Here is a 110,006-nt window from a genome sequence, read left to right on the forward strand (position 1 = left end):
GGAGGCGAACCACACGCCGTCGCCGGTGTCGTGCGCGTCGAGAGTCGCGCACAACCGGTCGAGAGCGCGTTCGGAGGACGCGGCATCCAGATCCGCGAGCCATTCCTTCGCCATACTCAGCTGGAGTACGGCGGCACGCGCGCGGTCGGCATCGGGGCCGTACCGGACGGGCTCGCGTACGTCGACGACGTCCACCGCCGTGAAGCCTGCCGAGGTCAGGACCTCGGCCACGACGTCGGGGTCGGCCAGCGTGAAGGGGTCGTCGGCCGTGGAGTCCGGCACCGATGACGCGTGCCCGCCGGCGAGCGCCGCCCGGATCGCGGTATGCCACTCCTGACGGTCGGCGGCCTGCCAGACCAGCTGCACGAAGCGCGCTCCCGGACGCAGGGCACGCCCGATGTTGGCGAACGCGACCACGGGGTCGGAGAAGAACATCGTGCCGAACCGACTGACGCCCAGAGTGAAGTACTCCGGCGGGAACGGATGGGCCTGGGCGTCGCCCCGCACGAACTCGACGTTGCGAAGCCCTTCCGTCTCGGCCTGACGGCGGGCCCGCGCCAGCATGGGGCCCGACACGTCGATGCCGACCGCGCCGCCGGGCGACGCCGCTCGGGCCGCATCCCGGGTGGTCAGGCCGGTGCCGCAGCCGATGTCGAGGACACGATCACCGGGGCGGACGTCGAGGGCTTCCAGCAGTCGCTCGTGATAGCGAGCCAGCTCCGAGTCGTAGTCGAACAAGGTGACCGTCTCCTCACGCCGGGGGCCGTCGCGGAGTACGCCCCGCACGGTGTCGAGCCGTACACCCGGTTCCCACTCTGGCAGCCACCACGTGGCGCCGGCTCGCGCGTACGGTTCGGGATCGACACCGAGGGCAGCCCTACGGCGATGTCGTACGACGCCAACCGACCCCGGCGCAGTGCGGCGAGGGAGCCGAAGACCTCGGCGACCTGGTCCGGGTGCTCGAGATCGGCCGGGAAGAATCCGTCGAGTCGTGCGGCACGGCGGATCGGCATGACGTCGCCCGGGAACCCAGCGGCCCAGACCGGCACGCCCGGCCGCTGAACCGGCCGCGGCAGGAAGGCCGGGTCGTCGACGGTGTCGTGCTCGCCGCGGTGGCGCACCGGCTCGCCGGACCAGGCGGCGGCCAGGACGGCCGGGGACTCGTCGAGCATCCGCCCGCGTCGCCGGGCGTCGAGCTCCTCGCCGGTCCGGGACAGCTTCGCCGGCGAACCGGTCGCTGCCGAGGCCGACGCCGAGGCCGACGCCGAGGGTGAGGCGGCCGTCGCTGAGCCGATCGAGTGTCGTGCTCTCCCGTGCGGCCTTGGCCGGCCGGCGACGGGGAAGTGCCGACACCATCAGGCCGAGCCGGATCCGCTCGGTCACGGTCGCGATCGCCGCCGGCGCGATCCACGGGTCCGCGACGTGTCGGACCGGCACCCGCCGGCACAGCTGATCCCACACGAAGCAACCGTCCCACCCGGCCTTCTGCGCGTCGGCGGCGAGGCGGGCAAACACCCGCGGATCGGCTAGGTCGTCGAAGAGCGGCCGCCAGAGTGCCGACCGCAGCCGGCGGTGGCGTCCGGCCTGCCAGTGCAGGGAGATCTCGCGTGGCAACAGGGTGGACGCATCCACTCGCCCCTTACTGCCCGCGCGGTCGACATCGGCGTCGAGGTCGCGGCCGGACTCGTACCGCCGCCAACCACTGCCTGACGCAGTCCGGTTGCTCCTCGATCCGGCGTGTCGACGTCACGCCGGATCGACCACCCTGCTCACGATCCACGCATGCTTGCCGACCTGCCGGCCGCGCGTGAATCCGAGGTCCTGGAGGAGTTCGACGGTCGCGCTGAACAGGAAGCGGCCCTGCGCCTCGCGTCCCTCGGTCACCTCCGAGATGGCTTCGACGATGCCCCCTCCGGCTTGGGCGATCTGGTCGAGGGCGCCTTCCAGCGCCACCCGCGCGATGCCCCGTCCGCGGTGCTTCCGGTCGACGTAGACGCAGGTGATCCGCCAGTCCGGCCGCGGCGGTGCGTCCTTGTCGTACGCGCGCCTGTGCTTGATGTGGGGGAGCTCTTCGGGGCTGCCGTACTGGCACCACCCCTGCGCGTGGCCGTCCTCGTCGAGGACGAGCGCGGCGTGGGCGCGGCCGGTCCGCACCCGCTCCTCCTTGGCCTCGCGGTGGCTGATCCCGGGCCGACCGTACTCCGGGTGGTAACCCATGCACCAGCACCCGCCGAAGATCCCGTTGTTGCGCTCGACGAGCTCCGTGAACGCGTCCCAGGTGGCGGCGTCCAGGGGGCGGACCTGGTACGCCGTGGGCTCAGGCATCGGCGGCCGCCGCGGCCAGCAGCCGGGCGAGTTCGACCGGCTTGGTGATCATCGGCCAGTGGCCCGAGTCGATGTCGACGAAGTCCAGCTGCCTGGTGCGGCTGACTTCGGGCACGTCACCGGCGTCGATCCAGTCCTTGGCCTGGGCAGGGGTGAACTCGGGGCACACGAGCAGCATCGGGACGTCGAACCTCCGCGCGTCCTTCAGCCGCACCGTTCCCTTGGCCACCCTCTCGGGTACGGGGATCGCCGCCGAGGCAACGCGGCTGCGCGTCTCCTCGTCGAGGTCGGCGGAGTCCGGTCCTTCGAACGGGCCCCAGCCGGGGAAGGGCATTACGCCGTCCTTGGTCTCGAAGAAGTCGGCGTACGGCTGCCCGTCGGCGGACGGGAAGCCTCCGATGAGGGCGACCTTGGCGACCCGCTCCGGCCGCGCGTCGGCGGCGAGCCAGGCCAGGGTGCAGGCGGCGGAGTGCCCGACCACCATGGGCTTCTCCGGAGCCGTGTCCACGGCGGCGAGCACTGCCGCCACCTGGTCCTCCAGCGCGGCGGACTCGGCTCCGTCACCCTGACCAGGGAGGGTGAGCGCCACGGGGCGGTGGCCGAGTTCCTCGAGCGCGGGCACGACGTCGTCCCAGACGGATCCGTCGAGCCACAGGCCGGCGATGAGCAGGATGTCCATGGATCAGTTCTCTTTCCCGTGAAGCCCGTGAGGTCGGTGCCCTCACGCTACGACCGGTTCCGGACAATCCACTTCCGGTATGTCTCGCGACCACCTAATGTGCTCGGGTGGCGTCCGATCTCAGCCCCACCGCGCGAGCCCTGCGCACCCTCGAGATCCTCCAGTCCCGCACCGCGGGAGTGACGGCCGACGAGCTCGCCGCGTCCCTGGGGGTCACGGAGCGGGCCGCACGCCGGTACATCGGTATCCTCCGCGAGGCGGGCATCCCCGTGCACTCGGCCCGGGGCCCCTACGGCGGGTACCGACTGGGGCGCGGGGCGCGGCTACCGCCGGTCGTCTTCACGGAACCCGAGGCGCTGGGCCTGGTCATGGCGGTCCTCGACGGTCAGCCGGCGGCGGCCGACCCCGATGCCGACGACCTCGTCGGTGCCGCCCTGGGCAAGGTCATCCGGGCGCTGCCCGAGAGCGTCGGCCGGCAGGCGGCCGCCCTGCGCGAGCACGCCTCGGCCGCACCCGACCGTCACGCGTCCCGTCCGGACCCCGCCCTCACGAGCGCGCTCGTCGCGGCCGGCGCGGTGCGACGCCGTGTGCTGGTCACGTACCGCAGTGAGTCCGGCAACGAGTGGGAGGCCGAGGTGGACCCCTGGGCGGTCGTCGTCCGTTACGGCCGCTGGTACCTCCTGTGCCACTCCCACCGCGCGGACGCGATCCGCACCTACCGGATCGACCGGGTCCGCGCGGTCCGGGAGACCGTCCACGGCTTCGAGATGCCCGACGGCCTCGACCCGGTGGCGGTGCTGGAGGAGAACCTGGGCAAGGGCTGGGAGTTCCCCACCCGGGTGGTGTTCGACGCCCCGATGGCCGAGGTGCTGCCGTCGATCCGCCCGCCCATGGGACGGCTCGAACCGTCGGGAGACGGGTGCGTGCTCGTCGGCAGCACGAGGAATCCGACGATGTACGCGCAGGAGTGGCTGGCGCAGTTGCCACTCGCCTTCCGCGTCGAGGGCGGGCCCGAACTGCGCGCGGCGGTGGAAGCACTCGCCACGCGTCTCACCGCGGCCGTGACGGACGGGACCTGAGGGTTCGTCGCGAACAAGCCCTCCGGGAGGCCCGACAACCAAGTGCCGGCCATGACTTGCCCTCCGTCAGTCCCGTCGTGATCAAACATTCAAGAAAGGGATCCCCGCGACCGGCAAAGGGGTCTACCCGCATAGACGTCTTGATGCTGTCATGCTCACGACCGCCCGGAACTCCTGCCGGGCACCCCTCCGGGAGATCCCCCCATGCCCCGAATACCCCGTTCCCTGGTCACCGCCCTCTCCTCCCTCGCCCTCGCCGCCGCCGGACTCACGGTCGCAGCCGGCACCGCGCACGCGCAGAGCTGCAGCCAGGACTACCTCCCCCTGCCCGACCCGAGTTGCCAGCCCGGCGACTTCAACCCGGACGTCACCCAGTCCACCATCGGCTCCACCATCTGCATCTCCGGGTGGACCGCGACCGTCCGGCCGTCCAGCTCATACACCACCGCGCTGAAGAAGACGCAGATCGTCGAGTACGGCTACACGGACACCAGCACCTCGGACTACGAGGAGGACCACTTCGTCCCCCTCGAACTCGGCGGTGCTCCCAAGAGTGCGCTCAACCTCTGGCCCGAGCCGGAGTACGGCACCAGGACCGCCGCCAACAAGGACACCGTCGAGAACAAGCTCAAGAAGGCTGTCTGCGCCGGAACTGTCACCCTCGCCGACGCGCAGGACGCGATCGTCACGGACTGGACGACCGCCCTGTCGGACCTCGGTCTGAGCTGATCCCGTCCGCTCGACGTAGGGGCCGGACTTCTCTTCGGGGAGCAGCCGGCCCCTCTCGGCGCGGCCGACGGCTCGGACGGGACGCCTGGAAGCGGCCCGAGTCGTGCCGGAGCCGTTTCGCACGGGTCGACGACAGGGGTGGGACGGTGGGTGCGGGGTAACCGCGTCTGTACGAAGGCCTTGTCGTGGATGAGTTGTCGTCGACCTTCTCAGGAGGACAGTCGTGCCTGGAATGTTGGAGAAGATCAAGCAGTTCAGCAAGAGCCCGCAGGGACGACGTGCCGCCGAGCAGGTGCGCCGTGCCTCGGCCGATCCGCGTCGCCGAGCCCAGGCCCGGCAACTGCTCGGCAGGCTCCGGGGACGGGGCCACTGAATCGACGTGCGGGCGCCACGAGCCGGACCGCGTCAGCGCACGGTCAGCAGGTCGAGTTGGTCTGGGTGAGCAGGCCGAGTCGCCACGGCAGGTTGTCGTAGTCACCGCCGGCGTTGGGGTCCTTGCCCTGGTACAGGTACTGGAGCTTGCAGGCCGGGATGGTGAGCGTCTGGTCGTGGCCCGCGCGGATCATCTCACCGTGACTGATGTCCCGGGTCCGTGTCGCTGCTGCGCCCACCCCGGTGGCCGGTTCGTCCGTCCCACACACCCTTCACCCGAGGAGTCCCCGATGACCGCCACCTTCCACGTCCTGTCCACCGGTTACGCCGACGAGCGGGTGGCCGGCACCGTCACCCTGCTCGTCGACGGTGCGACGGTCGCGATAGTCGATCCGGGCATGGTGGCGGACCGCCGGCTCATCCTGGATCCGCTCACGCACCACGGACTGAGCCCGGAAGACGTCACCGACGTGATTTTTCAGTCACCACCACCCGGACCACACGCTGAACGCGGCCCTGTTCCCCGAAGCCCGCTTCCACGACCACATGGCCATCTACCGCGACGACATCTGGGAGGACCGCGACGCCGACGGATTCCGGCTCTCGCCGTCGATCGCGCTCATGACGACCCCCGGCCACACCGAGCAGGACGTCAGCACCCTGGTCACGGCCGCCCACGGCCTGGTCGTCCTGACCCATCTGTGGTGGACCGCCGAGGGACCGGCCGACGACCCCTTCGCCCCCGACCGTGAGCAGCTGCGGGCGGCCAGGGAGAAGGTCCTGGCCCTCGGCCCGGCCCTGATCGTGCCCGGACACGGAGCACCCTTCGTGCCCTCCTCGTCCACGCCCCCCTGAACCGGGTTGCGGCGGGGCGAGCTGCCGCTTGACGAGGCCCGCACGGTGCTGGACGACCCTCGGCGAGGTCACGCGCCGGTCGGCTCCGCCGGTGCCGTCTCGGGCGTCTGGTAGTCCTCCGTGATCTCCTTCGGGCCGAACGGCCACACCTTCTCGAAGCGTGCCCAGAGCGCATACGCCACGCAGCCGAGGGCCAGCCACGCCAGTGACCACTCGATGGGGTGGCGGCCCGGCGAGTTCTTGTCCGCGTAGCCGTAGATCACGCACCAGCCGGCGAAGGCGATGATGCTCGGCACCGGGTAGAGCCACATCCGGTACGGCCTCCTCATCGTCGGCCGACGCCTGCGCAGCACGCTCAACGCCAGGATCTGGGCCAGCGCCTGGACGATGACCATCACCGTCGTGAGCAGCTGGATCAGGGTCGCCAGGTCGGTGTGGCGGCCGATCAGGAAGCCGATCGCCGTGATCACGCCCATCGTCGCGAGGCCGAGGGTCGGGAAACGGTGCCGGGGGTGCAGCCGGGCGTAGGGGCGGAAGAAGACCCGGTCGCGGGCCGCGTCGTAGGGCACGCGTGAGCCGCCCAGCAAACCGGTGAACACGGAGGCGAAGGCCGTGATCAGGATGAGGACGGTGACGGTGTCGGCGGCACCCTTGCCCCAGGTCTCCTCCAGCACCGCCGAGGCCACCGAGGTGGAGGCGATGTCCTTGGCGTCCGTCATGCGGTGCCAGTCGATCACGCCCAGCGTGCCGATCTGCAGGAGCAGGTAGATCGTCATGATGCCGAGGATGGAGAAGACGATCGAGCGGGGCAGATTGCGGCCCGGGTCCTTGATCTCGGCGCCCATGTAGGCCGTGGTGTTGTAGCCGAGGTAGTCGTAGATGCCGATGGTCAGGCCGCCCGCGAACCCGATCCAGAAGCTGTTGCTGCCCAGGTCGAAGGCGTGTGCCGGGTAGGTGAAGGCGAGATGGGCGCTGAAGTCGGTCGCCGCGGCCAGGATGACCAGCAGTACCGAGGTGATCATGACCGCCCACATCACGGCCGTGATGCGGGCGATGTGCTCGATGCCCCGCCACAGCAGGATCACGACCAGGGCGATGACGCCCAGGCCGATCAGGTCTCCCGAGGTCCGTCCCAGGTCGGGGGCGAGGTAGCCCAGGTACTGGACGAAGCCGACCACGCCGGTCGACATGATCAGCGGGATGAAGAGCATCGCCGTCCAGACGAACAGGAACGGCATCAGGCGGCCGGTGCGGTACTGGAAGGCCTGGCGCAGATAGACGTAACTGCCCCCGGAGCCTGGCATCGCCGCGCCCAGTTCGGCCCACACCAGCCCGTCGGCGAGCGCGAGGACCGCGCCCGCGACAAATCCGACCACCGCCTGCGGGCCGCCGAACGCGGCGACCATCAGCGGGATCGTGACGAACGGGCCGATGCCGCACATCTGGCTCATGTTGATGGCTGTGGCCTGGAACAGGCCGACGCGGCGGACGAAACCACCGTTGGGTGGCGGGCTACCGGACATGAGGGCTCCTGGGGGTGAGGCGCGAAGGGGGTGAGACGCGGCGTGCGGGCCGGTATCCGGTGTCTGTTGGCCGATAAAGTTAAGGAGCCTTACTTGATGCGTCAAGAGGGGGCTTCTGTGCGTGAGAATGGTGCGATGGCCGCCGGTGACGTCGTAGAGCAGCAAGAGCAGCCCTGGAACCGGCAGCGGCTGCGCAGCACCAACGAGCGGTTGCTGCTGGAGCGGCTGCGCGCGGCCGGCCCCGCGTCCCGGGCGCAGCTCGCCCGGGAGAGCGGTCTGTCCAAGCCGACCGTCTCCAGCGCCCTCGCCGCACTGGAGTCGGCCGGACTCGTCCGCGAGGTGGGCACCCACGTACCCGAGCGCGGCCGTACGGCGGTGCTGTACGCGCCCGATCCGGCGGCCGGTCACGTCCTCGGCATCGACGTCGGCCGCAGCTGGCTGCGGGTCGCCGTGGCCGACCTGGACGGCACCGTCGTCGCCCGCACCGACGTACGCAACCAGGCCCGCAGCTCGGGTGCGATGGCAGACCTGGTGGTGTCCACGGCCCGGCAGGTGGTCGCCGGTTCGGGCATGGCGGCGGACGAGGTGGTGCACGCGGTGGTGGGCACGCCCGGTGTGTACGACGAGGAGCACCGCCGGGTGCGGTACGCGATGCACCTGCCGGGCTGGGGGCGTGCCGGGCTCTTCGACCGGATGCGCGAGGAACTGGGCGTCCCGCTGGAGGTGCACAACGACGCCAACCTCGCCGCGCTCGGCGAGTACACGTACGGCGTCGGGGCGGGCAGCCGGCTGTTCGCGTACATCCTCATCGGTACCGGTCTCGGCATGGGAGTGGTGAGCGACGGGCGGCTGTTCACGGGGGCGCACGGTCTGGCCGGGGAGATCGGATTCCTGCCGTGGCCCGGGCAGCAGAAGCCGGAGCGGCTGGAGGACGCGGTGTCGGGCGTGGCGGTCGTGGAGGCGGCGCGCCGGTTCGGCATGCGGGGACAGCTCACCGCGAAGGCCGTGTTCGACGCGGCCCGGCACGGAGACGACGCCGCGGTCCAAGCGGTTCGGCTGGAGGGCGAGCGCATCGCCCACACGGTGGCCGTGGCGGCGGCCGTGCTCGACCCGGATCTCGTGGTCCTCGGCGGGGGAGTCGGCCACAGCGTGGACCTCCTTCTGAAGCCGGTGCGCGACAACCTCAAAGCCCTGACCCCGCTGCGCCCCAAGCTCGCCCCCAGTCGGCTGGGTGAGGACGCGGTGCTCCTCGGCGCGGTGGCGACAGCGCTCGGTACGGCCCGGGAGGTGGTGTTCGAGCGACGAACGGCCGGGTCTTGACCGGCCCGGGCCGACCTTGCGAGGCCGTCACCCGCAGTCGTCGAGCCCCGCGCCGGACCGCGGCGCAGCATGCAACGGCCTCCCTTGGACAGCCGCCCGGCGTTTCACTCGCCCCCACCGCCCCGCCCGTCTTCTCCCGCCCCATTGTGCTGAGCCAACTGCCCCCCTACTGTTCGACTTTGCCTGAGTCTGTTTGATGCTGATCGCTCAGGCGAGAGGGAGGCCGCAGTGCGAGCGAATCGGACCGATTCGGAGACCGCGAGACCCGGTCGTCGTGGGTGGTGGAGGGCCGTCATCGCGACGGCCGCGACCATCGCCCTGGCCGTGGGTATGGCCGCGCCCGCCACGGCGCGGGAGGCGGGCACGCCGACGTCCACCGCCCCACCCGCCGCCAACGCGCAGGCGCACACGGTGACTCTCGACGGCTACTCGTTCCTCGTCGACGGCAAGCGGACCTACCTCTGGTCCGGCGAGTTCCACTACTTCCGGCTTCCCAGCCCGGACCTGTGGCGGGACATCTTCCAGAAGATGAAGGCCGCCGGCTTCAACTCCACCTCGCTGTACTTCGACTGGGGATACCACTCGCCCAAGCCGGGCGTGTATGACTTCACCGGGGTACGTGACGTCGACAAGCTCCTCGACATGGCCGAGGAAGCCGGGCTCTATGTGATCGCGCGCCCCGCGCCGTACATCAACGCGGAGGTCGACAGCGGCGGCCTGCCCGGCTGGCTGACCACCAAGGCCGAGAACAACCGCAGCGACGACCCGCGGTTCCTCAAGTACGCCGACGAATGGCTGACGCAGATCGACAAAGTCATCGCCCGGCACCAACTCACCAACGGCACCGGGTCGGTCATCGCCTACCAGGTCGAGAACGAGTACTACAACGGCTCCGCCTCCTCCCGCTCCTACATGCAGCACCTCGAGGACAAGGCCCGCGCCGACGGCATCACCGTGCCGCTGACCGGCAACAACAACGGCACCTTCAACTCCGGTGCCGGCGCCCTGGACGTGGACGGCCCCGACTCCTACCCGCAAGGTTTCGACTGCTCGAATCCCTCGAAGTGGAACGGCGTCCCCGACATCAGCTACGACCACCCCGCCGGCAAGCCGCTCTACTCCCCGGAGTTCCAGGGCGGCGCCTTCGACCCCTGGGGCGGTCCGGGTTACGACAAGTGCGCCGAGCTGATCAACGATCAGTTCGCCAACGTGTTCTACAAGCAGAACATCGCGGTCGGTGCGACGGCGCAGAGCTTCTACATGACCTACGGCGGCACCAACTGGGGCTGGCTGAGCATGCCGCAGAACTACACGTCGTACGACTACGGAGCCGCGATCCGTGAGACCCGACAGCTCGATCCGAAGTACGACGAGGACAAGCTGATCGGGTACTTCACCCAGTCGGTGGCCCCGCTGACCAAGACCGACGCGATCAGGACCACGCCACCGGACGACTCCGCGGTCGTCGACACCGCCCGGATGAACCCGGACACCAAGACCCAGTTCCATGTGCTGCGGCACGGCAACTCCACGTCCACGGCGGTAGACAAAACCCACATCTCGCTGGACTTCAACGCCCAGCCGGCCGGGGACACCACCTACACCTGGGACGACCCCGACTCCGCTCTCCAGTACGCCGGTTCGTGGTCGCACGTGGCCAACCAGAGCTACACGGGCGGCGATTACAAGAAGACGGAGTCGTTCTCCAACAAGGCCGGTGACTCACTCACCGTCCCCTTCGACGGCACCGCGATCCGCTGGATCGGCTCGAAGACGAACAACCACGGCAACGCCGACGTCTATCTGGACGGCACCAAGGTGGCGACGGTCGATGACTCCGGCAGCGAGAACCAGGCGGTGGTCTTCCAGAAGACCGGCCTGACGCCCGGGGCGCACACGCTGAAGATCGTCGTCTCCGGGACCCACAGCTCGGGGTCCACTGACAACTACGTGGCCATCGACGCCATCGACGTACCGACGGGTGACGCCGCCGCGCAGCCGACCTACCCGGTCGTCCCCCAGCAGCCGGGCACCGCGATCACACTCGACGGACGCGACTCCCACGTGATCGTGGCGAACTACCGGCTCGGGGACGCGCAGTTGCAGTACACGACCTCGGAGATCATGACCGGCGCGACCATCGGCGACCGGGACCTCGCCGTGCTCTACGGCGACCAGGACAGCGACGGCGAAACCGTCCTGCGCTACTCCTCCAAGCCCACCGTGACCACCAGCGGCGGCACCGTCACGAGCACCTGGGACCCGGCCACCGGTGACCTGCGGCTGAACTACACCCACAAGGGCCTGATCCGGATCAGCGTCAGCGGCGCCGGACAGCGCCCGCTGCTGCTGCTCGTGGGCGACAAGGCCACCGCGAAGACGTTCTGGCGTCAGGACACCGCGACCGGCCCGGTCCTGGTGCGCGGCACGCACCTGCTGCGGACGGCGACCAGCCTGAACGGCGGCCGTACGGTGGCGCTGACCGGTGACAACGCCGACGGCAAGAACATCGAGGTGTTCACCTCCGCGGGCCGCGTCACCTGGAACGGCCGGCCGGTGGACACCAGGACCACCGACACCCGGAGCCTCACCGGCACGATCCCGACGGCCGCCGCGATCCACCTGCCGGCCCTGACGAACTGGAAGCATGCCGAGGAGTCCCCCGAAACGGCTCCCGGCTTCGACGACACCAGCTGGCAGGTGGCCGACAGGACGACCACCAACAGTGTCTCGGGCATCAACAAGCTGCCGGTGCTCTACGCGGACGACTACGGCTTCCACACCGGCAACACCTGGTACCGCGGCCGCTTCCACGCCACCGGCAAGGAAACCGGCATCCACCTGGTCTCGGACTCCGGCGGAGGCGCACAGGCGTTCTCCGCCTGGCTCAACGGCACCTTCCTGGGCAGCTCGACCACGGGCGGCGCCGACTTCACCTTCCCGGCCGGTTCGGTCACGTCCAAGGGCGACAACGTCCTCTCCCTGCTCACCGTGAACATGGGGCACGAGGAGGACTACAACTCCACCAACGGCAACAAGACCGCGCGCGGCCTGACCAGCGCCTCCCTGGTCGGAGCCCCGCTGACCTCCGTCACCTGGCGGCTCCAGGGTGTACGCGGTGGCGAGGACCTGCAGGACACGGTGCGCGGCCCGCTCTCGACGGGCGGCCTGTACGGCGAGCGGGCGGGATGGTCCCTCCCGGGCTACCCGGACGGCAAGTGGAACCGGGTCACCCTGCCGACGACCGACACCCGCCCCGGGGTGTCCTGGTACCGCACCGATGCCACTCTGGACCTGCCCCGCGGCCAGGACACCTCACTGGGCCTGACGTTCACCGACGACCCGTCCCGCAAGTACCGTGCCACGATCTTCGTGAACGGCTGGCAGGTCGGCACCTACGTCAACTACCTCGGCCCGCAGCACACGTTCCCCGTCCCCAACGGAATCCTGAACCCGAACGGCCGCAACAGCATCGCCATCGCCGTGTGGAACCTGGACGGCAGCACCGGGGGCCTCGGCAAGGTCGCGCTCACCGACTACGGCAACTACGCCTCGTCCCTGCGCGTGGCGCAGAACGACAGCCCGCGCTACGACTCCCGGAAGTACGCGATGCCGAAGCGTCCGGGAGCCGAGGTCACCCTGGACGTGCCCGACACCGCCCAGCCGGGAGAGGCGTTCACGGCCCGGACGACCGTGCGGGTGCCGAAGGGCGCACCGCCCGCGTCCCGGCTGACGGCCTCGCTCTCCGTACCCGACGGCTGGAGCGTGAGCGCCACGAGCCCCATGTCCCTCAAGCGCCTGCAGTCGGGCGGATCGGCAACCTTCACGTGGAAGGTCCAGCCACCGACCGGGGATCTGCCCTCCGCCTCCGCACTGACCACCACGGTGCACTACCTGCAGAACGGACGGCAGGCCACGGGTGTCGACGAGCGCGTCATCGGCGGGATACCACCGGCGCCACCGGCCGGGAAGAGCGCTGTGAGCGACCTGCCGTTCCTGTCCTCCACCAACGGATGGGGTCCGGTGGAGCGTGACAGCAGCGTCGGCGAGCAGGCGGCCGGGGACGGCCGTGCGATCAGTATCGGCGGAGTGGGTTACACCAAGGGCCTCGGCACCAACGCGCTCAGCGACATCCAGCTCTACCTCGCCGGAAACTGCTCGCGGTTGACGGCGCAGGTAGGGGTCGACGACGAGACGGGCGGCGCGGGTACGGTCACCTTCTCCGTGATCGCCGACGGTAAAACGCTGGTCACCACGCCGACGATCAGCGGCCGCCAGGCCGCCGTGCCCATCGACGTCGACGTCAGCGGCGCCCAGGTGATCGACCTCAAGGTCGGCGACGGCGGTGACGGCAACGGCAACGACCACGGCGACTGGGCGGTACCCACACTGACGTGCGGCTGACAGCCGTACAGAGGAAGTGGGCCCGGATTCTGCTGCCCGTGCCTCGCGAGGCACGGGCAGCCGGCTGGAGGTATTCGTTCGGGATGCCGTCGACGAAGTCCAGCTCGGCCCGACCCCGGATGAGGAGGTGAGTTCTAGTCGTTGTCGCTCCAGCTCGGGCGGCCCTGCGGAGGTCCGGCGAGGATCAGTTGCTCGATGCAGGCGTACCGTTTGCGTGCACGACGGGTGCTGCGGCGTCCGCTCAGGACGGTGCCCAGCCAGCCACAGGCGAAGCCCACCGGTACCGAGACCAGGGCGGTCGTGGTGAACGGGAACCAGTTCAAGTCGGCTTCCGGGAACGCTGATGCCGGGGAGCCGGACACCAGCCGGGTGCCCGACATCAGGACCAGGACTGCGACCGAACCGCCGATCAGCGTGCTGAGCAGCCCGGACTTGCCGAAGCGTCGCCAGAACAGCGAGTAGACCAGCGCGGGCGCAATGGCGGAGGCACCCATGCAGAAGGACAGGGTGGCCAGCGACTGAAGGCTGCGGTGCTGGGCCAGGGCAGCCAGCAGTACTACCGGTACGCCGACGATCAGCGCGCCGGCCCTCGCCAGGGTCATCTCCCGCAGGGCGGGCATCCCACTGTGCCGGGAGGCGGCGACGTCGTGCGCCAGGGAGTTGGCGCAGGCGAGCGTCATCCCGGCGACGGACGCCAGGAGGGTCAGGAAGATCGCCGTGGTGACGGTGCTGAACACCAGGCTCTCGGGGCGGGAGACGTCGGGTCCGAACACGGCGCGCGCCCCCAGCAGGTAGGCGGTGCTGCCGTGCGGGTCGGCGGCTGTGATCCGCTCGCGGCCGACCAGCGCCGTGGTGCCGAGGCCGATGACGGTGATCACCAGCATGAACAGGGCGACCGAGGACACCGCCCAGGACATCGTGCGCCGTACCTGGCGGGCGTTGCCCGCGGTGTACATCCGCATGGTGACGTGCGGCAGGCAGGCGCCGCCGAGCACGATGGCGATCTGTGTGCTGACCATTCCCTTTCCCTGGAATTCGGCCGTCTGTGTGTCGTACGCCAGTCCTTGTTGTCGCTGACTGCCTTGACGGAAGCGGACCGGTCGGCGGGGCGACGAGCACTACGTCGAATGCCGCAATGGCGTGCCGTCCATCAAGGGGGTGGTACTGCTGGCATATGCCTGACGAGTATCGCGCCGCCTCAGCGTGCCCCGGTGCATTCGGGCGTGGTGAACAGAACGCTTTCGACGCACAAAGATGCGTCAGCTCGTCGTTGACCAGCGATTCGCGGACGGGCCAGGGTGAGGGAGCCATATCGGACTCCGATCGCCCGTTTCCGGCCACCGGAGTGAGTACAGGAGGCTGTGATGCTTCAGACAGACAGCCGTGGACCCAACGAGTTCCGGACAGGCCATGACCTGCCTGCCGTGGCCACGACCGCCGACCCGTCCGCGCTGGAGGTCCGCAGCGAACTGCTCTTCCAGAGCTGCCTCTGGTGCGGCACCGCGGCCTACCGCCGTTCGTTCTGCCGCGCTTGTGGCTCCACCGCCTTCAAGCGGGAGCGCAGCACGGGTGCCGGTGCCCTCGTGCGCCGCATCGGCCAATCGCCACTCCACACCTGGTTCGTCGTGATGGACGAGGGCTTCACCCTGGTCTGTCAGATCGCCGGCACAGAACCTGCCGTGGCCGGAGTGGGGGCGAGGGTACGTGTCGTGCGGGCCGTAGCCCCTCGCGAGCAGGGCCTTCCCCTCGTCGAACTCACCTACCGTGCAATGTCCTTGGAGCGTTGGTGGTGAGCGACGCAGCAGAGCGCGCCGCGCTGCACGGGCTGCGCATCGCCGACTTCTCCCGGGTTCTCGCCGGACCCTATGCCACCATGCTCCTCGCCGACCTCGGCGCCGATGTGGTGAAGGTGGAGCGCCCGGGCATCGGGGACGAGACCCGGTCCTGGCACCCGCCGGCGGACCAGGACGGCACCTCGACGTACTTCTTGAGCGTCAACCGGAACAAACGGTCCGTCGTCCTGGACCTCACCACCCGGGCCGGCCTCGAACAGGCCCGCTCCCTGATCGCCGAATCCGACGTCGTGGTGGAGAACTTCCGTCCCGGCACGATGGAACGGCTGGGACTCGGTCATCGCGAACTCCGTGCCCGGCACCCGGAGCTGATCTATTGCTCGATCAGCGGTTTCGGCAGCGGCGCGGGCGCCGCGATCCCCGGCTACGACCTGCTGGTGCAGGCAGTCGGCGGACTGATGAGCGTGACCGGGACCGCGGACGGCGAACCGGTGAAGGCGGGCGTGGCCCTGGTCGACGTGATCACCGGACTGCACGCCTCGCTCGGCATCCTCGCCGCTCTACGGCACCGGGACGCCACCGGCGAAGGGCAGCTCGTGGAGGTGAACCTGCTCGGCTCGCTGCTGTCGGCCATGGTCAACCAGGCCTCGGCCTTCGCCGTAGCCGGTGTGGTTCCCGGCCGCATGGGCAACGCGCACCCGAGCATCGCCCCGTACGAGACCCTGCCGACCGCGGATCGGCCGATCGCCCTCGCGGTGGGCAACGACCGGCAGTTCGCGGCACTGGCGGAGGTCGTCGGGGATCCCGGTCTCGCTCTCGATGACCGCTTCCGCACCAACGCCGACCGGGTCGCTCATCGCGTCGAACTGCGGGACGTCCTGACCAAGCGGCTCGCCGCTGCGGGCGCAGACCACTGGTCCACCGTCCTGCTGGCGGCCGGGGTGCCCGCCGGACCGGTCAACACCCTCGACGAGGCTTTCGCCTTCGCCCACCGGCTCGGCCTTCCCGGCCTCGTCGACATCCCCCTGGCCGCAGCCGAGGGAGAGGAAACCACCCTCTCCCGCCAGGTCGCGCATCCCATCGGGCTGAGTGGCACCCCGGCTCGGTACCGCCTCGCCCCGCCCCGCCTGGGCCAGCACACCGCACAGATACTCGACCACCCCTTTATCCGAGCCTGAACACAAGGAGCACGACATGAGCGCCAAGCCGCTGAAGGACCCCCTCGAGCTGTTCGACATCGCCTCGGTTCTCACCGACGAGGAGCGCGAGATTCAGGCCACCGTCGCCAGGTTCCTCGCGGACCGGGTCCGCCCGCACATCGGCGAATGGTTCGAGAACGCCCACTTCGCTCGCGAACTCGCCCCGGAACTCGGCAAGTTGGGCGTACTCGGCATGCACCTCGAAGGGTACGGCTGCGCCGGGACGAACGCGGTCAGCTACGGGCTGGCCTGTCTGGAGCTGGAGGCCGCCGACTCCGGCTTCCGCAGCTTCGTCTCCGTGCAGGGCTCGCTGTCGATGTTCTCCATCTGGAAGTGGGGCTCGGAGGAGCAGAAGCAGGAGTGGCTGCCGCGGCTTGCCGCCGGTGAGGCGATCGGCTGCTTCGGCCTGACCGAGCCCGACTTCGGCAGCAACCCCTCCGGGATGCGCACCCGGGCCGTCCGCGACGGCGGTGACTGGATCCTGAACGGCTCCAAGATGTGGATCACCAACGGCGGCATCGCCGATGTGGCCACCGTCTGGGCGCAGACCGAGGAGGGCATCCGCGGCTTCCTCGTACCGCGCGGCACCCCGGGCTTCACCACCCAGGACATCAAGCAGAAGATGTCGCTCCGTGCGTCCATCACCTCGGAGCTGTACTTCGACAACGTACGGCTGCCCGACTCGGCCAGGCTGCCCCTCGCGGAGGGCCTGCGCGGACCGCTGTCCTGCCTGAACGAGGCCCGCTTCGGCATCCTGTTCGGCGCGGTCGGCGCCGCGCGCGACTCCATCCAGGCGGCCATCGAGTACGCCGACTCCCGGGTCCAGTTCGACAAGCCGATCAGCGCCTTCCAGCTCACCCAGAAGAAGCTCGCCGACATGACCGTGGCCGTGGGCAATGCCGCGCTGCTCGCCGTGCACCTGGGCCGCCTGAAGGACCAGCACCGCATCCGTCCCGAGCAGATCAGCGTCGGCAAGCTCAACAACGTCCGTGAGGCGATCGCGATCGCGCGGGAGTGCCGCACCGTCCTCGGCGCCAACGGCATCTCCCTGGAGTACTCGCCGCTGCGCCACGCCAACAACCTGGAGTCCGTCCTCACCTACGAAGGCACCAGCGAGATGCACACGCTGGTCATCGGCCAGGCGATCACCGGCTACCCGGCGTTCCGCTGACCGCCCCGGCCGCAAGGACGACGGATGCCGAGGTCACCGTCGTGTCCATGGGACCCGACTCGGCTCTCGACGCCATCCGCAAGGCCCTGGCGATGGGCGCTGACCGTGGGATCCACATCTGCGACGACCGGCTTCAGGACGCCGATGTGGTGACCACCGCCAGGGCGTGGCGGACGTGGACCTGGTCCTCGCCGGCAACGCGGCGACCGACGGACAGGCCAGTGCGGGTCCCGGCCATCGTCGCGGACCTGCTCGGCCTGCCCCAGCTCACCCACGTACGCGAACTCGACCTGGGCGCGGGGCGGGTGCCGCCGAGCGCGAGACAAGGAGGTGGCCGGGCGTCTCGCCGCGCGACTGGACAGCGGGTTGTTGATCGACGCGGTCGACCTGGACGCCTCCGGGGTGGTCACCCAGATCGTCTTCGGCGGGTCGTAACCGTACGCTCCGAGGTCACCCACGGGGTACCGGTGATCGCCCTGCGGCCGGCGCCTTCGAGCCGGAGGAACATCCCGTGGAGACGGTGGAACACCAGCTCGTCCCGGCGCCGGTCGACCCCGGCGGCATCCGCCCGCGTGACCGCCCGCCACGCCCCGCCCGCGGGCGACCGTCCCGGGCTCACCCCACCAATCGACCCGGAGGCGCCGGTCTTCGGTGTGGCCGACCACGGAGTGGTGGGCGACCTGTTCTCGGTAGCCCCCAACGCACGCCCACATGTGGCCCGCCGTAGCCCTCAGGCCGCCCGGTAGCTGAAGAACCCCTGCCCTGACTTACGGCCCAGCAGCCCCGATTCGACCATGCGGCGCAGCAGCGGGGGCGGGGCGTACAGCGGTTCCCGGTACTCCTCGTACAGTGCTTCACCGATCGCCGCGACGGTGTCGAGCCCGATGAGATCGGCCAGACGCAGCGGGCCCATGGGGTGCGCGCAGCCGGCGGTCATCCCCGTGTCGATGTCCTCCGCCGTCGCCGTACCCGAACTCACCATCCGCACCGCCGCCAACAGGTACGGAACCAGCAGGGAGTTCACCACGAAACCCGCGCGGTCCTGCGCCACGACCGTCTTCTTGCCCAGGATCTCGCCCGTGAAGGCACGCACCCGCAGTTCCGTGGCCTTGGAGGTGTGCAGCGAGGGGATCACCTCGACCAGCGGCATGACGGGAACCGGGTTGAAGAAGTGCAGGCCCACCACCGCCTCCGGCCGGCCGGTCACCGCCGCGAGCCTGGCGATGGGGATGGAGGACGTGTTGCTGGCCAGTACGGCGGCCGGGTTCGTGACCACCTTGTCCAGCTGCCGGAACAGTTCGGCCTTGGCCTGCTCGTCCTCCACGGCGGCCTCGATCACCAGGTCCGCGCTCGACAGGCGGGACAGATCGTCGGTGACCGAGACCCCGGCCAGGGCGAGTGCGCGGTCCTCGGGCGCGATCGCACCGCGCTTCTCCGCCTTGAGCAGGGAGTCCGCCACACCCGCCAGCCCGGCCCGGGCTCTGTCCACGGTCACGTCGCACAACGTGACGCGCAGCCCGGCCCGTGCACAGACCTCGGTGATGCCGCGGCCCATCTGGCCCGCGCCTACGATGCCCACGTGCTTGATCGCTGTCATGTGCTTCTCCGCCTGTCCCTCCGTCGGGCGGCGGTCGACCGACGCCGCCACGGTGTGTGCTTCCGTGTTGAGCGTAGACCGGAATACCCACTCTGACCTGCGAAAACAGTGCGTCATCCGCGCACAAACATGCGCCTGTTCGACGCTGACCGGCCGACCCACGCGGCGCTGCGCGGGCCTCAGCCGGCGGCCGTCGAGGCCGCGGCCTCCCGCAGCCGGCGGATCACGCCGCGCACCGCGGGCGAGGTCTCACCCCTGCGGTAGGCACCGACCAGCCGGGTGGTGAGCGATACGTCCGCCAGCGGACGGTAGGCCACCCCGGGGATGTGCACACGCCGCAGCGAGTCGGGGACCAGGGCCACCGCGAGACCACCGCCCACCAGCGTCAGCGCGGCGACGTAGTCCCGCACCGGGGGAGCGCACAGGGGGCTGAAGCCTCCCCGCTCGGCCACTTCCAGGATCTGGTCGCGGCAGCCGTACTCCTCGTCGAAGTGCGGGGCCACGAAGTTCTCGTCGCGCAGCATGGCCGCGGGAATCGTCTCGTACGCCGCCAGGGGCGCGCCGGCCGGCAGTGCCAGGACGACCTCCTCGCTGAGCAGGCAGGTGGCCGTGACCTCGGGCGGGTACTCCGGGCGCCAGCGCAGGAAGCCGACGTCGATGTCACCGCAGGCCAGTGCCTCAAGTTGGGCCGGTGTCTCCAACTCGCGCACCTGCACCGTCAGATCGGTGCCGGGGGCCGCGCACCGGGTGAGGACATCGGTGAGCACCCCGGAGAACGCGGCCGAGGCGACGTACGCGATCTGGGCGTGCCCCAGCTCCCCGCGACCTGCCCGCCGGCCCACGGCCACGGCTCGGGCGGCCTGTGCGAGGGTCAGCCGCGCTTCTTCGAGGAACAACTGCCCGGCACTGGTCAGCGCCGGGCGGGTGCGTCGCCCCCGGTCGATCAGCCGCACACCCAGGTGTGACTCCAGCGCCCTGACCTGGGCGCTGAGTGCCGACGGTGCGAGGTGCAGACGATCCGCCGCCCGCGCGAAGTGCAGTTCCTCCGCGACGACGACGAACGATTCCAGCCAGCGCAGTTCCACCGGCTCCTCCGTCCTGCTGGGCCTGTACCGACGAGAGCACGGCAATGGGTACGGGTGCGAACACCCTCGGCGGTCTCAGGGAAGCACGACGTAGTTGCTGAATCCGCCGTCGAGATCCGTGGCGCGTCCCGAGATCGCTTCGTTGACCTGGGACAGCGGGAAGGGTTTGGTGACCAGGTAGGACAGGTCCAGGGCGCCGGTGGCCACCATGTCGGCGACCTCCTGGCCCTGCGCGGTGGAGAACCAGTTGGAGCCGATCAGGTGGACCTGCTCGTCCATGAGCCACTTCACGTCCACGGGCAACCGGTCGGCCACGCCCCCGACGTTGACCACCCTGCCGCCCCGGCGGACGCCCTCCATGGAATCCAGCATCGTCTCCACCGGGGCCTTGGCGCCCAGAGCGCTGATGACGAAGTCCGCTCCCTCGCCTCCGGTGCGGGACTTCGCCCACGCACCGGTGGATCCCTCGCCCAGCCGCATGACCTCGATCCGGTCCGGGGCCAGTTCCTTGACGCGCTTGAGGAGTTCCTCGTTGCGGCCGGTGCCGAGGACCCTGGAGACGCCCGACGCCAGCGCGAGCAGGGTGGAGGCGACGCCGAGGGTGCCGGTGATTCCGTCGATCAGCCCGACCTGGCCGGGGCCGGCCACGGCGTACTTGAGGGCTCTGTAGGAGGTGCCGATGTAGCCGAGCTTGCCGGCCTGCTCGAACGTCATGTTGTCGGGGATGTTGACGATCGAGTGCTGCGGCGCCGTCATGTACTCGCAGAACCCGCCGTACGGGTAGAGGTCGAAGATCCGCCGGCCGTCGCGGGAGGTGCTGAAGTAACCGTTCAGGGTGAAGTAGCGGCACCGGCTGAGCTCGCCTCCGCGGCACACCTGACAGCTGCCGCAGGAGCGCAGCGGGCTCACATAGACCCGGTCGCCGGGCTTGGTGTTGAGCACCGCCTCGCCGACCGCCTCGACCACGCCCGCCGGGTCCAGGCCGAAGATCGCGGGCAGCTTCGGCAGCGGCTGGTGCGGGTACCAAGAGGGCCAGTTGTTGATCACGTTGGCCATGTTCGGCACGATTCCGCATGCCTTGACGCGCACCAGCACGTCGGTCGGCCGGGGGGTGGGCACGTCTACGGTGTCCACGGACATCGGCTCACCGAGCTTGTGCAGTCGTGCAGCGAGCATCTTCGCCATTGAAATACTCCGGTATTGATGGGCAGTACGGTGCCGAGAGCTATGAATTCTGGAAAGGGTTCGGGTAATTGTCCTCAAGGTCGATGTCCAGCAGACCCATGATGCGGACGCCGGAGTTGTACCAGGCGATGGACAACGACAGTTCGACCATCTGCCGGTCCGTCAGGTGATCGGCGGCGGCACGCCATGTCTTTTCGGAGACATCGACGTGGAGTGTGGACTCCTTCGCGAGGCGCATGACCGCCTTTTCCGTCGCGTCGAACAGCTCGGACGACTCGAAGTCGGCCACCGCCGCGAGCTGTTCCCCGGTGAGTCCGGCCTTGAGTCCGTGCGACTGGTGGTGTGCGACCTCGTAGGCGGAACGGGTCGCGTACCCCACGGTCAGAATGGCCAGCTCACGCAGCTTGGGGCTGAGGTCGGCGGCCCGCAGTGAGTTGGCGTAGGTCAGGAACCCGTCCAGTTGCTCGGGCGCGCCCGCGAGAGCGAGGAAGATGTTCGCCGTCGGTACTTTGCGTTCGGCTTCGAGCCGGTCGTACAGGGGCTTGTTCGCCTCGTCCGCGTCCTCGCGGCGCAGGTAGGGAACGCGTGCCATGTCGTCTCCTCGGGGGACGGAAGGGTCAGTGGGCGGACTGCTCGAGCAGGTACCGCTCGAGAGTCATGGGCTGCGGCACCTGGGCCGGCGGGATCTGCTTCACTCCCACGAAGGGCGAGGCCTCGAAGTACCACTTCTCCAGCGCGGGAAGCCCCCAGCGCACGTTGGTGCTCAGCGATCCCGCGTCCCAGCGGACCGGCTCCACCTCGGTGTCGATGGTCTGGTAGTGGCTGTTGAAGACCTCCACCCGGTGACCGTCGGGGTCGCGGAGGTAGGTGAAGAGCATCCCGCCCGGCCCGTGCCGTCCCGGACCCCGCTCCACCCCTTCGCCGTAGCCGAGGATGCCCGCCCAGTCGCAGGCGGTGAAGATGTCGCGGCTCTCGGACACGGTGTAGGCGAAGTGGTGCAGGGCGGGCCCGGTGTTCTCCACGATCGCGAGGTCCAGGCACGTGCCCTTGCGGTACATGAACGCGCTCAGCAGCGTGTCGCCGTGTGCCAGGTACTCGGAGTTGCGGAAGCCGAGTTCGCCGTAGAACGCGGTCAGTTCATAGGTGTTCGGCGCGAAGGTCTGGAAGTGGTCCAGACGTTGGGCGTGGGCGCCCTTGTAGTGCTCGAAGTCGATGTGCAGCCTCGGGCGCGTCTCCATGTGCGCGCAGAGTTCCAGCGGTGTACCGACCGGGTCGCTGACGTGCAGGGTGCGGCCCTGGTACGGCATGTCGACCCACTCCGCGGGCAGCCCCCGGTCGCGGAACCATGCGTAGGCGATGTCGAGGTCCTCGTCGAGGAAGACACGGAAACCGATCCTCTGACAGGAACCGGCACCCTCTTCGTCCAGGTCCAGGACGAGGCTGTGGTGGCATGCCTCGGCGAGCCCGCGGAGATAACAGGTGCGCTCGTCCTCGTCGCTGACGACGAGCCCGAGGGCGCTCGCGTAGAAGTTCCGGCTCTCGGCCAGGTCCGCGACCGTGAGCCGGACATGACTGGAGCGGGTGATGTTGAAACTCGGTCGCAGATTGACGGGTGGCAGCATGCTGGACTCCGTGCTCCGGTTCGGCTCTTGATTTCGATGACTGTAATGCTTTGGGCTGTTTTACGGCTTGGCCGCGGAACGGGTGGAATCGGCGAATGTGAAGGCGGACCAGCCGCTGAATTCCGCGGAATCACCGAGGGCCTCCTCGATGCGCAGAACCTCGTTCCACTTCGCCATGCGCTCGGAGCGTGTGAAGGAGCCCACCTTCAGCTGGCCCGCGTCCCATCCGACGCTCAGATGCGCGATGGTGATGTCTTCGCTCTCGCCGGAGCGGGCCGACACGATGGTGGCGAAGCCGGCGTCCTTTCCGGCGCGCAGGGCCTGGTGGGCCTCGGTGACCGTGCCCGCCTGGTTCGGCTTGACGAGGACGGCGTTCGCCGCACCGTTGGTGGCCGCCGCCTCGACGCGCTTGGCGTTGGTGACCAGGTAGTCGTCGCCGATCACCTGACAGCGGTGGCCGAATCGCCGGGTGAACTCCACCATGCCCTCGTGGTCGTCCTCGCCCACCGGGTCCTCGACGGACAGGATCGGGTACTGCTCGATCCAGCCGCCGAGCATGTCGATCAGCGCCGCGGTGTCCAGGGCGCGGTCATCCAGGGCCAGCGCGTAGCGCCCACCGGTGCCGAACTGTGAGGCCGCGATGTCCAGCGAGATACCGACCTGCGTGGCCGGCGTGAAGCCGGCGGTCTCGATGGCGAGGGTCAAGGTCTCCAGCGCCTCCTCGTTGGAGTCGAACGCGGGCCAGAAGCCGCCCTCGTCCGCCACGCCCTGTGCCTTGCCCGCCTTGCGCATCAGGCTGCCGGCCGCCCGGTAGATCTCCGCCGTCCAGTCGAGGGCCTCGCAGAAGCTGCGTGCCGCGGGGCAGACGACCATGAAGTCCTGGACGTCCACGCGACGGTCCGCGTGGGCGCCGCCGCCGAAGATCTGGATCTCCGGCAGGGGGATGCGAACCGGCCGACCGCCCGACAGGTGCCGCCACAGCGGTACGCCCGCCGACGCGGCGGCGGCGTGCAGCACCGCCATGGACGTGGCGACGATGGCGTTGCCGCCCAGGCGGCTGCGGTCGGGGGTGCCGTCGAGGTTCACCAGGAGCCGGTCGACGGCCTCCTGGTCGATCGCGTCGAGGTCCAGGAGGGCGGGCGCGATCTCCTGGTTGACCGAACCGACGGCGCGACGGACGTCGAGTCCGCCGAACCGGGAGCCGCCGTCCCGCAGGTCGAGCGCCTCGCCCTGACCCGTCGAGGCGCCGGCCGGTGCGATGGCCCGACCGACCGCTCCGTCCGCGAGGTGCACCTCGACCTCGACGGTCGGCCGCCCGCGGGAGTCCCACACCCTGCGGCCGTAGAGCTTGGCGATCCGCGCGTCTGTCATTGCGGTGCGACCTTTCGGAGTCGGACGGTCGAGCGGACCGGCCTCTGGCGTCGACACCCGAATCGGTGCGGCGCCGTGCTATCGATAGCGCAATCGTGCGAACTGTGCCTCGTCCTGTCAAGGGGTGAGGGGTGTCCCACTCTCTTGCGTTGTTCGTTTGCCTGTGTCCAGGCCGTTGCGGCGCCAATGCTATCGTTCGCACAACCTGCTGCAGTGGCGGGCCGATCGCGGTCGACAGGAAAGCGAGCCCGACATGACATCCGAGCCCTCGATGGCGCCCATGACCCTGACCACGGTCGTGGCCAGCACGCGTCCCGGACGTGTGGGCAGATCCGTCGCGGACTGGTTCACCTCCCAGGCCGCCGAGTGCGACCAGTTCGCATCACACCTGGTCGACCTGCGCGAACTCGACCTGCCGTTCTACGACGAGCCGCATCCGCCCGCTCTGAGGCAGTACACGAAGAGCCACACCCGTGCCTGGAGCCGGATCGTCGACGCGTCGGACGCGTTCGTGTTCGTCACCCCGGAGTACAACGGAGGTTTTCCGGCCCCCTTGAAGAACGCGTGGGACTACCTCGTGGTGGAGTGGCAGCACAAACCGGCGGCGTTCGTCAGCTACGGCGGTGTCTCTGCGGGCACCCGGGCGGTGCAGATGGCCAAGCAGGTCGTGGCCAACCTCAGGATGCTGCCGATCGGGCCGGCGGTGAGCATCCCCTTCGTCAACGAACAGGTCGACGACGGCGCCTTCCGCCCCGGCAAGATTCACGAGGTGGCGGCCGGGCACGTGCTCGAGGAACTCGCGCGCACCGCCACCGTCATGCGTCGGCTGCGCAGCGGAGCCCACTGACGCGACGCGTGAACATGAAGGTGCCCGGAGCGCTGCGCTCCGGGCACCTTCATGTTCACGCGCAGGGCCGTCGCGGTGCGACCCGCTCAGGCGAACCTGGACGGAACCTTTCCGTCGGGAGGTGCCGTGCTGCCGCGCAGAATCAGTGCTCCAGGGGAGACCGACGTGTACGGGACGTCGTTGTCCGGCTCGTTCTTGAGGCGACGCAGAAGCCACAGTGCGCAGCTGGTCGCCATCTCCTGGATCGGCAGGCCGATCGTGGTGAGCCCGGGGCCCCACCAGGAGAAGCCGGGCTCGTCCCCGAATCCGACCACGGACAGCTCGCCGGGCACCTTCACGCCCTGCGCGGACAGCTCCTCCAGAACGCCCAGGGTGAGCTGGATCGATCCCAGCACGAGTGCGGTGGGAGCGGCCGGCCCTTGCAGCAGCCGACGCACCGCCTCGCGCCCGTGGTGCACGGACGACGGCGGCCCCAGCTCGGCGCGTCCGGCGTCGTCCGCGAGGCCGCCCTCCTCAAGGGCGGCGCGGAAGCCGCCCAGACGCTCCGCACCCGTGGGCAGCTCCTCGGGGCCGCCCAGGTAGGCGATGCGGGTGTGTCCCAGCGCCACCAGGTGGGCCGTGGCCCGGTGCAGCGCCTCGCGGTCGTCCACACCGAACCACTGGGAACCGAGCGAGGGGTGGCGGCGCAGCAACTGCAGGTGCGGTACGGCGCGCAGGAGTTTGACGGACTCGCTGTGCGGACGCGCGGTGGGCACGATGATGACGCCGGCCACGCGGTTCGCGGACAGCTCCCGCAGATGACGCAGCTCCACCATCCGGTCGTCGTCGGTCTCCGAGAGCATCAACTGGTAGCCCTCGGCCGCCATGTTCCTGGAGAGCTCGTGCGCGATGGTCGAGTAGAAGCTGTTGCGGATGTCGGGGATCACCAGCGCGACCACATTGCTGGACGCTCCGCGCATCATCCGCGCCGCCCGGTTGCCGACGTAGCCCATCTCGGAAGCGGTCTGGCGGACCCGGAACTTGGTCTCCTCGCTGATGCGCGCGTCGTCGGCGAGCGCCCGGCCGACCGTCGAGACGGAGATCCCGAGGCGCTCGGCGATGTCCCTGGTCGTGATCACGTGAGCGTCCCCTCCGGCTGACTGGTCCCGCGGTCGTCACTTTCTGTATGCCAACGATAGCACTCATGTTGCGCTGCGTGGTCGGGGAGTGGGGTGGCGAGCTCGGGCAACACCCATTGTGCTAACGTTAGCATTGCTGGATGGGCCGTGCAGCCGCCCATGGCTGCCCAAAGTGCGGAGGTGTCCGTGCGGATCGTCAGGTATGCCGTCGGCGGTGTGCGTCACTACGGAGAACTCGAACCCGGTGACCTCACCATCGCCCGATTCGAGGGCGATCCCTTTACGGGGCTGTCCCGTGCGGGACACGTCGACGAAGTGAGCGACGTCGTCATTCTCCCGCCGGTCGAGAAACCCCGGATCTACGGGTTCGCGTACAACTACGCCTCACACGTCGACGAGACCGACCGTGAGATTCCGGAGGTTCCCGTGTGCTTCATGAAGCCGAGCACGGCGGTGGTGGGGCCGGGGGACGCCATCATTTATCCGACGGATGGCGAACTCATCCATTTCGAGGGCGAGTTGGTCGTGGTCATCGGAAAGGAAGCCCGCCATGTCAAGCCTTCCGAGGCTCATGAGTACATCCTCGGCTATACCTGCGGAAATGACGTCAGCGACCGCATCGTGCAGCGCAAGGAAAGCACATACGGAACGCTGCTGATCGGGAAGGGCCAGGACACCTTCGCTCCCCTCGGGCCGGTCATCGCCACGGAACTCGACCCGTCCGCACTGTCGTTGACGACCCGTGTGAACGGCCGTGTCATGCAGTCGGCCAGCACCGCCGACCTGCTGCTCGCCGTCCCCGACCTCGTCAGCTACCTCAGCCGCTACCTGACGCTGCTGCCCGGAGACGCGATCATGACCGGCACGCCTTCCGGTGTCGGGCCGATCCGTCCCGGAGACGAGGTCGAGGTCGAGATCGAGGGCATCGGCGTTCTGCGCAACCCGGTCGTGGCCGAGAGCCGTTGACCGCAAAGGCCCGCGGAGTGACCGCACAAGGGGGGCTGCCCACCGCCGAGCGGTGGGCAGCCCCCTTTGGCGTGTCAGCGGACCGCGCTGTTGAACTGCGAGGGACGGACGAAGGCGAGGGCGAGGACGCCGACCAGCGGCAGGAGCGTGACCTGCAGGAGTCCGGCCCTGTCCCAGCCGAAGGAGCCCACCAGGGCGGCGAAGAGCAGACCCGAGAACGCCGCCGGTCCGTAGTAGCTGGTGACGAATAGGCCGGAGGCGCGTCCGATCTGCGCCGGACGGACGGCCCGCTGCATCGCACTGTTGCTGTTGGGATAGATGAACCCCAGGCCGAAGGCGCCCATGAGGAAGGCGAACACGCACTGCACGCCGACCCCCGCCTGTGTCTCGTAGATGCACACGCTGATGGCGGAGACGGCCAGCAGGCTCAGGATCAGCAGGTTGCGCTGGTTCACGCGGTCGCCGAGCCAGCCGCCGAACAGGGCTGTCATGCCGCCGAAGCCGAGGAAGCTCATCGCCAGCGCGGCCTGCTCGGAGGAGTAGTGCAGCGCGGTGATGAGGTACGTCGGGTAGAGGCCCAGGAATCCGTAGATGGCCACACCGCTGACGACCGAGTGGACGGCCAGCGCGATGGTGTTGCGGTTGTAGGCGGAGGCCGGCATGTACTCGTAGGTGCTGGTCGAGACGGCCTTGTCGGCGGAGTGTTCGGTCAGACCGGCCTTCACGAGGAACAGGGAGGCGGCCGCGATCAGCAGCCCGGCCGTGCCGAACAGGTAGAAGGGCGAGTGCCAGGTGCCGTGCGTGCCGGTGAGTCCGACACCGATGAGCGGGGCGATGAACACGCCGACGGAGTAGCCCATGCCGATGACACCGAACGCGAGGCCGCGCCGCTGGACGAAGAAGCCTCCCATCGCCGCGAAGATCGCAGCGGACTGCATGCCCTCACCGAAACCCGACACGACCCGGTACAGGGTCATGTCGGCGAAGCCGGTCGCCAGCGGGGTGGCCATCGTGCCCAGGGAGTAGATGACGATGCTGACCAGCAGGACGGTCTTGCGTCGGAAGCGGTCCAGCAGATACCCCGCGGGCAGGCCGGCCAGGGCCATGCCGAGGGTGAAGTTCGTCGCCAGCAGGCCGCCCTGGTCCAGGGAGAACCCGTATTCCGCACGGATGTTGGGCAGCAGCGGCGGGAAGACCTGACGGTCCATCGCGTTGACCATGTAGGAGAGGACCACCAACAGGAAGCCCACGCCGATCATGGCCCGGGAGACGGGGGGCCGGCTGCTTTCCTGTGTGCCCTTGACGGGCACTGCACTGGTGTCGACTTGCGCTGCGTGAGGCATTGCGGCTCCTGATGAGGAATGGGCCACGGCAGGCCGCGGCGGATCCATCGGCGCACGGAGGCGTGCGGCGAGGAAAGAAGCGGTGAGCTGAACACGGACTCGAGTCGGCGACGGCGAAATCGGCGCCGTCTGACGGAATGCGGGCGATCGGCCACCGCGCGGTCGGACACCGCATGCGGAATTCAGCCGGAATGCGCCCGTCGGGGACGTCCGTGGCTATGGCGTCTTCGACAACCGGACCTGGTGCGGATACGTGTCGGCCGCACGGCCGGGGTTGGCTGAAACCATGAAGGGAAGTGCCCGGCGCGTCAAGACGTACGGATGGATTTCCTGGGATTCCACCGCTTTGCTGTGATGAGCGGGCTCGTCGGCTTCGAGTGCGGTGCGCGGGTGAGCCGCCGCACGCCGCGTTCTTGACGATTCGCAGACCCACAGTGCTATCGTTAGCACCACGTGGCTGTGACAAAGTGATTCGACGTGCCCCGGCATCGCGTGACCCAGTTCCGGGGGGCTGTGCCGGCGTCTTCCGACCACGAGTCGGAGAGCGCCGGTGACACCCGACCGAGCCCAGCGACACTCTTCCCCCGCACTCATGGCGGCCGTGGACCATCGGACAAGCCGACGGCCGCCGTCCCGGGTGATGCTCAGACCTGCTGATCGGACGCGACCGGACGTCGAACCCGGCCGTCCACGGCGGCCGTACGACTTCTGCGAGGACGATCTGCCATGACACCACCGAGCCGCCCAGACACCGTGCTGCTCACCGACTACGCCTGGCCCGACGACTCCGTCGAGCGATCCGTCATCGAGGGCGCGGGCCACACGCTGGTGTCCGGCCCCGCGGAACCCGCCTCCGTCGAGACCATCGAGGAACTGGTCGCCGAGCACCGGCCCGCCGGCATCCTCACCTGCTGGGCGCCCGTCTCCTCCCTCGCCGTCGACGCTTCACCCGATCTTCGGATCGTGGCCAGGCTCGGCGTGGGCCTCGACAACATCGCCGTGGACACGGCCACCGAGCGGGGTGTGTGGGTCACCAACGTGCCGGACTACTGCGTCGACGAGGTCTCCGACCACGCCGTCGGCATGGTGCTCGCCTGGACGCGCGGCCTGGCCGTCCTCGACCGGGAGGTCCGTACGGGTCGCTGGGACCCGGCCGGCGCGCGGTTGCGCCGGTTGTCCACGCTGACCTGCGGCATCGTCGGCTTCGGCCGGATCGGACGCGCCACCGCCCGCAAGCTCGCCGCGTTCGGCTGCCGGATCCTCGCCCACGACCCTCATCTTCCGAAGGACGCCCCCGGAGTCGAGCTGGTGGACCTTCAGGAGCTGCTGCGCCGAAGCGACGCGGTGATCCTCCATGTGCCGCTGACGCCCGGCACGCACCACCTCGTCGGCGCGGATCAGCTGGCCTTGATGAAGCCGGGCGGGCTGCTGGTCAACGTCAGCCGCGGCGGCCTGGTGGACACCGACGCGGTCATCAAGGCGCTGGACGGCGGTCAGCTGGACGGAGCCGCCTTCGACGTCCTGGAGAGCGAGCCCCACGTCCCCGCCGGGTTGCTCGACCAGCCCGGTGCGCTGCTCACCCCCCACGTCGCCTTCTCCTCCGACGCCTCGGTCACGGAACTGCGCCGCCGCGCCGCCGAGGAGGTCGTTCGGATCCTGGCGGGCGAGGCCCCGGCACACCCCTGCAACCGCCCCGGCGGCCTGCCCGCCGGACCGGGTGACCGGCGATGAGCCCCACGGCAGCGCCGGAGACCCCGGACCCCGCCCTGTCCGATTTCATGACCGCACACGAGCTCGCACGCCCCGGCGAAGCCGCGCGGTGGACGCCGCTGGCCGGAGGGGTCTCCTCCGACCTGTGGCGGGTGGACCTGCCGGGGCGCTCCCTGTGCGTCAAGCGGGCCCTGGCCCGGCTGCGGGTAGCGGCCGACTGGAAGGCGCCGGTGTCGCGCAACGCCTATGAATGGGCGTGGATGCGGTTCGCGTCCCTGCACCGGCCGGACAGCGTGCCCGAACTGCTGGCGCACGACCCCGAAGCCGGCCTGTTCGCGATGGCGTACCTGCCCGCCGAGCGCTACCCCATGTGGAAGTCCCAACTCCTGGCAGGCGAGGTGGAGCCGGCGACCGCGGCGGCCGTCGGAGAGGTGCTCGGCGCCCTGCACGCGGCGAGCGCGAATGACACGGCCCTCGCCGCGGAGTTCGCCACGGACGCCAACTTCCACGCTCTGCGCATCGAGCCGTACCTTCTGGCCACCGCGGCGGCGCACCCCGGCCTGGCGGACATCCTCCAGCGCCTCGCCGACCGCACGGCCGGTACCCGCCTGGCCCTGGTGCACGGCGACGTCAGCCCCAAGAACATCCTCGTCGGCCCGTCGGGGCCCGTGCTGCTGGACGCCGAGTGCGCCTGGTACGGCGACCCGGCCTTCGATCTGGCCTTCTGCGTCAACCATCTGCTCCTCAAGAGCCTCGTCGTGCCCGGCCGCCGCGCCGAACTCCTGCGGTCCGCCCATGCGCTGGCCGGGCCATACCTGCGGCAGGTCGACTGGGAACCCCGATCCGCCCTGGAGGCGCGGACCGCCTCCCTGCTGCCGGCACTGCTGCTCGCCCGTGTGGACGGCAAGTCCCCGGTGGAGTACCTCACGGACGACCGGCACCGGCTGTTCGTCCGGACGGTGGCGTCGGCCCTGCTGCGGGCGCCCGCAGCCACGGTGGTCGGTGTGCTGGACGCCTGGGCGACCGCCTTGGAAGGTCCGACGCGGCCCGGGATCCAGACCGACAGCGGCCGAACCGCGTGACCGATCGTCCGGTGGATCCGGCAGACCGAAGGACACAGACCATGCGCAGAGTCGTCACCGGCCATGACGAGAACGGCAAGTCGGTCGTCGTCAGCGACGGCCCCGTCCCGCGCAGCCGGGAGTTCACCAGCCTGCCGGGCTGGGTGTCCCGACTGCCGTGGGCCACCGACCCCGGCGAACCGGTCAGCAGGGCGGGAGAGGACCCCACGCCGAAGGTCACCACCTTTCTTCCGGCACCCGGCGGCACCCGGTTCGTCATCCTGACCTTTCCGCCTGAGGCCGCGTTCACCGACCCGGCGTTCGACCCTGTGGCCTACGACCGGGAACAGCGGGCGGACTCGCCCGGTATCGCCGAACTCATCGAGGCCGACGGCATGCACGCGACGCCGACCGTGGACTACGGCATCGTGCTCGGGGGCGAGATCGTCCTCGAACTCGACGACGGAAACTGCACCCAGCTCTCGGCAGGCGACATCGTGATCCAGAACGGCACCCGGCACGCCTGGCGCAACCGCAGCGGACAACCGTCCACGGTGGCGTTCGTCCTCATCGGCGCGGAACCCGAACACTGAGGGCGTGGCCGGAGGGCGTCTTGCGGGCCGAGATCGGCAACCCGGACCGTTCTGGGCCCCGGTCGGCCTGCCGAGCGTGACCTGGAATCCGACGCATCCGGCGGCCACGCTCAGGCGGGCCGACGGAGGGCGCTGGCCAGGCCCTGGCTCACCCGCCCGTTCCGCAGCACTCGCGGAGTGAGGAGGCAGTACGTACGGCGGCTCCTTGTACTCCTCGTCCATCGACGAGGCCACGGCCTGGGCGGTGTCGGTGCCGATGAGGTCGAGCAGGCGCGACGGCCCCGCGAGGTGCGCGCACCCGAGTTCCATGCCCCGGTCGATGTCGTCGGGCAGCGCGGAGCCCGACTCCATCCGTACCGCGCTGAGCAGGTAGGGCACGAGGAGGGCGTTGACGACGAAGCCGGAACGATCTGGGGCCTGGATGGCCTGATTGCCCAGCTGCTCGACGAAGCCGCGGGACCACGGCGCCGCAGCGACCTGCCGGCTTCGTGGCCTGGACCGCCGGGGTCACGGGTGACAAGAAATAGCCCCGCCGCGGACGACAACCGCCCGCCCGGGACGGTCGGGGCTCGGGCGGGCAGATCCGTGGAGGAGGCCAGGCCTCGGACCAGCGGCCACAGCGCCGCGGTCAGGACGAAACCGACGCAGACCGTCACGGTCCGTCAGGGCCGTCCAGGTGCGCGCAGGCCCGCCGCCACGTCGCACCCACGCCCATCGCCAGGATGGCCAGGGACAATTTCGTTCCCCCCGCCCCCCTTTGGCGCGTCATCGCCCGCGGCGTCGTCGGCCTCCCAGCGCAGCAGGTCGCCCGGCTGGCACTCGAGTACCTCGCAGAGCGCGGCGAGGGTCGCGAAGCGTACCGCCTTGGCGCGGCCGTTCTTGAGTACCGCCAGGTTGGCGGGCGTGATCCCCACGCGGTCCGCGAGCTCGCCCACGGACATCTTCCGCTTGGCCAGCATCACATCGATGTCGACGGCGATCGGCATCAGATCACCTCGTCCAACTCGGCCTGCATCTGCGCCGCTTCGACGTCGCGAGCGACGGCCTGGGCGAGCAGCATCCGCAGCACGAGCACGATGAGGGCGACCCCCAGGATGGCCACGTCGATGCCGCCCATGATGACGGTGACGCCCGGGTCGTCCCGCTGGCCCGGCGCATTGACGATGGTGACCGCGAACCACACGAGGGCGGCCGCCACGATCGCGCCGATCACGCCGTCCACGTATCGGAATGCGGCGTGGGAGAACACGGTTCCGCGTCGCACCATCGTCACCAGCCGCCCTACACAGACGGCGGTGACCTGGACCGACACCATGCCCAGGATCGTGATCACGCGCAGTGCGGTCAGGGGGAGCGACCCGTCCTCCGGGTCGTTCCCGCTGACCAACGTCCACACCATCAACGTCTGTACCAGCACGGTGCCGACGAGCACCACCACGAGCACGGCACGCAGCGCACCCACGGTCAGCTTTCCCATGTCCCGCCCTTCCATCGAGTTGCGATGGAAACCTATCGATATTCGATAGGTTGGGCAAGGTCAGGGAGGGCATGCGGATGAGGAAGTGCTGTGCGCCAGGGGGTTGGTGAGCGGGGCCGCGAGGCGATCCCTGCCCAAAGTCCCGTCGGTGGTTGCTTCTTGCTTGCCGGGGTGGGGTGAGGTTGCCGGTTCGGGGCACTCGGGAGGTGACACATCAGCTCACGCCAGGAGGTACGTCATGATCGCGCTCGGCATCATTCTGCTTGTCGTCGGTTTCCTCACCGGCATATCGATCTTGTGGACCCTCGGCATCATCTTGGCCGTAGTGGGTGCCGTTTTCTGGCTGATGGGATCCATGGGGCACGCTGTCGCCGGCCGACGTCACTATTGGTGACCGCAGCCGTCCTCGAACGGCGCCTGACCCAAGGGCTGGTCCCGGCCGAGCGTTTGGTCCCGGGTCAGGTTCCGCGTCACTGCAGGGGGGCTTTGCCGCGACGCCGGGAGACCTGCGCCGGGAGACCTGTGCCACCCGCAGCGACAAGCGGTGGTTGCTGACTGCGGTCGGCGCCACCGCCTCGAACACCTCGGGTCCGCCGCCTCCGACGTCGTACTGGTCGAGAAACACGGGGTCGGCATCCAGAGGCCGGCCGGGAGGACGTACGGGACCTCCGGCAGCACGACCGCGTTCGTCGGCGGCCAGGTTTTCTCGGCCTCGAACGCCACTTCTTCAACGCCTCGTACCACCACGTTCCCCCGACGAGCGGTTGAGCTCATATTGACGTATCGCAATGCCTCGATATGATCTCGGCATGTCGACCTCCGCCGCCGTCCCCACCGCCCTGATCGTTCACGCTCATCCCGAGCCCGACTCGTTCAGCACCGCCCAGATGGCCGCCGCCGCTCAGGCTCTCCGTGGCGCCGGCTACCAAGTCGACGTCCTGGACCTCTACAACGACGCCTGGGCCCCGGTCCTCGCCCGGGAGGAGTTCGCCCCCGTGGACGGCCCGTTCAAGCCGCAGGCCGAGCAGATGCGCGCGGTCCGGGACGGCACACTGGACGAGGGCGTCAAGGACCATCTGGAGCGGCTGCTCGCCGCCGATCTTCTCGTGCTGTCGTTCCCGCTGTGGTGGTTCTCGCTGCCGGCCATCCTCAAGGGGTGGATCGACCGGGTGTTCGTCATGGGCGCCCTCTTCGGCGGGGACCACGGGCTCTTCGGCGACGCCGCGCTCGCCGGCAGGCGGGCGATGCTGCTGTTCACGACCGGCGGCCCCAGTGAGGCGTTCCGGCCTGGTGGCGCCTTCGGCGCGGTGGACGACTTCCTGTTCCACATCCACCGCGGAATGCTGGAGTTCGTCGGCTACCAGGTCCTCGAACCCGTGATCACCTACGGGCCGGCCCACCTGACCGACGAGGAGAGGGCCGCGGCGCTGGAGGCGGTCCAGGAGTCCGTCGCGCTCACCGCGACGGCTTCCCTCTCCGCCGTCCGCTGACGGCACGGCAGGTCCACGCCGACGCCGGCCCCGCTCGGTGCCCGAGCGGGGCCGGCGTCACCGTACCGCCGAGGCGGTGACGCCGTGCCGTACCGCTGCCGGGTCCTGGGCCACCGGAGCGGTCGCGCTGCCCAGGAGTCGCAGTGCCGCCTCCGACGGTGAGCCGGGCTCGGCCGTGTAGGCGATCAGGTGCTGGCCCGAGGTGCCCGGGATGACGAGATTCTCGAAGCTGAGTTCCATCGCGCCGACCAGCGGGTGACGCAGGTGCTTCACTCCGGAGGTGCAGGTGTGCACCGGGTGCCGAGCCCACAGAGACGCGAACTCATCGCTGTTCATGGTGAGTTGGCCGACGAGCTCGGCCAGCGAGCGGTCGTCGGGGTGGCGGCCGGCGACCAGACGCAGGGCTGCCACGGCGAGTTGGGCCTGGTCGTCCCAGTTCGTGTACAACTCCCGGTACTGCTCGTCCAGGAAGAGCATCCGGGTCAGGTTGGGGCGGTCGCCGGGCGTGTCGGGGCTCTCGGCCGCCAGGTGTCCGGCGAGCAGGGCGTGACCCAGGTGGTTCCAGGCGAGGACGTCGTTGCGCCGGTCCATGACGACGGCCGGTACGCCGGTCATGGCCTTCAGCAGCTGCCGGGCGGAGGCGCCGGCGTGAGCCACCCGGGGCGGTGCGGGGCGGGACGACGCGGCGGCGGGACGGGCCAGGTCCTTCAGATGGGCCGTCTCGTCGTCGGTGAGGCGCAGGGTGCGCGCGATCGCCTCCAGCAGACCGTCGGAGGCGTTGGTGGCGCGGCCCTGTTCGAGGCGGGTGTAGTGGGTGATGCTGACGTTGGCCAGCATCGCCAGTTCCTCCCGGCGCAGCCCGGTGACACGGCGGCGGGACGGGTGCGGGGTGATGCCGACTTCCTCGGGGCGCAGCGCGGCGCGGCGCGACTTGAGGAAGTCTCCCAGCTCGGACGTGGCGTCCATTCATGCCTCCAGGCCGGCGGAGTGCGTCAGGCCGTGGCCACTGACTTCCCGTGCTGCCCGCCGGGCCCGAAGTGCCCGTAGCGGTAAGGATGCTCCTGCCATGACTACCCTCGTAACGGTCGGGGAGTGCGTCGGGCTGTGGCCACTGACCTCCCATGATGCCCGCCGGTCCCAACGGCCGGTAGCGGTAAGGGTAGTCGTGTGATGACCACCCTCGTGATGGCTGTGCAGGGCAGGGTTCTGGCTGGGAATCCGGGCGCCGCCGATCCTTTTCCGCAACAGCGCGTGACGTGACCGAGCGTGCCGCGTGCCAGGAACCATGAGGAAAAGGACTCGACGTCATGTCTGTCACTGATTCGGAGGCGGCCGGTACCGCGCCCGGTCCTGCCGTCGACACGGCACCAGCCGAAGCCGTGCTCACCCCCCGGCTCCGGCTGGTGCTGGTACTGCTGCTCGCAACGCAGTTCATGCTGGCCGTGGACTTCGCCATCCTGAACGTGGCGCTGCCGGTGCTCGGCAACGGGCTGGGCTTCTCGCTGGCGCACCTGCAGTGGATCGGCACCTCGTTCGCGCTGTGCGCGGCCGGCTTCACCCTGCTCTTCGGCCGGGTCGCGGACCTGTTCGGCCGCCGCCGGGTGTTCCTCGGCGGCCTCGTGGTCCTGGGCGCGGCCTCCCTCATGGGCGGGCTGGCGCAGAACCCGGAGATGCTGATCACGGCCCGCGTCTTCCAGGGGCTGGCCACCGCCGCCGTGACTCCGGCGGCGCTGTCGCTGATGACGACCTCGTTCCCGGAGGGCCCGCTGCGCCAGAAGGCGCTCGGCCTCAACGGGGCACTGATGTCCAGCGGGTTCACCACCGGCGCCATCCTCGGCGGCGTGCTCACCGACCTGCTGTCGTGGCGATGGGCGTTCTTCATCAACGTGCCCGTCGCCCTCGCGGTACTGATCATCGCCCCGAGGATCATCAAGGAGTCCCGCCTCGACGAGCGCCCCGAGCTGGACCTGCCCGGCGCCGTCAGCGTCACGCTCGGTCTGCTCGCCGTCATCTTCGGGCTCACCCAGGCGGGCGAGAAGGGCTGGGGCTCGCCAGGCGCCCTGTTGTCCCTGGCGGCGGGTGTGGTGCTGCTGGTGATCTTCTACGTCGTCGAGCGCACGGTGTCCGCGCCGCTGGTGCCGCTCAGCGTGCTCGGCAAGCGGTCGGTGGCCTGGGGCAACGTCGCCGGTCTGATCGCCTTCGCCACCTTCACCTCCCTGGTCTTCCCGCTGACCCTCTACCTGCAGGAGGTGCTCGGCTACTCCGCGCTCGTCGCCGGCCTGTCCTTCGGCTTCCTCGGCCTGGGCACGGTGACCGGCGGCGTCACGGCCTCGAGGGTCATCGGGAAAATCGGTACCAAGTGGACGCTGATCGTGGGCGGCGTCCTGCAGACCGTGTTCACCGCGGCCCTGGTCGGCCTCGGCGACGACCGCTCGTGGATGGGGCTGATGCTGGTCGCCAGCTTCCTCGGCGGTGTCGGCAACATGCTCGCCATCGTGGGCTTCATGGTGACCGCCACCTCGGGGCTCGCCGACCACGAGCAGGGCCTGGCCACCGGCCTCGCCACCATGACCCAGCAGGTCGGCATCACGATGGGCACGCCGGTCATGAGCGCCGTCGTCACCGCCGCCATGGCCGGCACCGGAGCCTCGGCCGTCCTCGGCGGTCTGAAGGTCGCGATCGCGGTGAACGCCGCCATCGTGCTCGTCGGCCTCCTCACCAGTGCCGTGTTCCTGCGCAGCGACCGGTCGACCAAGCGGTAACCGACAGGCGGTACGAGCCACCCGGGTGCCGTTCCTCCGTGGGGGAGGGAGCCCCGGGTGCTCGACGCCGTTCGTGCTGAGGTGGTCTTCGCGGCTCGCGCAGCCTCAACGCATCGAATATCGTCGATGCGACCACAGTCGGCTCCGCTTCAGCACCGGAAGGCGCATGACGACATGCCCGTGACAGGCGACCTCACGACCCTGATCGAACCCCTCAAGGCGCTCGCCAACCCCGTGCGGTTCCAGGTGCTGCAGTGGCTGCGTGATCCGGAAGAGCACTTTCCGGTCGATCCGGCTGTCACCGATCCGCGCGCGGTCGGCGTCTGTGTCAGCCACATCCAGGCCAAGACCGGACTCGCGCAGTCCACGGTCTCGGCCTATATGGCGGTGCTCGAACGCGCGGGACTCGTGCGCTCCACGCGGGTCGGGAAGTGGACCCACTACCGGCGGGACGAAGAGCGCATCGCCTTGCTCGTCGAGGAGTTCAAGCGGGAGGTCGGGGAAGGGCCCACCGGAGATCTGCTGTCCCCGTGAGCCCGGGTGCCGGATTCGGCACCCGGGGCGAGGGGCCGTCAGCCGACGGTTCCGGTCACCGCACTGCCGGACTTCGTCACGTGGTACGTCACGGTGGCTCCGCTCCAGAAGTGGAAGGTGAGTGTCGCAGGCGCACCGTCGCGCAGTGCGTTGAGGTAGTCGGGGGTGAGAGTGAGGGCGTTGTTGGAGTAGTCGGGGGAGAAGGCGCCGTTGAACTCCTGGTAGGGGGTCCAGCTGGTGTTGCCGGCGTTGGTGCCGTCGGCGTAGGTCGACTCCATGGTCGCGAGCTGGTCACCGCGGTACTGGGTGGGGATGGTGAGACCGCCGGTGGTGCCGGTGGCGTCGGAGAGCACCGGCCGGTCGTAGGTGATCACTCGGATCGGCCAGGCGAGACCGGCGGAGAACCTGGCCTCGATCGTCGCGTTGGTCCCGTAGGCGCGGTTGCCGGCCAGTCGGGTCAGCGCGGAGGCCGTGAGCGTGAGCTGGTTGCCGGAGACGGTGTAGTCCCGGCCCTGGGCGAGTTGCGTGGTGCCCTGCCAGAGGCCGCGGAACGTCAGGCCGTTGGGGTTGAGGGTGAGCGTCTGGGCCGTGATCGCACTGGACTTCGCCAGGAAGACCTGGTCCGAGGAAGCCGTTCCCGAGCGGGTGGTCCAGCTCGACCTGATCCGGTTGATCAACTCAGGGTCGGTCCACTGCAGCGTGGTGCGGCTCAGGTAGGCGAAGGTTCCGGGGTCCCACAGGGCCGTGGTCACTCCGGCGGCGCGGGCCTCGTAGCCGAACTGCTCGAAGTACTTGAAGGCCTCGCCCCGTTCGACGCGGGAGGGGTGGTTGCTGTCGGGGTAGGCCAGCAGCCCGTACTCACCGAGGTAGACGGGTATTCCCTTGGAGGTGAAAGTGGCGCGGAGCCGGGTGAAGTTGTCGGTCATGTCCTGCTGCGAGGTGGCGTCGAAGCGCGTGCCGCCCGCGACGTTCACGCTGAACGGGTAGTAGCCGTAGTAGTGCACGGTGACCACGAGGTTGGGGTCGTTGAGCGACGTCATCTCGCCGGCCAGGGCGTCCAGGAAGGTCTGCCCGGAATTGGTGTGCAGGGTGGGCAGCACGAGCAGACGCGTCGCGTTGTTGCCACCGGACTGGCGCACGACGGTGTGGAACGCGGTGTTCAGTTCGTCGTTGTACTGGATGCCCTGGGCGTCGGTGGTGTTGTTGAACTGCGGCTCGTTGTTGCTCTCGAAGAGCAGCGTCTGGGAGGAGTCCCTGAACGTGGTGGCGATCTGGGTCCAGGTCGCCTTGAAGCGGGCCAGGACGTTGTCATGGTCGGTGGGCATGGAGGAGATCCACTGCCAGGAGTCGTGATGGATGTTGAGCACGACGTAGAGGCCGTCCGCCTGCGCCCAGTCGACCACCTGCTTGACGCGGTTCATCCAGGTCGCGTCGATCGTGTACGGGGCCGTGGCGGACTGGTGGCCCGACCAGGTGACGGGAATGCGGACGCTGCGGAAGCCCTGGGCCTTGATGGTGTCCAACAGGGGTTTGGTGACCGCGGGGTTGCCCCAGGACGTCTCGTCGGGGATGGCGTCGAGGCTGTTGCCCAGGTTCCAGCTGGGCTGCATCGCGGCCACGGCGCTCATGGGGCTGAGTGCCTTGGCACTGACTGTCGCGGACGCGTCCTTGTGGGCCGGTGCCGCGAAGGCGGCGGTGCTGGTCAGCCCGATCGCGGCGATCAGCGCCACCACGAGGCCGAGCAGCCGGCCGGGGCCGCTTCTGCGGCGGCCGGTGGGGGAGTGCGTTCCCTTCATCTTCGATCCTTCTCTGTCGGTCGAGCGGACGTTCCGCCCGTGGGGGGAAAGGAGCTCAACGCAGGGCGGGCCGTCCTTGGGCGGCGGCCCGAACTGGTTCAGGGGACGAGCGGCTCGTAGTCGAACCAGTCGAAGTGGACCGTGCCGGCCGCCGCGTACAGGCCGATGACCCGTCCGGTGAAGCCGCCGGCCACCTCGGTCGACAGGTAGCGGCCGTCGAGCTCGCCGAGAGAGGTGAAGGCGCCGTCCGGCTCCTCGATGCCGAGCGTGAGGAGGTCGGGACCGGTGCGGGGGCCCTTGTCAGGGGCGTCGGAGACCTGGAGGCGGAGCACCACGGGACCGGCGGGCACGGACCGTGATCCCACGACCGTGCGCAACGGTCCGACCCGGCCGAGGACGCGCACCTCGCCCTCGGCCGCCTCGATCTCGTAGTGATGCTCCTCGTCGAGGCGGACGGCGAGACCACCGCGCCCCTCGGCCGGGTCGATCAGAGCCCGCACCCGGCACGACAGGTGCTCCTGGCGACGGCCGACGAACACGACGTCCGGCTCGTCCAGGGAGTCACCGCGGGCGCGCAGGGTCAAGTGGCCGGACCGCTCCTTGGTGGTGCAGTACTCGGCGGGACGGTCGCGCACGGAGATCCACCGCGGCCGCAGCTCGCTGAGGTCGAAGTCGTCCCGGACCTCCTCGGCGGGGCCAGGGACGAGCGGCCAGGCGGGCACGGGCAGGACGGACGGCACCTCGTCGACGACCGGCCAGTCGTCCACCCACTTCACCGGCGCGAGGAAGGTCTCGCGGCCCAGCACATGCCAGCCGGGGGTGCCGCCCCGCGGCCGGACGCCCAGCAGCACCATCCACCAGGAGCCGTCAGGGCCTTGGACCAGATCCGCGTGCCCGGTGTTCTGGACGGGGTGGTGGGTGCCCCGGTGGGTGAGGACCGGGTTGTCCGGGCACGGTTCGAAAGGGCCGTCGGGTGTGCGGCCGCGTGCGATCGAGACACTGTGACCGCGCTCGGTGCCGCCCTCGGCGATGAGGAGGTACCAGTAGGCGCCGATGCGATACAGGTGCGGGGCCTCGGGGGCCATGGCACCGCGGGTGCCGGCCCAGACCTTGCGCGGCGGTCCGAAGGTCTCCCCGGTGTACGGGTCGATGCGGACCTGTCCGCCGCCGGCGGAGGTGCACCAGCAGGTGCCGTTCTCGTCCCAGGCCAAATCCGGGTCGATACCCGGAACGCCGGGCAGGCGGACGGGATCGGACCAGGGGCCGGCGGGGTCGGTCGCGGTGAACAGCACGTTGCCGCCGCCCTCGGCCACATTGGTGACGATCAGCCAGAAGCGGCCGTCGTGGTGGCGCAGGGTAGGAGCGTAGATGCCGCCGGACGACAAGGTGGCGGCGGTGAGGCTGAGCTGGCTCGGCCGGTCCAGGGCGTTGCCGAGCTGTGTCCAGTGGACCAGGTCGCGGCTGTGGAAGACGGGGATGGCGGGGAAGTACTCGAAGCTGGAGCAGGCCAGGTAGTAGTCGTCGCCGACGCGGCAGACGCTGGGGTCGGGGTGGAAGCCGGGGATGACGGGGTTGGTCACGGCGGCATCCGCCCGCTGTTTCTCTGACACTCGGTCAAGTTCCTTCCGGGTGAGGTGAGTCGGCATGTTCAGGGGGTGTCCGATGCCGCGTGGGCGAGGCGGAGGAGCACCGCGGAGGGGGCCGCGGGCAGCGTGACGGTGAGATCGGCGGTGTCGTGGTGCCAGGAGGCGACGGCCTGGCTCGCGGCGGGGTAGAGCAGATCGACGCGGGCCGCGCGGCCGTGCAGATGAGACAGCGGGAGCGTGGTGGTGGTCTCCGCACCGGGGCGGCGCCAGACCGTGAGATAGGTGGTGTCCGGGGTGTGGAGCGCCAGGCCGAGCCACGGGTCGTCCCAGGCCGGCAGGCCCAGCGGCCACGCGGGAACGGCCTGGGCCAGGTCGGTCCGGATGGCCTTGTACACGGTGACGGCCTCGTGGACCAGGGCACGGGCCTCGGGCGGCAGGTCCGGGAGCGGCCCGGACAGGTGGATGCGGCCGAGGAGGGCGTTGGCCAGGGTGAAGGCCACCTCGTCCGAGGAGTCCTCCGGCTGCGGGTACGCCCATACGGCGCCCTGTTCGGGGGTGACGGCGGTGGGCGCGGAGGCCGCGATGGGGGCGTAGAGCTGGAGGTTCTGCTGGTCGCTGGTGGACTGCAGTTGCAGCCGGGACAGCAGCGCGTAGTCCCAGCGCATGCCGCCGGAGGAGCAGTTCTCCACCACCAGGTGCGGATAGCGGTCCAGGATGCCGTCGAGCCAGTCGAGGTGGGCCCGGTTGTGGCCGAGCAGTCCGGCGCCCGGGGTCTCGCCGGGGTGGGCGCTGGTACCGGAGCCGGGGTCGATGTTGTGGTCGAGCTTGAGGTAGCCGACGCCCCACTCGCCGACCAGGCGGTCCACGACCTGGTCCAGGTGGGCACGGGCGGCGGGGTGGCGCAGGTCCAGGTGGTGGCGGCCGGTCTCGGTGACGCGGACGCCGTCTCGGCGGAAGAACGCCTCGTCGGGCAGGGACTTGGCCATGGGGCTGCGGACGCCGATCACCTCCGGCTCCAGCCACAGACCGGGCACCATGCCGCGCTCCCGGATGCGGTCCAGCACCTCATGGATCCCGCGCTCGCCGGGAAACCGGGACGCGGCCGGCTCCCAGGCTCCTACGCTGTCCCACCAGCCGCCGTTCTCGCCGTCGTACCATCCTGCGTCGATGACGAAGTACTCTGCGCCCGCCTCGGCCGCCGCGTCGATCAGCGGCAGCAGCTTCTCCGTGGTGGGGTCGCCCATCAGGCAGTTCATGTAGTCGTTGAAGATGACCGGGAGCCGCAGGTGGTCGGCGTGCGGGCGGCGGGCGGCCCGGCGATAGCGGGTGAGCGCGGCGAACGCCTCGTCCGGGCCCCCGGCGTCGCTGAACGCGAGCGCGACGGGCACGGTACGGAACTCCGCGCCCGGCTCCAGCGGTTGCCGCCAGCCGTGATGGATGTCGGTCGGGCCGAACAGCGCGAGGTAGGCCAGCGTGTCGCGCTCGCCGCACTCCCAGTGCCAGCCGCCTGAGTTGTGCTCGATCTGCCACAGCCACGTGCGGCCCTTGCGACGGTCGGTCAGACCGCCCATGGGCAGCCGGCCGCAGCTCGACCACACACCCCGCCCGGTCCGGGTGAACTCGCCCTTGCCGTTGTCGTAGACCACGCGGCCGTCGAGGACCGGCGAGGTCACCCGCATCGGCCGGCGCTGCCAGCGGCATTCGGCGACCCAGTCGTTCTCGGCCCACAGCAGGTCGGCGCCGTCGATGGCCTCCGGACCGTCGGCGAGGGGACCGACGACGAGAGAGGAGACGGACTCCAGGTGCAGGGTGGCGTCCCCCTCGTTGCGCAGGACCACCTCACTGCGCAGTACGGGCACTCCCTCCGGCGAGCGGTAGGTCACCTCGGCGACGAGCCCGGTCTCCGGGTCGTGGAGTTCGACGGTGAGCACATGCCAGCCGCCGTCGCGGGTCGCACGGTGCGCGCGGTGACGCAGCCGCCCGCCGATGTACGAGTCGATGAGGCGCCCGCCCGACCATGCGCGGCCGTCCCCCGCCGCCGTCACCTCCACCAGGGGCAGCGGAGGCCACGACCGCCGCTCGGGAGACCCTCCGCCGGGGAGGCCGAGATGGGTGAGACGGGCGATGCCGTCCTCACCGACGACGATCTCGACCTCCAGGGCCCGGTGGCCCCATCGGACGATCGGGGGTGCGCTGGTCATTGCTGCCTTTCCGAAGAGAGAGGGAGGAGGAAGACCGTGCTCAGGCGATACGGAGTACGGCGCTGCCGCCGGCGGCCAGTTCGGCGGCCGTGCCGCTCGTGAGCAGGTCGTGTGCGGGCTCGGGTGACAGCCTCGACCTGTGGGGGCAGCTCCGGCATCTCCGGGCCCACTCCGGTCTCCTCGAGCAGCCGGGCGACCAGTGCGCCGTAGCCGGCGTCGTCGAGGCGGTTCGAGAGGTACCACCCGTGCCCGGTGCCGAAGCGGTGAGGTGAGCAGAGCCTGTTCTTCATCCGACTGTGCTCCCCGCGGCCTGGCGGTGGCGGCAGGGGTGTGCTGCTCGGCCAGTTGCTTCGGGCACGGATGACGACCGGGGCATCCTCAAGCGCGAGATGGAGCTCCCCGGCGCCAGCCGGTAGGGGAGGAAGCCGGGGTCGGTGGCCACGTCCGGGCTGTTCGACACCAAGGGCATGTCCGGCTTGACGGAGATCCTGGGTGAGTGGACGGGCAGTGCCTTCTTCGGGCCCGACGCCGGCTCGGCCCCGGTCTGGTGCTCGCCGGTTCTGCGGGCCGACAGGGGGCGGGCCATCGCGGCGGCTTCGGCCGCGGCGGACGTTGCGCCGACGACGCCTCTCCGGTTCAACTGGTTGGTCATGACGCGGCGCTTCCCCATCGGCGGACCGAAGCGCGTCGAAGCGCTTCACCTGGCGGGGAACGTTAATGACATGTTTTTGGCTGAACAAGAGGGAAGGACGTCAAGAAACTTTCTTCCTGCTTGGCTGTTGACGGCCCCAGAGGCCGATGGCCAGTGTCGAAGCGCTTCGATTCCTTGCGGCCAGGCTGCTCAGGGGTTTCGTGTGGACGTGCGGGTCTTCGCGTGTCGGGGGCGCCAGTTCGCCGCTGTCCTCGTTGATCGCCTGGATCGGTCCGGAGCCGAAGAGTTCGGTCTGCGAACGGTGGGCTGGCGGTGCCCTTCCAGGTGACGCCGTCGATACATGGGCGGTGCCGGTGTACTGCGGAGGGCAGGTCGCCGACCCTCGGCAGATCCGCCCGGCCGTCCATCGGATTCCGGTGCGCACCAATGAACTCCGCACTCTGTCTACGCAGTCAGAACGGACGCGTCAAGGCTTTCAACGGACTCGGCTGTCTCGCTCGACCAAGGGCTCGGCTGAGCGCCTGCGCAAGGTTACGAATCTGTTCCGGGCGCTTGACGGCCGCCGTATGACTGCGTAGACATGGCAGCGCAGTCAGGCGCACACCGGCCACCATCGGCCACACCGGTCACCATCATCTGGAGCCACCATGAGGCGAGGCGCAGGGCGGGGCGGCAGTTCCGGCGCACCGCGCAGTGTGGATGTGGCCCAGCTGGCGGGTGTCTCCCAGAAGACCGTGTCCCGGGTCTACAACGACGAGCCGTACGTCTCCGCCGAAGTGCGCCGACGCGTCCTGCAAGCCGGTGAGGAACTCGGTTACCGGCTGAACAACGCCGCCCGGGCACTGGCCTCCGGGCGTACCCGGTCCATCGGCGTGGTGACGCTCGGTACCGCCCTGTACGGACCCGCCTCACTGATCATGGGGGTCGAACGCGCCGTACGGGACACGGGATACGCCCTTCGCGTGGTCAACACCCTGGAAGGCGACCCTACGGGCGTCGCCGGTGCCGTCGACTCACTTCTGGAACAGGGCGTCGACGGCATCGTCATCTCCGAGCCGATCGACGACGGGCACGGCGACGACCTCTCCGCCCGCGTCGAGGTACCGGTCCTTGTCCTAGGGGCGCCACCCCTGTCCATGCCCAGGACCCTGGCCGCGGGCGTCGGCGCCGACCTGATGGCGCGTACGGCGACCGAGCACCTGCTGGAACTGGGGCACGACACCGTCCACCATCTCGCCGGTCCATGGCGGTGGTACGCCGCCCGTGACCGGCTGGAGGGCTGGCGGTCCACGCTCGCCGCGTACGGCAGGACGATCCCCCGCGTCGTCGAGGGCGACTGGTCGGCCGCCAGTGGCTACGCGGCGGGTCGCGAGCTGGCCGGCGACCACGACATGACCGCGGTGTTCGCCGCCAACGACGACATGGCGATCGGTCTCATCCGCGCGCTGTCGGAAGCCGGCCGACGGGTGCCGGAGGACGTCAGTGTCGTGGGTTTCGACGACATTCCCGTCGCCGCCTATGTGACTCCCCCTCTCACCACGATGCGCCAGCCCTTCGACACCGTGGCACAGGAGGGGCTCAAACGCCTCGTGCACTCCATCGAGAACCCGGACGCGCCACCCCTGTCGGCCGGTGAACCACCGGTCGACCTCGTGATCCGCGCCTCGACCGGGCCCCCGCCGTCGACCCGGACGACCCCGGGCCGAGACCGGGCCCTGGCCTCATCTCCGCGTGGGAGCCGGACCGGCCCACCCCGGGAGGGAGGTGCATCCACGTCGAGCTGATCAACACCGACCGGCCCTAGAAACGGCGTTCCCAGCCGGACAGGCAACCGTGAGGCGAGCCGCCGTACCGGTCCTGTGCCCGTCGGACTCGTTCACCCGCCTCGCACCCCGGGACAGCTCGTCGCACCGACGACGTGACTCGTCCTCCCCTCCGGGCCGTAGCCACTGAGCGACCTCGCTGCCACAGCTCTCCGCTCCACCCGCAACCCTCCCGTCCACGGGTCTTCACCTCCGCAGCAGGTGGGACCCCCGGGCGGTGTCCGCGAAGACGTGCACCCGTGCCATGTCGACCTCCGTGTCCTGGCCGTCGCGTCCGAGCCTCCCGTCTTCCTCGTCACCCTCCTTCCTCGTCACCCCCCATTCCTCATCACCCTCCTTTCGCACGCCCGTGCTCGGCGTGCGATTCCTCAGCCATCGGCGGGAGTTCGTCATGCGCAGATCCCACTCCACCCCCAGCCAGTCCCAGATGAGCCGCCGGCTCCTGCTCACCGCCGCGGGAGCTGTCTCGTTGGGCGCCGCTCTGTCCGCCTGCGGCGGCGGTGACGGCGGCGGTTCCGCCTCCGCGTCCTCGAAGCCGGTCAGCCAGGCCGACATCGACACGGCGATGAAGAAGCCGACCGAGCTGACGTTCTGGACGTGGGTTCCGGACATCGATCAGGAGGTCGCGCTCTTCGAGAAGAAGTACCCGGCGATCAAGGTCAAGATCGTCAACGCGGGTCAGGGCGTGCAGCACTACACGAAGCTGCGCACCGCGATCAAGGCCGGCAGCGGCGCTCCGGACGTGGCACAGATGGAGTACCAGGCCATACCCACGTTCACGATCACGGACAGCCTCCTGGACCTGAACCCGTTCGGCGCGGCCAAGCTGAAGGACACGTTCGTCGACTGGACCTGGGGACAGGTCAGCGGCCCCAAGGGCGAGATCTGGGCGATCCCCCAGGACACCGGTCCGATGGGCATGCTGTACCGGGCGGACATCTTCGAGAAGCACGGCATCGAGCCGCCGAAGACCTGGGACGACTTCGCCGCCGCGGCCCGCAAGCTGCACAAGGCCGACCCGGAGGTCTACCTGACCAACCTGGCCGGCAACGAGGCGGCCGCCTGGCACGGCCTGCTCTGGCAGGCGGGCGCCAAGCCCTACGCGACCTCCGGCAAGGGCAACGTCTCCATCGACGTCGACGACACCATCTCCAAGAAGCTCGCCGCCTACTGGGGCGGCCTGGCCCAGGAAGGTGTCATCGGCGTCGAGCCGGACTTCACCGACGCCTGGTTCTCCGCGCTCAACAAGGGCAAGTACGCCACCTGGATCACCGCCGCCTGGGGGCCGGTCTTCCTCGCCGGCTCGGCCAAGTCCACCGCGGGCAAGTGGCGGGCCGCCCCGCTGCCGCAGTGGGACACGTCGAAGCCGAGCTCGGGCAACTGGGGCGGTTCGACCAGCGCGGTCATCAAGCAGACCAAGAACCCGATCGCCGCCGCGGTGTTCGCGCAGTTCCTCAACAGCGACCCGGCCAGCGCGAAGCTGTTCAACACCAAGCAGTCGTTCTTCCCGGCGACGAAGCCACTGCTCGAGGACCCGTCCTTCACCGGTGCGGCGGCCCCCTTCTACGGCGGACAGAAGGTCAACCAGGCCTTCGCCGACATCGGCAGGACGGTGAGCCCCGACTTCCAGTGGCCGCCGTTCCTCGACCAGGCCGTCACCGACTGGACCGAGACCGTGGGCACGGCACTCACCAGGAAGAAGGACGCCGTCGCCGCGCTCGACGCGTGGCAGTCGCGGCTCACCACCTACGCCAAGGCCCAGGGCTTCACCGTCAAGGCCCCGTGAGGTCCGGCGGGTCCCGCGCCGATGCCCTCCGGCAGCGACCCGGGACCCGCGCCCGGCCCGCCCCTCCCACAAGGCACCCACCCGAAAGGCCCGATGATGACTGCCACGACCGTGGCCTCCACCGAGGAGCCGCGCCGAGCGGGGCCGAAGCGACGCCCACTCGGTGGCCTGCGTCAAGGTGCGGCAGGTCCCCTGTTCGTCGCACCGTTCATGGTGCTGTTCCTGCTGATGTTCCTCGCCCCGCTCGGCTACGCCGCCTACCTCAGCCTGTTCCGGGAACAGCTCATCGGCGGGAACGCGTTCGTCGGGCTGGACAACTACGTGACAGCCCTGAAGGACCCGCTCCTGCGCCAAGGAGTCCTGCGGGTCGCGACGTTCTTCGTGATCCAGGTCCCGCTGATGCTCCTGCTGGCTCTGGCCTTCGCGCTCGCGCTCGACAGCGGCCTGCTGCGGCTCGCGCGGGTGATCCGCCTGGGCATCTTCGTGCCCTACGCCGTCCCGAGCGTCGTCGCCACCCTGATGTGGGGCTACCTCTACGGCCCGGACTTCGGGCCGTTCGCCCAGCTGAGCGACAAACTCGGTCTGCCGGTCCCGCACTTCCTCAGCGACGGATGGATGCTCGGAAGCCTGGCGAACATCGTGACCTGGGAGTTCGTCGGCTACAACATGATCATCCTGTATGCGGCTCTGCGGACCGTCCCCCCGGAGCTGTACGAGGCGGCGGCGATGGACGGCGCCGGCGCCTGGCGGACCGCCTGGTCCATCAAACTCCCCGCCCTGCGCCCCGCGTTGCTGCTCACCCTGCTGTTCTCCGTGATCGGCAGCTTCCAGCTGTTCAACGAGCCGAAGCTGCTGCAACCCGTCGCACCCGACGTCATCGACAACGCGTACACCGCGAACCTCTACGCCTACTCCCTCGCGTTCACCGGTCAGCAGGTCAACTACTCGGCCGCGGTGTCCTTCTTCCTGGGCCTGGTCATCGTGATCTTCTCCTACGCCGTCCTGTTCCTCGCGAACCGCAGGAGGACCTCGTGACGACCACGACTTCCCCTTCCACGTCCCGGCCGGCCCCGCCCGCCACCACGGCCGGCACCCGGCGGACCGCTCGTGGACAGCGCCGGCGGTCGGCCGGTCGCCGCAGCACACCGCTGACCATCGTGATGCTGGCCGTCCTCGCCTACTTCCTGCTGCCGCTGTTCTGGCTCGCCGTCTCCTCGACCAAGAGCACCCAGGACCTCTTCACCACCTTCGGTCTGTGGTTCTCGCACGCCCCTCAACTACTCGAGAACGTCCACGAGACGGTCACCCACGACGACGGCGTCTTCCTGCACTGGTTGCTCAACACGGTCCTGTACTCCGTCGGCAGCGCACTCGGTGCCGCCCTCCTGGCCGCCGCCGCGGGCTACGGATTCGCCAAGTACCGGTTCCGGGGCAACAACGCGGCCTTCGCCCTGGTACTCGGCGCCATCATGATCCCGACCACCGCCCTGGCCATCCCCACCTATCTGCTCTTCGCGAAGGTGGACCTGGTCAACACGCCCTGGGCGATCGTGCTGCCTTCCCTGGTCAGCCCGTTCGGGCTGTACCTCATGCGCATCTACGCCGCGGACGCCGTCCCGGACAGTCTCCTGGAGGCCGCGCGCATCGACGGGGCCGGTGAACTGCGCATCTTCGTCACGATCGCGCTGCGGCTGCTGGCTCCCGGCCTGGTGACCGTCGTGCTCTTCACCCTCGTGGCGACCTGGAACAACTACTTCCTGCCGTTGATCATGCTCAACGACCCGAAGCTGTACCCCGTCACGGTCGGCCTCTCCTCCTGGGCGTCCCAGGCCTTCGGCGGCGGGAGCGGCGCGAACAGCAACATGCTCGCGCTCGTGGTGACCGGCTCCCTCATCTCCGTCATCCCGCTCGTCGTCGCCTTTCTGCTCCTGCAGCGGTACTGGCAGAGCGGTCTGGCCACCGGCGGCGTCAAGCAGTGACGCCCGGCCGACGTCAGTGCCGACGCACCGGCCCGCCCCCATCGACTCCTCGGAGGTTCCCCCATGGCGGTTCTGCCCGCCCGCGTCCTGTTCGGTGCCGCGTACTACCACGAGTACACGCCCGCCTACGACCCTGAACTGCGGCCCAACGAACGCCTGAAGACCGACCTCGACCTCATGGCGCAGGCGAACTTCACCGTGATCCGCGTGGGGGAGTCAGTCTGGTCGACCTGGGAGCCCGAGAACGGCCGCTTCGATCTCGACTGGCTCCAGCCGGTCCTCGACGGCGCCCACGAGCGCGGCATCTCCGTCATCCTCGGCACCCCGACCTACGCCGTTCCACCGTGGCTGGCCCGCCAGTACCCGGAGATCACCGGCGAACGCCGTACCGGCGAGCGCATCGGCTGGGGCGCCCGGCAGGAGGCGGACTTCACCCACCCCGCCTTCCGCTTCCACGCCGAGCGGATCATCCGGAAGATCGTCGCCCGGTACGCGGGCCATCCGGCGGTCATCGGCTGGCAGGTCGACAACGAACCCGGCCTGCACCTCTTCCACAACCACGGCGTCTTCCAGCGGTTCGTCGACCACCTGCGCGACAAGTACGGCGACGTCGAGACCCTCAACCGCGAGTGGGGGCTGGTGTACTGGTCGCACCGCCTGTCGACCTGGGCCGACCTGTGGACCCCGGACGGCAACGAACAGCCTCAATACGACGTCGCCTGGCGGGAGTTCCAGGCCCGCCAGGTCACCGAGTTCATCGGATGGCAGGCGGACATCGTCCGTGAGTACGCCAGGCCCGAGCACTTCGTCACCACGTGCATCTCCTACACCCGCCAGGGGGTGGCGGACGACGAGATGAGCGACCGCCTCGACATCGCCTCCGGCAACCCGTACTACGACATGCAGGACGGCCTGCGGCTGCCCGACCCCACACCCGACGAGCACGAGCAGGTCTGGAAGACCACCGGCGTGTGGTCGATGTACCAGACCGCCGACTGGATGTTCTCCTCCCGCCAGGAGCCCTTCCTCGTCACCGAGACCAACGCCAACTCCATCGGCTTCGCCTGGGACAACCGGCCCGGCTACGACGGCCAGTGGCGCCAGGCCGCATGGGCGCACGTGGCGCGCGGCGCCCGGATGATCGAGTACTGGCAGTGGCAGACCCTGCGGTTCGGCGCCGAGACCTACTGGGGCGGAGTCCTCCCGCACAGCGGCCGGCCCGGCCGCACCTACGCCGAAGTCGCGCAGTTGGGCGCGGAGTTCGCGAAGGCCGGACCGCTCGTCGCCGGACTCGAGCCGGATGCCGACATCACGATGGTCTACTCGATGCCGAGCAAGTGGCTGATGCAGAAGTACCCGCCGTTGTCCAAGCCGGACGGCTCGCCGGATCCTGCCGCCTACCACCGCCTCTTCGACCCCTTCTACCGGGGCGCCTTCGACGCCGGCCGCCAGGTACGGATCGTGCACGCCCGACAGCTGTACGAGCGGATGGCACCGGAAGAGGCCGCCCGCAGCCACCCCGTACTGGTGGTACCAGCGCTGTACATCGCCGCCGACGCCACCCTCGACTGGCTCGCCGCCTACGCGCACGCGGGCGGTCACCTGGTCCTCGGCCCGCGCACCGGCTACGCCGACCACGAGGCCCGGGCCCGTCACGAACCGGCGCCGGGACGGCTCGCAGAGGCCGCGGGGGTCCAGTACGACGAATTCAGCAACCTGGTGGGGACGGTCGCGGTCCGCGCCGTACCCGGTGGCCCGCTCCCGGTGCCCGCTCAGGCGACGGCGACGCACTGGGCCGAGGGCCTCACGGTCGTCGGCGCCGAAGCCCTCGCCTCGTACGAGCACCCGCACTTCGGGCGCTGGCCGGCCGTCACCACGCACCGCCACGGCGCCGGCCGGGTCACCTGCGTGGGCACCGTGCCGGACCGCCACCTCGCCAAAGCGCTGGCCGCCTGGATGGCTCCGGACCCACGGGGCGGGTGGCAGGAACTCCCCGAATCCGTGACAGCGACGACGGGCACGGCTCCCGACGGACGGCGCGTCCACATCGTGCACAACTGGAGCTGGCAGCCCACGCGGGCCCAGACCCCGGTGAATCTGGCCGACGTCCTGAACGGCGACCTCGTACCGGCCGGTGCCGCGGTGGACCTGGGCCCGTGGGACGTACGTGTCCTCGTCTCCGGCGACACCGACGGCGCGCCGGCCTCTGAAGCAACCGACCGATCCTGATCCATCCCCTGAGGAGGGGCCATGCAGAGAAGAAGGCTTGGACGAGCCCTCGGAACCTTCGCGGCGACATCCGCGATACTCGCGATACCCATGGTCAGTGCGCAGGCGTACAACCCGACCGGCGGAATCCTGTACCAACTCGGCAGCGACCCGTGCCTGAAGGGCCGGGGCAACTGCGCCGTCTACCCGAAGTCGGCCCAACTGCCCGGCGGGCGGCTGGTCGCGTCGTTCGAGAAGTCCACCGTCGTGCCGGCGTCGGGCAGCGCCGACGGGCAGACCCTGCCCGTCTACAAGAGCGACGACCACGGCACCAGCTGGCAGCCGCTGTCCGAGGTCAAGGCACCGGCGTACCTCTCCAAGGACCCCAAGTACGCCAAGTACACGAGCAATTGGACCAACCCGTACCTGTACGTACTCCCGCAGAGCGTCGGCGCGCTGAAGGCCGGCACCCTGCTCCTGGCGAGCGTCGTTTCCGGTGACGACTCCTACTACAAGGAGCACAAGGCGGCCGACCCGAGTTGGACGCCGAACAACGACGGCGACCGCGGCGACATGGCCATCGCCCTGTACTCCAGCACCGACCAGGGCAGCAGTTGGAAGGTCGTCAACGTTGTCTCTACCGCCGGCTGGCAGGGCGGCAGTGCGGGAGCGGTCGGGCAGAACATCGCGGCCGCCAACACGTACCAGCAGGTGGACCCGCTCTGGGAGCCGTACCTGATGGTCTACCAGGGCAAGCTGGTCTGCTACTACTCCGACGAGAACGACTACACCGGCTTCGACCCGGTCACCGGCGTCCCGAAGAAGGATCCCGCCAACGACACGGCGACCGACTCGCACGGCCAGATCCTCGTGCACCGCACCTGGGACGGCAGGAACGCCGCATGGAGCGACCCCGTCGTCGACATCTCCGGATCCGTCCAGGACCTGGGCGGTGGCAAGACCGAGATCGGCGGCGGCAGGCCGGGCATGACCAACATCGTCCGCACGACGGACGGCAGGTGGATGCTCACCTTCGAGTACTGGGGCGGCGGCGCCAACACCCGCTACGCCATCGCCGACGATCCGCTCACATTCTTCCGCGGCACCCAGACCGGCATGTCCGTCGGCTCCCTCCCGGTCGTCGCGGGGTCCCACCCGCTCGCGGGCGGCGGCAGCCCGGTCCTGATCCGGCTGCCCGACGGACGCCTGGTCTACAACGCGTCGAACAGCGGCGACGTGTGGGTCAACGAGAGCGGCCGCAGCGACGGCGTGTGGACGGAGTACCAGACCACCTCGCCGGCCGGCTACAGCCGCAACCTCCAGTACGTCGACGGCACCGGCCGCATCGCGATCCTCAACAACCAGGGCACCTCCACGATCGCCTACGCCGAGGTCGACCTCGGGGATTCGGCCGGCACCTACTACCGGCTCGTCAACCGCAGGACCGGCCAGGTGATCGGCACCGGCAACAAGACCAACGACGCGAACCTCGGGAACGGCGACGTGCCCGACGTAGCCCTGGAGGACGCCGGTGCCGCGGCGGACCAGGACACCCAGTACTGGCACGTCGTGACCGAACCGAACGGCGGCACAACCCTGCTGAACAAGTCGGGCGGCCGCGCGGCCGCCATCTGGACCGGCAACGCCACGGCCGGCCAGCGGATCGGCCAATGGGTCGACAACAGCTCGTCGGGCAGCTGGAACCTCGTCAAGACCTCCGACGGCTACTACCGGCTCCAGGCGGTCAAGAACACCACTCTCTATCTGACCGGAGCGTCCGCGGGAGCACCGCTGACCCTCCAGAGCGCCGCCGACGACGGCTCTCAGGACTGGAAGCTGGTCCGTTAGGTCACCGGAGGAACCTGGCCGGGTTCCGGCTCGATCGCCGGAACCCGGCCACGTCCGTTGCACATTCGGGTGCATGCGTGTTCAAGGCGGGGGTAGTCGGATGATCACCGGTCAGCGGGCAGGCTGACACGAGGCCGACACAGTGGGAGGGGCACATCATGGCGACGACGACCGTGCGGACCGCCGGACAGACGGTGACCATGCCGGAGATCACCGACCCGTCCCAGGTGGCTCCCAAGGACGCGCGGGAGTTGTCGAAGCTGTTCTTCGAGCAGCTCGCGGTGCTGGAGGAAGGCACGCCCGAGTACCAGTACGCGCGCAACACGCTGATCGAGATGAACATCTCCCTGGTCCGTTACGCGGCCGGCCGGTTCCGCAGTCGTGGCCAGGAGGAGATGGAGGACATCGTCCAGGTCGGCATGATCGGCCTGATCAAGGCGATCGACCGGTTCGAGCTGTCCCGCGAGGTGGAGTTCACCTCCTTCGCCGTCCCCTACATCGTCGGTGAGATCAAGCGGTTCTTCCGCGACACCTCCTGGGCCGTGCACGTGCCTCGCCGGTTGCAGGAGGCCCGCGTGCAACTGGCCCGCGCAACCGAGGAGTTGAGCAGCCGACTGGGCCGGACGCCGACCACCGGGGAACTGTCCGAGCTGATGAGTCTGCCCGAGGAGGAGATCGTCGAGGCCCGACTGGCCTCGAACGGCTACAAGTCGGCTTCTCTGGACGCGGCGATCGGCGGCAGTGAGGAGGGCGAGAGCGTCCTCGCGGACTTCATCGGCAACCAGGACCCGGCGCTCGGCCTGGTCGAGGATTTCCACGCCCTCGCACCCATGATCGCCGAACTCGACGAACGCGACCGCAAGATCATCCACTGGCGCTTCGTCGAGGAACTCACCCAGGCCCAGATCGCAGAACACCTCGGTGTCTCCCAGATGCACGTCTCCCGCCTGATCACCCGCCTTCTGACCCGCCTACGCGAAGGCATGCTCAGCAGCCACTGAACACAGAGGCGTGGCAGCGCGGGCGCCCCGTTCGTCACCGTGGGGCCGGGCCCGGACCGAGTCAAGGGGTGAGGGGTTCGAGCACCTGATTGTGGGTGTGCTGGTAGATCACAGAGGTCCGGAAGCCGACAACTTCGCGGCGCGCGGTGAACTTGTCCATCAGGAAGCCGTGGAGGTAGTCGATGCTGGGCACGGAGACGTGCACGATCATGTCGTCGCCGCCGGTGACGACGTAGACCGTGCTGACCTCGGGCAGGCCCGCCGCATAGGTCTTGAACGCCTCGATGACCGCCCGGCTGAGGGGCCGGATCTGGAAGTGGATGAGCGCTTGGACATGGCGGTTCAGGGCGGCGGGATCGACGGCGGCGTGGTAGCCGGTGATGACTCCGCGGGCACGTAGGGCGCGGATGCGTTCGAGGCAGGTCGACGGGGCGATGCCGAGCGTGCGGGCGAGGTCGCGGTTGGTCTGCCGCGCATCACGCTGCAGATGCCGGACGATCGCCGAATCAAGTTCGTCCATGCGGCGATTATGGCCGCCGTACCGAATTCCATTCGGCCCAGCGGCGCAACAGCTGTCGGAAGGGCTAGCTTCACGCCATGACAGCCGCACTTGAGGAAGCTCTGGCCCTCCAGGTCCCGGATCCTTCGCACGAGCTGGTACAGGTCGTGCGCGGCCGCCGCAGTGGCCTCGCGATCACCATCGCGGTCCACTCGACCGCGCTCGGCCCGGCCGCCGGCGGGTGCCGGATCGCTCACTACCCCGACCCCGCCGCCGCGGTCGCGGACGCGTTGCGGCTGGCGGAGGCGATGACCGAGAAGAACGCGCTGGCCGGTCTCGACCACGGCGGCGCAAAGTCGGTCGTCGCCCTCCCCGCCGCGACTCCTCCGACAGGCGTGGAGCGCACGGCGTTGCTCCACGACCTCGGCGACGCGATCGACTCGCTCGGCGGCCGCTACACCGCAGGCCCGGACGTGGGAAGCAGCCCGGCCGACATGTCCGTGATCGGCGAACGCACCACGCACGTGTGCTGCCGGCCCGTCGAGGACGGCGGCAGCGGTGACTCCTCCTTCCACACCGCGCGCGGGACCCTCGCGGCACTGGGCGCGGTGGCCGACGAGGCCTTCGGCTCACCGGAGCTCGCCGGCCGGTCCGTCGGGGTGATCGGCCTCGGTGCGGTCGGCGCCCACGTGGCCCGGCTCCTGTCCCGGGCCGGCGCGCGGCTCGTAGTGACGGACATCGACCCGGCCACCCGCAGCCTGGCCGAGGAGATGGGCGCACGCTGGGTGGATCCGGACCACGCACTCACCACGGAGGTCGGCATCCTCGTGCCGGCCGCTCTCGGCGGCCTACTTACCGCGCGCACGGTGCCACTGCTGCGGTGCGCAGCCGTCGCCGGCCCGGCCAACAACCAACTCGACAAACCGGCCACCGCCCGCCTCCTCGCCGCCCGCGGCATCCTCTGGGCACCGGACGTGGTCGTCAGCGCGGGAGGAGTCATCCACGCCACCGGGGTCGAACTGCGCGGAGAATCCGAGGAACAGCTGACCGAGCGTCTGGCCGGCATAGCAGCGACGCTCCGGCAGGTCTTCCACACGGCCCGGACCCACGGGACCACACCCGCCGAGGCGGCCACCGAACTGGCCGGGCAACGCGTTCGCACGGGCTACCGGGGAGAGATGACGACATGACGAACCGCTGGGTCGGAGTGACCATCGACTGCCTCGACGTGGAACGGATCGCGGGCTTCTGGAGCGCACTACTGGACCGCCCCCCAACGCCGTCCCGGCCCGGCTGGGTCTACCTCGGCAACTCCGGCGACCCACAGCCCCGGCTCACCTTCCAGCCCGTGACCGAGCCGAAGCGCACCAAGGTACGCCTGCACCTCGACGTCGCAGTCGACGACATCGACCGCGGCATCGCCCAGGTCGTCGCCCTCGGCGGCCGGTTCACCGGCGAACGGCACGACTACGACGAAGGCGTGGTCGTCGTGATGGCCGATCCCGAAGAGCACGCATTCTGCCTGGTCCAGTACTACTGATCCGCCCCATGCTCCGTCATGCCAACTGCCTCGGCCGACAGGGGACTTGGCCAACGAACGGCGGTGCTCGCGGCGCCTACTGGTACGCCTACTGGTAGCAGGGAGGCGCGCACTGGACGGTGACGGTGCCGTGCTGGTGGTCGGCCGCGGCCGGGATGGCGGGGACCTTGCTGGTTTCCCACGGCATCGGTGCCGCCATGGCGGGCGCGCCGAGGAAGCCCAGGGCGGTCGCTGCCAGGAACACCACGGTGATCGCCCGCTTGCGCACGTTCATTGTTCCCCCATGGTCGTGTCTGTCTGTGTTCCCACCCTCTACGGCGCCGTCATCGTCACGCTCTGGGGTGGTGCCGAGCGGGTGGCGATGACGGAGCAACAGCCGAGCACCAAGAGTGCGATCAGCGCAGCCTTGACGGCACGCCCCATGTCGTTCCCCCCGGTCGTCAACGGTTGCAAGAAGAGTGCCACCCACCTGCACGGGCCGCTATGTTTTCGATCCTCTTCGAAACGTCGTCCCGGTGCCGGCCAGCAGGTTCAGAGCCAGGGGCGTCGCCGTGTGCTCGACGTGCTTGCCGTCGCGCCTGCTGACGATGAGTCCAGCACCGCGCAGGACGCCTATCTGATAGCTCGCACTGGCCGGTGCGAGCCCGAGATCCCGCGCCAGGTCGGTGGTGGTACGAGTGCGATGACCGGCCACGTCGACCAGTACCGCGCTCCTCGTCCGGCCGAGCAAGCGTTCCAGCCGCTCCTCGCCGGCTCGCGCTATGTCGAGCGGCTGCTTCATGACGGGGTAGACAAGGACCGGATCGAGGCCGGGATCAGCAAGGGCGGTGGGTCTGCGCCAGCAGAAATACGACGGCACGAGCATCAGCCCCCGCCCGTCCAGCCGCAGCTCCCGGTCGACGGGATAGTCGACGTCCAGATACGGCGGGTTCCATCGCGCGAAGGGGCGCAGGCCCTCCAACAGGGCGGCGCTGCCTCCGCCGAGCACGGCGCGCGTGCGGACCGCGACGTCGTCGACCACAGCGGAACGGATGTGCCGCCAGTGGGGTTCCAGGAGCGTCCGGAACGAGTCCCGTAGAGCGTCGGAGACCACTTTGAGCGAGGCGACGGCCGGTTCGTGGGGGCCGCGCATCCACCCCGGCACCGGCCTTGTGTCGGCGAATCGCGTCAGTTCCGCGGCTAATCGGTCACGGGGCGTCGCCCGTAGCTCGTCGAGCCCCGCCTCCAGGCACTCGCCCGTGACCGAGGGCGTGAGGAAGTCGGGGATGTAGCCGGAGGCCGGGATGACGGTGCGCAGGGTGTGCAGTGCATGTGAGGCCCGTCGGTCCCGCGACAGCCGCCGACCTGTCTCGCGGCGCCAGTGCCCGAACTCCACGAGCCCCTGAGACGTCTGGAGGCGGCATACCGCGCACATCAACTCCCACAGGGGTTCGGGCTGCTGAGCGATCCGGATGTTCTCCAGATCGCGCCAGCCGAAGTGGATACGAAGCAAGTGGCTCCTTGTGAAGGGAGGTGTGGACCCCATAGATCCTGATGCAGTGGGTCGGGAGGGGAAAGCCGAGAGTTGGGAGAGGATGACCTTCTTGTCGATAAACTTTCGTTTATGAGTCCTGGTGGCGGATCCGGTGGCAAACGAGAACCGAGCTTCCACCAACTCCGACTCCTTCTCGTCCTCGCGCAGGAGCTTCACTTCGGGCGCGCCGCAGCGCGGGTCTACGTCACTCAGCCCGCCTTCAGCCAGCAGATCCGGTCGCTGGAACAGCGGCTCGGAGTCGTACTCGTCGAGCGCGGCGGCGGGAATGTGCGGCTCACCGCGGTCGGCCGGTCCATCGCCGAGGAGGCCGGGGCAGTGGTCGATGCCATGGCCCGGCTGCGCCAGGCGGCCGACCGTCATGCCGGCGCGGCGCGTGGACTCCTGAGGGTCGGCAGCCTCGGGGCCGAGGCGGCCATGCCCTACGCCCAGGCCATCCTCTCCCACCTTCGCGGAACGCATCCGGACCTCGAGATCGAGGTCCGCAATCTGACCTTCGTCGACATGTTCAGCACTCTGCTCACCGGGGAGGTCGACGCCGCCTTCCTTCGCGGTCCCCTGCCCGGCGGGATCCAGTCCGTTCAACTGGCCACCGAGACGCGGGTGGTGTGTCTGTCCGCCGACGACCCGCTCGCCGACCGGGACACCCTGACGCTCGGCGACCTCGCCGACCGTATGGTCGTCGACATGCCACCGGAAGTGCCCCGGTCATGGTGGAACCATCTGACCGTGAATCCCCGCCCCGACGGCACAACGGTCCGCTTCGGCCCTGTCGTCAGGGACACCGAGGCCATGGTCCTCGCCGTCACCCAAGGGAGGGCGATCACCTTCCTGCCCTCCGCGGCCCGCCGCCTGTACCCGCGTGCCGGCATCACCTACGTCGACTGCCCGGAGTTGGGTCTCTCGACGGCCGAACTCGCCTGGCTTCCGGACCACCGCAACGCACCGGCCGTCTCCGCCCTGCGTGAGGCAGCCCGCCGGACAGTCCGGCAGCCCGGAAGCGCGGCTCTCGACGGCGCGCCCGAGGGGTGACGAGAGTGGGTCGCCCGCGGAGACAGTCCAGGACATGAGAGGCGCCACGGCCCGATCCCGGGGAGGTGCCGCGGCGAGTTCGACGATCAGCCGTCCGCCGAGTTCTCTGCATGCCGACGGTTGAGCGTGACACGTAGGCAACTTACCGACGAGCGTGGGGATTTGATTGATCCGAGGTGGCCGTGCGCGTCGAGGGGCTTGACCGCAGTGAGTGGCATCGTTAACTTTCGACAGGTCCGCCACTTGGACAGTGTTCACGATATCGAACGGCACGGGTGACTGGTCGAGCCGTTGAGCGGTGGCCGGGCGAGACTCAGCACCTCCCGTGGAAAAGGCAAGCGGGTAGTCACCATTGACTGTGGGAGCGCTCCCATCGGATCCGTGCGGAGACGGAGCGGGACCAGCAGCCCAGAGGAGGAAACGTGACGCAGAGCCGCAATGAGCCTCTGAGCGGGGAGAAAAGATCGACGAGCCGGAGGACCGTCCTGGCGACCTTGGGTGCCTTGCCCGTCCTCACCGCCGCGCCGTCGGTCGCGCATGCCTCTGATGCGGGGGCCGCGACCGCTGCCGCCACAGCGGTCATCGACCCGTCGGCAACGCGGCAGACGATCCGTGGCTTCGGCGGCATGAGCCACGCGGCCTGGATCGGCGAACTCACGGCGGCCCAGCGGGACACGGCGTTCGGGATCGGAGACGGGAAGCTCGGGTTCTCCCTGCTGAGGATCCCGGTACCCGAGGACCGGGCGGCCTGGAACCGCGATCTGGCGACGGCGAAGCGCGCGGTCGAGCTCGGGGCCTCCGTCATCGCCTCGCCGTGGAATCCTCCCGCCTCCATGGTCGAGACCTTCGTCCGCGGCAGCCAGACCAACGCGCGACGCCTCAGGTACGACATGTACGGCGCCTACGCCCAGCACCTGAACGACTTCACCACCTACCTGCGGAACAACGGAGTGAATCTGTACGGCATATCCGTGCAGAACGAGCCCGATTACGCGCAGGACTGGACGTGGTGGACCCCCACCGAAATGGTTCGCTTCCTGCGGGAGAACGCCGGCTCCATCGGCACCAGGGTCATCGCGCCGGAGTCCTTCCAATACCTGAAGAACATGTCGGACCCGATCCTCAACGACTCGGTGGCGCTCGCCAACGTGGACGTCATCGGAGCCCACCTTTACGGCACGCCGTTCGCGAACTTCCCTTACCCCCTCTTCAAGCAGAAAGGCGCGGGCAAAGAACTCTGGATGACGGAGGTCTACTACCCCAACAGTTCGGATTCGGCGGACCTCTGGCCCCAGGCGCTCGACGTGGGGGAGCACATCCACCGCGCCATGGTGGACGCAGAGTTCCAGGCCTACATCTGGTGGTACATCCGGCGCAGCTACGGCCCCCTGCGCGAGGACGGCAAGATCAGCAAGCGCGGCGCCGCCATGGCGCACTTCGCCAGGTTCGTCCGACCCGGGTATGTGAGGGTCGAGGCGACGGCGAAGCCGGCAACGGACGTCTACGTCTCGGCGTACCGGGGCGGCGGCTCCACGGTCGTCGTCGCCGTCAACAAGGGGGCCGCCGCGGTGAGTCAGCAGTTCACCCTGGCGAACAGCGCCGGGCCCGGTGTCTCGTCCTGGCTGACCGATGCGAGCAGGAATGTCGCGTCCCAGGGGACGACCGCCGTATCGAACGGCTCCTTCACGGTCACGCTCCCCGCTCGAAGCATGATGACGTTCGTGATCCGCTGAACGCGGACTCCCGGTCCCGGCAGCGTTCGATGGACGACCGACTCGCGCGTCACGCAGTACAGGCGGCGGTATCAACCAAGGTGCCGCGCGAAGAAACGCAGCGTGCTGTCCATCTCGAACGCCGGGACCTCACCGTGCTTGCCGGGGTTGGCGTGCAGCGTCTTCTCGGTTGAGGTGAAGGCGTCGAACAGTGCCAGGCTCTGGGCCCGTGGCACTCGCTCATCGTCCCACTGCACGAGGAACTCCACCGGGACGGCAATCCGTGCGGCGGTCTTGGCTGACACCTCAGCACCGGCCAGGCCGAGCACTGCCGCCCGGATCCGAGGCTCGGCGGCAATGAGCGGGACGCCGAGCACGCAGCCCAGCGACACACCCCAGTAGCCAACCGGGCCAACGCCCACATGGCTGAGCTTCTGTACCGCGTTGAGGACTGTCTGCCATTCCGGCACAATCTGGCGGACAGCGAGCGCCTGGAAGCCGGCGATCAGTGGGGCAAGCCCCTCACCGGTGCCGAGCCGGGCCTCGTACTCGGTCGCAATCCGGGTGAACTCCTCATGTTCCGGCCGGTCACCGTGGCTGGGCGCATCGACAGCCACCACGGCGAAACCGCACTCGGCCACGAAACGGCGCGCACGGTCCACGATGTCAGGGGCCTTCTTGTGCTGACCGCCGCCGTGCCCCAATGCGACAAGGGAACGGGTTCCGTCGGCACCCCATGGAGTCCATAGCACGCCAGGGATGTCGCCGAGGAGAAAGTGCTGTTCGAGGACTCCGTCGGACGATGTCTCAGAGGTGAAGCGCATAGCGTTTCGAGCCTTTCGGGATGCCTGCTGCGGGCGCTTCTGTCGTACTCCGCCCAGGGAGCCGTTCTGCCGCTCCTGTTGAAGGAGGCTTGCAGTGACCAGGTTCCTGCACTACGGCGGCCGAGGGATCAGGCTGGGGACGGGCCTGTCGCCTGGCGGGTCTGCTGGACCAGCACGGTAGTGGCGCGTTCCAAGAGTTCACAGAGTGCGGTGTGTTCGGAGGGCGTGAACGCGTCGGAAAGCGCGCGCTCGAGGACGATCACCTCTTGGTAGGCGCGCTCCAGCACTGCCTGACCCTTGTCGGTCAGGGTGGCGATCTGCACCTTGGCGTGTACTGGGGATGCCTCGCGGCGGATGAGTTCCTTGCTCTCCATGTTGGTCAGCACACTGCTCATGCTCTGCTGCGTCACCCCGCAGCGGCGCGCCAGTTGGGCACCGGACAGGTCGCCTTGGCGTGAGAGGAACAGCAGCACGGTGTACTGCGTCATGGTCAGCCCGTAGATGCGCAGCACCGCCTCGTGATGCGCCATCAGTGCCTGCTCCGACCGCCTGATCCGGGTGCAGAGGTCATCCCCCACCGGTGCTTCCACGATGCGCTCCCACTCCGTTAACAACCTCATGTGTTGACTCAGGGACCTTATATACCTAGGGTCCTCGACTATAAGGATACTGAGTCAACACAAGGGGCTGTAACCGTGAAGGGTGTTCTTCTCGACGCCGCAGACCGCTACCGGATCGCTGACATCGACGAACCCACCCCCGGCCCCGGAGAGGTGGCGATCCGCGTCGCCTACGCCGGTATCCAATGGGGCGACACCATGGTCCGGGACGGCTATTTCCCCGTGCCGCGTCCCTTCGTCCCCGGGTTCGAGGCGTCGGGGCACATCATCGCGGTCGGCCAGGGCGTCGAGCCAAGCCGCGTCGGCGAGCCGGTTGCCGCACTGACCATGGGAGGCGCCTATGCCGAGGTGGTCGTAGCCCCAGCCGTGTTCGCGATGGACGTGGGCGACATCTCGCTACGGACGGCCGCAGGGATCGGATGGGGAGGACCGACCGCCTACGACCTGATCAACACCGCCGCACATGTTCGTCCCGGCGAGAGCGTGCTGATCCACGCCGCCGCCGGAGGGGTCGGCACGTTGGCCGCCCAGTTCGCTCGACTGGCCGGAGCCGGCCGGATCGTCGGCGTGGTCGGTAGTGCCGCCAGGGCCGCCTACGCCGCCCAGTTCGGTTACGACCAGATCCTGCTGCGGGACGAATTCCCGGCCGCACTCGGCGACGAGAAGTTCGACTCGATCCTCGACCCGGTCGGCGGACAGACCCGGCAGGCCGGCCTGGCACAGCTGGCCCCGCACGGCCGACTGGCGGCATACGGCAACCTCAGCACCTACGAACCGGTTCTGGTCGGCGCCAACGACCTCCTCACGCGCGGCACATCACTCGTGACGTACAGCAGCATCCTGCTCAGCCAGACCCACCCTGAGCGACTCGCCGACAGCGCCTCTCGCGCACTCGGCCTCGTTGCCGACGGCCGGGTACGTGTGGACATCACCGCCGAATACGACATGGCAGACCTGGCCAGTGCCGTACAGCGGCTCGCACAGGGCGCCACTCTGGGCAAGAGCATCCTTCGCGTCGCCTGACCAGAGATGCCGATCCGCATCCTGAGCGTGGGATGGCGCAGGAGGCTACGCCGATACGAGGCCGGTCCTCATCCCGGCTCAACGAGTTCCGGCTTGGTCGCCCATGGGAGACCGGGGCCAGGTGCTGACCGGGAGGGTGGTTCGGCCGCTGGTGAACGCCGATCCGTCGGCTGGACCAGTCCGCGTATTCTCCGCACATGGTTGATCAACGATCGGTCGACGTGGGCGGGGTCAGTCTGGCCTATCGGATATGGGGTCCTCCGGACGCTCCGCCGCTCGTCCTGTTGCACGCGCTGGGCGAAGATACCCGTGACTGGGAGGTGGTTGTGCCCGCCCTCGCTCGGAGCCGGCGAGTGTATGCCCTCGATCTTCGCGGTCATGGCCGAAGCGACTGGCCGGAGGACTACTCGCTCGAACTCATGCAGGCCGATGTGCTCCAGTTCCTGGACGCGCTGGGACTTGGCACAGTGGATCTGATCGGGCACTCCATGGGCGGGATCGTGGCCTACCTGCTCGCGGAGGACCATCCGCAGCGAGTGAGCCGGCTCGTCCTGGAGGACGTTCCCGTCCCGCGTCCCCGGGAGAAGACCACACCGACCAGGCCGGACGGCGTCCTGACCTTCGACTGGGAGATGGTGTCGGCCGTCAGGCGGCAGATCGACGTGCCCGACCCCAGGTGGCTGGAGCGACTCAGTCAGATCACGGCCAAGACCCTCGTCATCGCCGGCGGCCCACACAGCCACGTTCCGCAGAACGGCGTCGCCGAGCTCGCCAGCCGCATCCCCGGCGGGCGAGTGGTCACCATCCCGGTTGGACACCTGATCCACCACGCAGCGCCGGAGCTGTTCACCGAGGCGGTTTCGGCGTTTCTGCAGGAGGACTGTGACTGAGGAGTGGGCCCGTGCGGCCTTGGCTCATCCTGCGTTCACAGTGACTTGCGCACTGAGGTCCCGTACGCCGCGCTCGCCGAGCTGTACGGGGTCGGCCGCTCCACGTCACTGACTGCGGCGTCGTCGTCCCGGACCAGCCCGGTATGCGCCTGCGCCCGTGAACGGTGCCCCGGTCACGGAAACGCCTGTGACCGGGGCAAGGATCAGCTGTCGCGGAGGGGGCCGAGCGCCGCTAGTTCCGGTACCGGAACACGATCCGGCCGCGCGTCAGGTCGTACGGCGGGAGTTCCACCAGCACCCGGTCTTCCAGCATGATCTTGATGTAGTTCTTGCGGATCTTCCCGCTGATGTGCGCGAGCACCTGGTGGCCGTTCTCTAGCTCCACGGTGAACATGGCGCTGCGCAGGCACTCGATGACCCTGCCCTCGACTTCGATGACGTTCTTGTGCTTCGTCATCGCACCAGCTCCAGGTTGCTGCTCATCGGCTGGGCGCCGATGCTCTCGAACAGCGCCGTGGCCGCTTGGTTGGACTCCTGGACCTCGGCCCAGGCCGCGGCGAACCCGGAGCGGTGCAGCGTCCCCAGAGTGTGGGCCAGCAGTGCCCGCCCGATGCCGCGGCGCTGCACTTCGGACCGGACCGCGAGCAGCCCGATGCGCGGTTGCTTCACCGTCACCACCCGGATGAGACCCAGGTAGCGGTCGGGCGCCGCGGCCACCGCGTACTTCGACGGGTCGACGATGGTGTCGCCTCCGGGGCGGGGGATCACCTCCGCCGGCATGCACTGCCACCCGACGGTCGCCTCGACTTCGTCACGGATCGCGCGGTCCACCGCTCGCAGCAGGACCTCGTCCGCCTGCCCTGCGGGCACGATCGTCACGCCCGCAGGCGGCATGACTGCTTCGAGCCCGGTGACCCGCGGGTCGGTCGGCACGACGTACTCCCACTCGCGGCGCCGGACCGTGAAACCAGCCCGCCGCCAGCCGGCCCCCAGCTCTACGTCGGCTGCGTCGACCAGCGTGTACAGCGGCGTGGGCAGTTCCGCCAGCATCGCCTCGGCGAGCCGGTCGAAGATCGCGTCGTGCCAGGCGTCGATGCTGACGAACAAGCGTCCGTCGGGCCGGTGATGCGCATGCCCGCGGCCGACAACCAGGTCGTCATCCAGTGCATGCCATTGCCTGTCCGCGACGCGCGTGATCATCACCGCGTTCTGGCTCAGGCCAGATGTGAAAGGTGTTGTGTTCATCGGAGTCTCCTCCCAGGAGTGCCTCGATCTCAGGCGCTCCTGGCGACACCGAACGTCAGCCGCCGGACCGTGACGGGTTGAGGGAGCACCCATGGGTAACTGTGTTCACGGGTCTCACCTCCATACGACGACTTCACGGTCCATCAGGACCGTAGCAGCGGGGCGTCGCCTTCCTCCAACCCTTTTCTGCACAACTGGCCCTCGCCGACCAACTCGTCCGCGCCGTCGGCGACATGCTCACCCAAGAGACCCCCGTCCCACCGTCGGATTCCGATGAACTCCAGGGAGAAGAGAATGAACGGGTGACCTCTCCTGCGTTCGATGTGGAGTCCTTCCTCAGCCAGCCGCTGGAGGGCGGAGCCTTTTGGGTCCTGACCGCGCCGTGGGTCAGGCTTTTCGATCACGTCAGGTCAAACCCCCGGGTCGCCATCGTGGTCGACGCCTGCGACACCGCAACGGGTCTTGTCCAACAGGTGATTGCTCGCGGTGATGCCGAACTCGTGCCCTCGACGTACCGCGAGGCCGGCACAAGCTCATCCGCTACCTCGGAGCGGACGAGTCCCGCTGGGACGCACGCTTCGTTCACTACCTGTACGACGACCCCGGGGAGAGGGGAACGACGTGGTTGCGGCTGGTTCCCGACTCCCTCTCCGCACAGGACCTGAGCTATTCCGTCACCGCGTGAACGAGGTCGGCGTCGCCCCCGGCAGCCTTGGTGAGGCCGCTGAACGTCGCCCCTGGACGGGCACGCTCTGTGCGGAGAGCAAGTCAGGTCTGTAACTCCGTCAACGACTGTCGTCGTCTTCGGCCGGATCAGGGAACTCGGCCGCCACGACCGGAAGATGCCCTTCGCCAGCATCGCCAACCAGGTGCTTCTGACAGACCTGCCCCGCACCGTCAACCTGCCGGTTGCGTCGCGTGGCTCGATCAGGCGACGGGCTCCAACCGGACACAGCACCGGCCCGGGCTGGGCGCCAGTTGGGCCTCGTACCCGCTCTCGCCCAGCCCGCCAAGGACGCCGCGCAGCAGATGCAGGTTCATGCCGCAGACCGTCTGCGTGTACTCGCGGGCCAGGGAGTGGAAGGGGCAGTTGCCGAGCACGATGGCGCCTTCCTCGTGCTGCGGCTCGAACCCGTACTGCTCCAGCAGGGCGAAAAGACTTCCGCTGCCCGGCCCGCCCAACAGCGTGCCGAGCTCCTCGGCCCTGCGGTGCAGCACCTCCTGAACCGGCGCACCGGTTGCCGCGGATTCCTCCACGGACTGTGCCAGGAGCCGCCCGGCGAGTTCGTAGCGCCGGTCCGGCAGGCTGACCGCTATCTGTTTCGTCGAACGCCGGTACAGCTTGGCGGGTCGGCCCGCTCCCGGACCGGCCCGCCCGCTGCGCCGCTCGTAGACCACGTCGAGGAGGGACTCATCGGCCAGGCGGTCGAGATGGAACGCCGCGGTCTGCCGCGCCAGACCGAGTGCGGCGGCCGCCTCGTCCCGTCCGACCGGGCCGGGCTGGCGCACCACATGGTCGTACAGCCTCCTGCGCGTCGGCTCGTCCAGAGCGGCGATGGCGGAGACATCGGCGTCGCGTACTTCCTTCGGGTCGTCCACGAACACAGTGTAAAACCAACAGCCATTGACTAAAGAAACGACCGGCGCTTCTATAGGTAATGAGAGTTGTCGATAGAAGGAGAGACCCCTCATGACCTCCGCAACCACCCGCCCCACATCCCCCTCCACCCCGCGGCGTGCGCTGCTCGCCGATCCCGGCTATCAGGCGTTCGTGATCCTGCGCACCGCGTTCACGGTGGCGCCGATCCTGTTCGGGCTGGACAAGTTCGCCAACCTGCTCGTGGACTGGCCCGCCTACCTCGCGCCGTGGATCAACGACCTCGTTCCCGGCAGTGCCCAGGCAGCCATGTACGCCGTGGGCGTGATCGAAGTCGTCGCCGGCATCGCCGTGGGTCTTGCGCCCCGCTTCGGGGCCTGGTTGGTGGCCGGTTGGCTGGCCGGCATCATCGTCAACCTCCTGACGATCCCCGACTACTACGACATCGCCTTGCGCGACTTCGGCCTCCTGCTCGCCGCCGTCGCGCTCGCCCGCCTCGCCGAGCGCTACCACGGCAAGCGACAGCACTGAACCGGCGCGACCCACGCCGATTGCCTCCCGCGGGCGGCGCCTGCCAGGGTCGCCCGCCAAGGCTCGCGGCCGAAGCGCAATGCGGACCGAAAGGACCGGGGCTGTAAGGCGCACCGACGGCCGCCCGTCGCTCTGCGCTGCGCGACTTTCTGGTACGGCTGCGGCGATGGGGCAAATGGCCCGGTAAGACCGACGGGGCGGAGTAGTGGCCGGGGCGACGACCCGTATGGGCCCGGCTCTCTGCGGGAGCTGACGGGCACATCGTCACCGCGTTCGGGCAGCGTGGGCGGTACCGGTCCGGGCGTTCGGCCGCGCGTCACCTTGAGATGCGGGCTTCGATGCCGTCGAGCAGGAAGTCCAGGCCGATCCGGAAGGTGTGGTCGGCGTCCAGGTGGGCGGCGTCGTGCACCACGGTGGCCAGCGCGGGGAACCGGCCGGTGGCGAAGGTCCGCTCCAGATAGGGCCCGAGCGAGGCCTGCCAGCGTTTCTCGTCCATCCCGGTGGCCCGCTCGGCACGCCGTGCGGCGATCTCCCGTCGCACCGCGCCGATCACGTACGCGTTGACCGCGCCGACCACCGGCATGACGGCGTCCACGTCGACGTCGCCCAGTGCGGCCACCACGGTCTCCCCATTGGCCAGCGCGTTCGGCCCGAGCTGGGGTCGGCCACCGAGCAGATCGGCGAGCCATTCGTGCTCGTGAGCGGCGTGCCGAGTGGCTTCGGCAAGGGACCGGAGCATCTCCCGCCAGCTGTCTCCGGCGGGCCGGATCTCGGCGTGTACCGCGTCGACCATCAGGTCGAGCAACTCCTCCTTGCTGTCGATGTAGCTGTACAGCCGCATAGGCCCGACGCTCAGCGCGGTGGCGACCTTGCGCAGCGACACCGCCTCCAGGCCGTCCGCGTCGGCCAACTGAATCGCAGCCCGCACGATCCGCTCCCGGCTCAGTGCGGCCGGTACGGGGCGATTCGGTGGCTCTGGCCTCTCCCACACCAACATGCCGCTGACAATACATCGCATGGAGCGATACAGTGTATCGGCCAATACAGTGTATCGAGGGGACCAATCATGACCATCGCCATCGTCGGAGCCGGCCTCGGCGGCCTGGCTCTTGCCCGGGTGCTGCACGTGAACGGCATCGAGTCCGTCGTGTACGAACGCGAACCGTCACGTGGGGCGCGCGGTCAGGGCGGCATGCTCGACATCCACTCCGGCCAGCGGGCGCTGCGCGAGGCCGGTCTGATCGAGGAGTTCTACGCGATTGCCCGTGGTGAAGGCCAGGACATGCGTCTGCTCGAGCCGGATGGCACCCTGCTGCTCCAGGAGGACACACTCGACGACGCCCCGCTCGATCGACCCGAGGTCGACCGCGCCGATCTGCGCGACCTGCTGCTGGATTCCCTCCCCGAGGACGTGGTGCGATGGGGGCGCGCGTTCACATCCGCCGACGAGGGCGTTCTGCACTTCGCCGACGGCAGCAGTGCGACGTATGACCTGCTGGTCGGTGCGGACGGCGCCCAGTCCCGGGTGCGTCCGCTGCTCACCGACGCCTGCCCGGCGCACATCGGCCAGAACGTCGTCGAGATCGGCATTCCCGACATCGACCGCACCCACCCCGGCCTCGCGGCGATGGTCGGGCGCGGCAACTACTGGGTGCTCGGCAACGGAACATCCCTGGGGGCACAGCGCAACGGCGACGGCCGTGTGCGTATCGGCCTCAGCTTCTACAACACCGCCGAGGACTGGTTCACCACCAGCGGGGTCCCGTTCGACGACCCGGCCGCCGCCCGGGCGCGGCTGATCGAGCTTCTGCCCGGCTGGGACTCACGGGTCACCGCGCTGATCGCGGCCTGCGACGACACGGTTGTGCCGCGGTCGATCAGCGCTCTCCCGATCGGACTGACGTGGCCGTCGAAGCCGGACGTCACGCTGATCGGCGATGCCGCGCACCTGATGCCACCGGTGGGAGAGGGAGCGAACATGGCGTTGCTCGACGGCGCCCTGCTCGGTCTGGCGCTGGCCGCGCACCCGGACGACTTCCCTGCCGCGGTCGAAGAGTACGAACGCGAGATGTTCCAACGCACCAGTGCCGCCGCCCGGATGTCCGCGGACATCCAGGAATTGCTGACGTCGCCCGATGCCGCCCAGAAAATGCTCGCGTTCTTCCAACCCGGCTGAAGGAGTTCACCCACCGGGAGTCAGAGATCAGTACTCCAGTTCGGGTCGGAGAGGGCCGCCGACCGCGTGGAGGTGGCGGATTACCTGGGCGTACGAATTGAAGAGCCCGGTCTCGTGGTAGGCGATGCCGTGCCGGGCGCAGAAGGAGCGTACGAGTTTCTGGGCATGGCGCAGGCCGGGCCGCGGCATGGACGGGAACAGGTGGTGCTCGATCTGGTAGTTCAGTCCGCCGAGCGCGAGGTCGGTGAACCGGTGGCCGCGGATGTTGCGCGAGGTGAGTACTTGCCGACGCAGGAAGTCGATCCGGTCGTCCTTGGCGAAGATGGGCATGCCCTTGTGGTTGGGAGCGAAGGAGCACCCCATGTACAGCCCGAACAGTCCTTGGTGCACGGCGAGGAAGACCACGGCCTGGAGGGGGGACAGGACCAGGAACAGCGCAGCGAGGTAGCCGACGAGATGGGCCGTGAGCAGTCCGGCCTCGGCCAGTTTGGTCGACCGGGAGGTCGTGGTACCCGTGCGCTCCAGCAGTGCCCGTACGCCGGCGACGTGCAGGGCGAGTCCTTCCAGGAGCAGCATCGGGAAGAACAGCCAGGCCTGGTGGCGGGCAAGCCAGGCGTACGCCCCGCTGCGGACCCGGGCCTGGTCCTCGGTGAACGCGATCGCGCCGTCGGCGATGTCGGGGTCACGGTCGACGTGGTTGGGGTGGGAGTGGTGCCGGTTGTGCTTGGAGATCCACCAGCCGTAGCTCAGCCCGATCAGCAGGTCGGCGTGCACGCGGCCGAGGAGGTTGTTGACGCGCTTGGAGCGGGCGATCTGGTGGTGCCCGGCATCGTGCCCGATGAACCCGGTCTGGGTGAACATCACCGCGAGGAAGGCAGCGGTCAGCAGCTGCCACCACGACTGCCCGATCAGGGCGAACGCCGTCCATCCGGCGGCCAGCAGAAGCAGGTTCGCCCCGACCTTGACGGAGTAATAGCCCCGCCGCCGCCGCAGCAGCCCGCTCTGCTTCACCTCACGGGACAGCACGGCGTAGTCGCTGCCCCGGCCGCTGGGCGAGTGTTCCGCCGTCCCTGTATGGTCCGCCGGCTCGGTGCCCCGGTTGACGGTGTCAATGGTCACGGTTTTCCTTTCGAACGCGTGAGGGCCGTCGCCGCCGGCGCGGGGGCAGGGCGCCGGGGCGAGAGAAGCCTGTACGGAAGCAGCGCGAGGCAGGCCCGCGCACGGGTCTGCCTCGGAATCGGGGCCCTCAGAACGCGCGAAACCGGTCGGCCTGCATGCCCTTCGGGCCCTGGCCGCCGGGAATCACTTCGGCGTTCTTTCTTCAACTACAACCACCCGCTACAACGTCCCTGGCGCCGGGCAAGTTCCCGGTCGGGCGGGGAGGGGCCGGCGTCGCCCCGACGGGTCGGTTCGGGGACCCGGAGGGGAGTACGGTTGCGGTACCGAGTGCATTTCGTACGCCGTCATCCGTTGCGGCGTCGCCCTCGGGGAACGGCAAAGGCCGGAGTGCATCGCATCCGGCCGGAAGAGGGCCGCACCCGTATGAGTCTGATGAGCCTCGGAGTACTCGCCTCCTCCCGCAAGGAGAACGAGTTCCGCCTGCCCTTGCACCCCGCCCACCTCGACCGGATCGCCCCGGACATACGGGAGCGCATCTTCCTCGAGCAGGGGTACGGCGAGCGGTTCGGCGTTGCCGACGACGCGCTGCGACCGCTCGTGGCCGGCCTGCGCTCCCGCGAGCGACTCGTCGCCGAGAGCGACATCGTGCTGCTGCCCAAACCGACGCATGACGACATCTCCGCGCTGCACGAGGGTCAGGTGCTGTGGGGATGGCCGCACTGCGTGCAGGACGAGAAGATGACCCAGCTCGGCATCGACCGACGGCTGACCCTGATCGCCTGGGAGGCCATGAACCACTGGACCTCCACGGGCACCTTCAGCGTCCATGTGTTCCACAAGAACAACGAGCTCGCCGGTTACTGCTCGGTGCTGCACGCCCTCCAGCTCGGCGGGCTGACCGGACACTACGGCCGCCGCCTGCGCGCGGTGGTCATCAGCTTCGGCGCCACGGCGCGCGGAGCGGTCACGGGACTGGGCGCCATGGGGGTCACCGACGTCACGGTTCTCACCCAGCGCGCCGCCGCGGCGGTGGCCTCGCCGATGCCCTCGGTCGTGATGGCCCACTTCGAGGAGCAGGAGGACGATCCGTCGCGCCTGCGGGCGGTCACCGCGGCCGGTTCCATGCCGCTGGCGGAGTATCTGGCCGGGTTCGACATCATCGTCAACTGCGTCCTGCAGGACACCGATGCACCGCTCACCTTCGTCACCGACGAGGAACTCGCCTTGTTCCGGCCGGGCACCTTCTTCGTCGACGTCGCCTGCGACGAGGGCATGGGCTTCACCTTTGCCCGCCCGACCACCTTCACGGAGCCCATGCACGAAGTGGGTCCGGGCTGCCACTACTACGCGGTGGACCACAGCCCGTCCCACCTGTGGAACTCCGCCACCTGGGAGATCAGCGAGGCACTCCTTCCCTACCTGCGCAAGGTCATGAGCGGCCCTACGGCATGGGACAGCGACGTCACGATCAGAAAAGCCATCGAGATGCGCGACGGCGTCGTCCAGAACCCGAAGATCCTCTCCTTCCAGCACCGGGCGGCCGCCTACCCCCACCGCCCCGAGACCTCGGTCCTGGCTTCCACTGGGACGACAAGCTCGGCCACCCTGCCAACCTGACTCGGCGCCCGGTTCGACAGCGCCGTCACCTGACTGCTCACCCGTACAGGTGTAGGTGTTCTATGTCGGCAGAAGGGCACGCGGGCCGCACGACCTCCGGTTCCACGTTGGCGAGCGTACGGCCGTCCGCGTCGAGGGAAGCCTTCAGCAGACCCCCATGCGCGCGGTCGCCGATCCAGTGGGTCACGGCTTCCGGCTGGGCGACGGCGAGCCGTCCCGGGACAAGACGGTGACCTCGGTGCCCTCGAGGGCCGACGTTCGACAGGACGAACTCCTGCCCCGCGGCCGGATCCTGGAAGGCGACCGCCACCGGTATCCCGGGCCGCTTGGAGGCGCCGTGCGCCGGGTGCCCCACCGCCACGATCCGCCTGCACCGGCTCGGGCCGGGGAGTGCCATCGGGCCGACCCCGGCCTGTAGTCGTATGACTCGGACCTGATCCGGGCCGACGCACCGGCTGCGGTCCGCCCGTGGCCGGGTCTTGGGGCCAGGCCTTTCGGTGGCACCGCCGCGAACGGCTCCCGTCGAGTCGGCGCGCGTTGGCCGTCGTCACCAACCAGGACGGGATCACATCGCGGCCTCCGGGGCCCGCCCCCCGACGTCGCGGAATCAGCCGGCTCCCGGAGGATGAGTGTGTGTCACACGGCGGCGCAGGCGGTGCCGTTGAGCGTGAAGGCGGAGGGCTTGGCGAAGGTTCCGGTGGAGGTGCCCTGGAACCCGAAGGTCACCCGGCCGCCGGCCGCCAGCTCGCTGTTGTGGCTCACGTTGCTCGCTGTGACCGCTCCTGAGGCCCCGGAGAGGTTCGCGTTCCAGGCGTTGGTGATCCGCTGCCCGGAGGGGAGGGTGAACGCGAGCTTCCAGCCGCTGACGGGGGAGGCGCCGGTGTTGGTGAGGGTGACGTCGGCGGTGAAGCCGCCCTGCCAGGTGCTCGTCCCGTAGGCCACCGAGCAGGCCGTGGTGCCTCCGGGAGTGCCCGGGCCGCCGGGGGTGCCCTTGTTGACGGAGGAGGAGAACGAGGTCACGGCGAGGCCGGCGCCGTTCTGCCAGGGCTCGAAACCGGCCTGAACACTCGTCAGGTACCAGTTGTTCTGGGCGATTCCCCGGGAGACGGCCTGTCGGACGAAGTCCATGACGTCGAAGTTCCAGCTGGTGATCGCCGACGGTGCGACGAAGGAGAGTACGTCGTTCGAGCCGTTGTTGCCGGACCACACCTGCCAGTCGCGCCCGCCCACGTTGGCGTTGCCGACCGGGGAGCCGATGGGCTGGACGGATCCGACCCTGTTGAACCAGATCATGATCTCGGTCCGGTTCACGCCGTCGGTGCGGGGCGTGGGGTCGAGCCAGATGTCGTACGCGGCGTCGTACACCGCGTTGTTGACGTAGCTGAACGAGATGCTCGAGGGCGCGGTCGAGATGGAGCTGAGCTGAGCGGGGAGGTTGGTGCCGGGAGAACAGTTGGTGTAGTGGCAGCCGTTGTAGACGGACGGGTAGGACTTCGGGGCGCCGTTCGTCGGGACGGATCCGTCGGCCTGGGTGATCCTGAATCCCGAGTCGGTCGCGGTGATGCACTGGGTGGCGCTGGTGCCCCAGCGGTTGTTCTGGACCACGTAGCGACCTTGGATGGTCGTCGTACCGAAAGCTTCGCAGAGCGTGGTGTCGGCCTGCGCCACGGGGGCCGTGGTCAGCAGCGCGGCGAGCGAGACGAGCGAGGTGAGCAGCGCGCCGAGCAGGCCACGCGCGCGGCGGGCATGGAGCCGTGAAGGACGCATGCGGATCCTCTTCAGGGTGGGGGAGAGGTATTCGGGACGTGCTCCCACGACCTACTGAATGGGAGCGCTCCCAATTCTGGGTTCGCCAGGACTGTAGGGAGGGTTCAGGTCCATGACAAGGCTGTCGACAGGAACCCGTTGAACCGATTCGGGAGCCTCAGGTCAGACAGGTGGATCGGACAGGGGGATCAGGCAGGGGGAGAGGCGCGGCACGCGGTTCCGGAGCGTTCCCTGGAGGGGGTGCGGGTGCGTCAGGTGGACTCGCGGACCACCAGCTCCGTACGGAGGATGACATGACGCCAGGCCACGGCGCCCTCCTCCATCTCCTCCAGGAGCAGTCGGATCATGGCCCGCCCGACCTCCTCGATCGGCTGACGCACGGTGGTCAGCCGTGGTTCGGTCCGCTGAGCCAGCGGAAAGTCGTCGAAGCCGATCACGGCGACATCCTCGGGCACCCGGCGTCCGGCCGCGCGCAGGGTTTCCAGGGCCCCCGCGGCCGTGGTGTCCGACGCGGCGAGGACGCCGTCGATGTCCGGATGCCGTTCGAGGAGCTCGGCCATGGCGCGGCGCCCGCTCTCCGCCGTGAAGTCGCTTTCGGCGACGCGGGTCCGCTCGACCTTCAGGCCCGCCAGCGCGAGGGCCTCTTCGTAGCCGCGCAGCCGGCACTGGGCGGCGTGCAGGTCGAGCGGCCCGGTGATGGTGGCGATGACCCTGCGGCCCCGCTGCACAAGGTGGGAGACGGCGCTGCGTGCACCGCCGACGTTGTCCATGTCGACGTAACTGACGTACTCGTCGCCGGAGCGGCGCCCCAGCAGCACCGTCGGCAGCCGGGCCTCGGCGAGCATGTCCGGCAGCGGATCGCCGGCGTGCACGGACATCAGCAGGACGCCGTCGACCCGGCCGCCGCGCGCGTACTCGAGGAAGCGCTGCCGTTCGGCGTCCGAACGGACCAGGGTCAGCATCAACTGCATTCCGGTGTCGGTCAGGGCGTCCCCGAGGGAGGTGACGATCTCGGAGAAGAAGGGCTCCGCGAACTGCCGCCAGTCCGGCTCCGTCATGACCAGGGCGACGGCGTCGGCCCGCCGCCCGGCCAGGGAACGGGCCGCGAGATTGGGCACGTAACCGAGTTCGTCGATGGCCTGCTGGACGGCCCGACGCGTCGACTCCTTCACGCCCGCGGCGTTGTTGATGACGCGGGAGACCGTGCCTCGTCCCACCCGCGCGTGGGCGGCGACCTCCTCCAGCGTCGGTGCTTCCGGGCGTCGCCTGCCCATGCCACCTCCCCCAAGAGATCACCGATCTTACCGACCGGAGGGGTTCGCGCACACGACTTCACCAGGGGCGTGGATACGGACGGTCGCCCGGCCGCCAACGCTTGGGAGCGCTCCCGAACCGGCCGAGGTAATGACGGTCGACAACGGAACCGCCGCCTTCTTCCGGGTCGCGCCGCCGTGCGACCCGGAAGAAGGCGCGGGCGCCGACCGCCGTCTCAGCCCCTGTAGACGATCTCGGCCTGGTCGCGCTGGGTGGTGTGCAGCTCCCAGTAGACGGAGGAGACGGCCTCGGGCGTGGCGGCCTTGAGCGCGGGGTCGAGCGAGCTGCCGCCGAGGGCCACGTCGATGGCGATATGGGCGACCTGGATGCCGGTGCCATCCAGCTCCTTGTGCAGGTTGACCACCCAGTTGCGCAGCGCCGCGGCGGCGGCGTTGACATTGCCGACCATCGGGAGCGGGTCGAGAGAGCCGGCGCCGGTGGTGTAAAGCAGGGTGCCCGTGCCGGCCTCACGCATCGCGGGCAGTACGGCCTTTGTGGCAGCCATGGCCCCGTACAGCTGGACCTCGATCTCGCGCTGGATGTGGGAGGGGTCGCTCTCGGCCGGAGTGGCCAGCACGGTGGATTCCATGGCGAGCGGGGAGTACTCCAGGACGTCGATGCCGCCGAACCTGGTGGCGGCGTCCTTGAGGGCCTGGGTGAGTGCGTCATGGTCGAGGACGTCCGCGGGGAAGGCGGCTGCCGTGATTCCCTCGGCGGTGAGCGTGGCGATGAGGCCGTCGAGCTTGGCGCGGTTGCGGGAGATCAGGGCGACGTCGAAACCGTGGGAGCCGAAGGTGCGGGCGATGGCCAAGCCCATCTGGGGGCCGGCTCCGATGATGGCGATGCTGGTCACAGCGATCCTTTCGTAAGGCGCGGTAGGAAGCGGCAAGATTCGGATAGCCCTATCCGAATCTAAAGTGGATAGGGCTCTCCGGCTCGCTGAAGCCAGGCTAGCATCAAAAGTGGATAGGTCAATCCGATTGCCGGGGCGGCAGCCATGAACCCGGGCTTCGGGCTCCCGGCGCCCCAACGACTCCGCGGCCCAGCCCGTCGCGGAGCGACGCCGGGCGGAACCGGGAGCGGATCACCGCTGCCGCAGACAGGTTGTTGGCCCGCGAATTCCCGAACGCCTCCATGGCGCCCGTGGCCCGCGAGGCAGGTGTCGGTATCGCCACCGTGCTCCGCCGCTTCCGCGCCAAGGAAGAGCTGGCAGCCGCCGTCTTCGCGGACCGCATGGACGTCTGCGCCTACGCGATCGCCGTTGCCGTCGAGGACTCGACCCCTGGCACGGTTTCGTCGGCCGAATCGAGGCCACCTGCGTGAAGCAGGCCGACTACGGCCTCGCCGACGTGCTGACACGTCCTTCCCGCCGCCATGACGCCCCGGCCCGACACCGCGGGCGTACCTCTCCCCGTCGTCCTACGGCGTGCCAGGTGCTGTGCCGGCCAGGTAGACGGTGTTGGCCGAGGTGCCCCCCTGCAGGGGGTTGTCGAAGTCGACGACATGGGCTGCCGAGTGTGCGAAGACCTGCCTGAGTGCGGAGGTGAACTCCTCGTCGGGCGGATCGTTCGACCACAGGGCGAACACGCCGCCGGGGTGTAGGTGTGCGGCGAGGGCGTGAAGACCGGCAGGCTGATAGAGCGCAGCGTGCCGGGGATGGAGCACATGGCGCGGTGAGTGGTCGACGTCCAGCAGGACGGCGTGGAAGCGGCGGCCCGGCTCCTTGGGATCCAGACCGCCGGGGTCGGCGGCCAGTGCGAAGAAGTCGCCGTGCACCAGGCGGCAGCGGGCGTCCGACGTCAGTCGGGCCCCGAGGGGCACAAGATGCCGCTGGTGCCAATCGATGACTTCGGCGAGCGCTTCGATCACGGTCAACGAGCGCACCCGGGGGTCGTCCAGCGCCGCCTGGGCGGTGTAGCCGAGCCCGAGTCCGCCGACGGCGACGTCCAGTTCGGGGAGTTCGCTGTCCGGCAGCTGCGCCAGTGCGAGTTCCGTGAGCGCGATCTCGCCGGTGGTGAAGAGGCTGGACATCAGGAACTCGTCGCCGAGTTTCACCTCGTACACGTCGTCTCCCGAGACCGGGTGACGGCGTCGGCGCAGACTGATCTCGCCGATCGGTGTCGGTTGCCAGTCGATCTCCTCGAAGCGCAGGCTCATCCGCTCACCCTTCTGACGTTCGTGGAGGCATGAGTGCCGTAGCAGGTGTAGCAGGTGTAGCAGGCGTAAGGAGCCGGGGGAGTCGGGTCGGCGGCGTATCAGGCGTCGATGACGACCGGGATGATCAGTGGCCTGCGGCGGTGGGTGCGGAACGCCCAGTTGCCCACGGCGCGGGCGATGAGCTGTTCGAGCTGGTGGGCGTCGCCGACGCCCTCCTGGGCGGCGGTGGCCAGCGTCTTCTCGATGACGGGGATCACCGGCTCGAAGGTGCTCTCGTCGTGGACGAAACCGCGGGCCAGGAAGTCGGGGGCCTCGGCCAGCGCACCGGTGTCGGCGTCGACGAGGGCCACGACCGTGATGACACCCTCCTGGGCAAGGGTGACCCGGTCCTTGAGGGACGCTTCGGTGGCGCCGCCGACTTCCATGCCGTCCACGTAGACGTTGCCCGCGGGCACCTTGCCGACGATGGAGGCGCGGCCGTCGACGAGATCGACGACGACACCGTCCTCGGCGATCACCACCCGCTCGGGATCCACGCCGGTCCGGATGGCGAGATCGGCGTTGGCCCGCAGGTGACGGAACTCGCCATGCACGGGCATGACGTTGCGGGGCCGGACGATGTTGTAGCAGTAGACGAGTTCCCCGGCGCTGGCGTGGCCGGAGACGTGCACCTTGGCGTTGCCCTTGTGCACGACGTTGGCGCCCCATCGGGTCAGGCCGTTGATCACCCGGTAGATGGCGTTCTCGTTGCCGGGGATGAGGGAGCTGGCGAGCAGGACGGTGTCGCCCTTGCCGATACGGATCGCGTGGTCACGGTTGGCCATCCGCGACAGGGCGGCCATCGGCTCACCCTGGGACCCCGTGCACACCAGGGTGATCCGGTGGTCCGGCAGCTTCTCCAGTTCCTTGGCGTTCACGACCAGACCGGACGGAACCTTGAGATAGCCGAGATCGCGGGCGATGCCCATGTTGCGGACCATCGAACGGCCCACGAAGGCCACCTTGCGACCGTGCTGGTGGGCTGCGTCCAGGACCTGCTGGATGCGGTGCACATGGCTGGCGAAACTGGAGACGATGACCCGCCGCGGGGCCGTCCGCAGGACCTGCTCGATCGCGGGGTTCAGTTCCCGTTCGGAGGTCGTGAAGCCGGGGACCTCCGCGTTGGTGGAGTCAGTGAGGAACAGGTCCACGCCCTCCTCGCCGAGGCGGGCGAAGGCGCGCAGGTCGGTGATGCGGTCGTCCAGGGGGAACTGGTCCATCTTGAAGTCACCGGTGTGCAGCACCATGCCGGCCCGGGTCCGCAGGGCCACGGCGAGGCCGTCCGGGATGGAGTGGTTGACGGCCACGAACTCGCAGTCGAAGGGACCGAAGCCGCGCCGGTCACCCTCCCGCACGCGCACCGCGCGGGGGCGGATGCCGTGCTCCTTGAGCTTGGCCTCCAGGAAGGCCAGAGTGAGCTTCGAGCCGACGACCGGGATGTCCCTCCGTTCGCGCAGCAGATACGGCACGCCCCCGATGTGGTCCTCGTGGCCGTGAGTGAGCACGACAGCCACGATGTCGTCGAGGCGATCCCGGATCGAGGTGAAATCGGGCAGGATCACATCCACGCCCGGCTGGTTCTCCTCCGGGAACAGCACCCCGCAGTCCACGATCAGTAGCTTGCCGGCATGCTCGAAGACGGTCATGTTCCGGCCGATTTCGCCCAGACCGCCCAGGGCGGTCACCCTCAGTCCGCCGTCGGGCAGTGGCGGGGCGGCTTTGAGTTCTGGGTGCGGATGGCTCATACCCTCACGTTACCGGAGGGTCTCCCGGGGTGATCCACTGCCTGGCCCAAGACGCTGAAGCGGATGCCGCTGGGCGGGCCCTCATCATGGCCGTGATCGTAGTCGCCGCCGACAACCTGGCCACGGGCGTCGTCGTGGGCTCCCATCACCGCCGGCCCTCGAATCCGGCGGGCGTTTCCGCCGGCTGGCGCATCGTCGCCCACGGCGCCGTCGCGATGGAGACGACCGGACCCAGCCCGACCACCGGCGTCTCGGTACTGCCTGTGTCTGCTGTGCACCCGTCAGACGTCGAAGCGGCGGCGGGCGGCCTCGATGTGGCCGAGGTACTGGTGGGTCCAGCCGCACATGCCGTCGACTGTGGCTCGCAGGGCTTGGCCCGGCTCGGTGAGGGTGTACTCGACCCGCGGCGGCACAGTGGGGTGCACCTCCCGCTCGACCAGGCCGTAGCGTTCCAGCATGCGCAGGTTCTGGGTGAGCATCTTGTGGCTGACGCCCTCGACCTCGTTGCGCAACTCGCTGAAGCGCAGGGTGCGCTCTCCGAGAGCCTCGATGATCAGGAACGCCCACTTGTTGGCGACGTCCGAGAAGATCTCTCGCGCCAGAGAGTCCGCGCGCCTCAGGTCCGCGTCTTCGGGCGAGCCCGTGAACTGCTTGGTCACCATCTGGTTCCCCAGTCACTGAAAAGTGCGTTCTTCCAGGTCAATGAGCACTCTCCTACAGTTCCCGAGTAACCACAAGAGAGCGAGCGCGTCTTGGTTCGGCAGCAGCGAACCCGCGTGCTCTCACGTCAGGGAGGCAGGCAGCATGACCACCGTCGACGTCTTCAACCACCACGTGCCGGCCGAGAGCGACTTCGGTTACTCGCAGGCGATCAGGTCCGATGACCTGATCCACGTCTCCGGACAGCTCTCGCTCGACGACGCCGGCAACTTCCTCCATGCGGACGACTTCGCCGCCCAGCTCAGGCAGACCTACGCCAACTTCGACAAGATCCTGAACCACTACGGTGCCACCCGGAACCAGATCATCTCGCAGACCCTGTACGTGGTGAACCTGCGCCAGAACGCTCGGGCGACCGCGGAAGGCAACCTGAGGTACTTCGGCGACCACCGCCCGGTCAGCACAGTCCTCGGCGTCTGTGAACTGACCTTCCCCGGCCAGGCCGTCGAGACCAGCTTCATCATCGACACCAAGCTCACCGCCTGAGCCCGGCCCGGTCCGTTCCGGTCCGGCAGGAGAAGGGTCGGTGTCGGCGACATCAGTGATCCCCTCCTCGTCCGAGAGATGCTTGGGGAACCGCTGCAGCAGGCGGACACGCTCGTCGGCGCTCCGCCGACGTGGGGCGGATCACCCCGGTGCCGGTGCCGGTGCCGGTGCCGGTGGCGGTGGCCGCCTCGGCCAGCGGCCGGTCGACGTACCAAGACCGCGTTCGAGTGCTCCGCCCCGCTCACGGCAACGGCGCCCCACACCCACGCACACGTCAGGATGCAGGCGTCCACGTGAGGCGCTCGGCCAGCGTGGCCGCGAACTCCTCCGCCTGCGCCAACTGGGTGCGCAGATCCTCGACCCGCTGCTGGGCGGCCTGCTCGAAGCCGCGAATCCGGTCCAGCAGTTCCTCGTGCTCCTCGGGCGGCAGTTCCTCGCCCGTGTCGAGGCGGTCGGTGGCCTCCAGCAGGGCGCGCATCTCGTCGAGGGTGAATCCGAGAGGCTTCATACGGCGGACGACCATCAGGCGGGCGACGTCGGACTCGGTGTAGAGGCGGAAGCCGCCTTGGGAGCGGGCGGAGGGGGTGACGAGGCCGGTGTCCTCGTAGTGCCGGATGGTGCGCAGCGAGAGCTCGGTTCGTGTGGCGACCTCGCCGATCTGCATGTGCTCGCCGCTCACGGGGGTGCCTTTCTCGTCTCTCGCCATGGCCGCGCACGGCCACCGATCTCTACCCTAACGTCAGGGTAGAGTTGCCTCGATGTTGGACTTGGCTGCCTTTCGTGCCGTTTTCATGGTGCGGGACGCCATCGCGTGGCCGTCACTCGCGCCGGGCCGATGATGCCTCCGGCGAAGACCGATACCCGCAGGAGAGCGCGTGCGTGTGCCCCTGATGCCCGGCGCCGCTGCCTGCCCGCCGTGACCCTTCATCGCCGCACGGCGCACGATCCGGTGGCGGATCGCTTCACCGCCGCCCCCTGACTTCGGTCCGCCGCTCGCGGACTCGGTGGTCTTCCGGCCCCGGCCTCCCATGCCTCCCCGCACGCCCGCCGTGATGCCGGGTGTACCCGAACACCGCAGGTACTTCTCGTCCTGTCCCCCATCACACCGTCCCCTGCCGCCTGGCTGCGCGGCCTCCGGCGTCCTACCTGGCTGTCCGATCCGAAGGTGCTGCGCACCGAGGTACTGGCCGGGCTGGTGGTCGCCCTCGCCCTGATTCCCCGAGGCGATCTCGTCCTCGGCGCACTCGGGGTGGCGAAACTGATGCGGTTCGTGCCGCGCAGCGTCGTGGTGCGCTTCGTCAATGCGCTCGCGATCCTCATCTTTATGGCGCAGGTGTGACTCCATCAGGCCGACCAGCGCCATGGCGAGCGCGTAGGGCGCGACGGTGGTGAGGGTGTCCAGGGTGAAGGGCACGTCCGGCAGCCCGGGCGCGGGGAGCGAGGAGGGCAGCTCGCCCACCGAACCGCACCCCGCCGACGGACGACACCGCGGTGAGCAGCGCGCGTCGCGAACAGCACGAGAAGCGTTCCGGCCCCGTCGCATCAGGCTCAGCCGCTGGCTCCCTTGATCACCCGAGCCTCGGGACTGCCGGATGGGCCGGGTTTGCCGTCCCCAGGGATATCGCCGCTGACCGGTGTGGGGGTCCAATGGTGAGAGTCAGGCTCTTCCGCACCTGCACCCGCACCGGTGAGAAGAGGCACGCAATGGATCCATGGCTGATCTGGTTGGTCGTCGCGGCCGTGTTGGCGGTGGCGGAGATCGTCACCCTGACCGCTGCGCTCGGAATGCTGAGTGTGTCCGCGCTGGTCACGGCGGGATCCGCCGCGGTCGGGCTGCCTTTGCCCTTCCAGTTCCTGGTGTTCGCCCTCGTCGCCACGGGCACCGTGGTGTTCGTGCGTCCTATCGCACTGCGCCATGTGCTCCGGCCGCAAGTGGAGCGGTTCGGCATCGACGCTCTGGTCGGCAGGCCTGCCTATGTCCTCTCGGAGGTGACGGGCCTCGGCGGCAGGGTCCGTATCGACGGCGAGGAATGGACGGCCCGCGCCTACGACGAGACGTTGGTGATCCCGCCTGGAAAGACCGTCGACGTCATGGAGATCAGCGGCGCCACCGCGCTCGTCTACCCCCGGGACTGAAACCATGGAAACCTCGGCGTTCCTCATTGCCGGCCTGATCTTCGCGCTGATCGCGGTTTTCACCGTGATGCGGGCGGTCCGTATCGTGCCCCAGGCGCGTGCTCGTAATGTCGAGCGACTCGGGCGCTACCACCGGACCCTGAGTCCGGGCCTCAGCCTCGTCATCCCGTACATCGACCGGGTTCATCCCGTGATCGATCTGCGGGAACAGGTCGTCTCCTTCAAGCCGCAACCGGTCATCACCGAGGACAATCTCGTCGTCGAGATCGACACCGTCCTGTACTTCCAGGTCACCGACCCGCGAGCGGCTTTCTATGAGATCGCCAATTTCCTTCAGGCGGTCGAACAGCTCACCGTGACCACCTTGCGCAATGTCGTGGGATCCATGGACCTGGAAAAGACGCTCACCTCACGGGACACGATCAACAGCCAGCTCCGCGGCGTACTGGACGAGGCCACGGGCAAGTGGGGGCTGAGGGTCAACCGGGTGGAGATCAAGGCCATCGACCCGCCGCAGTCCATCAAGGACGCGATGCAGAAGCAGATGCGGGCCGAGCGGGACAAGCGGGCCGCGATCCTCGGGGCCGAGGGACAACGCCAATCGCAGATCCTCACCGCCGAAGGCGACAAGCAGGCCGCCGTCCTGCGCGCGGAGGGTAACCGTACGGCCGCGATCCTCCAGGCCGAGGGCCAGTCCCGGGCCATCGACGAGGTCTTCCAGGCCGTGCATCGCAACGACCCCGACCCCAAACTTCTGGCCTACCAGTACCTCCAGACACTGCCGCAACTGGCGCAAGGCTCGGGTAACAACTTCTGGGTGATCCCCAGCGAGATCACCTCCGCCCTCCAGGGCGTGTCCCGTGCCTTCACCGAGGTGCTGCCCCAGTCCCCGGCCACCCGCGAGAAACCCTCGGACGACAGCGCTGAGCGGGCCGCCGACGACGCGGCTCAGGCCGCGGAAGCCGCCGCCGCGGCCCTCGCCGACGCGGCCAAGGCCGACCGCGCCACTCCGGACGGCCTCACGTCCACCCCGCCTCGCTGACGGCGCCTGCTTCGGCAGCAAGGAAGGGCTCTTCGACGCCATCTTCTTCGGCTCGCAATGTCTACGCGGCGACCGCACAGGAGCCCCGAACTGCACGTGCAGCGTCGCGCACTGCTCCGCGAGAGTGTTCACCGGAGTGATGGTCGGCCTTGCAGCAGCGCAAGGGGGCAGCAGCACTGCATGAAGCCACAACCGCGTTTCAGGCTGGCCGCGACCACTCTCGACGCACCGGACGCCCACGAGTTGGCGCAGTTCTATCAGGGCCTGCTCGGATGGCCGATGCGGAAGGTGGAACCCGGCTGGGTGGAGATCGCTCCACCCGATGGCAGTGCCGGGCTGTCGTTCCAGACAGAACCACTCTTCACCCGCCCGCGGTGGCCTTCCACCCGGTCCGAGCAGCAGATGATGACGCATCTGGACATCGAGGTGAACGATCTGTCATCAGCCGTCGAGCATGCTCTCGCCCTGGGGGCGACGGTGCCAGACTTACAGCCTCAGGACGATGTACGCGTCCTGTTCGACCCGGCGGGCCACCCGTTCTGCCTCTTCGTACGCACCGGCCCGAGCGCCTGACAGGCCGGGTCGGGCGGTGAGTCCGCGTCAGCCGACGAGGGTCGGTGCGATGTCGACCAAGGCAAGGAAGTGCTCGGCCGGCGCTCACAGCGGCGGACGGCCCCTGCTTCTCAGGCCATGCTCGACAGGGAGCCCGTCGGTAGCCAGTGCCGCCGTGCGGGCGTGGCCTGCTTGACCAGCCGGACCTCCGCCTGCACAGTCGGGATGCGGCACCGCAGCGGCACCGCCTCGAGCTGCCGACCGGTCCGCCCATCCACAGGTGGCACACGGCCCTGATACCCAGGAGCGGCTGATCCGATGGTCCTCGACCTGGTTGTGATCGCTACGGCCGTCACCTTGGGTCCTTTGCACAACAGCGCCTTCATCCTGCTGCTCTCCTCACGGCACGGTGTTCGCCAGGGCCTGGCGTTCCTGCTGTCGTGGCTGGCCAACCTGATCGCGGTGATCGCCTGCGTGGTTCTGCTGACCGGCGGTCAGCCCCCGGCCCGTCACAGCGCGCCCTCGACCGCCGACATCGGTGTGAAACTAGCCATCGGCGTTGCATTGGTGCTGTACGGCGCACACCGGCACCTCCGGCCGCCCCGCCCGCACGGACCGCCACGCTGGACCGCCCGGATCGACAACGCCTCCCCGGCCACGGCAGCCGGCCTGGCATGGCTGCTGCAGCCCTGGGCACTGGTCGGCGCCGGCGCCGCGACCGCCGTCGACGCGAACCTCTCCACCCTCACCGACTGGCTCGCACTGGCCGGCTACTGCCTGCTGGCCACCCTCAGCCTGATCGTCATGGAGATGTACGTCGTCTGGGCACCCGCGGTCGCGAACGCCCGGTTGAGCGCCCTGCGGGACTGGCTCGCGCAGCATCAGGAGCAGCTGATCGTCACGTCCGCCCTGCTCCTCGGCCTGTGGCTGACAGCCCGGAGCATCGCCGAGTTGGTCGCCTGACAGGGACGGCCCCGGCGGCAGCACCGCCGGCGCGTCCCCGGTGGCATCTGGTGAAAGGGCTTCGGCGGCTGACCGTGCGGGTGACGGCCCCGCAGGTTGCCCATGACCCGGTGGCGGCGAGCCAGTCGGCGGCTTCGGCGTCGGTCGCGAGCAGCACTTGCGTCCGGTGGACGGTGCCGGCCCCGACGACGAGGCCGTCTCAGGAGAAGTCTGCTGCGGTGATGCCGTCGGGATGTCCGGACGGCCATTCCACCAGCTCGATCCGGTAACCGTCCGGGTCCGTGAGCCACGACGTCTTCGGGCCGTCAGGGCCGCCCGGATACTGGACGGGCCCCGGCTCCAGGCCGGCTTCGGCGAGCGCCTTCAGGGTGACGGTCAGGGTATCCGCCTGGATCGCGAGGTGGTCGACTCCGCTGCCCACGTCGACGCTTCCGTCGGCGGGACGGTGGACCAGTTCGAGTGAGGCCGCCGGTTCGCCGGGGAACTGCAGGATCACGAGGCGGCCCCCGTCGCCTACCTCGACCCTGCCCAGCTCCACGTAGCCCAAGGCGGTGTAGAAACCGAGCGAGCGATCCAGATCGGTGACGCGGTAGGCGACGAAGAGCGTCTTCATGCGGCTTCCCCGGGTCGGCGCACTCGGTAGCGGAGGTGCGTGACGTCTCGGTCCTCGAGCCGTCGGACGAGGTCGAGTTCGATGTGATCACGACCGAGGTGATCGAAAAGTCGTCGGCCTTCCCCGAGGAGGACCTGCACGAGGTGGATCTCCATCTCGTCCATCTGCCCGGCTCGGAGGAGCGCTTGGGCCGCCTCCGCACCATGGACCATGACCGGCCTGTCCCCTGCGGCTGCGCGAGCCTGACGGGCGCAGTCCTCGACGTCGGTGACGAAACGCGCGTGGCCGGGTGGCACGTCCCCGTCGTCCACCTGGTGGGTGAGGACGAAGATCGGTACGCCGTCGTGGTGGTCGCCCTGCCAGCGCCCGGCGAGTTCGAAGGTCCGTCGGCCGGAGATCAGCGCGCCGGTCGCCAGCGCTTCGCGGTAGACCTGGCCGCTGGGACCGTCGGACTCCCGGTCGTCGAGCCAGTTGAACAGCCGTCCTCCGTCGCGTCCGAGCTCCTGCCCTGGCCGATCGTCCGGGCCGGCGATATAGCCGTCGAGCGACATCGACATGTAAAGCCGAATCGGATTGTTCATCCTGGCCTCCACCTCTCCTCTTGACACCGGGACTCGCCGCATCCTGATCCGCCGACGGGACGGGCGGGTCACAGGGGAGACCTCAGGCAACCGGCAAACTCATCGGCCTGCCGCGCCGGATGAAACGAAGTCGTCCAAGCTGTGTGCGCACGGGGGGTGCGGGAGTCGCGGGCTCGTCCTGGGCGGGGACATCAACGCGGCCGTGCGTCAGTAGCCGGTGCCGCGCTTGACCTGGGCCCGCTCGATCCCGTGGGCCGCACCCTTGTCGTCCAACGTGCGACACGCGTCGGCGATGTCCTGGCTCAGCCGCTCGACCTGCTCGCGGCTCAGAGTCTCCTTGACCAGGGCGCGCAGGATCTTCACCCGCTCCGCGTTGGGCGGGAGCGTGTAGGCCGGCACCATCCAGCCCCGCTCGGCCGAGAGCTGCCAGGCGATGTCGGACTCGTCGTAGGCGTGCTTGCCGGCGAGACGGAAAGCGACGAGCGGCAGCTGCTCGAGGTCGCTCCCGATCACTTCGAAGCGGCCGCTGCCGCGCAGGTTGTCCGCCAATGCGCGGGCGTTCTCCTGCATGATCTGCATGACGTAGGTGTAGCCCTGGCGACCGAGCCGCACGAAGTTGTAGTACTGCGCGAGCACCATCGAGGCACCGGTGGAGAAGTTCAGCGTGAACGTCGCGTCGGTCTTGCCCAAGTAGTTCTCGTAGAACACGAGGTCCTTGGCCAGGTCGGCCTCCTCGCGGAAGACCAGCCATCCGATGCCGGGGTAGACCAGGCCGTACTTGTGTCCCGACACGTTGATCGAACGGACCTGCTCGAGCCGGAAGTCCCACTTCGAGTCCGGGTAGAGGAAGGGCCACACGAATGCGCCGCTGGCGCCGTCGACGTGGATCGGGATGTCGAGGTCCCGCTTGTCGCGTACGTCCCGCAGGAGCTTGTCGATCCCGACGACATCGTCCTTGTGGCCGGTGAAGGTGGTGCCGAGGACGGCGACGACGCCGATGGTGTTCTCGTCGAGGTGGGGCTCCACGTCCTCGGGGCCGATCGTGTACTTGCCCTCGGCAAGCGGCACGATGCGCGGCTCGACGTCGAAGTAGCGGCAGAACTTCTCCCACACGACGTGGACGTCTCCGCCGAAGACCAGGTTGGGGCGGTCGGTCGACAGGTTCGCCGCCTGGCGGCGCTCGCGCCACTTCCACTTCAGCGACAGCGCGCCGAGCATGATCGCCTCGGACGAGCCCTGGGTCCGGCATCCGGTCGTCCGGCCCGGCGCGTGGAAGAGGTCGGCGAGCATGCGCACGCAGCGCTGCTCGATCTCGGCGGAAATGGGGTACTCCGCATGGTCGATGAAATTGCGGTGGAGGTTCTCGGCGATCAGCCGTTGGGCCTCCGGCTCCATCCACGTGGTGACAAAGGTGGCGAGGTTGCGCTGCGGGTCGCCCTCCATGGCGAGATCCACATCCACGAGCCTCATGGCGTCCGTCGCAGCCATACCTTCCTCGGGGAAGGTCTCCGAGGGAGCGGGCGCGGTCAGGAATCGGTTACCGAAGAGAAGTGCGTCATCGCGCTTGGTCATGCAGCGATTCAAACAGCGCGGGAGCGTTCCGCCGGCGAGGGACACACCAGGACGGCACCGCGCGTCGGCCGCGAACAGCACCCTGGCACGGAGTTCCTGGCGGTCCCTCGTCAACCGGTCCGCGTGCGGAGGCTCCGTGCCAGGGTGGGGATCATCACCGTCGCAGGGACGAGGTGCAGCCCGAGGAGGGCGGTGGTGGTGGCGGTGTTGGCCCCGGAGAGGAGAGGCGGGACCAAGGAGAGCGCGGTCAGCGACACTGCCGTCCACACGAATCGCTCGGCGGGGCAAGCACTCCAACGGAGAAGAGCGACCGCAATGACGATGCCCACCACCGAGAAGAGGCCGGTCACGATGGCGAACCCGGACAACGGGATCGCCTCGCCACCATCGGGTACCTCGAAGTCGACGCCGACGGCCAGGGCAAGCGCCGCGGCGAGGGTGGTGGCCACCATCGCCGCGAGCGTGGCGAGGAAGCCGGTGCCGGCGAGCCCGCGGAGTCGGTAGGTGTGGCTGGTCCGGCCCGATGCCGGGCCTGCGCCGACCCCTCTGTCATTCACGCCGTTCATCTCGTTCCTCCGTCATTCGGTAACGGGCGCACGGGGTGCGTGCTGACGGGCATGTGACCGGTGCCGCGGAGCCAGCCCCACCCTGCCTCGACCACTGCGACAGGCGCGCCACCGGGCAGCGCGAGCGTCCACACCGGGACTACTCCGTGTCGTCCGCCGGCAGGCGCTCCGGCAGCCCGAGCCGTGGGAACTGGTCGTTGTGGAAGATGACGATCTCGGTGATCGCCCCGCCGGTGATGCGCAGGACGTCGATCGTCAGCGGCAGGTACGCGCCGTCGTGCTCCCGCCAGAGGTAGAAGGCGAGGGCGGGCTGCCGGTTCACCGATGTGAGGACGCAGCGCAGGCGCCCCAGGTCCGCGAAGCCGTCCTCGACCCAGTTGTTCACCACCGTGTCGCGACCCACGTACAGGCCCGGGGTGGGCGGCATCGAGCAGCGGACGTCGTCCCGCAGCATGGCAGCGAGAGCGTCGACGTCCTTGGCGACGCTCGCGTCGGTGAAGCGGCGCACCAGCTCGCGCGTCCCCGGGTCCTCCTCGCCGCTGGTCCAGTCCTGCCGTTCGGCGGGCAGGTGCTCCCGCATGCCCGCGCGGGCCCGCTGCAGTGCGCTGTTCACGGAGTTGACGGAGTCCCCCAGGAACTCCGCGACGTCCTTGGCCGGCCAGCCGAGCACGTCCCGCAGGATCAGCACGGCCCGCGGGCGTGGCGCGAGGTGCTGGACCGCGACCAGGTACGCCAGCTCGATCGTCTCCCGAGCGACGGCGACGGCCTCCGGTTCGTCCCCGCCACCCGCGGGCAGCTCGTCGAGCAGCCGGTCCGGGTAGGGCTGCAGCCACAGCACCTCTCCGCCGGTCGCAGGCTCCGGGCGGCACTTGGCGAGCAGGTCCAGGCAGGCGTTGGTGGCGATCCGGTACAGCCAGGCCCGGAACGTCGACCGCCCCTCGAAGGTCTCCCGTCGTCGCCAGGCACGGAGGAACGTTTCCTGCACGGTGTCCTCGGCGTCCTCGAACGACCCGAGCATCCGGTAACAGTGCACGTGCAGCTCCCGCCGGTGCTGCTCGACCAGCCCCGAGAACGCCGGCTCGTCGACCTCGCCCAGCCCGCTCACGTCCGGCTCCTCCAGCCGCGTGTCCGCACTCATCACGTCACCCCTACGCCTCGTCGTGTCCCGTCGTAGGTGTGACGGGTACGGGTGCCGAAACTCATCACTGCGAGGATGGCCTGCACCATTGCGATCGTCCGCGGTGTCGTCAGGATTCCAGGTCGGCTCATCAGGCCCCCTGGGAGAAGGCGCTGCTCCGCGACCCACCGACACAGGCCTTCGCCACCGCCGGTGGCCTGTGGCCGTCCTCGCCGCTGCCCGAGGACGAGGCCGCGCAACGCCGTCGGCCGGCTGTGTCGTTCTCCCTCGTCATCAGGACCAAGTTCCTGGACGACCTGTGGCGGCAGGCCTCCGCGTCCGGGGTCCGGCAGGGCGTGCTGCTCGGCGCCGGCATGGACAGCCGGGCCTTCCGGACGGACTGGCCCGAGGGCACCCGGCTGTTCGAGGTCGACACCGCCGCGCCACTGGACTTCAAGGCTTCGGTGCTGCGCCAGGAGCGGGCCGTCGCACGCTGCGAGCGGATCACCGTAGCGGTGGATCTGCGTGAGGACTGGCCAAGGGCGCTGGCCGCCGCAGGACACGACCCGGCCGTGCCGACCGCGTGGATCGCCGAGGGACTGCTGATCCATCTGCCCGAGGACGCGGTGGAGTTGCTGCTCGCCCGGATCGGCGCGCAGTCGGCGCCAGGCAGTCGAATGGGGCTGACATGGGGCGCGCGCGGCGTGATCGAGCGCTTCGGCGGGGACGCCGCGCCGGGATCGGCGGTGTCCCTGTGGGTCTCGGAGATGCCCGACGACCCGGTGGGCCGGTTGGCCGGGCACGGCTGGGAGGCCGACAGCCACACCCTGCGCGAGCGCGCCGCCTACGGCCGCCCGATCAGCACCCCGCCGCAGCGCGAGGAGCGGCCGGGTGGACTGATCTCGGCGGTCCGCCGGTAGAGCGCCTCCCGGTTTCCCTGGATGATCGATTCCAAGGGCCCCGCACCAGCCGAGCCCCTGCTCGAGACGATCCGGCAGCCGGGCGTCGGTCACGTTCCGCCGATGAGTTTCCGGCGGTCGTGCCGTCTACCCCTCGACGAAGGGAGCGCACCATGCGCAAGATCACCGTTTGCACGTTCCTGAGCCTGGACGGCGTCATGCAGGCGCCGGGCGGTCCGGACGAGGACGCCGAGAGCGGCTTCGAGCACGGCGGCTGGCAGAAGCCGGTGTCCGACGACGAGGTCGGCGCGGCCATCGCCGGTTGGTACGAGCACTCCGACGCGATGCTGCTCGGCCGCAAGACGTACGAGATCTTCGCGTCGTACTGGCCGACCGCCGATCCCGACAACCCGTTCACCGATCGGATGAACGGCATGCACAAGTACGTGGCGTCTCGGACCCTGACGTCCGTCGAGTGGCAGAACTCCACGCTGCTGGAGGGCGACATCGTCGATGCCGTACGCGAGCTGAAGGCGTCCGACGGTGGCAACATCAACGTGGTCGGGAGCGGCGACCTCGCACAGACCCTCATGCGGCACGACCTCGTCGACGAGTACCGGCTGACCATCCACCCAGTGATCATCGGCACCGGCAAGCGGCTGTTCGCCGACGGAGCGATCCCCACTGCGCTGGAGCCGGTCAGCGTCTCGACGACGAAGGGCGGCACCGTCGTCGGCATCTACCGGGCGAACGGTAAGCCCAGCTACGACAGCTACTAGCTGGGCCGCGGCGTGCGGATCGACGGCGCCGGCGAGCGCCCCCACGACCGGCACCGTTCCGAGGCTGACCACGCCCACCTGCGCGGTCGGCCGAAAGCGGGGCTGGGGGCGGCTGTGCCACTCAGCGCACCAGGCGTACTTCGCGCAGCCGGATGGTGGTTGCCGGGCCGACCGCTTCGAACCGGATCTCGGCGGTCCCGGCACGACGTTGTGCGTCCAGCGGGAGTACCTGGGAGATTTCCTTGTCCCCGAGCTTCGACGAGGGCGTGAGGGTGTCCAGCACGTGTCCGTCGACCAGCACACGGGTCGATCCGGCAGTGGGGTCCGGGAGGTGGGTGACCTGCACGCCGGTGGCGGTGCCGTCCGGGTCTGCCAGGCGGTACGACCACCATCCCGTGGCGGCCCGCCACGTCAGCCCGTCGGTGAGCCCCGACCATGTGTCCTGTCCCTCGAACCGGTGGTCGCTTTCGGGCTGTTGCCGGCCGGCGGCAACGGCGTCAACGGTTCGGTCGTGCAGCGCGAGCGTCACGTGGTCGGCCGCGCGCAGCTCCGCCCGCCGCTCGTGGAGCCGCTCAGGTGCCGCCAACGGGAAGTAGAGGTGGTAGCGGGAGTCGTGGATGCCGGCGAACGGTACGAGGGTGACGGACTCACCCGGTCGCGCGTCCACGTGATCCAGGGCGAACACCAGCCTGTCCGCGGCGAGTCGGCGTACACCGGCCGCCGCATCGGAGGTGCTCGGGGCGAGCACGACGGGCAGGTGTTCCAGGGGACGCAACGGGCCGCCGGCGACGTGACCCATCCTGGAGTCGTCGGCGAAGTGCCCGACCAGGTCGTTCCGGTCGCCCTCGGCCGCGAGGACGGTGGGCCCGTAGCGGAACGACACCCACGGGGAGCCGTCGGGGAGCAGCTCGGCGCTGACGCGCGGGCGAAGGCGCACGGTGATCGTGTCCCCTTCGCGCCACCTCCGCATCAGACGCACATAGGTCAGGGGCTGTCCGTCTGCCCCGCGGCGCGTCGTGAGCGGGGCGGGTCCCTCCTCGGGCGGTGCGCCGTTGATACGGACCCGGGGTGTCCCCTCGTGCCAGCCGGGGACGCGTACGTGGATCGCCACAGGGGTCGGGGGAGCCCCGCGCACCAGAAGTCTCACCTCGTCGTCGTAGGGGGCTGTCCCGGTCTGCTCGACTATCAGGTTCTGGTCGGGCAGGCTCAGTCGGGAGGCGATGAAGAGGTTGACGAACAGGTCGTCGCCCTCCGCGGTGTACACCAACTCGCCGTATTTCGCGTGGTTTTCCAGCCCGGTGCCGACGCAGCACCAGAAGCAGTTCTGGGGTGTCGACACCGTGCGGTAGTGGCCCGGTCGCACGGGCGTGAAGTACACCAGCCCGCCCTTGGGGTGCAGGGACGACAGGATGTGATTGACCGTCGCACGCTCGTAGTGGTCGAGCACCTCGGCATCGGGCTCTTCGAGGAACAGCGCGCGGCTCAGCTTGAGCATGTTGTAGGTGTTGCAGGTCTCCGGGCCCTCCGGCGACTTCAGCGCGGAGCTGAAGTCGTCGCGGGGATGCAGGTGCTCGCTCACGGAGTTGCCGCCGAAGGAGAAGGTCCGGTGCCGGGTGATGGTCTGCCAGAAGAACCGGGCGGCGTCCCGCAGGCCGGGGTCGCCGCCGACCTCGCCCAGCCGTTGGTATCCGACGACCTTGGCGATCTGGGTGTTGGCGTGCATCCCGTCGAGGATGTCGCGGTGCTCGCGCAACGGGCCGAGCAGGGACCGGTCGAGGAAGCGCCGGGCCAGGGCGGCGTAGCGGTCCGTGCCGGTGATGTCGGCGAGGTCCGCCAGCGCCTCGCACATCCCACCGAACTCCGTGCGGAGCATGGCTTCGTGGGTGTCGTCGTCCATCCCCGCCGCCACCTGGTCCCACCAGTCGGCCAGCCGTCGCACGGCGGTCAGCGCGGGTTCCGAACCGGCGTGGCGGTGGGCGTCCAGCAGGCCGGCGAACAGCTTGTGCAGGTTGTACCACGGCACCCAGGCACCACCGAGCTCGAACGAGTCCCGCTCCACCTGCCCCGCGGCCACCCGCTGCCACAACCGCACGCCGTCCGGGATGCCCCCGACGTAGCCGGTGCCCAGGGCGTCCTGGCACTCGACGACGCCCTCGACCAGACGGTCGACCATGGCCCTTGGCCGGGGATCGTCCGTCACCGCGCTCATGAGGGCGGCACCCGACAGCGCGTGCCCGACGGTGTGGCCGTCGAGACCGGAGTTCTCCCAGTTGCCGTAGGACTCGGCGACCGGCGGCAGGTTGGCCTCGCGCCGCAGGGGCGCGAGGAGCCGGTCGGGGTCGAGGGACAGCAGGTAGTCCAGGGCGGTGGCCTGCGCGTCCAGGAACGGGCCGGGGAGAAGACGTACCGCGCTGCGGGGGAGTGACTGCATGACTGCTTGGTTCCTTTGTTGAGACGGGCCCTCACCACGGGTGATATCACCCTCGCCGATACGGTCGGGAGCTTCGCGCCGGGCACGGAAAGGCCGGGCAGCAGAGTTCGGGCCGGTCGTGGCCTGGATCCTCCCGTGCAGCGGTGCGTCGAAGTGGCAGCATCTCAGGATGACTTCGTCGATATCCGAGTCGTGGACCCGTATCGAGGTTTGGCTCGCCCGGCACACGCCTCGTACCTTTGCCGCTCTTGGCCCCCCGGCGGAGCGATCGGCGATTGCCGTGGCCGAACAGGCCATCGGGCAGCCGTTTCCCGAGCCCTTGGTGGAGTCCTTGCTGCGGCACAACGGCATGGGCCACTACGACCTGCTGCCGCCGTTCTGGTCCTTGCTCGAGGTGCAGAGCATCACCAGTGCCTGGCAGACACGCATGAAGATCTACGGAGATGAGCCGGCGGGAGCGGAGGAAGGCGACCCGGACGGGGAGTACGGGCCGTGGTGGCATGCGCATTGGATCCCCTTCGCCTTCGACGGTGCGGGGGACTACCTCATCATCGACCAGCGCCCCTACCGCCGGCGCGGAAGGATCGGCAATGCCGATCATGAAATGGGATGCCTCTTTTCGCGCCACCCCATGTGGGCGTCACTCCCGGCCCTCCTGGATGCGACGGCCACGGCTCTGGAGACCGGCGAGGCGGTGGACGGTTACCTGCCTGTCGCAGTCGACGAGGATGAACTGGACTGGGACTTCTGATGCTCAGCCCGTTGTGACGGTTTGGGGACGCGGAGCTTCGCCGCATTTCGCGTGAACGGGGTGCCGGGCGGGGCTGCGGATCATGGGGCTGTGTGAGAGGCGGTCGGTGGTGTGAACAGTGCCCGGACGGTTTCGGTGGCCAGGTCTCGTAGCCAGGTGTGGGCGCGGTCGTTGTCGTAGCGCTGGTGCCAGAGCAGGTACAGGGGTACGTCGGGCAGCGGGAGTGGCGGCGGCAGTGTGGCCAGACCGAGTTGTTCCCGGGCCGTGCGGGTGACCGCGTCGGGGAGGGTGACGATCAGGTCGGTGTCGAGGGCGAGTTGCAGGGCGAAGGCGGCGGTGGGCCCGACGGCGACGACACGTCGTTCGAGGCCGCGTGTGGTCAGGGCGTCGTCGATCGGGTCACGCAGGCTTCCGCGCCGCGAAACGGTGAGGTGTTCGGCGGCCGCGTAACGCTCAAGGCTCAGCGGGCCCGCGGTGAGCGGGTGGCCGGGGCGGGCGGCGACGACCAGCCGGTCCTTGCCGACGAGGCGGTGGCGGATGTCGGGGAGCGTCGGAACGCCGGCGCTTGATTCGAGGTCGACCTCACCCCGGCGCAGCTCGGCGTCGTCCGTCCCGGGTTCCGCGGACAGGCGCAGCCGGACGCCGGGGGCCTGATGGCGGACGGCCCTGGTCAAGGCAGTGCCGCAGGCGGCCGTCAGGGCGTCGTGCCAGCGCACGGTGAACACCCGGTCCAGAGTCGCCAGGTCGAGTTCCTGCTGCGCGGACAGAAGCCGGTGGGCCTGCTGCACGAGGGCGTGGACCTCGGCGCGCATGGCCAGCGCGCGGGTGGTGGGGACCATGCTGCGGCCGGTGCGGACCAGGATCTGGTCACCGGTGGCCTTGCGGATGCGGCCCAGGGAGCGGCTCATCGCCGGTGCGGTGACGTGGAGGCGTGCTGCCGCGCCGGCGACGCTGCCCTCTTCCAGCAGGGCGTCCAGGGCTGTGAGCAGGTTCAGATCCAGTTGCATGAGAGTAACTCTACAAGTGACAAGCATGCACTGGTTGTTAATGACCGTGCGGCCTACCTTCGAAGTGCGGGGGCGAGACAACCGCCCCGCTTCGACCGAAACCAGGGAGCCCGCCATGAGCACAGCCATGCCTTTCGACGCCGGTACGACGCTCCTGTCCGACGTGACCGCCGCGGTGAAGGCCGGCGGCGTCACGCTGCGCGACCGCCACACCTCGCACGCCCGGGGCGTGAGTCTGGAGGAGGTCGTGGGCGAGATCCACGCCAACGACGACGCGGTGCTCGACGTGCTGCGGGAGCCGCTGCTGCAGGCCCGGCCGGGGTCGCAGTGGGCCGAGGACGAGCTGGCCGGCGGCGCGCTCCCGCCCGGGGAGTGGTGGGTCGTCGACCCCGCCGAGGGCAATATCAACCACGTCCACGGCATGGACGACTGGGCCGTCACCGCCACCCTGGTCCGCGACAACCAGCCGGTACTCACCGTCGTCCACCTGCCGCTGACCGGCGACACCTACACCGCGGTCGCCGGCGGCGGTGCCCGGCTCAACGACCGGCCCCTGAAGGTGTCCGCCAAGACCGACCTGGGCGCGGCGCTCATCGGCACCGGCCAGGCCAAGCCCGGCGAGGACGAGCGCACCTTCCGGCGGATCGGTGACTCCGTCACCGCGATGCTCGTCAACGGCCTGGTCGTGCGGGTGTCCGTGCCCGCCACGATGCAGCTCATCCACGTCGCCGCCGGACGCATGGACGCGTTCTGGCAGTTCTCCGACGTCCGCTCCGGCCTGGTCGCCGGCGCCCTGCTGGTCTCCGAGGCCGGAGGCACGGTCACCGACCTGACGGGCGAACCCTGGAACACCGGCAGCCGCGACTTCCTGGCCGCCGCCCCCGGTATCCACGGCGCCGCCCTCAAGGTCCTCTCGCCGATCGCCTGACCGACGTCTCCGCTCCACCGCACCCCGATCCGCCCCGATATACCGCCCCGATACGCAAGGAGCATCACCGCATGACCAGCATCGGCATCCTGGGCGCCGGCCGCGTCGGCACGAACCTCGCAGGCAAGCTCTCCGCAGCCGGACACCAGGTCACCCTCGGTGGCCGCAGACCCGAAGACACCGCCGCCCGCCCCGCCGGGCTCGCCCCGCGGATCGCCTTCGCCGACCAGCGCACCACTGCCCGCACCGCGGACATCGTGATCAACGCGACGCCCGGCGACAGCTCCCTGGACCGCCTCACCGGCCTGCGCGCCGACCTCGCGGGCAAGATCCTCATCGACGTCTCCAACGCCACCCGCGACGACGGCGACGGCCTGCCCGGCGACCTGTGTTATCCCGGCAGCAGCCTCGGCGAGAAGCTTCAGGCCGCGCTCCCCGACACCCATGTGGTCAAGACCCTCAATACCATGCTTTTCATGGTCATGACCGCTCCGGAAACCCTGGCCGCCCCACCGACCGCCTATCTCTCGGGCGACGACGAACACGCGAAGAGAACCGTCACCGGCCTGCTCGGCGACCTGGGCTGGCAGCCCGAACGGATCGAGGACCTCGGCGGCATCACCACGGCTCGCGCCACCGAGGCCATGATCCTTGTCGTGCCCCACATCCTGCGCCGGCACGGCTTCAAGCCCTTCGCCGTCTCCCTCGCCCGCTGACACATCAAGACCGGGTTCAGACCAGAACCAGGTCGAGTGTGATGTGCGGGGCGAGCGCGTGCAGGAAGTCGGGGGCGTCGAAGATCTCGCCGGCGGAGGCGACGCCGACCGTCTTGGTGCGGCCGGTCAGGACGCGCTCGAGGGCCTCGGTGACGAGGGGCGCGGTGACGGCGTAGATGTCCTGGCCGCGGGCCGTGGCCCGGCGTTCGGCTCCGCCGGAGCGGACGACGACATCGACGAGGAAGGTCTGGTCCGAGCGCCCGCTCTCGTCGGTGGCCGTCGGGGCCGGCGTGTGGGGGGCGGTGACGTCCCGAGCCGCCTCGGCGGTCATGTAGGTGGTTACGTCGGGGATGGAGAGGTGCTGGGGGACGGTGACGACATCCGCCATCGTGAACTCCCCGATCACCGTCCGGGGGCCCACTGGTTCCGGGAAGGTCCATTCCAGGACGGGTGCGGCGTCGGTACGGCGTTCCCACTGTCCGCCGGTGTAGCGCAGGCGGTGGGTGCCGCGTCTCTCGCGGGAGACCGTGCCCGAGAGCCGGGTACCGGCGGTGGGGTGCCAGTCGCTGAGCGCATAGGCGATGTGTGCCTCGTCGGCCTCGGTCCAGTCGTCCATCGCCGCGGTGGTCAGCAGGTCGCCGAGGCCGCCGAAGAAGGCCATGGCCGGGACGATCACCGCTCCCGCGTCCCGGGCCCGCTCCCGGTAGTGGGCGAAGGTGTCGAGGTTGGCCTCGAGTTCGGCGGCCACGTCCAGGTAGGGGATCTTCGCGCGGAGCGCGGCCTCGATCACGGGGCCGACGGTCGAGGCGAAGGGGCCGGCGCAGTTGATGACCGCCGCCGTTCCCGCCAGGGCCCGGTCAAGGGAGGCCGGATCGTCGACCGACGCCACCCGGGCCTCAAGACCGTACTCGCCGGCCAGCTCCTCCAGGGTCTGCGCATTGCGCCCGGACAGCACCGGGACGAACCCACGCGCGGCCAGCTCCGCGACCACGAACCGCCCGGTGTGACCGTATGCGCCGAACACCGCCACCAGCTGACCTGACCCCATGAGACCGCTCCCCGTGTGCTCGAACGCCCGCTGCGAGATTCATCCGCTGCGGCCTGACACGCACATCCTGTCTCTCCGGCGGCCCTCCACGAGAGTGTCGGAAACGACATGCCCCGTACAGTTCCGGACATGACCGCTGTTGCGCTGGCCGTCACCGACGGCATGCTCCACTACGAACTGGCCGTGGCCGTCGAGGTCTTCGGAGGCGACCTGACCCACATCGTGGACCCCTGGTACGACTTCTCCCTCTGCGGGAGCGGGCCGGTGCACCTCGGCCGCTTCCGCCTGGAACCCGACCACGGACTCGACCACCTCGCGCACGCGGACACAGTGATCGTCCCTGGCTGGGCGGACACCGACCGCGACCCGCCCGCCGAGCTGGTCGATGCGGTGCGTGCGGCCCACGCGGCCGGTGCCCGCGTGGCCTCACTGTGCACCGGCGCCTTCGTCCTGGGCGCGGCAGGACTGCTCGACGGCAGGCGCGCCACCACCCACTGGGCCCACACAGGGAAACTGGCCCGGCGCCACCCGGCGGCCACCGTCGATCCGGACGTCCTCTACGTCGACAACGGCGATGTCCTCACCTCCGCGGGCAAGGCCGCCGCCATGGACCTGTGCCTGCACCTGGTCCGTCTCGACCACGGCTCGGCGAGCGCCAACAAGATCGCCCGACGCCTGGTCATCCCGCCCCACCGCGACGGCGGCCAGGCCCAGTTCATCGCCACCCCCCTCCCCGCCGAAGGCAACCACCCCCTGGGCGAGCTCTTCCCCTGGGCGCTGGAGCGGCTGGACCAGCCAATGACCGTGGAGGACCTGGCCCGCCAGGCCCGCATGAGCTCACGCCACCTCGGCCGCCACTTCAAGCACCTCACCGGCACCACGCCGCTGCAATGGCTCCACATCCAGCGCATTCGCCACGCCCAGGAACTGCTGGAGACCACCGACGCCACCGTGGACACCATCGCGGCGGCCACCGGCATGGGCACCGCAACCACCCTGCGCCGCCACTTCCACCGCAGCGTCGGCGTCCCACCGGACACCTACCGCCGCACCTTCCGTCCCTGACCAGGTATAGGAGGGCTGGACTTCACGAGGATCATTTGTCGACCAGCGACATGTGGTGCTCGTTGTAGCGGTCTCCCTGCACCCCGACCCGGCCGGCCAGTTCGTTGAGGTCCGCCAGTTCGTCCGCGGAGAGCGGCAGTTGGGTGGCGCCGATGTTCTCCTCGATACGCGCGATGCGCCGCGTTCCGGGAATCGGGACGATCGACGGATGCCGCGCGAGCAGCCAGGCGAGCGCGACCTGTCCCGGTGTGGCGTCCTTGGCCTGTGCGAGCGCTGAGATGTGCTCGACGAGAGCCTGGTTCGCCGCCCGGTTCTCGGCCGTGAACCGTGGAATCGTTGTGCGGACGTCGCCGTCCGCGAAGGATGTCGACGCGTCCACTGCTCCGGTCAGGAACCCCTTGCCGAGCGGGCTGAAGGGTACGAACCCGATCCCGAGGGCCGCGCACGTCGGCAGGACCTGCGGCTCGGGATCCCGGGTCCACAGCGAGTACTCGCTCTGCACCGCCGTCACCGGGTGGACCGAGTGAGCACGGCGGATGGTCTCCGCGCCGGCCTCCGAGAGCCCGAAGGAGCGGACCTTGCCCTCCTGCACCAGCTCGGCGACGGTGCCGGCGACGTCTTCGATCGGCACCTCTGGGTCTACGCGGTGCTGGTAGAACAGGTCGATCCTCTCGAGCCTGAGCCGCTTGAGGGAGGCCGTGGCGACGGCACGGATCTGCTCGGGTCGGCTGTCGAGTCCGACTGAGGCGCCGTTCTCGATGCGGAATCCGAACTTCGTGGCGATCACCACTTGGTCACGCACCGGAGCGAGGGCCTCGCCGACGAGCTCCTCGTTGACGTAGGGGCCGTACACCTCAGCGGTGTCGAAGAACGTGACCCCGCGGTCGACGGCGCCACGGAGTACGGCGATCATGTCGTCTCGATCGCCGGGGTTCGGGCCGTAACTCTGGGACATTCCCATGGCACCGAGGCCGATGGCGGATACCCGGAGGTCTTGCCCGAGCGTTCGCGTGTGCATTTTTCCTCCTTGTTGATGCCCATACTGGACGCTCGCCGTCTACCGCGCCGTCCCCGCGAACAGGCGCTGGGCGTTGGCCGTCGTCAGGGACCGCCAGGTGGTTCCCTCCACCGGTGACTCGACCGCGTCGATCGCCGCGATGTGGGCGTCGGCCAGTGGGGGAGGGGTCCAGCAGTAGTCGCTGCCGAACAGCACGCGGTCCGGATCGACGAGCTGCAGCAGCGCTGGGACCTGGCGTGGGAAGGCGGTGCCCGCCATGTCGTAGTACAGGCCTCGTAGTTGCTGCACCGCGTCCTTGGCGGGCGTGTTCTCCGAGGGCACGAACAGTCTCGTGAACTCGTTGATGCGGTCGGCCAGGACGGGTACCGCGCCACCGCAGTGCGGAACGATCACCTGGATGCGGGGACAGCGCGTCACGACGCCCGCCATCACCAGGTCCGTGACGGTGCGGGCCGTGTCGAAGATGTACTCGACCATCGGCCGCGGTCGACCGAGTGCGGACTGTTCCCAGCCCACCGGTGAGGTGGGGTGCAGGAAGACCACGGCCCGGCGGCGGTCGAGTTCCGCGAAGACCGGTTCGAGGCGCTGGTCGCCCAGGTAGACACCCTGCGTGTGGGTCAGCAAAGCCACGCCGTCGGCGTCGAGTTCGTCGTAGGCGAAGGCGATCTCCTCCAACGAGGCGTCCACGTCCGGCAGGGGGAGCGACACGAAGTTGCCGAAGCGGCCGGGGTGGGCTCGGGTCAGTTCGGCGGTGTACTCGTTGACGCGCCGGGCGAGGAGTCGTGCCGCCTTGTCGTCGCCGAAGTGCACGCCGGGGGAGGACATGGACAGCATCGCGGTCTCGATGCCGTTGCGATCCATCAGGTCCAGGTGCGCTTTCGCGGACCACGACGGCCAGCCGCCCATGCCATCGGGGTGGGCGTGGCCCGCCGCTGCGGCCTGCTGGACGTAGAAGTCGGGCAGGAGGTGGGCGTGTACGTCGATGAGACCGGAGGACATGGCAGGACGATCTCTTCTCCTAGGGGACTTGGGGCAAGAGCGGGGGTCCGACTCCGTTCACTCCACCTGCTCGCGTCCGGCCAGGCGCACCTCTTCGTTGTCCAGGGTGGCCTGGAGCCGGCGCAGCACGGTGTCGTCGATCTTTCGCTCGTCGCGCAGGCGGACGACGGTTGCGCGTCTGTGGGCGATCAGGGCGAGGCGGAGGTCGGTGTAGTGGCGGTTGTGGAGCAGGGCGGGATCGCCGTCGGTGCCCGTGCCTTTGGCCCGTACGGTTGCCAGGTGGGCCTCGTACTCCTGGCGCAGCCATTCCACGACTTTCGGGGTGGTGCCCTGTTCGGCGGCGAGTTGGGGCAGTGCCTCGATGGCTTCCTCAGTCGCCTTCGTCTCGGCGAGCACCTCTTCCTCGTCGACGGACGTGTCGCGCGGCAGCCGGGCCCAGCGCACCACGCCGGGCAGCAGCAGTCCCTGCACCACGAGGGTCACCACGATGACGCCGGAGGTGACGAAGACGATGAAGTTGCGGTCGGGGAACGGCGCGCCCGAGTCGAGCGTCTCCGGCACCGAGAGGGCCACGGCGAGCGACACCGCGCCACGGAAGCCCGCGAAACCGCTGACGACACGGGCCCGGTGAGTCATTCTCCGCTGTCGCTGCTGGGGACGCCGATCGATGGCGCGGATCAGGTAGGCGGAGGAGAACAGGAACGCGATCCGGACCGCGACCAGGACCCCGCTGACCACGCCGACCGCGATCAGGGCGTCCTGGAGTTCCGACCGGCTCAAGTGGCGCAACGCGTACTGGAGTTCCACGCCGACGAGGACGAACAGCGCGCTGTTGATGATGAAGGTGGCCAGCGGCCAGAAGGCCAGTGCCTGTCGGCGATGTTCGGCGCGGATGAGGCTGGGAGCCACCTGGGCCATGATCAGCCCGCTCACGACGACCGCGAGGACACCGGAGGCGTGAATCAGTTCCGCGAGCAGATACGCCGTGAACGGCGCCAGGATCATGACGAGGTTGCCCAGGAGGGGATCGTCAAGACGGCGCCGCAGGTTCATGTTGACCCAGGCGACCGCCACACCGACCGCAGCCCCGCCCCCGTATGCCAGCAGGAACAGCGCTCCGACGTGCGGCAGGGTGAGGTGCTCCTCGCCGACGGTGATACCGACCGCCAGGCCGAAAATGACCAGTGCCGTGCCGTCGTTGACGAGGCTTTCCGCTCGGAGCACGGTGATCTGACGGCGCGGCAGGGAGCCGGCCAGGGCGCCGACCGCTGTGGCGTCGGTGGGAGCCACGGCCGCGCCCAGCGCCCACGCCGGTCCCCAGTCGAGCCCGAGCGTGTGCCCGGCGACCGCCACGGCCCCCGCGGTGAGGATCACCAGGACCGTGCTGAGCAGGACGATGCCGCGCAGGTTCGTACGGATCTCCCGCATGGACGTGGTCAGGCTCTCCCAGTACAACAGCACGGGCAGGAAGAGCAACAACACCACTTCGGGCGGGAGTTGGGTCTGGCGGACGGCCGGGACGAAACCGAGCAGAGCGCCCACGACGAGCAGCACGACGGGCGACGCGACGTGGAAGCGCCGGCCCAGGACGTTGCCCACCAGCACGGCGGCGCCCAGGGCGACGACGAGTTCGAGACCGAGCATGGCGCTACTCCTGGCAGGGGACGGATGCCGATGGAGGCGAAGCTGCTTCCACCGGGATCGTCGTGTTCATCGGGGGGTCAGCCGCAGGGTTGTCGAGCGCGCGGTCACGAGGGGGTTGACGTACGCGTCGCCGAAGCGGCCGTACTTCGTGCGGTACGCGGTGTCGATGCGGTCGTTGATCTCGGAGTCCGCCACCTCGACGAAGGTGACGTTCTTGTCGACGCCTCCGGAGCGGATGTGCCCCTCGTGGCTCGCGCGGGCCGTGCGCCACCAGCCGCCGTCCGTTCCTCGGAACGAGCGGACGTACAGGTCGTCACCGTCGCGGACGACCCAGATCGGCACCGGCCTGCGCGGAGTGCCGTCACGCCTCAGTGGCGCGATCTCCAACTCGTCGGCCTGCGCGATGAGGTTGAGCTCGTCGCTCGTCCAAGTCGTCATCGGTGATGCTCCCATCTCCCTGGATCCGGTCGCTTCAGGTCACGGACGCAGCAGCGTCTTGATGGCACGGCGTTCGTCCATGGCCTTGTAGCCTTCGGCGACCTCGTCCAGCGACAGGGTGAGGTCGAAGACCCTGCCCGGGTTGATACGGCCGCTGAGGACGCGGTCGATCAGGTCGGGAAGGTAGGCGCGCACGGGGGCGGGGCCACCGCGCAGGCCGACGTGGGAGAAGAAGAGCTCCTGGCCGTCGATCCGCGAGCCGTGCGGGAAGCCGACGAAACCGACGTTGCCGCCGGGGCGGGTGGACTGAAGCGCCTGGTGCAGCGACTCCTGGGTGCCGACGCACTCGAGGACCGAGTCGGCGCCGATGCCGTTCGTCAGTTCCTTGACGCGGGCGACGCCTTCCTCGCCCCGCTCGGTGACGATGTCGGTGGCGCCGAACTCCAGGGCCAGCTTCTGTCGGGACTCGTGTCGACTCATGGCGATGATGCGCTCAGCGCCCAGTTCCTTCGCGGCGATGACACCGGACAGGCCCACGGCGCCGTCACCGACGACCACGGCCGTCGAACCGGGCTTGACCTCAGCTGCCTTGGCGGCGTACCAGCCGGTTCCCATGACGTCGGACAGGGCCAGCAGACTCGGGATCAACGCCTCGGCCGGCTGCTCCGGGACGGCGACCAGGGTGCCGTCGGCGAGAGGGACGCGAACGTACTCGGCCTGGGCGCCGTTCACCCACTGCGCGTGCCGGCAGGAGGTGTGGTAGCCGGCCTGGCAGATCGGACAGGTGTTGTCGGAGGCGACGAAGGAACCGATGACGAACTGGCCCGGCGTGACGCTCGAGACGTCGCTGCCGACCCCCTCGACGACACCGACGTACTCGTGGCCGATCGGCTGAGCCTCGGCGACCGGCAGGACACCGCGGTAACTCCACAGATCGGAGCCGCACACACAGGTGGCGACGGTACGGATCACCGCGTCCGTCGATGCCGTGATCTTCGGTTCCGGGGCGTTCTCCACCCGGATGTCCCCCGGCGCGTGAATGATGGTCGCTCGCATGATGCCTTCTCAACTCGTGGTGTCTGTCGTGGTGTCGGCGTCGTCCGTCTCGCAGGGAGCGAGGTGAGTCATGCACCGGTCGGGTGCGGCGCTGTGCCAGTGCTCCTCACCCGGGAACCACTCGGCAGGAAGTCTCATGGTGGGAGGTTGCTTCCGCGGAGGAGCCTCAGCCAGACTGGTCGGCCTTGTCCACGATCTCCTTGAGCTGGTTCATCGCGGTCATGGCGTTGGGCCATCCGGCGTAGAAGGCCAGATGGGTGATGGCCTCGATCAGCTCGTCCTTGGTCACGCCGTTCTCCAGCGCCTTGCCGAGGTGGAAGCCGAGCTGGTCGTTCCGGTACAGGGCGGCGAGAGCGGTGACCGTGACCAGGCTGCGATCGCGCGGGGACAGACCCGGCCGCTCCCAGATGTCGCCGAACAGGACCGTGTCGGTCACCTCCGCGAGCTTGGGGGCGAATTCCTGGATCGCCGGCGGCGCGAACTTCTTCCGTTCGGACATGGGGGGATGCTCCTAGCGTGTGTTTCTGGGATTCAGGCCGGGCCCCATGGGCCGCGCCGAAGGCTAAGGCGGTGTTCTTCGAGCACCAGTTGCCGGTCGCGCATCGATCCTGCCATCCTCGTGCGAACCCGCAAAGGGGAGAATTCCATCCTGGGAATGGCTTATCCAGGGGAGGAATTCTTACCCCCCTCGTCCGCCGCCCCTGTGCCCGCACGCCCCTCGGATCAGAACGTCAGGATCAGCCGACCCCGCACACCGCCCGCGGCGAGGAGCCGGTGCGCTTCGGCGGCATGTTCCGCTGGGAAGGTCTTCGCGATCCGGAGGGTGATGCGGCCTTCCTCCGCTTGCTGCCGGAGCCGGTCGAGCTTGGCATGCTCCTTCACGTAGCTGAACACGACGATCGGCTCGAACACGACGTCTCGCTCGCCGGGGCCGTCGTAGCCGCGCAGTGTCACCACCCGGCCGCCGTCGCGGACCGCCCGAGCGCAGAGGGCGCCGAGTGACGCGGCGTCGACGAGTCCGTCGACGCCCTCCGGGACCTCCGCGCGTACCCGGTCCGGGTACTCGGCGCCGCGACGGAGTACGACGTCGGCACCGAGTTCCTTGATCAGGGTCTCGTCCTGGTCCGAGGCGTCGGCCACCACGCGCAGCCCGTCCGCCTTGGCCAGCTGGACGGCGTAGCCGCCGACCGCGCCGGCCGCTCCGGTGATCGCGAGGGTCTGGCCGGGTGCCAGGCCGAGCGTGTCCAGGGCCAGGCGTGCGGTGAGGCCGTTCATGGGCAGCGACGCGGCCTGCGCGTCGGTCGCGCCGAGGGGGGCGCGGACGACCGACTCCACCGGGACCACGACCTGCTCGGCATAGGCGCCGTGCACGCCGTCTTGGAGCACGATCGCCATCACACGGTCGCCGACGCTCAGATCCGTGCCCGCACCCGTGCCGATCTGGTCCACGACCCCTGCGGCTTCCATGCCGGGAACGAACGGCGGCTGGGCGTCCGGCGACCGGGCGGGTCCGCTGCGCTGGAGGGCGTCGACCGCGTTGACCGTCGCGGCGTGCACCCGGATGCGTACCTCGTCCGGACCGGCCTCGGGCGTGGGCAGCTCCAGGATCTGAAGCACCTCCGGCCCGCCGAATTCCGTGAAACCTACAGCCTTCATCGAATTACCTCATTGCTCGGCATGCGGTCGTTGAGGTGTTCGACATTTCCGCCTCGGGCACGGCCGGAAAAGGGGAAGGTTCTTGGCGGGGATGCGGTGATAGGGGGGACGAATTCATCCCTCCATGCTCGTGACAAAGGCCCTATCAGGCGCACGTGGGCGAGGGCTCAGGTGACGGTGTCGGACGCCGTCCGTTTCCGGTCCGCGGCCCAGGAGGCCAGGAGGCGCAGTCCGTCGTGGGACGGGGATCCGGGTTCGGCGTTCCACACGATGATGTGCTGATCGGGGTCCGTGCCGCAGGTGAGCGTGTTCCAGTCGAGGGTCAGCTCGCCCACCACCGGGTGATGAAGCTTCTTGGTGCCCTTGCCCCGCGCCGCGACGTCGTGTTCGGTCCACCATTGCCGGAACTGTTCGTCGCGGGCGGAGAGTTCCTCGACCAGTGCGGTGAGGCGCTCGTCGTCGGGGTAGCGTGCGCTCTCCATGCGCAACTGAGCGATGGCCAGCCGCGTGACCTCTTCCCAGTCCGCGTACAACTCGCGCATCCAGGGTTCGGTGAACAGCAGCCGGACAAACACGCGCTCCTGTTCCGGATAGTGTCCGAAATCGGTCCACAGGGCGGCGGCGAGCTGGTTCCACCCCAGGATGTCGGTCCGCCGGCCGATGACGAAGGCCGGGGAGGCGGTGAGATCGTCCAGCATGCGCTGCAGCTGTGTGTCCACCTGTTGGCGCTCGTCCGACGCGGATGGACGCCCCCGCTCTTTCGCCGCGAGGTCGAAGAGGTAGGTGCGCTGGTCGTCGTTCAGGCGGAGCACCTGGGCGATCTCGTCGAGCAGCGGGCCCGATGCCTGGAGGCGGCCCTGTTCGATGCGCGTGTAGTACTCAGTGCTGATCGCGGCGAGAAGCGCCACTTCCTCACGACGTAGACCGCTCACACGCCGCCGTTGCCCTGCGCGAAGTCCGACCTCGGAGGGGCTGAGCTCGGCACGGCGGGCCTTGAGGAACTCACCCAGCTCGTTCAGATGGGGGTTGCGGTTCATGATGTGCAGCCTCGCACAGAAGCCCGGCGTTGTGAGGGGGAGCGATCCTGCCTACGTCGGGCTGCCGAGCGAAGAGGGGTCGGCGGTCCGGAATGCGTTCCGGGGGCCGCCGAGTCCTCTTCCGCGTGCAGCTGAGTTGTCAGCGCAGTGCCTTGACCAGTTCCTGAGCCAGGGGGACGGCCGAGCCCGGGTTCTGGCCGGTGTACAGGGTGCGGTCCACCTCCACGTGCGGGGCGAACGGCTCGGTCTCGCGGTAGTCCGCGCCGAGTTCGCCCACGAGGCGGTCCTGCAACAGCCACTTCGCGCGGTCCGCGAGACCGTTGAGCTTCTCCTCGGCGTTGGAGAGGCCGGTCAGGCGGTAGCCGGCGAACGGGGACGTCCCGTCCGGGCCGATCGTGGCCAGCAGCGCCGCGGGGCCGTGGCACACCAGCGACACCAACTTGCCCGAGGCGAGCCAATCGGTGAGGAGCCTGCCGGAGGCGGCGTTGTCCGGCAGGTCCTCCATCGGGCCCCAGCCGCCGGGGTAGAACACGGCCACGTAGTCGTCTATGGTCACGTCCTCGATGCGCATCGGCTTGGCCAGCTCGGTCGCCTCGCTCAGGGCGGTCCGCATGCGCTGGGCGCCTTCCTCGCCGCCGTTGAACTCCGCGGTGAGGCTGAGCGCATCAGCGGTGGGCGGCACGCCGCCGGGGGTCGCGGCCGCGATCTCGTATCCAGCATCCTTGAAGACCTGGTACGGGCCGACTGCTTCCTCGGCCCAGAAGCCGGCCGACTGCCGGGTTCCGTCGGCCAGCGTCCAGTGGTCGGACGCGGTGATCACGAAGAGGATCTTCGCCATGGGTGACTCCTGACGGGTGGGGGGCGCTCAGCCCTTGAGGGCTTCCTGGAGGACGTGGCTGTCAGCGGCCTGCCGCATGCTCACGGCCTTGCCGTCGCGGACGGTCCACAGGTGGATGAAGCGGACGTCGGCCTTGTTCCCGGTCTTCGTCTCGGCGTGGTAGTGCCCGAACACGAAGACATGGCCTTCGTCGTCCGCGTAGAACTCCTCGGGCACCGCTCCGAACGACTCGTAGTTCGGCATCGTCCTGCCGAAGAAGTCCTGCGCCGCGCTGGCCCAACCGTGGTACACGCCGCTGTTCGGGAAGCCGGGGGTGATGTCCCACACGAGGTCGGAGGCCATGACCTCGTCGGTGACCTCCGGGGCCATTCCGGACTCGTACAGTCGGCGGATGAGGGCGAGGCTCGGGGAGTCGGACATGGTTGCTCCTTGCAGGGGGACTGGTTCGGATACGGAAGGAAGACCTGGTGATCAGGCAGCGAGAGCGGCCCGCCCGGCGCGGAAGACCGCGGCCTGGCGCGCGACGCGCGCACCCAGGTGCTCGGCGGTGGCGAGGTCCGACTTGTGGACCGCTTCCGGACCTGCGTCGGTCGGGCTCTGGGCGCCGGCACCCATGAAGAAACCCAGCCGGTTGATGTCGTCCTCGCTGCCCGTGGTGGAATCCCAGCCCGGCATCAGACCCAGGCTGATCCAGTGCATGCCGTGCTGGGCGGCCAAGGTGGCGAAGTAGCCAAGGGTGGACGACTTGTCGCCGCTCTTGGCACCGGAATTCGTGAAGCCCGCGGCAAGCTTGTCCGCCCAGGCATGGGAGAACCAGCGCTTGCTGCTGGCCTCGGCGAACTCGTGGAAGGCCGCGGAGGCGGTGCCCATGTATGTGGCGGCACCGAAGATGATCGCGTCCGCGGCATCCAGGTGCGCCCACTGCTCGTCGGTGATGGTGTCCACGGAGATTGAAACGACCTCGGCGCCGGCTCCCGCCGCGCCACGCGCCACGGCTTCGGCGACGACAGCTGTGTGGCCGTAGCCCGAATGAAAGGCAATGGCGATTGTGGTGCGGTCCGGATGGGACATGTCGATCGGGCTCCTCGAAAAATCTGTGGACCATTAGAGGATGGCGAAGAACTCCGCCATCTTGGGGATCGCCTGATCCACGTACTCAGGCACGTCGTACAGTGCGATATGAGTCGCGCCGTCTACGATGAACAACTCCTTCGGTCCCTTGGAAAGCTCGTAGGCCTGGTCGCTGAACACCTTTGTGTCCGCCTTGCTCCCTGCGATGA

At 69.3% G+C, this 110,006-nt stretch carries 105 protein-coding genes and 6 pseudogenes (2 of these 111 cut by a window edge); 48 read left to right on the top strand and 63 right to left on the bottom strand.

From position 1 onward, the window contains the following. The 5 genes and pseudogenes from ACIBJB_RS11575 to ACIBJB_RS11595 form a co-directional block, all read right to left on the bottom strand. On the bottom strand, positions 1 to 738 hold the 5' portion of the coding sequence (locus ACIBJB_RS11575; RefSeq protein ID WP_398929838.1) for a class I SAM-dependent methyltransferase. It extends 33 nt beyond the left edge of the window; only the first 738 of its 771 coding nucleotides appear in the window; it begins with the start codon at positions 736 to 738; the stop codon falls past the left edge of the window. Then, complete coding sequence (locus ACIBJB_RS11580) at positions 630 to 1,172, bottom strand: LLM class flavin-dependent oxidoreductase (protein ID WP_398929840.1); 543 nt, start codon at positions 1,170 to 1,172, stop codon at positions 630 to 632. The genes ACIBJB_RS11575 and ACIBJB_RS11580 overlap by 109 nt, the downstream gene beginning before the upstream one ends. A 40-nt stretch (positions 1,173 to 1,212) precedes the next feature. Continuing rightward, positions 1,213 to 1,632 (bottom strand): annotated as a pseudogene (locus ACIBJB_RS11585) (LLM class flavin-dependent oxidoreductase); the annotation flags it as partial. Between the two features lie 114 nt (positions 1,633 to 1,746). Next, positions 1,747 to 2,325, bottom strand: a complete 579-nt coding sequence (locus ACIBJB_RS11590) for a GNAT family N-acetyltransferase (protein ID WP_398929127.1) — start codon at positions 2,323 to 2,325, stop codon at positions 1,747 to 1,749. Further along, positions 2,318 to 3,004 (bottom strand): alpha/beta fold hydrolase, encoded by a 687-nt coding sequence (locus tag ACIBJB_RS11595; RefSeq protein WP_398929129.1) that lies wholly within the window; start codon positions 3,002 to 3,004, stop codon positions 2,318 to 2,320. Before ACIBJB_RS11595 ends, ACIBJB_RS11590 begins: the two co-directional genes overlap by 8 nt. Positions 3,005 to 3,111: 107 nt before the next feature. On the opposite strand from ACIBJB_RS11595, the gene ACIBJB_RS11600 reads away from it, so the two are divergent. From ACIBJB_RS11600 to ACIBJB_RS11610, 3 genes are all read left to right on the top strand, one after another. Continuing rightward, positions 3,112 to 4,083: a helix-turn-helix transcriptional regulator gene (locus tag ACIBJB_RS11600; RefSeq protein WP_398929130.1), complete on the top strand. Its 972-nt coding sequence runs from the start codon at positions 3,112 to 3,114 to the stop codon at positions 4,081 to 4,083. A 204-nt stretch (positions 4,084 to 4,287) separates the two neighbouring features. After that, positions 4,288 to 4,812, top strand: coding sequence for a hypothetical protein (locus ACIBJB_RS11605; RefSeq protein WP_398929132.1), 525 nt, complete (start codon positions 4,288 to 4,290; stop codon positions 4,810 to 4,812). 223 nt (positions 4,813 to 5,035) lie between these two features. Continuing rightward, a complete protein-coding gene (locus ACIBJB_RS11610) occupies positions 5,036 to 5,185 on the top strand; it encodes a hypothetical protein (protein WP_398929134.1) in 150 nt (49 codons plus the stop codon). Positions 5,186 to 5,228: 43 nt separating this feature from the next. On the opposite strand, the gene ACIBJB_RS11615 is transcribed toward ACIBJB_RS11610, so the two are convergent. Continuing rightward, a complete protein-coding gene (locus tag ACIBJB_RS11615) occupies positions 5,229 to 5,453 on the bottom strand; it encodes a non-reducing end alpha-L-arabinofuranosidase family hydrolase (protein ID WP_398929136.1) in 225 nt (74 codons plus the stop codon). A gap of 277 nt (positions 5,454 to 5,730) precedes the next feature. On the opposite strand from ACIBJB_RS11615, the gene ACIBJB_RS11620 reads away from it, so the two are divergent. After that, complete coding sequence (locus ACIBJB_RS11620) at positions 5,731 to 6,039, top strand: hypothetical protein (protein ID WP_398929138.1); 309 nt, start codon at positions 5,731 to 5,733, stop codon at positions 6,037 to 6,039. A gap of 68 nt (positions 6,040 to 6,107) precedes the next feature. Here the strand turns inward: ACIBJB_RS11620 and ACIBJB_RS11625 are convergent, their stop codons facing one another. Then, a complete protein-coding gene (locus tag ACIBJB_RS11625; protein WP_398929140.1) occupies positions 6,108 to 7,562 on the bottom strand; it encodes an APC family permease in 1,455 nt (484 codons plus the stop codon). 135 nt (positions 7,563 to 7,697) lie between these two features. Between ACIBJB_RS11625 and ACIBJB_RS11630 the strand changes: the two genes are divergently transcribed. Both ACIBJB_RS11630 and ACIBJB_RS11635 read left to right on the top strand, forming a co-directional pair. Further along, on the top strand, positions 7,698 to 8,882 hold the full coding sequence (locus ACIBJB_RS11630; RefSeq protein WP_398929142.1) for an ROK family protein: 1,185 nt from the start codon (positions 7,698 to 7,700) through the stop codon (positions 8,880 to 8,882). A 228-nt stretch (positions 8,883 to 9,110) separates the two neighbouring features. Beyond that, a complete protein-coding gene (locus ACIBJB_RS11635) occupies positions 9,111 to 13,286 on the top strand; it encodes a beta-galactosidase (protein ID WP_398929144.1) in 4,176 nt (1,391 codons plus the stop codon). Between the two features lie 134 nt (positions 13,287 to 13,420). Here ACIBJB_RS11635 and ACIBJB_RS11640 read toward each other — a convergent pair. Beyond that, positions 13,421 to 14,305: pseudogene (locus ACIBJB_RS11640) on the bottom strand (cation acetate symporter); the annotation flags it as partial. Between the two features lie 345 nt (positions 14,306 to 14,650). Here ACIBJB_RS11640 and ACIBJB_RS11645 point away from each other — a divergent pair. The 4 genes and pseudogenes from ACIBJB_RS11645 to ACIBJB_RS11660 all read left to right on the top strand — a co-directional run. Then, positions 14,651 to 15,079, top strand: a complete 429-nt coding sequence (locus ACIBJB_RS11645; protein ID WP_398929146.1) for a zinc ribbon domain-containing protein — start codon at positions 14,651 to 14,653, stop codon at positions 15,077 to 15,079. Next, complete coding sequence (locus ACIBJB_RS11650) at positions 15,076 to 16,257, top strand: CaiB/BaiF CoA transferase family protein (protein ID WP_398929148.1); 1,182 nt, start codon at positions 15,076 to 15,078, stop codon at positions 16,255 to 16,257. Before ACIBJB_RS11645 ends, ACIBJB_RS11650 begins: the two co-directional genes overlap by 4 nt. 16 nt (positions 16,258 to 16,273) lie before the next feature. After that, entirely contained in the window at positions 16,274 to 17,449 is a 1,176-nt protein-coding gene (locus tag ACIBJB_RS11655; protein ID WP_398929150.1) for an acyl-CoA dehydrogenase family protein, read from the top strand. Between the two features lie 47 nt (positions 17,450 to 17,496). Continuing rightward, a pseudogene (locus ACIBJB_RS11660) lies at positions 17,497 to 17,556 on the top strand (hypothetical protein); the annotation flags it as partial. A gap of 623 nt (positions 17,557 to 18,179) precedes the next feature. On the opposite strand, the gene ACIBJB_RS11665 reads toward ACIBJB_RS11660, so the two are convergent. From ACIBJB_RS11665 to eno, 6 genes are all read right to left on the bottom strand, one after another. Next, positions 18,180 to 19,046 carry a 3-hydroxybutyryl-CoA dehydrogenase gene (locus ACIBJB_RS11665; protein WP_398929152.1) on the bottom strand — a complete coding sequence of 289 codons (867 nt, stop codon included), beginning with the start codon at positions 19,044 to 19,046 and terminating at the stop codon, positions 18,180 to 18,182. A 179-nt stretch (positions 19,047 to 19,225) separates the two neighbouring features. Beyond that, complete coding sequence (locus ACIBJB_RS11670) at positions 19,226 to 20,131, bottom strand: LysR substrate-binding domain-containing protein (protein ID WP_398929154.1); 906 nt, start codon at positions 20,129 to 20,131, stop codon at positions 19,226 to 19,228. Positions 20,132 to 20,206: 75 nt separating this feature from the next. Then, entirely contained in the window at positions 20,207 to 21,307 is a 1,101-nt protein-coding gene (locus tag ACIBJB_RS11675) for an alcohol dehydrogenase catalytic domain-containing protein (protein ID WP_398929156.1), read from the bottom strand. A 49-nt stretch (positions 21,308 to 21,356) separates the two neighbouring features. Further along, positions 21,357 to 21,908, bottom strand: coding sequence for a carboxymuconolactone decarboxylase family protein (locus ACIBJB_RS11680; protein WP_398929158.1), 552 nt, complete (start codon positions 21,906 to 21,908; stop codon positions 21,357 to 21,359). 25 nt (positions 21,909 to 21,933) lie between these two features. Next, positions 21,934 to 22,938, bottom strand: a complete 1,005-nt coding sequence (locus ACIBJB_RS11685; protein WP_398929160.1) for a VOC family protein — start codon at positions 22,936 to 22,938, stop codon at positions 21,934 to 21,936. Between the two features lie 60 nt (positions 22,939 to 22,998). Further along, entirely contained in the window at positions 22,999 to 24,309 is a 1,311-nt protein-coding gene (gene eno / locus ACIBJB_RS11690; RefSeq protein ID WP_398929162.1) for a phosphopyruvate hydratase, read from the bottom strand. A 253-nt stretch (positions 24,310 to 24,562) separates the two neighbouring features. Here eno and ACIBJB_RS11695 point away from each other — a divergent pair, with 253 nt between their 5' ends. Continuing rightward, positions 24,563 to 25,156 carry an NADPH-dependent FMN reductase gene (locus ACIBJB_RS11695; protein WP_398929164.1) on the top strand — a complete coding sequence of 198 codons (594 nt, stop codon included), beginning with the start codon at positions 24,563 to 24,565 and terminating at the stop codon, positions 25,154 to 25,156. A gap of 86 nt (positions 25,157 to 25,242) precedes the next feature. On the opposite strand, the gene ACIBJB_RS11700 is transcribed toward ACIBJB_RS11695, so the two are convergent. Continuing rightward, positions 25,243 to 26,274, bottom strand: coding sequence for a LacI family DNA-binding transcriptional regulator (locus ACIBJB_RS11700; protein WP_398929166.1), 1,032 nt, complete (start codon positions 26,272 to 26,274; stop codon positions 25,243 to 25,245). A 93-nt stretch (positions 26,275 to 26,367) separates the two neighbouring features. Between ACIBJB_RS11700 and ACIBJB_RS11705 the strand changes: the two genes are divergently transcribed. Then, positions 26,368 to 27,240: a fumarylacetoacetate hydrolase family protein gene (locus ACIBJB_RS11705; protein WP_398929168.1), complete on the top strand. Its 873-nt coding sequence runs from the start codon at positions 26,368 to 26,370 to the stop codon at positions 27,238 to 27,240. 74 nt (positions 27,241 to 27,314) lie between these two features. Here ACIBJB_RS11705 and ACIBJB_RS11710 read toward each other — a convergent pair whose 3' ends face one another. Continuing rightward, positions 27,315 to 28,583, bottom strand: a complete 1,269-nt coding sequence (locus ACIBJB_RS11710) for an MFS transporter (RefSeq protein WP_398929170.1) — start codon at positions 28,581 to 28,583, stop codon at positions 27,315 to 27,317. A gap of 726 nt (positions 28,584 to 29,309) precedes the next feature. Between ACIBJB_RS11710 and ACIBJB_RS11715 the strand changes: the two genes are divergently transcribed. Genes ACIBJB_RS11715 through ACIBJB_RS11725 form a run of 3 tightly spaced genes read left to right on the top strand, consistent with a single transcriptional unit; the run spans position 29,310 to position 31,947 of the window. Next, positions 29,310 to 30,314 (top strand): C-terminal binding protein, encoded by a 1,005-nt coding sequence (locus ACIBJB_RS11715; protein ID WP_398929172.1) that lies wholly within the window; start codon positions 29,310 to 29,312, stop codon positions 30,312 to 30,314. Then, complete coding sequence (locus tag ACIBJB_RS11720) at positions 30,311 to 31,375, top strand: phosphotransferase family protein (protein WP_398929174.1); 1,065 nt, start codon at positions 30,311 to 30,313, stop codon at positions 31,373 to 31,375. The genes ACIBJB_RS11715 and ACIBJB_RS11720 overlap by 4 nt, the downstream gene beginning before the upstream one ends. A gap of 41 nt (positions 31,376 to 31,416) precedes the next feature. Continuing rightward, positions 31,417 to 31,947, top strand: coding sequence for a cupin domain-containing protein (locus tag ACIBJB_RS11725; protein ID WP_398929176.1), 531 nt, complete (start codon positions 31,417 to 31,419; stop codon positions 31,945 to 31,947). Positions 31,948 to 32,130: 183 nt separating this feature from the next. On the opposite strand, the pseudogene ACIBJB_RS11730 reads toward ACIBJB_RS11725, so the two are convergent. The 3 genes and pseudogenes from ACIBJB_RS11730 to ACIBJB_RS11740 form a co-directional block, all read right to left on the bottom strand. Further along, positions 32,131 to 32,394: pseudogene (locus tag ACIBJB_RS11730) on the bottom strand (3-hydroxyacyl-CoA dehydrogenase family protein); the annotation flags it as partial. Between the two features lie 323 nt (positions 32,395 to 32,717). Then, positions 32,718 to 32,933: pseudogene (locus tag ACIBJB_RS11735) on the bottom strand (helix-turn-helix domain-containing protein); the annotation flags it as partial. Then, a complete protein-coding gene (locus ACIBJB_RS11740; protein ID WP_398929178.1) occupies positions 32,933 to 33,424 on the bottom strand; it encodes a DUF2975 domain-containing protein in 492 nt (163 codons plus the stop codon). The pseudogene ACIBJB_RS11735 and the gene ACIBJB_RS11740, both read right to left, overlap by 1 nt. 238 nt (positions 33,425 to 33,662) lie before the next feature. On the opposite strand from ACIBJB_RS11740, the gene ACIBJB_RS11745 reads away from it, so the two are divergent. Together ACIBJB_RS11745 and ACIBJB_RS11750 are read left to right on the top strand one after the other, a co-directional pair. Continuing rightward, positions 33,663 to 33,818, top strand: coding sequence for a DUF6131 family protein (locus tag ACIBJB_RS11745; RefSeq protein ID WP_088245310.1), 156 nt, complete (start codon positions 33,663 to 33,665; stop codon positions 33,816 to 33,818). A 415-nt stretch (positions 33,819 to 34,233) separates the two neighbouring features. After that, positions 34,234 to 34,914 (top strand): NAD(P)H-dependent oxidoreductase, encoded by a 681-nt coding sequence (locus tag ACIBJB_RS11750; RefSeq protein WP_398929180.1) that lies wholly within the window; start codon positions 34,234 to 34,236, stop codon positions 34,912 to 34,914. 57 nt (positions 34,915 to 34,971) lie between these two features. Here ACIBJB_RS11750 and ACIBJB_RS11755 read toward each other — a convergent pair whose 3' ends face one another. After that, complete coding sequence (locus ACIBJB_RS11755) at positions 34,972 to 35,880, bottom strand: helix-turn-helix transcriptional regulator (protein ID WP_398929182.1); 909 nt, start codon at positions 35,878 to 35,880, stop codon at positions 34,972 to 34,974. A gap of 341 nt (positions 35,881 to 36,221) precedes the next feature. Here ACIBJB_RS11755 and ACIBJB_RS11760 point away from each other — a divergent pair, with 341 nt between their 5' ends. Next, complete coding sequence (locus ACIBJB_RS11760; RefSeq protein WP_398929185.1) at positions 36,222 to 37,676, top strand: MFS transporter; 1,455 nt, start codon at positions 36,222 to 36,224, stop codon at positions 37,674 to 37,676. A gap of 174 nt (positions 37,677 to 37,850) precedes the next feature. Continuing rightward, entirely contained in the window at positions 37,851 to 38,210 is a 360-nt protein-coding gene (locus ACIBJB_RS11765; protein WP_398929187.1) for an ArsR/SmtB family transcription factor, read from the top strand. Between the two features lie 38 nt (positions 38,211 to 38,248). On the opposite strand, the gene ACIBJB_RS11770 is transcribed toward ACIBJB_RS11765, so the two are convergent. The 3 genes from ACIBJB_RS11770 to ACIBJB_RS11780 form a co-directional block, all read right to left on the bottom strand. Beyond that, entirely contained in the window at positions 38,249 to 40,006 is a 1,758-nt protein-coding gene (locus ACIBJB_RS11770; RefSeq protein ID WP_398929189.1) for a cellulase family glycosylhydrolase, read from the bottom strand. Between the two features lie 98 nt (positions 40,007 to 40,104). Next, positions 40,105 to 41,616 (bottom strand): glycoside hydrolase family 43 protein, encoded by a 1,512-nt coding sequence (locus tag ACIBJB_RS11775; protein WP_398929191.1) that lies wholly within the window; start codon positions 41,614 to 41,616, stop codon positions 40,105 to 40,107. Positions 41,617 to 41,654: 38 nt separating this feature from the next. Then, positions 41,655 to 43,793, bottom strand: a complete 2,139-nt coding sequence (locus tag ACIBJB_RS11780; protein WP_398929193.1) for an alpha-galactosidase — start codon at positions 43,791 to 43,793, stop codon at positions 41,655 to 41,657. 1,299 nt (positions 43,794 to 45,092) lie between these two features. Here ACIBJB_RS11780 and ACIBJB_RS11785 point away from each other — a divergent pair. Further along, positions 45,093 to 46,229, top strand: a complete 1,137-nt coding sequence (locus ACIBJB_RS11785; protein WP_398929195.1) for a LacI family DNA-binding transcriptional regulator — start codon at positions 45,093 to 45,095, stop codon at positions 46,227 to 46,229. Between the two features lie 225 nt (positions 46,230 to 46,454). Here ACIBJB_RS11785 and ACIBJB_RS11790 read toward each other — a convergent pair whose 3' ends face one another. Further along, positions 46,455 to 46,583, bottom strand: a complete 129-nt coding sequence (locus ACIBJB_RS11790; protein WP_398929197.1) for a hypothetical protein — start codon at positions 46,581 to 46,583, stop codon at positions 46,455 to 46,457. A 76-nt stretch (positions 46,584 to 46,659) separates the two neighbouring features. Between ACIBJB_RS11790 and ACIBJB_RS11795 the strand changes: the two genes are divergently transcribed. The 6 genes from ACIBJB_RS11795 to ACIBJB_RS11820 all read left to right on the top strand — a co-directional run bounded on the left by ACIBJB_RS11795 (position 46,660) and on the right by ACIBJB_RS11820 (position 55,090). Next, positions 46,660 to 48,054, top strand: coding sequence for an ABC transporter substrate-binding protein (locus ACIBJB_RS11795; RefSeq protein ID WP_398929199.1), 1,395 nt, complete (start codon positions 46,660 to 46,662; stop codon positions 48,052 to 48,054). A 96-nt stretch (positions 48,055 to 48,150) separates the two neighbouring features. Then, complete coding sequence (locus tag ACIBJB_RS11800; protein WP_398929202.1) at positions 48,151 to 49,089, top strand: carbohydrate ABC transporter permease; 939 nt, start codon at positions 48,151 to 48,153, stop codon at positions 49,087 to 49,089. After that, entirely contained in the window at positions 49,086 to 50,033 is a 948-nt protein-coding gene (locus ACIBJB_RS11805; protein WP_398929204.1) for a carbohydrate ABC transporter permease, read from the top strand. Before ACIBJB_RS11800 ends, ACIBJB_RS11805 begins: the two co-directional genes overlap by 4 nt. A 63-nt stretch (positions 50,034 to 50,096) precedes the next feature. Beyond that, positions 50,097 to 52,262 (top strand): beta-galactosidase, encoded by a 2,166-nt coding sequence (locus ACIBJB_RS11810; RefSeq protein ID WP_398929206.1) that lies wholly within the window; start codon positions 50,097 to 50,099, stop codon positions 52,260 to 52,262. A gap of 21 nt (positions 52,263 to 52,283) precedes the next feature. Further along, positions 52,284 to 54,089 carry an RICIN domain-containing protein gene (locus ACIBJB_RS11815; RefSeq protein ID WP_398929208.1) on the top strand — a complete coding sequence of 602 codons (1,806 nt, stop codon included), beginning with the start codon at positions 52,284 to 52,286 and terminating at the stop codon, positions 54,087 to 54,089. A 158-nt stretch (positions 54,090 to 54,247) separates the two neighbouring features. After that, a complete protein-coding gene (locus ACIBJB_RS11820) occupies positions 54,248 to 55,090 on the top strand; it encodes an RNA polymerase sigma factor SigF (RefSeq protein ID WP_398929210.1) in 843 nt (280 codons plus the stop codon). Between the two features lie 61 nt (positions 55,091 to 55,151). Here the strand turns inward: ACIBJB_RS11820 and ACIBJB_RS11825 are convergent, their stop codons facing one another. Continuing rightward, entirely contained in the window at positions 55,152 to 55,610 is a 459-nt protein-coding gene (locus ACIBJB_RS11825; protein WP_398929212.1) for an Lrp/AsnC family transcriptional regulator, read from the bottom strand. Positions 55,611 to 55,687: 77 nt separating this feature from the next. Here ACIBJB_RS11825 and ACIBJB_RS11830 point away from each other — a divergent pair, with 77 nt between their 5' ends. Further along, positions 55,688 to 56,779, top strand: coding sequence for a Glu/Leu/Phe/Val dehydrogenase dimerization domain-containing protein (locus ACIBJB_RS11830; protein WP_398929214.1), 1,092 nt, complete (start codon positions 55,688 to 55,690; stop codon positions 56,777 to 56,779). Continuing rightward, entirely contained in the window at positions 56,776 to 57,129 is a 354-nt protein-coding gene (locus tag ACIBJB_RS11835) for a VOC family protein (RefSeq protein WP_398929216.1), read from the top strand. The genes ACIBJB_RS11830 and ACIBJB_RS11835 overlap by 4 nt, the downstream gene beginning before the upstream one ends. Positions 57,130 to 57,217: 88 nt before the next feature. On the opposite strand, the gene ACIBJB_RS11840 is transcribed toward ACIBJB_RS11835, so the two are convergent. Together ACIBJB_RS11840 and ACIBJB_RS11845 are read right to left on the bottom strand one after the other, a co-directional pair. Then, positions 57,218 to 57,403 (bottom strand): hypothetical protein, encoded by a 186-nt coding sequence (locus ACIBJB_RS11840; protein ID WP_398929218.1) that lies wholly within the window; start codon positions 57,401 to 57,403, stop codon positions 57,218 to 57,220. 207 nt (positions 57,404 to 57,610) lie between these two features. Next, positions 57,611 to 58,621 carry an ArsR/SmtB family transcription factor gene (locus tag ACIBJB_RS11845; protein ID WP_398929220.1) on the bottom strand — a complete coding sequence of 337 codons (1,011 nt, stop codon included), beginning with the start codon at positions 58,619 to 58,621 and terminating at the stop codon, positions 57,611 to 57,613. 111 nt (positions 58,622 to 58,732) lie between these two features. On the opposite strand from ACIBJB_RS11845, the gene ACIBJB_RS11850 reads away from it, so the two are divergent. Next, positions 58,733 to 59,692 (top strand): LysR family transcriptional regulator, encoded by a 960-nt coding sequence (locus ACIBJB_RS11850; RefSeq protein ID WP_398929222.1) that lies wholly within the window; start codon positions 58,733 to 58,735, stop codon positions 59,690 to 59,692. A gap of 422 nt (positions 59,693 to 60,114) precedes the next feature. After that, positions 60,115 to 61,425, top strand: a complete 1,311-nt coding sequence (locus ACIBJB_RS11855) for a glycoside hydrolase family 30 beta sandwich domain-containing protein (protein ID WP_398929224.1) — start codon at positions 60,115 to 60,117, stop codon at positions 61,423 to 61,425. Between the two features lie 71 nt (positions 61,426 to 61,496). Here ACIBJB_RS11855 and ACIBJB_RS11860 read toward each other — a convergent pair whose 3' ends face one another. Both ACIBJB_RS11860 and ACIBJB_RS11865 read right to left on the bottom strand, forming a co-directional pair. Continuing rightward, positions 61,497 to 62,228, bottom strand: a complete 732-nt coding sequence (locus ACIBJB_RS11860; protein ID WP_398929226.1) for a dienelactone hydrolase family protein — start codon at positions 62,226 to 62,228, stop codon at positions 61,497 to 61,499. Positions 62,229 to 62,356: 128 nt separating this feature from the next. Continuing rightward, positions 62,357 to 62,818 (bottom strand): MarR family winged helix-turn-helix transcriptional regulator, encoded by a 462-nt coding sequence (locus ACIBJB_RS11865; RefSeq protein ID WP_398929228.1) that lies wholly within the window; start codon positions 62,816 to 62,818, stop codon positions 62,357 to 62,359. Between the two features lie 105 nt (positions 62,819 to 62,923). Here ACIBJB_RS11865 and ACIBJB_RS11870 point away from each other — a divergent pair, with 105 nt between their 5' ends. Beyond that, entirely contained in the window at positions 62,924 to 63,871 is a 948-nt protein-coding gene (locus tag ACIBJB_RS11870; protein WP_398929230.1) for a zinc-binding alcohol dehydrogenase family protein, read from the top strand. Positions 63,872 to 64,068: 197 nt separating this feature from the next. Next, positions 64,069 to 64,761 (top strand): alpha/beta fold hydrolase, encoded by a 693-nt coding sequence (locus tag ACIBJB_RS11875; protein ID WP_398929232.1) that lies wholly within the window; start codon positions 64,069 to 64,071, stop codon positions 64,759 to 64,761. A gap of 232 nt (positions 64,762 to 64,993) precedes the next feature. On the opposite strand, the gene infA is transcribed toward ACIBJB_RS11875, so the two are convergent. The 3 genes from infA to ACIBJB_RS11890 form a co-directional block, all read right to left on the bottom strand. Beyond that, positions 64,994 to 65,218 (bottom strand): translation initiation factor IF-1, encoded by a 225-nt coding sequence (infA, locus tag ACIBJB_RS11880; protein ID WP_398929234.1) that lies wholly within the window; start codon positions 65,216 to 65,218, stop codon positions 64,994 to 64,996. Continuing rightward, complete coding sequence (locus ACIBJB_RS11885; RefSeq protein ID WP_398929236.1) at positions 65,215 to 66,006, bottom strand: GNAT family N-acetyltransferase; 792 nt, start codon at positions 66,004 to 66,006, stop codon at positions 65,215 to 65,217. The genes infA and ACIBJB_RS11885 overlap by 4 nt, the downstream gene beginning before the upstream one ends. Before the next feature lie 927 nt (positions 66,007 to 66,933). Then, complete coding sequence (locus ACIBJB_RS11890; RefSeq protein ID WP_398929238.1) at positions 66,934 to 67,611, bottom strand: helix-turn-helix transcriptional regulator; 678 nt, start codon at positions 67,609 to 67,611, stop codon at positions 66,934 to 66,936. An 85-nt stretch (positions 67,612 to 67,696) separates the two neighbouring features. Between ACIBJB_RS11890 and ACIBJB_RS11895 the strand changes: the two genes are divergently transcribed. Then, positions 67,697 to 68,134, top strand: a complete 438-nt coding sequence (locus ACIBJB_RS11895) for a DoxX family protein (protein WP_398929240.1) — start codon at positions 67,697 to 67,699, stop codon at positions 68,132 to 68,134. A 316-nt stretch (positions 68,135 to 68,450) separates the two neighbouring features. Here the strand turns inward: ACIBJB_RS11895 and ACIBJB_RS11900 are convergent, their stop codons facing one another. Next, a complete protein-coding gene (locus ACIBJB_RS11900; protein WP_398929242.1) occupies positions 68,451 to 69,131 on the bottom strand; it encodes a TetR/AcrR family transcriptional regulator in 681 nt (226 codons plus the stop codon). Positions 69,132 to 69,200: 69 nt separating this feature from the next. Between ACIBJB_RS11900 and ACIBJB_RS11905 the strand changes: the two genes are divergently transcribed. After that, positions 69,201 to 70,310, top strand: a complete 1,110-nt coding sequence (locus ACIBJB_RS11905; protein WP_398929244.1) for an FAD-dependent oxidoreductase — start codon at positions 69,201 to 69,203, stop codon at positions 70,308 to 70,310. Between the two features lie 27 nt (positions 70,311 to 70,337). Here the strand turns inward: ACIBJB_RS11905 and ACIBJB_RS11910 are convergent, their stop codons facing one another. After that, entirely contained in the window at positions 70,338 to 71,423 is a 1,086-nt protein-coding gene (locus ACIBJB_RS11910) for a fatty acid desaturase family protein (protein ID WP_398929842.1), read from the bottom strand. Between the two features lie 429 nt (positions 71,424 to 71,852). On the opposite strand from ACIBJB_RS11910, the gene ACIBJB_RS11915 reads away from it, so the two are divergent. Next, positions 71,853 to 73,046: a N(5)-(carboxyethyl)ornithine synthase gene (locus tag ACIBJB_RS11915; RefSeq protein WP_398929246.1), complete on the top strand. Its 1,194-nt coding sequence runs from the start codon at positions 71,853 to 71,855 to the stop codon at positions 73,044 to 73,046. Between the two features lie 37 nt (positions 73,047 to 73,083). Here the strand turns inward: ACIBJB_RS11915 and ACIBJB_RS11920 are convergent, their stop codons facing one another. The 4 genes from ACIBJB_RS11920 to ACIBJB_RS11935 all read right to left on the bottom strand — a co-directional run bounded on the left by ACIBJB_RS11920 (position 73,084) and on the right by ACIBJB_RS11935 (position 76,980). Next, positions 73,084 to 73,443, bottom strand: coding sequence for a hypothetical protein (locus ACIBJB_RS11920; RefSeq protein WP_398929248.1), 360 nt, complete (start codon positions 73,441 to 73,443; stop codon positions 73,084 to 73,086). A gap of 239 nt (positions 73,444 to 73,682) precedes the next feature. Continuing rightward, on the bottom strand, positions 73,683 to 74,813 hold the full coding sequence (locus ACIBJB_RS11925; protein ID WP_398929250.1) for a cellulose binding domain-containing protein: 1,131 nt from the start codon (positions 74,811 to 74,813) through the stop codon (positions 73,683 to 73,685). Between the two features lie 251 nt (positions 74,814 to 75,064). Continuing rightward, positions 75,065 to 76,087, bottom strand: coding sequence for a LacI family DNA-binding transcriptional regulator (locus ACIBJB_RS11930; protein ID WP_398929252.1), 1,023 nt, complete (start codon positions 76,085 to 76,087; stop codon positions 75,065 to 75,067). A gap of 215 nt (positions 76,088 to 76,302) precedes the next feature. Then, positions 76,303 to 76,980 carry an SDR family NAD(P)-dependent oxidoreductase gene (locus tag ACIBJB_RS11935; RefSeq protein ID WP_398929254.1) on the bottom strand — a complete coding sequence of 226 codons (678 nt, stop codon included), beginning with the start codon at positions 76,978 to 76,980 and terminating at the stop codon, positions 76,303 to 76,305. 290 nt (positions 76,981 to 77,270) lie between these two features. Between ACIBJB_RS11935 and ACIBJB_RS11940 the strand changes: the two genes are divergently transcribed. Then, positions 77,271 to 77,450, top strand: a complete 180-nt coding sequence (locus ACIBJB_RS11940) for a hypothetical protein (protein WP_398929256.1) — start codon at positions 77,271 to 77,273, stop codon at positions 77,448 to 77,450. Between the two features lie 96 nt (positions 77,451 to 77,546). Here ACIBJB_RS11940 and ACIBJB_RS11945 read toward each other — a convergent pair whose 3' ends face one another. The 3 genes from ACIBJB_RS11945 to ACIBJB_RS11955 form a co-directional block, all read right to left on the bottom strand. After that, a complete protein-coding gene (locus tag ACIBJB_RS11945; protein WP_398929258.1) occupies positions 77,547 to 78,284 on the bottom strand; it encodes a spermidine synthase in 738 nt (245 codons plus the stop codon). Positions 78,285 to 78,382: 98 nt separating this feature from the next. Then, positions 78,383 to 80,068, bottom strand: coding sequence for a ribonuclease J (locus ACIBJB_RS11950; RefSeq protein ID WP_398929260.1), 1,686 nt, complete (start codon positions 80,066 to 80,068; stop codon positions 78,383 to 78,385). 281 nt (positions 80,069 to 80,349) lie between these two features. After that, entirely contained in the window at positions 80,350 to 80,730 is a 381-nt protein-coding gene (locus tag ACIBJB_RS11955) for a winged helix-turn-helix transcriptional regulator (RefSeq protein ID WP_398929262.1), read from the bottom strand. Between the two features lie 142 nt (positions 80,731 to 80,872). On the opposite strand from ACIBJB_RS11955, the gene ACIBJB_RS11960 reads away from it, so the two are divergent. Further along, positions 80,873 to 81,274: a RidA family protein gene (locus ACIBJB_RS11960; protein ID WP_398929264.1), complete on the top strand. Its 402-nt coding sequence runs from the start codon at positions 80,873 to 80,875 to the stop codon at positions 81,272 to 81,274. 274 nt (positions 81,275 to 81,548) lie between these two features. Here the strand turns inward: ACIBJB_RS11960 and ACIBJB_RS11965 are convergent, their stop codons facing one another. Then, positions 81,549 to 81,953 (bottom strand): MerR family transcriptional regulator, encoded by a 405-nt coding sequence (locus ACIBJB_RS11965; protein ID WP_398929266.1) that lies wholly within the window; start codon positions 81,951 to 81,953, stop codon positions 81,549 to 81,551. Positions 81,954 to 82,373: 420 nt separating this feature from the next. On the opposite strand from ACIBJB_RS11965, the pseudogene ACIBJB_RS11970 reads away from it, so the two are divergent. The 5 genes and pseudogenes from ACIBJB_RS11970 to ACIBJB_RS11990 form a co-directional block, all read left to right on the top strand. After that, positions 82,374 to 82,610 (top strand): annotated as a pseudogene (locus ACIBJB_RS11970) (hypothetical protein); the annotation flags it as partial. 368 nt (positions 82,611 to 82,978) lie between these two features. After that, positions 82,979 to 83,410, top strand: coding sequence for an NfeD family protein (locus ACIBJB_RS11975; protein WP_057613409.1), 432 nt, complete (start codon positions 82,979 to 82,981; stop codon positions 83,408 to 83,410). Positions 83,411 to 83,414: 4 nt separating this feature from the next. Continuing rightward, entirely contained in the window at positions 83,415 to 84,452 is a 1,038-nt protein-coding gene (locus ACIBJB_RS11980; protein ID WP_398929269.1) for an SPFH domain-containing protein, read from the top strand. Positions 84,453 to 84,632: 180 nt separating this feature from the next. Further along, a complete protein-coding gene (locus ACIBJB_RS11985; RefSeq protein ID WP_398929271.1) occupies positions 84,633 to 85,025 on the top strand; it encodes a VOC family protein in 393 nt (130 codons plus the stop codon). Between the two features lie 297 nt (positions 85,026 to 85,322). Beyond that, on the top strand, positions 85,323 to 85,967 hold the full coding sequence (locus tag ACIBJB_RS11990) for a GAP family protein (protein WP_398929273.1): 645 nt from the start codon (positions 85,323 to 85,325) through the stop codon (positions 85,965 to 85,967). 199 nt (positions 85,968 to 86,166) lie between these two features. Here ACIBJB_RS11990 and ACIBJB_RS11995 read toward each other — a convergent pair whose 3' ends face one another. The 5 genes from ACIBJB_RS11995 to ACIBJB_RS12015 all read right to left on the bottom strand — a co-directional run bounded on the left by ACIBJB_RS11995 (position 86,167) and on the right by ACIBJB_RS12015 (position 90,437). Next, complete coding sequence (locus tag ACIBJB_RS11995; protein WP_398929275.1) at positions 86,167 to 86,580, bottom strand: VOC family protein; 414 nt, start codon at positions 86,578 to 86,580, stop codon at positions 86,167 to 86,169. Then, positions 86,577 to 87,161: a dihydrofolate reductase family protein gene (locus ACIBJB_RS12000; protein WP_398929277.1), complete on the bottom strand. Its 585-nt coding sequence runs from the start codon at positions 87,159 to 87,161 to the stop codon at positions 86,577 to 86,579. Before ACIBJB_RS12000 ends, ACIBJB_RS11995 begins: the two co-directional genes overlap by 4 nt. A 207-nt stretch (positions 87,162 to 87,368) precedes the next feature. Next, positions 87,369 to 88,733: a glutamate decarboxylase gene (locus ACIBJB_RS12005; protein WP_398929278.1), complete on the bottom strand. Its 1,365-nt coding sequence runs from the start codon at positions 88,731 to 88,733 to the stop codon at positions 87,369 to 87,371. 110 nt (positions 88,734 to 88,843) lie between these two features. After that, positions 88,844 to 89,299 (bottom strand): DUF6069 family protein, encoded by a 456-nt coding sequence (locus ACIBJB_RS12010; protein WP_398929280.1) that lies wholly within the window; start codon positions 89,297 to 89,299, stop codon positions 88,844 to 88,846. A 139-nt stretch (positions 89,300 to 89,438) separates the two neighbouring features. After that, positions 89,439 to 90,437: an RNA polymerase subunit sigma-70 gene (locus tag ACIBJB_RS12015; protein WP_398929282.1), complete on the bottom strand. Its 999-nt coding sequence runs from the start codon at positions 90,435 to 90,437 to the stop codon at positions 89,439 to 89,441. Between the two features lie 38 nt (positions 90,438 to 90,475). Between ACIBJB_RS12015 and ACIBJB_RS12020 the strand changes: the two genes are divergently transcribed. Both ACIBJB_RS12020 and ACIBJB_RS12025 read left to right on the top strand, forming a co-directional pair. Further along, positions 90,476 to 91,336, top strand: a complete 861-nt coding sequence (locus tag ACIBJB_RS12020; protein WP_398929284.1) for an SAM-dependent methyltransferase — start codon at positions 90,476 to 90,478, stop codon at positions 91,334 to 91,336. Between the two features lie 152 nt (positions 91,337 to 91,488). Next, positions 91,489 to 92,094 carry a dihydrofolate reductase family protein gene (locus ACIBJB_RS12025; protein WP_398929286.1) on the top strand — a complete coding sequence of 202 codons (606 nt, stop codon included), beginning with the start codon at positions 91,489 to 91,491 and terminating at the stop codon, positions 92,092 to 92,094. A 121-nt stretch (positions 92,095 to 92,215) separates the two neighbouring features. Here the strand turns inward: ACIBJB_RS12025 and ACIBJB_RS12030 are convergent, their stop codons facing one another. Further along, positions 92,216 to 94,525 carry a beta-L-arabinofuranosidase domain-containing protein gene (locus tag ACIBJB_RS12030; protein ID WP_398929288.1) on the bottom strand — a complete coding sequence of 770 codons (2,310 nt, stop codon included), beginning with the start codon at positions 94,523 to 94,525 and terminating at the stop codon, positions 92,216 to 92,218. Between the two features lie 169 nt (positions 94,526 to 94,694). Here ACIBJB_RS12030 and ACIBJB_RS12035 point away from each other — a divergent pair, with 169 nt between their 5' ends. Then, complete coding sequence (locus ACIBJB_RS12035; RefSeq protein ID WP_398929291.1) at positions 94,695 to 95,276, top strand: SMI1/KNR4 family protein; 582 nt, start codon at positions 94,695 to 94,697, stop codon at positions 95,274 to 95,276. Between the two features lie 80 nt (positions 95,277 to 95,356). Here the strand turns inward: ACIBJB_RS12035 and ACIBJB_RS12040 are convergent, their stop codons facing one another. After that, complete coding sequence (locus tag ACIBJB_RS12040) at positions 95,357 to 96,283, bottom strand: LysR family transcriptional regulator (RefSeq protein ID WP_398929293.1); 927 nt, start codon at positions 96,281 to 96,283, stop codon at positions 95,357 to 95,359. Positions 96,284 to 96,398: 115 nt separating this feature from the next. On the opposite strand from ACIBJB_RS12040, the gene ACIBJB_RS12045 reads away from it, so the two are divergent. Continuing rightward, the gene (locus tag ACIBJB_RS12045) at positions 96,399 to 97,211 is read left to right on the top strand and encodes an inositol monophosphatase family protein (protein WP_398929295.1); all 813 of its coding nucleotides are present in this window, start codon (positions 96,399 to 96,401) and stop codon (positions 97,209 to 97,211) included. A gap of 71 nt (positions 97,212 to 97,282) precedes the next feature. Beyond that, positions 97,283 to 97,927, top strand: coding sequence for an NADPH-dependent F420 reductase (locus ACIBJB_RS12050; protein ID WP_398929297.1), 645 nt, complete (start codon positions 97,283 to 97,285; stop codon positions 97,925 to 97,927). A 16-nt stretch (positions 97,928 to 97,943) separates the two neighbouring features. Here the strand turns inward: ACIBJB_RS12050 and ACIBJB_RS12055 are convergent, their stop codons facing one another. Then, positions 97,944 to 98,975 (bottom strand): saccharopine dehydrogenase family protein, encoded by a 1,032-nt coding sequence (locus ACIBJB_RS12055; RefSeq protein ID WP_398929299.1) that lies wholly within the window; start codon positions 98,973 to 98,975, stop codon positions 97,944 to 97,946. Positions 98,976 to 99,104: 129 nt separating this feature from the next. Between ACIBJB_RS12055 and ACIBJB_RS12060 the strand changes: the two genes are divergently transcribed. Then, positions 99,105 to 100,040 carry a helix-turn-helix domain-containing protein gene (locus tag ACIBJB_RS12060; protein WP_398929301.1) on the top strand — a complete coding sequence of 312 codons (936 nt, stop codon included), beginning with the start codon at positions 99,105 to 99,107 and terminating at the stop codon, positions 100,038 to 100,040. A gap of 31 nt (positions 100,041 to 100,071) precedes the next feature. Here ACIBJB_RS12060 and ACIBJB_RS12065 read toward each other — a convergent pair whose 3' ends face one another. The 13 genes from ACIBJB_RS12065 to ACIBJB_RS12125 form a co-directional block, all read right to left on the bottom strand. Then, positions 100,072 to 101,058, bottom strand: coding sequence for an aldo/keto reductase (locus ACIBJB_RS12065; RefSeq protein WP_398929303.1), 987 nt, complete (start codon positions 101,056 to 101,058; stop codon positions 100,072 to 100,074). 39 nt (positions 101,059 to 101,097) lie between these two features. Continuing rightward, a complete protein-coding gene (locus ACIBJB_RS12070) occupies positions 101,098 to 102,057 on the bottom strand; it encodes an amidohydrolase family protein (RefSeq protein ID WP_398929305.1) in 960 nt (319 codons plus the stop codon). Positions 102,058 to 102,114: 57 nt separating this feature from the next. Further along, positions 102,115 to 103,701: a Na+/H+ antiporter gene (locus tag ACIBJB_RS12075; protein ID WP_398929307.1), complete on the bottom strand. Its 1,587-nt coding sequence runs from the start codon at positions 103,699 to 103,701 to the stop codon at positions 102,115 to 102,117. A 66-nt stretch (positions 103,702 to 103,767) separates the two neighbouring features. Continuing rightward, positions 103,768 to 104,139 (bottom strand): DUF2255 family protein, encoded by a 372-nt coding sequence (locus ACIBJB_RS12080; protein WP_398929309.1) that lies wholly within the window; start codon positions 104,137 to 104,139, stop codon positions 103,768 to 103,770. A gap of 39 nt (positions 104,140 to 104,178) precedes the next feature. Beyond that, a complete protein-coding gene (locus ACIBJB_RS12085) occupies positions 104,179 to 105,195 on the bottom strand; it encodes a zinc-dependent alcohol dehydrogenase family protein (protein ID WP_398929311.1) in 1,017 nt (338 codons plus the stop codon). A gap of 9 nt (positions 105,196 to 105,204) precedes the next feature. Then, positions 105,205 to 105,333: a hypothetical protein gene (locus tag ACIBJB_RS12090; RefSeq protein ID WP_398929313.1), complete on the bottom strand. Its 129-nt coding sequence runs from the start codon at positions 105,331 to 105,333 to the stop codon at positions 105,205 to 105,207. Positions 105,334 to 105,361: 28 nt separating this feature from the next. Continuing rightward, positions 105,362 to 105,694, bottom strand: coding sequence for a carboxymuconolactone decarboxylase family protein (locus tag ACIBJB_RS12095; protein ID WP_329252470.1), 333 nt, complete (start codon positions 105,692 to 105,694; stop codon positions 105,362 to 105,364). Positions 105,695 to 105,918: 224 nt separating this feature from the next. After that, positions 105,919 to 106,851, bottom strand: a complete 933-nt coding sequence (locus ACIBJB_RS12100; protein WP_398929315.1) for an NADP-dependent oxidoreductase — start codon at positions 106,849 to 106,851, stop codon at positions 105,919 to 105,921. A 167-nt stretch (positions 106,852 to 107,018) separates the two neighbouring features. After that, positions 107,019 to 107,888, bottom strand: coding sequence for a helix-turn-helix domain-containing protein (locus ACIBJB_RS12105; protein WP_398929317.1), 870 nt, complete (start codon positions 107,886 to 107,888; stop codon positions 107,019 to 107,021). Positions 107,889 to 108,027: 139 nt separating this feature from the next. Continuing rightward, positions 108,028 to 108,726: a type 1 glutamine amidotransferase domain-containing protein gene (locus ACIBJB_RS12110; protein WP_398929319.1), complete on the bottom strand. Its 699-nt coding sequence runs from the start codon at positions 108,724 to 108,726 to the stop codon at positions 108,028 to 108,030. Between the two features lie 27 nt (positions 108,727 to 108,753). Continuing rightward, the gene (locus ACIBJB_RS12115; RefSeq protein WP_398929321.1) at positions 108,754 to 109,146 is read right to left on the bottom strand and encodes a nuclear transport factor 2 family protein; all 393 of its coding nucleotides are present in this window, start codon (positions 109,144 to 109,146) and stop codon (positions 108,754 to 108,756) included. A 51-nt stretch (positions 109,147 to 109,197) separates the two neighbouring features. Continuing rightward, on the bottom strand, positions 109,198 to 109,797 hold the full coding sequence (locus ACIBJB_RS12120) for a flavodoxin family protein (protein ID WP_398929323.1): 600 nt from the start codon (positions 109,795 to 109,797) through the stop codon (positions 109,198 to 109,200). A gap of 33 nt (positions 109,798 to 109,830) precedes the next feature. Then, positions 109,831 to 110,006 carry the final stretch of an alpha/beta hydrolase gene (locus ACIBJB_RS12125; protein WP_398929325.1) on the bottom strand. It continues 736 nt past the right edge of the window, so only the last 176 of its 912 coding nucleotides appear in the window; the start codon falls outside the window, past its right edge; the stop codon is at positions 109,831 to 109,833.

Source organism: Streptomyces sp. NPDC050759, assembly GCF_044456945.1.
Taxonomy (GTDB): domain Bacteria; phylum Actinomycetota; class Actinomycetes; order Streptomycetales; family Streptomycetaceae; genus Streptomyces.

What these genes read in the sequence shown, in the direction of transcription:
- ACIBJB_RS11580 (WP_398929840.1), bottom strand. Translation starts at nt 1,172, where the DNA reads ATGCTCGACGAGTCCCCGGCCGTCCTGGCCGCCGCCTGGTCCGGCGAG.
- ACIBJB_RS11590 (WP_398929127.1), bottom strand. Translation starts at nt 2,325, where the DNA reads ATGCCTGAGCCCACGGCGTACCAGGTCCGCCCCCTGGACGCCGCCACC.
- ACIBJB_RS11595 (WP_398929129.1), bottom strand. Translation starts at nt 3,004, where the DNA reads ATGGACATCCTGCTCATCGCCGGCCTGTGGCTCGACGGATCCGTCTGG.
- ACIBJB_RS11605 (WP_398929132.1), top strand. Translation starts at nt 4,288, where the DNA reads ATGCCCCGAATACCCCGTTCCCTGGTCACCGCCCTCTCCTCCCTCGCC.
- ACIBJB_RS11620 (WP_398929138.1), top strand. Translation starts at nt 5,731, where the DNA reads ATGGCCATCTACCGCGACGACATCTGGGAGGACCGCGACGCCGACGGA.
- ACIBJB_RS11625 (WP_398929140.1), bottom strand. Translation starts at nt 7,562, where the DNA reads ATGTCCGGTAGCCCGCCACCCAACGGTGGTTTCGTCCGCCGCGTCGGC.
- ACIBJB_RS11630 (WP_398929142.1), top strand. Translation starts at nt 7,698, where the DNA reads ATGGCCGCCGGTGACGTCGTAGAGCAGCAAGAGCAGCCCTGGAACCGG.
- ACIBJB_RS11645 (WP_398929146.1), top strand. Translation starts at nt 14,651, where the DNA reads ATGCTTCAGACAGACAGCCGTGGACCCAACGAGTTCCGGACAGGCCAT.
- ACIBJB_RS11655 (WP_398929150.1), top strand. Translation starts at nt 16,274, where the DNA reads ATGAGCGCCAAGCCGCTGAAGGACCCCCTCGAGCTGTTCGACATCGCC.
- ACIBJB_RS11665 (WP_398929152.1), bottom strand. Translation starts at nt 19,046, where the DNA reads ATGACAGCGATCAAGCACGTGGGCATCGTAGGCGCGGGCCAGATGGGC.
- ACIBJB_RS11675 (WP_398929156.1), bottom strand. Translation starts at nt 21,307, where the DNA reads ATGCTCGCTGCACGACTGCACAAGCTCGGTGAGCCGATGTCCGTGGAC.
- ACIBJB_RS11680 (WP_398929158.1), bottom strand. Translation starts at nt 21,908, where the DNA reads ATGGCACGCGTTCCCTACCTGCGCCGCGAGGACGCGGACGAGGCGAAC.
- ACIBJB_RS11685 (WP_398929160.1), bottom strand. Translation starts at nt 22,938, where the DNA reads ATGCTGCCACCCGTCAATCTGCGACCGAGTTTCAACATCACCCGCTCC.
- eno (WP_398929162.1), bottom strand. Translation starts at nt 24,309, where the DNA reads ATGACAGACGCGCGGATCGCCAAGCTCTACGGCCGCAGGGTGTGGGAC.
- ACIBJB_RS11695 (WP_398929164.1), top strand. Translation starts at nt 24,563, where the DNA reads ATGACATCCGAGCCCTCGATGGCGCCCATGACCCTGACCACGGTCGTG.
- ACIBJB_RS11710 (WP_398929170.1), bottom strand. Translation starts at nt 28,583, where the DNA reads ATGCCTCACGCAGCGCAAGTCGACACCAGTGCAGTGCCCGTCAAGGGC.
- ACIBJB_RS11715 (WP_398929172.1), top strand. Translation starts at nt 29,310, where the DNA reads ATGACACCACCGAGCCGCCCAGACACCGTGCTGCTCACCGACTACGCC.
- ACIBJB_RS11720 (WP_398929174.1), top strand. Translation starts at nt 30,311, where the DNA reads ATGAGCCCCACGGCAGCGCCGGAGACCCCGGACCCCGCCCTGTCCGAT.
- ACIBJB_RS11725 (WP_398929176.1), top strand. Translation starts at nt 31,417, where the DNA reads ATGCGCAGAGTCGTCACCGGCCATGACGAGAACGGCAAGTCGGTCGTC.
- ACIBJB_RS11740 (WP_398929178.1), bottom strand. Translation starts at nt 33,424, where the DNA reads ATGGGAAAGCTGACCGTGGGTGCGCTGCGTGCCGTGCTCGTGGTGGTG.
- ACIBJB_RS11745 (WP_088245310.1), top strand. Translation starts at nt 33,663, where the DNA reads ATGATCGCGCTCGGCATCATTCTGCTTGTCGTCGGTTTCCTCACCGGC.
- ACIBJB_RS11750 (WP_398929180.1), top strand. Translation starts at nt 34,234, where the DNA reads ATGTCGACCTCCGCCGCCGTCCCCACCGCCCTGATCGTTCACGCTCAT.
- ACIBJB_RS11755 (WP_398929182.1), bottom strand. Translation starts at nt 35,880, where the DNA reads ATGGACGCCACGTCCGAGCTGGGAGACTTCCTCAAGTCGCGCCGCGCC.
- ACIBJB_RS11760 (WP_398929185.1), top strand. Translation starts at nt 36,222, where the DNA reads ATGTCTGTCACTGATTCGGAGGCGGCCGGTACCGCGCCCGGTCCTGCC.
- ACIBJB_RS11765 (WP_398929187.1), top strand. Translation starts at nt 37,851, where the DNA reads ATGCCCGTGACAGGCGACCTCACGACCCTGATCGAACCCCTCAAGGCG.
- ACIBJB_RS11770 (WP_398929189.1), bottom strand. Translation starts at nt 40,006, where the DNA reads ATGAAGGGAACGCACTCCCCCACCGGCCGCCGCAGAAGCGGCCCCGGC.
- ACIBJB_RS11780 (WP_398929193.1), bottom strand. Translation starts at nt 43,793, where the DNA reads ATGACCAGCGCACCCCCGATCGTCCGATGGGGCCACCGGGCCCTGGAG.
- ACIBJB_RS11785 (WP_398929195.1), top strand. Translation starts at nt 45,093, where the DNA reads ATGAGGCGAGGCGCAGGGCGGGGCGGCAGTTCCGGCGCACCGCGCAGT.
- ACIBJB_RS11795 (WP_398929199.1), top strand. Translation starts at nt 46,660, where the DNA reads ATGCGCAGATCCCACTCCACCCCCAGCCAGTCCCAGATGAGCCGCCGG.
- ACIBJB_RS11800 (WP_398929202.1), top strand. Translation starts at nt 48,151, where the DNA reads ATGACTGCCACGACCGTGGCCTCCACCGAGGAGCCGCGCCGAGCGGGG.
- ACIBJB_RS11810 (WP_398929206.1), top strand. Translation starts at nt 50,097, where the DNA reads ATGGCGGTTCTGCCCGCCCGCGTCCTGTTCGGTGCCGCGTACTACCAC.
- ACIBJB_RS11815 (WP_398929208.1), top strand. Translation starts at nt 52,284, where the DNA reads ATGCAGAGAAGAAGGCTTGGACGAGCCCTCGGAACCTTCGCGGCGACA.
- ACIBJB_RS11820 (WP_398929210.1), top strand. Translation starts at nt 54,248, where the DNA reads ATGGCGACGACGACCGTGCGGACCGCCGGACAGACGGTGACCATGCCG.
- ACIBJB_RS11825 (WP_398929212.1), bottom strand. Translation starts at nt 55,610, where the DNA reads ATGGACGAACTTGATTCGGCGATCGTCCGGCATCTGCAGCGTGATGCG.
- ACIBJB_RS11830 (WP_398929214.1), top strand. Translation starts at nt 55,688, where the DNA reads ATGACAGCCGCACTTGAGGAAGCTCTGGCCCTCCAGGTCCCGGATCCT.
- ACIBJB_RS11835 (WP_398929216.1), top strand. Translation starts at nt 56,776, where the DNA reads ATGACGAACCGCTGGGTCGGAGTGACCATCGACTGCCTCGACGTGGAA.
- ACIBJB_RS11840 (WP_398929218.1), bottom strand. Translation starts at nt 57,403, where the DNA reads ATGAACGTGCGCAAGCGGGCGATCACCGTGGTGTTCCTGGCAGCGACC.
- ACIBJB_RS11850 (WP_398929222.1), top strand. Translation starts at nt 58,733, where the DNA reads ATGAGTCCTGGTGGCGGATCCGGTGGCAAACGAGAACCGAGCTTCCAC.
- ACIBJB_RS11860 (WP_398929226.1), bottom strand. Translation starts at nt 62,228, where the DNA reads ATGCGCTTCACCTCTGAGACATCGTCCGACGGAGTCCTCGAACAGCAC.
- ACIBJB_RS11875 (WP_398929232.1), top strand. Translation starts at nt 64,069, where the DNA reads ATGGTTGATCAACGATCGGTCGACGTGGGCGGGGTCAGTCTGGCCTAT.
- infA (WP_398929234.1), bottom strand. Translation starts at nt 65,218, where the DNA reads ATGACGAAGCACAAGAACGTCATCGAAGTCGAGGGCAGGGTCATCGAG.
- ACIBJB_RS11885 (WP_398929236.1), bottom strand. Translation starts at nt 66,006, where the DNA reads ATGAACACAACACCTTTCACATCTGGCCTGAGCCAGAACGCGGTGATG.
- ACIBJB_RS11895 (WP_398929240.1), top strand. Translation starts at nt 67,697, where the DNA reads ATGACCTCCGCAACCACCCGCCCCACATCCCCCTCCACCCCGCGGCGT.
- ACIBJB_RS11900 (WP_398929242.1), bottom strand. Translation starts at nt 69,131, where the DNA reads ATGTTGGTGTGGGAGAGGCCAGAGCCACCGAATCGCCCCGTACCGGCC.
- ACIBJB_RS11905 (WP_398929244.1), top strand. Translation starts at nt 69,201, where the DNA reads ATGACCATCGCCATCGTCGGAGCCGGCCTCGGCGGCCTGGCTCTTGCC.
- ACIBJB_RS11915 (WP_398929246.1), top strand. Translation starts at nt 71,853, where the DNA reads ATGAGTCTGATGAGCCTCGGAGTACTCGCCTCCTCCCGCAAGGAGAAC.
- ACIBJB_RS11920 (WP_398929248.1), bottom strand. Translation starts at nt 73,443, where the DNA reads ATGGCACTCCCCGGCCCGAGCCGGTGCAGGCGGATCGTGGCGGTGGGG.
- ACIBJB_RS11925 (WP_398929250.1), bottom strand. Translation starts at nt 74,813, where the DNA reads ATGCGTCCTTCACGGCTCCATGCCCGCCGCGCGCGTGGCCTGCTCGGC.
- ACIBJB_RS11930 (WP_398929252.1), bottom strand. Translation starts at nt 76,087, where the DNA reads ATGGGCAGGCGACGCCCGGAAGCACCGACGCTGGAGGAGGTCGCCGCC.
- ACIBJB_RS11945 (WP_398929258.1), bottom strand. Translation starts at nt 78,284, where the DNA reads ATGAGCCTGCGCTTCGAGGAGATCGACTGGCAACCGACACCGATCGGC.
- ACIBJB_RS11950 (WP_398929260.1), bottom strand. Translation starts at nt 80,068, where the DNA reads ATGAGCCATCCGCACCCAGAACTCAAAGCCGCCCCGCCACTGCCCGAC.
- ACIBJB_RS11955 (WP_398929262.1), bottom strand. Translation starts at nt 80,730, where the DNA reads ATGGTGACCAAGCAGTTCACGGGCTCGCCCGAAGACGCGGACCTGAGG.
- ACIBJB_RS11960 (WP_398929264.1), top strand. Translation starts at nt 80,873, where the DNA reads ATGACCACCGTCGACGTCTTCAACCACCACGTGCCGGCCGAGAGCGAC.
- ACIBJB_RS11975 (WP_057613409.1), top strand. Translation starts at nt 82,979, where the DNA reads ATGGATCCATGGCTGATCTGGTTGGTCGTCGCGGCCGTGTTGGCGGTG.
- ACIBJB_RS11980 (WP_398929269.1), top strand. Translation starts at nt 83,415, where the DNA reads ATGGAAACCTCGGCGTTCCTCATTGCCGGCCTGATCTTCGCGCTGATC.
- ACIBJB_RS11985 (WP_398929271.1), top strand. Translation starts at nt 84,633, where the DNA reads ATGAAGCCACAACCGCGTTTCAGGCTGGCCGCGACCACTCTCGACGCA.
- ACIBJB_RS11990 (WP_398929273.1), top strand. Translation starts at nt 85,323, where the DNA reads ATGGTCCTCGACCTGGTTGTGATCGCTACGGCCGTCACCTTGGGTCCT.
- ACIBJB_RS11995 (WP_398929275.1), bottom strand. Translation starts at nt 86,580, where the DNA reads ATGAAGACGCTCTTCGTCGCCTACCGCGTCACCGATCTGGATCGCTCG.
- ACIBJB_RS12000 (WP_398929277.1), bottom strand. Translation starts at nt 87,161, where the DNA reads ATGAACAATCCGATTCGGCTTTACATGTCGATGTCGCTCGACGGCTAT.
- ACIBJB_RS12005 (WP_398929278.1), bottom strand. Translation starts at nt 88,733, where the DNA reads ATGACCAAGCGCGATGACGCACTTCTCTTCGGTAACCGATTCCTGACC.
- ACIBJB_RS12010 (WP_398929280.1), bottom strand. Translation starts at nt 89,299, where the DNA reads ATGAACGGCGTGAATGACAGAGGGGTCGGCGCAGGCCCGGCATCGGGC.
- ACIBJB_RS12015 (WP_398929282.1), bottom strand. Translation starts at nt 90,437, where the DNA reads ATGAGTGCGGACACGCGGCTGGAGGAGCCGGACGTGAGCGGGCTGGGC.
- ACIBJB_RS12025 (WP_398929286.1), top strand. Translation starts at nt 91,489, where the DNA reads ATGCGCAAGATCACCGTTTGCACGTTCCTGAGCCTGGACGGCGTCATG.
- ACIBJB_RS12030 (WP_398929288.1), bottom strand. Translation starts at nt 94,525, where the DNA reads ATGCAGTCACTCCCCCGCAGCGCGGTACGTCTTCTCCCCGGCCCGTTC.
- ACIBJB_RS12035 (WP_398929291.1), top strand. Translation starts at nt 94,695, where the DNA reads ATGACTTCGTCGATATCCGAGTCGTGGACCCGTATCGAGGTTTGGCTC.
- ACIBJB_RS12040 (WP_398929293.1), bottom strand. Translation starts at nt 96,283, where the DNA reads ATGCAACTGGATCTGAACCTGCTCACAGCCCTGGACGCCCTGCTGGAA.
- ACIBJB_RS12045 (WP_398929295.1), top strand. Translation starts at nt 96,399, where the DNA reads ATGAGCACAGCCATGCCTTTCGACGCCGGTACGACGCTCCTGTCCGAC.
- ACIBJB_RS12050 (WP_398929297.1), top strand. Translation starts at nt 97,283, where the DNA reads ATGACCAGCATCGGCATCCTGGGCGCCGGCCGCGTCGGCACGAACCTC.
- ACIBJB_RS12055 (WP_398929299.1), bottom strand. Translation starts at nt 98,975, where the DNA reads ATGGGGTCAGGTCAGCTGGTGGCGGTGTTCGGCGCATACGGTCACACC.
- ACIBJB_RS12060 (WP_398929301.1), top strand. Translation starts at nt 99,105, where the DNA reads ATGACCGCTGTTGCGCTGGCCGTCACCGACGGCATGCTCCACTACGAA.
- ACIBJB_RS12065 (WP_398929303.1), bottom strand. Translation starts at nt 101,058, where the DNA reads ATGCACACGCGAACGCTCGGGCAAGACCTCCGGGTATCCGCCATCGGC.
- ACIBJB_RS12070 (WP_398929305.1), bottom strand. Translation starts at nt 102,057, where the DNA reads ATGTCCTCCGGTCTCATCGACGTACACGCCCACCTCCTGCCCGACTTC.
- ACIBJB_RS12075 (WP_398929307.1), bottom strand. Translation starts at nt 103,701, where the DNA reads ATGCTCGGTCTCGAACTCGTCGTCGCCCTGGGCGCCGCCGTGCTGGTG.
- ACIBJB_RS12080 (WP_398929309.1), bottom strand. Translation starts at nt 104,139, where the DNA reads ATGACGACTTGGACGAGCGACGAGCTCAACCTCATCGCGCAGGCCGAC.
- ACIBJB_RS12085 (WP_398929311.1), bottom strand. Translation starts at nt 105,195, where the DNA reads ATGCGAGCGACCATCATTCACGCGCCGGGGGACATCCGGGTGGAGAAC.
- ACIBJB_RS12090 (WP_398929313.1), bottom strand. Translation starts at nt 105,333, where the DNA reads ATGAGACTTCCTGCCGAGTGGTTCCCGGGTGAGGAGCACTGGCACAGC.
- ACIBJB_RS12095 (WP_329252470.1), bottom strand. Translation starts at nt 105,694, where the DNA reads ATGTCCGAACGGAAGAAGTTCGCGCCGCCGGCGATCCAGGAATTCGCC.
- ACIBJB_RS12100 (WP_398929315.1), bottom strand. Translation starts at nt 106,851, where the DNA reads ATGAAGGCTGTAGGTTTCACGGAATTCGGCGGGCCGGAGGTGCTTCAG.
- ACIBJB_RS12105 (WP_398929317.1), bottom strand. Translation starts at nt 107,888, where the DNA reads ATGAACCGCAACCCCCATCTGAACGAGCTGGGTGAGTTCCTCAAGGCC.
- ACIBJB_RS12110 (WP_398929319.1), bottom strand. Translation starts at nt 108,726, where the DNA reads ATGGCGAAGATCCTCTTCGTGATCACCGCGTCCGACCACTGGACGCTG.
- ACIBJB_RS12115 (WP_398929321.1), bottom strand. Translation starts at nt 109,146, where the DNA reads ATGTCCGACTCCCCGAGCCTCGCCCTCATCCGCCGACTGTACGAGTCC.
- ACIBJB_RS12120 (WP_398929323.1), bottom strand. Translation starts at nt 109,797, where the DNA reads ATGTCCCATCCGGACCGCACCACAATCGCCATTGCCTTTCATTCGGGC.